The organism is Algoriphagus locisalis, assembly GCF_900116615.1.
GTDB lineage: Bacteria > Bacteroidota > Bacteroidia > Cytophagales > Cyclobacteriaceae > Algoriphagus > Algoriphagus locisalis.
Map to the genome: position 1 here is coordinate 114,755 of NZ_FPBF01000009.1, position 107,339 is coordinate 222,093.

The following is a 107,339-nucleotide window of genomic DNA, read 5'->3' on the forward strand; positions in this document are numbered from 1 at the left end:
GTCTTTTCTTTAGAAGGCTTATCATATACTTCTAGGATGTATTCACCGTCGAAAGCACTTGAAATTCCTCCTGAAGTTGGATTAGTTACCTCTGCTTCAAATTCTACCTCCTGTAGCGCAGAAAGGGTGTCTAGATTACTTTGATTTAAAGGGTTTTTAAATGAAGTAAAGTGAATTTGAAATTTTGGTCTGGCCAATTTCATGCTTGGATCGGCTAAAAGGCTGAAATTTCTATTAAGCGCGCCATTTAAACTATTGTTTTTAGTGTTTTTAAAAATGCTTCCCAAGTCTTGGTATTCTTCATCTTCTAGTCTAAATACTTCTTCAAAGAAGGCTTCATTCAAAGAGAAGTTCACACTGCTAAATACAGGTCTGCCTGTGCTCAGTAGTCCTATTGCACCTTTATTTGGAGAAATTAAGAGTTCCTCAGCTGCAGATCGTAAGAAAGGACTGTCGTGTCTCCCAAATTCGCAGGTGGCCGTCACCCATAAAGCCAGTTGATCTTGATTGGCCCAGTTTGCAATGTCCGAGGTCGTGAATACCTCTTCTGCTGTAAGAGTGGTTTCATTGCCGTGACCGATATAATTGAGTAGCAAGGTGCCCTTTTCCAGCGTTTCCTCTAAGGCAGTTTTTGCAAGAGGAGAGGATTGTCTTTCGCCATTCTTCAACTGTTCATAGCTGTCCAGATATAATCTCTGTTGCTTGAATTCTGGATGATTTTCTTTCAAAAATGCCCCATGAGCTTCTGAATCGCGCAGATGGATGTTGTTGTCCCCATCGTCGGCGAAAAATGTTACGGTTTTTTTCCAATCTCCTGCATGTGGATTGCTTTCGTAAGCGATGATTTTATCCACGACTATAGCAGCTTCTTGAGCATTGATTACAGGCAATCGTCCCACGCCGATTTGCATGAGTTCATCACCTTCCCTAGTTTCTTCCCATTCACCTTGGCCAAATTCAATAAGTGAGAAATAATCATCAGAACTGAAGGTGGACAGGGGATTTAGGCTATTTCGACTAGTATAAATAGGAACCAGATTTGGCCTGCCACCCAGAAGTCCTTTGTAGTCAAAGGTTCCTTTTCCTAAAATCAGGACATTTTGAAGCCTTCTTCCCTGATGAAAATGCCAAGCAATAAAATTCCGAATTGCATTTAAATCGGGATTGCCATACCCAAATGAATCATAGATTTCATCCAAATAAGCTACTTCAGCATAAATCCCCATTCCCAGTTTGTGAACGCTTAGTTTTTCAGCTGAATTGCTCAGGATTTTAGGAGAGATTATGAGTAATTCGGGCCAAGTAGATTGAGTTCGAAGATCAACTTTAGCGGGTGTTATTTCTGGGATAACTTGAGTCTGATTTTCATCGAAGACAATAAATTTTTGCCCTGAAACAAGTGCTCCAGTGCTTAAGTCAATAGCTTTAGGACTATAAAAATCACTGATTTCCCAGACTGATAAATCATTCAAGGCGGAAATTAAAATGGTAGATTCCTGATTAGTGGAATAAACCCCTTCATCTAAGGAATTACTGGTGTTTGGCACTCCGATGCCTAGGTATTCAAAATACCCAGCATCGTTTGGACCTAAGGCTTGAAATGAAATTCTCAATCGCTCTACTTTATTTCCTACAGGTAAAAAGCGCTCATTCACGTTTACTTCTTCACCTTTTGTCGAGTAAGTGCTGTTTTGAATTCCTACAAATGTGCTCTCCGAAATAAGCAACTCATCTACTGCCAGATTGAGCTGTGAAGATGTGCTGGAGCTTGCCATCAATTTGGCAGCTACTTTCCAATCTGCATTGGAGGATGTTTCTAGAGGAAGAGCGTAACCGCGCGTGATGCCTGGTGCTACGGCTCTAGAATACCAAGTTCGTCCGGAATTCAGGATATTATTTTCATCTTCTTTGAGCCACTTCCATTCGTAGAGCACTGAAGGTTCTTGGTTTCCAGATAGTCCAGTTAGCGTTGAAATCCGATTTGCCTCAGGAGAAACTCCAATTAGAAAACTGATCGAATCTGAGTAGCTATTATGCTGATATTCAATGTTTCCTTCCTCGAATAAATACGTGTGAGGAGATGGCAGGTAGAAATAGAGATTATCGTCTTTTTCCAAACCTGCAATTTCCTGAAACTCTAAATTCTCAGGGTGCAAAAGCTGTGGTAGCATCCCTGGGTAGCCATAAACTGCAATTTCGCTTAGGGAATTAGCTCCTAAAGCTTGAAGTTGATCTTTACTTATTCGGTATATACCTTCCTCAGTGATTTTGAATTTGAAATAGGAAGTTTGCCCAGAAGCAGAATCAACAAAAAGCCAGTTGATAAGTAGAAGGAAAATTAGCTTATGGCCATTGCTAAACATCTCAAGTCAAGGAATTTTCTAGTACTGACAAACCTATATAGGCTAAAATCAGAATGGGAATCCCAGCTAATCCGAAGAATATAATCATACACAGACCGATAGCTACAAGTGCATATCTGAATTTGTTTTCTGCCAATGAAAAAGATTTGAATTTCAAAGCAATCAGGTGTAGCTCAGCTAGCAGCAAGATGGAAAAAACCCAAGCTATTCCCACCAGAAAAAATGGCGAAGTGAGCCATGTGCCAACCCAGGGCCACTGAATGGCGAAATAAGGTAAAGTGCTAATAAATAAGGCATTTGCTGGCGTAGGCAGCCCAATGAATTTATCACTTTGTCTCGTGTCTAAGTTGAATTTGGCTAATCGTAAAGCCGAAAATAAAGGTATGATCAGGGTCAAGTAGGGGAGCCACTCAACTGAAGAATTTATTTTAGTCATTTGAAAGAGAATCATACCGGGAAGGACTCCAAATGAAACCAGGTCGGCTAAGGAATCCAGCTGCTTTCCCAATTCACCTTGTACATGCAAAAGCCTTGCGGCAAAACCATCAAAAAAATCAATAAATGCGGATAAAATAATGAAATAGGCTCCTGAAAGGATATTTCCATTGATTACCCAAATCACCCCGATTACTCCCGAAAGTAAATTAAGTAAGGTTATCGCATTGGGGATGTGGGATTTGATTTTCAAGATTGTGCATTTTTGCCCACGAATGGGTTGTGAGTTTTTTCGAAAGCAATGGTTGTCTCAGGACCGTGACCGGGGTAGATTACTGTTTCTTCAGGAAGTGTGAAAAGTTCCGATTTTATCTTGCTCAATAGTAATTCATGATTTCCACCTGGCAAATCTGTTCGGCCAATGCTTCCTCTAAATAAGGTGTCTCCTGCGATGCATTGATTAGAACTTTCGTGATAAAAAACCACATGACCTGGGGCATGACCAGGGACGAAGATGATTTTCAGCACTTCATCACCAACATTGATTTCTTCTCCTTCTACGAGAAATCCATCCGCCTGGCTGCTTTCATAACCTACAAACCCATAATTTGGTGCGTAAACCTCTACTGCCTTTAAGACTGAAGCTTCTTCTTTATGAATGAGGAGATCGACACCGAAGACTTTTTTTGCCCAAGCATTGCCCAAAACATGGTCAATATGACAATGCGTATTGAGAAGTTGCGTGATTCGAATATTTTTTTCTGTCACAAAATCCAATACTTCCTTTCGCTCATCCAGGTCAAAGCAACCCGGGTCAATTAATGTCCCTTTGCCTTTTTCGTCGTAAAGCAAATAAGTGTTTTCTTGAAAGGGGTTGAATGTAAAAGACTTAATGTAAAGCATGGAAAATGTATATCAGAATTCGAACAAAATAAGGAATTAAACCTTTATTTTGGGCTATGGAAATTGATTTTTTGCTCATAGGACAGGGACTTGCCGGTACAGCACTGGCCTATAGACTGAAGCAAGCTGGGAAGAAAATCAGGATTATCGATGAGCCGGGAGCTAATAATTCCAGTAGGGTTGCAGCAGGGCTTTTTAATCCAGTGACGGGAAGAAAAATGGTTAAAACCTGGAAAGCAGACTTGCTTTTTCCCGAGATCAAACCATTTTACCAACAGCTGGAAAGACTAACAAGCAGCAAATTTCTTGCGGAAAAAGCTATTTACAGACCTTTTCTCAGTATTGAGGAGCAAAATGAATGGATGGGACATAGTGCTAATCCTGCATTTGAAGCTTACTTGGAGGAGATTCATCAAGAAAGTCAATCTGAATATCTGAAAGACCCTTATGGAGGAGTGATGCTTCGCAATTCAGGCTGGCTGAATATCAATAATCTACTTGATGCGATGACTACGTATTTTCAAGAAGAATTGGTTTTGGAGAAATTTGATGAAAGCATATTTTCGCGGGAAGGTGAGTTTTGGACTTATCGTAATGTTAAAGCTAAGGCAATTATATATTGCAATGGACTTGGTGCTATGAATTCCCGTTTTTTCAATTTTTTGCCTTTTGCTCCTGTCAAAGGCGAAATATTGGAAGTAAAGCAAGCCTTTTCACCGGAATATGTGGTGAATAGAGGTGTGTTCAGGGTTCATTTGGGCGATGAAGTTCATCGTGTGGGATCTACCTATACAAAACATGATCTGGACTTAGGCCCCACAGATGAGGCGAAAATAGAGCTTTTGGATAAATTACAGGATTTGGTGCGGATGCCTGTGGAGGAAATTATTACCCACAAGACAGGAATTAGGCCTGCCACCAGAGATAGAAAACCATTTTTGGGAAAACATCCTACCGAGGTAGGCGTTTACATATTCAATGGTTTTGGAGCCAAAGGAGTGTCACTTATTCCTTATTTTAGTGATATTATGGCTGACCATCTCCTAAATGATAAGGCAATTGACCCCGATGTGGACATAGCTCGGTATTTTAATTATATTTAAAGACATCTTTCAGCAAATAGAATGCGATATCACCTTCTACGAATTTTAGTTTTTGCTGGGTTATGGTTGAATTCATTTTTTGCCCTCGCTCAGTTTGACCAGGAGCGTTTTGGGAAAAACAGAATTCAGCACCAGCAGTTTGAATGGTACTTTTATTCCTCAAATAATTTTGAGGTTTATTATTATGACCGTGGCGGAGCAAATGCCAAAATGGCCATCGATTACTTGGAAAGCGAGTTTAATCGTCTAACTCAGATGATTGGTTATGTGGCTTATACCAAGCCTAAAATTTACATTTATAACTCTCCTGAGGAGCTTTTGCAGAGCAATATCAACCTGAACAAAGAGGAGTATAGCGAGCAGGGGCAAACCAACTTCAATAGGCTAATAGCCGAAGTAGCCTATAAGGGTGAAGTTGATGAATTCAAAGATGATTTGATTTATGGCACTGTAAAGGTCATAATCGAAGAGATGCTTTACGGTTCTTCTGTCTCAGATGCTTTTCAATCAAATCTTACCAATAGTTTTCCAGAGTGGTATGTGGATGGCATAGCACTCTATTTGGCGAAGGGCTGGAGTAGAGAAATGGATGATTTCGTCAGACATTATTTCGAAGAAGATGAAACGCCAAAAATCCTCAAATTGAAGGAAAGAGAAGCTGCCTTGGTGGGCCAGTCTGTTTGGAATTACATAGCCGAGCGGTACGGAAGAAGGTATGTGTCAAGCATATTGAATCTATCCAGAATAAACAGAAATGAGGAAAATAGTATAGCAAATACGGTGGGCTTAAATTATAAGACTTTTACTGAGGATTGGAAAAAGTATTATTTGAATATCAATAAACAGGTATCGAACACTTTTAAAGAACCAAATAAAGGGGCTATAGTCGCTGAAACTTCCCCAAGGTTTATAGGTGCGATAAATGATATTAAATTCAGTCCTGATGGATTAAATGTAGCCTATGTCATCAATAATGGCGGTAAGTACAAGGTTCAGATCAGGGAAGTAAGCTCTGGGAATGAACAAACAATTTTCGCAGGCGGTACGTCCCTTCAGGATCAGGAAGCCAATTTCACCTCTCCAATAATAGCGTGGAGAGATTCGGCAAATATTGCCATCGCCTCTTTCAAAAGAGGGTTTACTACGCTTAGGTTGAGATCACTGGATGGATCCAATCAGGATAAGATTTTTTTAAGAAATATCACGCAGATCCTAAGTCTTGATTTCAATAGCACTGGGAAAAACATGGTGCTTTCTGCCATTTCGAATGGTAAGTCTGATATCTACACACTGAATGCTAGAGGTGCAGGAAGAAGGTTGACCAATGATTCTTTTGATGAGCTGACTCCTATGTTTTTGAATGATTCCACGATCATTTATTCCTCAAATGCTACCAATTTGCCGGATTCGGTAATGGGGAAAAATTTAGAGTTGACTTCTTTACCGGATTATTACAATCTGTATATGGTGCAGGTGACAGATACAATCGTCACTAAGCAGTTGACTAATTCAAACAGCAAGAATATCAGACCTAGAAAAGTTAATAGCAACACGATTGTCTATTTGAGCGATTTGAGTGGGATAAATAACCTGATGCGAATGAGCATAGGTAATCAGGTATCAAATCAAATATCGGCCTACAATAAAAGTATCGAGGCTTTTGACATCAACAGTAGAATGAATAGAATGGCCTATTCGATTCGTGATGGAAGAGAGAGTTACTTGGTGATCGAAGGATTTTCCAGTGCCGATCAGTTTACGCCGAGTACGCCTAGGATTCAGCTAGAGCAGGCAAAAAGTCTCAATGAAAGGCTAGCCGCAAGGAGACTGATGGAAGAAAAAGAAGCAAGGGAAAGTCAACCACGAGTGACCCAGGAAGTCAGACCATCCGTGCCTATGGTTCCCCTAGATACGATTCCAAAGAATTCAACATCCTCAATAGATCTCAAGCGCCTTAGTTTTGAATCTAAAAATGGAATAAACACAGATAACTATACTTTCGATACCTTGCCGGCTAACCTTGGTTCTGCGCCTTTGGTGGCGGGGGCATCAGAGTCTAAAACAAACTTGCTAGAGTCTTTTAGAAAGGAAAGTTTAAGAAAGCGCGTGACTGGTCCAAGGGAAATGGAGCCACAGTTTTTTATCAATAGCCTCAATACTCGCTTTGTGGTAGATCCATTGAGAGGTTTTGGTATTGGTATCACTGGAAAAATGACGGATTTGCTCGATAATCATGTTTTCACAGGAGGGGTAATGACTACACTGGATTTTAGATCAGGTGGTGATATATTCTTCGAATATGAATATTTGAAAAGTAGAGTTGATTTCAAAGGAAGATTTGACCGGAAAACTGTTCGTGTGTCAGAGGGGGATATTACGTTCCAAAAGTATGTCTTAACAAAAGTCGAAGCAGGTTTTTCATATCCCTTGAATGCGAACGCAAGGTTTACGCTTGCTCCATTTGCCGCCAAAACCCAATACTTCAATCTTAATCCTGATTCTTTGATCATGGGACAAGATCCCGATCAAAATCGACTTGATGTAAACTATCTGGGAGGAAAAGCAGAGTTTGTTTACGACAGGACTCAGCCTCTAGGTTTGTATTCTCAGCGTGGCTTCAAAGGGAAAATCGGCTACACTCAGTACCAGTCTTTTAATAATAAAGAGCGTTCTTTCGGTAACTTTTATGTCGATTTGAGAGAGTATAGATCTATTCATAAGAATATTGTCCTTGCTGCGAGACTATATGCAGGCTCATTTATGGGGAATAATCCTCAGACCTATATGTTGGGAGGGATGGATAATTGGTTGTTTAACGAGTTTTATCGCCCGCCGTCCAATAGACCAGAATCTTCACCTATTAGAAATCCTACCGGAGTAGAAAATTCTAATATTTTATTTGCAGACTTTGTCGATTTGAGAGGTTATGATTACGATGAGATTCGCGGTAGAAATATGGTTACTTTCACCGCGGAATTGAGAGTGCCAGTGTTTTCCTATTTGACACGAGGCAATATCACTTCTAATTTTATTCGGAATTTCCAATTGGTTGGTTTCTATGACATAGGGTCAGCATGGAATGATTCTGCCCCTTGGGAACGCGTAAATGATCAAAACACAGAAGTAATCAACACAGAAGGATCTCCCTTTACGATCACCCTAAATAATTTCAACAATCCATGGCTTCAGAGTTATGGAGCAGGATTGAGAACCGTTTTGCTTAACTACTACGTCAAATTCGATGTAGCGAGACCAATCAGAAATTACGAAGCCGAAGATCTAAAGTTCTATGTAACTTTGGGCTTCAATTTCTAACAACAAATTTTAGTATGATCAAGTCAATGACCGGTTTCGGAAATGCCGGATTTGAGGATGAGCGAATGGTGATCCAAGTGGAAGTACGCACGCTCAACTCGAAATTTTTGGATCTTTCCATCAGAAGTCCAAGGCAGTTTAATGATAAAGAGCTGGAAATTAGAACTCTGGTTCAGTCTATTCTGGATCGTGGTAAAGTGAGTATCTCGATTGAATTCCAATCCAAAGGATCCGCCGAAATGCCAGTCAGCATTAATGAAGAGTTATTTAATCTCTTTTATCAAAAATATAAAGGGCTTGCAGAACGTGTTAGGGATGATTCTCAGGATATTTTCAAACTAGCATTGCAATCACCAAGTGTAATTACCCAAGTTACTGGCGAGCAAAGAGACGATCAGGCAGATTGGGATGAAATCAAAAAAGTACTGGTTATCGCTCTAAATAAATGTGATTCATTCAGACAGGATGAGGGGAATTCTTTGGAAGAAAAGCTACGGGGCAATATCAACACCATAGCCAGTGGGTTTATGCAGATCCAAGAAAATGAAGGGAAGCGAAAAGATCGAATCAAGCAGAAGATCCGAAATCACTTCAGCGAGTGGCTGGACGAAAATTCATTTGATGCCAACCGCTTTGAGCAGGAATTGATTTACTACTTCGAGAAATTAGATATTACCGAAGAGATTGTTAGGCTTGATACTCATTTAAAGTACTTTACAAAGTGCCTTTCCGAGGAAACTAGCCAAGGTAAAAAACTAGGATTTATCTCTCAGGAGATAGGAAGGGAGATCAATACGATAGGCTCTAAGGCCAACGATGCAGAGATGCAAAAGCATGTGATTTTGATGAAAGATGAGCTTGAAAAAGTCAAAGAGCAATCATTGAACGTATTATAGAAAAAGTGGCTGTTTCTACTGGTGAGACAGCCATTTTTTTTTGACTCCAGTCCTAGCCTAATTGAGTTTAAAGCGAATAGGCATCGTCATTCTTGATCGTACGACTCTTCCTCCAATTCTGCCAGGGTTCCAGTTTGGGGAGTTTTCTATTACCTCCTTAGCTATCTCATCACATCCTCCGCCGATTGTTCGGACTAGCTCTATATCTTGAATAGATCCATCTGTGTTGACCACAAACCTGACTATTACAGTTCCCTCTATGCCTATTCTTTTAGCTTGTGCCGGGTATTTCAGGTTCTTGTTAAGGTAGGCATACCAAGCATCCATACCGCCCTTAAACATGGCTTGTGCCTCTACAAAGTCTTCAATCACATCTACATCCTCTTTTACGGGCGCTTCAGTTATTTCTACTTCAGGGATGTTGGTTTGCTCCGTGGCGTTTAAGTCCAGTTTGAAATCAGGGATTTTTTCAATTTTGATTTCATCGGGAACCGTATTTACCTCTATCGGGACGGGAGGCGGTGGTGGTGGAGGCGGAGTTTGGATGGTCACTGGGATCTCAATCTCATCCCAATCATCTTTCATTCCTTCAAATGTCTTTATGTTCTCTGTATTTTTAGCCTTCCATTCGAAGGCCACCAAAACTGCTCCTAGGCTTACTGCAAGGCCTAGGTTAAACAATGTACCTGACCATTTTCTGAGGTCTAGCATTGGATTTTTTTTGTGTTCCATGAGTGTTTGATTAGAGGTTAGAAAAACTATTCTAATAAATTACACTACATAACTGGCTGATGCTAATCTGCTAACACTATTTAACTAAGCTAAAAGTTGTTAAGAACATTCCAAAAAAAAGACCCGATTTCTCGGGTCTCTTCTTTAGATATAATTTGATTAGCTCAATTTGAATCTAATCGGCAGTCTCATTCTAGTACGAACTGGACGACCACGTTGTTTACCTGGAGTCCACTTAGGAGCAGCACTTACTACTTTCACTGCTTCTTCGTCACAGCCTCCGCCGATTCCTCTCAAAACTTCAACGTCTTGAATAGAACCATCAGTATTTACAACGAATACCACGATTACCGTACCTTCAGTTCCCATTCTTCTTGCTTGAGTAGGGTATTTAAGGTTTTTGTTTAGGTATTGATTCCATCCTGCCATTCCCCCTGGTGGTTCTGGCTGAGTTTCTACCACGTCAAAGATTTGATCTACTTTCTCCTCTACAGGAGCTTCAGCGATGACCACTTCCTTAATTACCGTAGTTTCTTTTACATCGACATCGAAGTTAACTTCGATTTTTTCTTCGATTTCTACCTCATCAGGAATCTCCTCAATGATAGGCTGCTCTACTGGCGGCGGCGGTGGTGGTGGTGGCTGCTCTGTGATTGGAATATCTAGCAATTCTTCGAAGTTATCAGTTACTTGACCTAGGTCTTTCAATGAACCATCGTCAAACGACTTCCATTCGAAGGCAGCAAGGGTAGCACCTACAGCTACTGCCAAACCCAAGTTCAGAAACATTCCTGACTTTCTGGTTAGATCAGCGCTGGGAGTTTTTTTTGCTTCCATGATACGTTTGGTTTATTACGGTTAAATTTTGTTCTTTTCTGACTAACAATTGTAATAATTAATAGGCACTAATCCAAGCCAATCTTGGTAGTCGGAATCTTAAAATATGCTAATAAACCTGCTATTCCGCCTATTTCATTGACAATCATGTCTATATAATCGAAAGATCGGAAAGGGATAACTAGTTGTGAACATTCTAAAACTATTCCGGCGGCTACTCCAAAGATTAGATAGTTGATCAAGACTCTGCTTTCTAACCCGTTTACGAGTTCTCTTTTCAGGCCAACTCCACACCATAGAAAACTCAGGAGTCCAAAGCAAATGAAATGGATTAACTTGTCTTCTGCTTGAAATGATTGCTCTGGAAAGTTATCCCCCGGAGTCAACATAGCCACGGCTATGAAAAGAAGCCACACTATGGCAATTCCTAATCTCAAAACGAGCGGATTATTCTCCCACTAATTCTGCATACGCTGCTGCAGACAAAAGATCGGATGGAAGGTCTCCTGTGATCTTTACTTTGATCATCCAGCCTTGATCGTAAGGTGACTCATTGACCAATTCTGGAGAGTTTTCCAACGCCGGATTTACTTCCAAAATCTCACCTGCCACTGGCATAAATAAATCTGAAACTGTCTTCACAGCTTCCACGGAGCCAAATACTTCGTTTGTGTCTAAGGTCTCACCTGTAGTTTCAACTTCTACATAGACAATATCACCTAGTTCACCTGCGGCAAATTCTGTGATTCCAATGGTTGCAACATCACCGTCAATTTTAACCCATTCGTGGTCTTTGGTGTACTTTAGTTCTTGAGGAAAATCCATTTTCTTAAATAGTTAATATGGGAATCAAAATTAATAGGAATCAGTCAAGGATAAAATCTATTGACCTAAATTAAATCGAAGTTGACCTCCAAATGCGGTGGAGGTCCGCTTGTATGCTGTAGTCACCCTTGGTTCATTAATCGTTCTGTCAAAATAAAGGGTGAGATTTAGGTTTTGATTGATCAGATAGGAGATAGTCGGTCTTATAGAAATATTCAAATTGCCGCTCGTAACGGTACTTCCTTCTTCGATCTTCCGCTGAATCTGTGTCGTACTTACCACTTTTGAATCTAAATTGAACGTTAGGTCATTTTTTAAAACAGATTGTTTCCCCTGGAATTTAAACGGAATTTTCATGCCCGCTTTGGTATAGCCCAATGTCAATCCGAAGTCATTGCTTTTTTGTTCTGTCACTTGGGCGTTTGAGAAGTTTAGTCCTAAGCTCCTTTCCTTGTTATAATTGACAGCAATATTCAACCTGTCTTTCGTTAGCATATCTATGCCGATCAGCGGCCCGAAGCGTTCCGTCATCACAACCTGATTTAACACATAAATAGGGATATATTGGCCTTCTTCATTTATTTGGGTTGGTCTTGGGATATTTTGCAAAGTATTGTAAAGTTCCAGCCCTTGCTGATACTGAAGAGAATTAGAAAAATTACTGGCATCATAGGTGGAGGTGTACATATGCGTGATATTGATACTGCTAAAGACGTCACTTAGCCCTTTCAGTCTAGAAAGCCCTCGATAATCCAACCGCCAGTTTGGAAGTGGGGTTTTAGGAAAAGGATTCATGTTGAATGTCGCGGCATCTTTTCCTCTGTAAGCAGCCATGAATGCTGGAATTAATACATCCTGACCATTGATGGAATATTCACCTCCGCCGCCTTGTGCTTCCAGTCTATTTTTAATAATGGCTCTGTTTTGCTCAAAATCATTGAATAATGGAGAAACATTATCAAACCCATCCTTACTAAAGCTGGTGCCGAGCATGATCGTGGTAATACTGTATGCACCAAGGCGATTAGGGCTGATTGACTCATATTCTCCAGGGTTATCCAAGGAATTTCTGAAGATTTCCTGATATTCACCCACCTCTCGTTTGGTTGCGTTAAGCGTTATTTTGAAATCCTGGAAAGGTTCAACAATACTTCCAAACTTCATGTTTACTACACTGCTTTGCCTGAAAGTTTGGGTCAACTCGCTGCTTGGAGCCATGATTCCTGCTTGCGCAAATTCGTTTCTAAGATTTGGGTCCTGACTACCAAACAGGAATGCTAAACCTGGGTTTTCGAAGGCACGATCCATCCCCAAAAGTCCGGTATTCGGCATATAGCCTGGAAGGAAAGTACCCTCAATTTTCCCATAATTGAAGGTGACTTCTTTCACCATCATTAGCGTTTTGAGTAGGCTGTTGGTAAATGGAGTTCCTATGGTGTCTTCGGCTTGGGTTTCAGTTCTACCCGGAATGCTCGGTCGCTTAGGGGCATTCAGCGCAGCTAATTTTTTATTTTTACTATAAAGTTTGATCAGGTCAAACTTACCATTAAGAGATTGATCTCTGGTGTTTTGAATGGAATTACCCAAGGTGTCTTTTTGACCAATAGCGCCTGTTAGCCAAGTGTAGGTAGTGTTGTATTTGTAATCAGCTCTTATCCAGTCGGTAAATGGAATTTTGTCCAACGGTAAGGTGTAATTCAGATTGATACTGTGGTTATAGTTTGTGCGTCTTCCAAATCTCCAGGCATTGTATCTGACCGAATCAGACTTTTGCTCAGTATCCAAATCACCCTGAGGTTCATCCACCACCGCCATGACACTTCCTGTATAGTCCACTCGAAGGTTTTTGGTCAAATCCCAATTCAATGAATAAAAACGATTCATGAAAAAACTCTTTTGGAAAAGTGGGTCCACTCCGGCAGTACTGAGTTGATCATTTCTATACTGCGAGCGCAAATGCTTCCGGTCTATGTCTAGTCGGGCTAAAATTAGGGTAGGAGATAGGTTTAAATTAAAGTCCTTAATCAGTTTAAGGTACGGTGAATCCAAGAATCCAGCGTTTTTGAACGGCTCAAAATTAACTGCCTTAGGCTGAAAACTGTAGGTGACATTTCCACGATAGGTCTTATAGGTATAATCCTGAATCTGGGCATTGGTCTGAGTCATTATTCCATAGGCATAGGAGAACGACAAATTGCTGAGGTCATAAAAACGGCTCTCCGAATCCGGATTCATTTTTAGTTTTCTCACATTATTAAAACTGATGTTTTTGCGGTTTACCTGATCTACAGCTATGTCACGATACGCATCTCTTTGATCCTGTGTCTCGAATTTTTGTAGCGCTACTTCAAACGGCACATCTGGGTTCAATGGATCATATTCAGGCTTTGTGGTGCTGTTTTCTATCGAGAAATACATTGGAATACTGACTCCAATTGCCTCCGGTAGAAGTTTGTGAAGATCCACATTTGTAGATATGTCATACTGTGTGGTCGCTTGTCTGGCTCGCTGTGACAATCTGGTTTCCAAGCCTCCAAATCCAATGGAGCTGTGTCTTACAGATCCAGTCACTACTGCCAAATCAGCGATTTTAACATTCATAAGGGCGTTCGCTGCCCATCCATTCGATTTCGTTGCACCGGTCACACGGAGTTCATTTGCCCAGATACAAATACTTCTGCTTCCTCCTCCATTTGTACCGGGATTTCTCACCCCGATCATCGACGATTGGGATTGATTCAACTCCGGACGACCTACCACGGTGACTTTATAGCGTCCTACATCCTGTGAAAAAGGAATATTCAATGGTACTTGCTGGTTATCTCGGGCTACTTTGACGCCTACGATATCCTGGATAGCGATGTCAATTTCATTTTCTGCAGGCCAAATCAAAGCCGGGTCCCGGGTTCCTTTTGGCGTGATGATCAATGGGACTTCTATTTCATAATAGTTATCTGTGTAATCCGTTCCAAGTCTCAGAAAGGCAGTAATTTCCCCATCCATTGCATCTTCACTGTCGGCGTGAAGGAACATTTTGATCCGCTCAAACTGCACTAAATCCAAGAGTACGTTTTTGAAAACTGCCCGTGCATCTCTGGCTCCGAGATCTTCCACACATATGCGAAGCGATTGCTCGTTTAGTCTTCTTTCAACCGTAGAAGTGTTGTCGCGATCTCTGATGATTCCTGGAGGAAGGACATAGGGGCTTTCTGTAGAACTTCCCTGGCTGTTTTCTTCGATGCTGACCACATCCACCGTGACATTGGAGTTGTCAGGTTCAGGGATTTCAAACAGGCCTCTTTCGAAAAGAGATTCCTGGAATACTCGCCACTGGCTGCCTACCATTCGGAAGTTTGCCATTCTGAGTACTACAGGCTGCTCGAAATCAGTCAAATAAGTTCTGATCCAACGGATAGATTTGAAACCTGTGATGTCGCCTTCCACTCGATCTGGCTGACGAACCGGGATACGGAATAGGTACCAATCTACGGATTCCCCATTGACATTTGCGGTGGTTTTATCCACGATGTTATTTTGCCCTACGACCAAGCCTCCTGGCTGGAGATCCATCTCATAGGAATAATAGTTCTCCAGTTCATTGATCGTATTATCGGTATTGAGATCTTCGTTGTCCGGCGTGTTGGATCCTGATGGAGTGTAAGGCAGGTTTTGATTGGCTGATACTGGTGTATTGCCCTCCATACCGTTAAATTTTTTGTAGCGTTCTAGAATTTTTGTGTCATTTTGATCAAACTCTTCATCTAGGTAATACTTGAACAAATCCCCAGAGACATCTTCAAGGATTTCATTTCTGGCGACATTGCTAACGTTTAGGCGATTTAAAAATCTAGAACCGAAAAACTCAACTTCATCTTCATTTTTCAAGCCATCCAATCCTACATCCTGATTCTCTCTGGATGTCTCTGAATTATCAAATGCAGGCAGCAAAAATTGCTCTCTTGTAATTCTCCCCCATTCACTTTGCCCGGTTTCTGCGGGATCACCATCGGCCGGAAGTCCATTTTCAAACGCATGGCGACCATCTTTTAGAATATCTTCTGAGATATCTCCTAGGTTGATGAAAAGTTTACCACCTGTGGTATTGTTTTGATTGAATTTCCCGTCTAGCACTCTACCATTTTCGCCCTCAATAAAAGGATCTAAAAGCCAGAATTCTATGTATTCTATGTTAGTTCGGTCAAAGTCCACTTCGGTGGTAATGGCTCTAGTGATCCCACCATAATTTAGTTTAGGATTTGGCAGAAAACCATCGGAAGTCAGATTTGGATTATAATTGTACATTCCTCGCTCACTCGGAAAGTAAGCCATTTCAAAAAGAGGTTCGGCAGTGATTAAAACTTCATTATCCTGTTGAGGAAAAATTTCTTGGGGAAGTACTGGTCTTACATAGTGATTTCTCCTGTCTTCACGGGTAATATTTGGGGGTACTCCATTCCCATTGTCACGATAGAAAATATTGTCAATATTGTACCAAGCGACTCTTGCTCTACGGTATGCAGCACCTAGATTATCTTCGGTTTGATTGCTCAAGTCAAATCTATTGTCAAAAGTCTGGGGAGTGGAAGCTAGTTTCCAGTTTTGATTGGCAGCTCCCCCTAAATTGTAAGGTGTAATTGCCGCTTCAAAATCATCGATATAGGATGCGGGTTCTCCATTTACTTGGTTAGAAGTTCCTGGAATCAGGTGTGCAAATTCTCCACTGATCTGAACAAGAGAAGTCTCTTTGGTACTGGTAAATGGAAGCGCATCAGCCATTTTTGTTAGCCATCGGGATTCATCGGAGAAATTCCCGTCCAGACCCCACATGCTGTTTCTCAATGTTTCACTTCCTGTAGCTATTCTGGTGACATTTGGCCGCTCATTTAGATAAAGGAATGTGCCTCCTAAGTTAAATTTGTCACTGAATAAATAATCCAGCCTGGTCCCGAGTAGGCTTCGGGTTTGGAAGGAAACTAAGTCAGCTTTTTCAAAACTTACATTGATTTGTTTACCTGATTGAAGGATAGCGTCGTTGATGATAACTAGTCTTCCTACATTGTAATCAATGGTAAAATCCACACCTTCTGTCAATGGAATGTTCCCTGCCTGCACTATTACGGAGCCTGGCGAAATATTAAGCCCTGGGAGCTGAATTTCACTTGCCGATCCAGCTGTCAATCGTCCTTTTATAAAGTATTTATTAAGACGGGTAACTAGCTCTGCGTCTGCTTGAGTTGTTTTATAAAGTGTATCATAGACGTATTTCTCTTTTAACACTACTTCACCTGGCTGGAAATATTTTTCGAGGTTTGACCCAAAGGGCTCCAAAACTGGAAATACCAGCAGGCCACGATCAGTGAGGATGGTGAGCCCCTCCACAAAGTCAAAATTCCCATCTGGAGCGGGGTCATTCTGGGGATTAAGGTTATCCAATCCAGTGAGTCGAATCAATGGTTTATCTTTTACTTCTGCCCCTTCCAATAGCGAAGGATTGTCTAATCCCGTTCTATCATCTCTGTAGATTACCTGAAGCTGAAAACCGTCTCTGGTGATTTGATTGGCATTCAGGCTATAGACGTTTTTCATCATCAAATCCCAAGTTGGAACCCGGGTGTTGATTCGGGCGGGACGAAGAAGTTTCATGAAAATCAACTCATCTTCCTGCCTGTTCTGATAGTCTTCGGTTAATTCTCCGACTTTATATACCTGACCATTGTAAGTGTATTCGTAGGAGACTGCCAAAACTTCGTCGTTTTGAAGCCTTCGGAAGAGTGATAAATAACCCAATTGTGGATTGAAAAAGTACTCTGTTGACTCTAATTTTCTTGCGCCGTTTATTTGCTCGAAATCAATTCCTTTCCGTAGTCCTAAGCTGCTTTCCATCGCTCGGGAGCCTGTGTCAAAAGGACGGAATGCAGGATTACTTGAAATATTCGAATAAAGTTGGTTTGCTGAATTACCAGCCGGAGCCGATGGGGTTCCTGTTCCGATGGCAGGGTTGGTAGGATTGTAAATCACATGACCTTCCCCCAAATCCATGAAAGCAGCAAAGTTTCGGAGCGTTTCAGTATTTCCGGCTCTGTTCATGATGTACACCTCGATTCTCGTCACGTTTACACCGGAAAGAACCTGAGGGAGGCCTCTCAGCCAGCGCTCGTAATTGTCCCTAAAGAAATGTCCAATAAAGAAATGTCTGTTATCGTCGTACTTAGACGCTTGAATATCAAATGATCTGCCCTGCCCATTAGCATCTATGGTCAAATTGTCCCGTCGTCCACGTTGTGTAGAAGCGACTGCAGTTACTCCTAATTTGCCGAACTGGAGTTGCGTTTTTACTCCAAAAAGGTTTTGTGCACCCTGAATCAAGCGGTTTTGCACAGGCATACTGACATTACCGATTTCTATAGATTGGATAATGTCTTCCTCAAAACCGTCGAATTCAAGTTTCATCTGGTTTTGAAAGTCAAAGGAATTGTTTGAGTCAAAGTTGGCGGCTATTTTCATCTTTTCCCCCAAAGAACCATTCACAGCCATTTGGATCTGCTGGTCAAAATTGAACCCGCCATTCTGCTGCTGCCTGATCGGTAGGGTAGGGTTGTCCACTCTTCGAAAAATCGCTCCAAAATCCAGGTTGACATAACCTGATGGAACGATGTTGATTTCACTTCCTCCAAACAGTCTGTCGAAAGATGGACTGACAGTCAAAGGAGGAATCAAGCCTCTTCCTTCTACAGCACTTTCTCCATCTCCTCCTCGGGCACGGCTTCGCCAATATTCCTGCCTGACTTTGTATTCTTGAATCTTTGAAAATTGCTCAAAATCGTACTCTTGCTCATTCCCTACACGGACTGTATCAATCTGGTCCACTACATTGTATCGAAGTGTAGAATCGACTTTTACTTCTACATTTTGAGTAATAGGACTAGCCGATAAAAACGGTACCTGAGACTGCAAAAAGGGATTGCGGGTAGGGAATAGGGGATTCGTCCTCAGGTTTTGCCAAAGCAAATACGAGGGGGTTAGTCTCCTTCGATTCAATGAATCAATCCGGGACTGAACACTGTCAGGATTGGTTTGTTGAGCCTCAGAAGTGGAATAGGCAAGCAGAAGACCAAATAGGATGAATAGTTCTGGCCAACTACTAAGAAACCTCCTCCCGAAAAAAGTCAGTACACTCAAAAAGGTCAATTCAACTTAAAATTATGATGTCTTTAAAGATGCTTTAATTAAATCTTCTAATGAAATTTCTCCAGTGGTTTTTTTGAGCACTGTTGCTATATTTTTCTCAGCAGCAGCTTTAGGAAAACCTAGCGTAATAAGTGCTTGTAACGCTTCTTCGCGGATTTTATTGCTGGATTTCAAAAATCCTAGTGAAGTGGTAGGAGCTTCGGATCCGCCTTTCCCTACTTTGTCTTTAAGTTCCAAAATAATACGCTGAGCAGTTTTTGCACCTATCCCTTTGACATGTTGGATAGTAGCTACATCGCCGGCTAAAATTGCCTGCTCTATCTCGGCTGAGCTTAAGGAAGAAAGAATCATGAGACCTGTGCTCGGACCTACTCCATTGATAGAAAGCAACAGTAAAAATAGACGCTTTTCATCTTCCTTCTTGAATCCAAAAAGTGTATGTGCGTCTTCTTTGATATGAAGAAAGGTGAGAAGCTTGATCTGCTCCTCATCCTTTATTTCAGTGTATGTCTGAAGGGATATTTTTACATGATACCCTATCCCATTTACATCGATGATGACATAAGTTGGATCTTTGTAAACCAGTTTTCCGCTTAGATAGTCGATCATAAGCTACTGCTGGATTGAGCATCGACTACTGCAACGGCTACCATGTTTACGATTTCCCTGATCGAACTTCCCAGCTGCAAAATATGAACTGGTTTGTTCATTCCTAGCAAAATAGGCCCGATTGCCTCTGAGTTGCCTAGTTCCGCAAGGAGTTTATAGGCAATATTACCAGAACTCAGATCCGGGAATATAAGTGTATTTGCTCTCTTGTGAATAAGTTTGGAGAATGGGTACATTTCTCGCTGAATGTCTTCATTGATTGCCACATTCGCCTGCATTTCCCCTTCGATGACCAAGTCTGGGTATTTTTTCTGCGCTATGGCTGTTGCTTTAGCCATTTTCTCTGAGATTTCTCCTTTGGCAGATCCGAAGTTGGAATAGGAGAGCAGGGCTATTCTTGGTTCCATATTGAAGAATCTTACCGCATCAGCAGTCAAACCGATAATCTCAACCAGCTCTTCAGCGGTAGGATTAAGGTTTACAGTGGCATCTGCGAAGAAATATGGGCCTTTTGGGGTGTTCATGATATACATGCCTGCCACACGGTTTACCCCAGGCTTTACCCCAATAGTCTGGAGTGATGGCAAAATAGTTTTTGGATAATCACGGGTAAGCCCAGAAATAAATGCATCTGCCTGTCCTGTATCCACCATCATGGCACCAAAGTAATTTCGTTGGGTGACAAGTCTTGCTGCATCTCCAACGGTCATGCCTTTTCTGTGTCGCTTTTGGAAGAGCATGTCAGCGAATTTCTTCAATTGCTCCTTTTCTTCCATAGGATCGATGATGGTGACATTATTTAGATCCAGGGAATTGTCCGCTATAAGCGACAAAATCTTTTCTTTATTACCCAGTAGGATTGGTTCGCCGATTTTTTCATCACGGATGATCTGAGCGGCTTTTAGGATTTTACGATTATCAGCTTCCGCAAAGACAACACGTTTAGGGTCTTTTTTGGCTCTGGCGATCACCACAGACATCAGTCTTTGGTCAATTCCAATTCTTTCCTGAAGCTCAAGTTCATAAGAATCCCAGTCTTTGATAGGATATTTGGCTACTCCAGTCTCCATTGCCGCCTTTGCTACAGCAGGAGCGATGGTAGTAATCAATCGTGGATCAAGTGGTTTTGGAATTAAGTATAGGCGTCCAAAACCAAGCTTATCCTCTCCGTAGGCTTTATTTACAATATCAGGGACTGGCTCTTTCGCCAGTTTTGCGATAGCATGAGCAGCTGCCAATTTCATTGCTTCATTGATGGCAGTAGCTCTTACGTCCAAGGCACCTCTGAAAATGTAAGGGAAGCCCAGCACGTTATTGACTTGGTTAGGATGATCCGATCGGCCTGTAGCCATGATTAGATCTGGACGTGTAGCAACAGCTAAGTCATAAGAGATTTCAGGATCGGGATTTGCCAAAGCGAAAACTATCGGATTTGGCGCCATTAACATCAGCTGTTCTTGGGTGACAATATTACCGGCAGAAAGGCCTAGGAATACATCAGCGTCCTTCATGGCATCTGTAAGAGTAAAGAGTTCTCTGTCAGTAGCGAATTCTTTTCTGATCTCATCCAGATCAGTTCTATCTGATCTCAGGATCCCTACGATGTCACATAAAACAATATTCTCCTTTTTGATACCAAGAGAAATATAAAATCGAGTACAGGATATTGCTGCGGCTCCTGCACCGTTTACTACTAATTTTATTTTTGAAATATCCTTTTCAACGATCTCCAAAGCGTTTAATAAGGCGGCTCCAGAAATAATTGCTGTGCCATGCTGATCGTCATGCATGACGGGGATTTTCATTTCCCGCTTGAGCTCAGTTTCTATTTCAAAGCATTCTGGCGCTTTGATATCTTCCAGGTTAATCCCTCCAAAAGTAGGTTCGAGGGACTTGATTATCTGGATTAGCTTTTTTGGATCCTTTTCATTGATCTCAATATCAAAAACGTCTATGCCGGCAAATTTCTTAAAAAGAACTCCTTTTCCTTCCATGACCGGTTTGGAAGCTTCAGGGCCAATGTCCCCAAGTCCCAGTACGGCAGTACCGTTAGAAATCACACCTACGAGGTTGCCCTTGGCGGTGTATTTATACACATTCTCTACATCCGCTTCGATTTCCTTGCAGGGTTCTGCCACTCCAGGGGAATAGGCCAGCGCAAGATCCATTTGGCTAGAAAGCGGCTTGGTTGGATTTACTTCAATTTTGCCAGGCGAGCCTTGCGTATGATAATTTAGTGCGTCTTCCTTGCGGATTTTGATTGCCATAAAAGCTGATATAATTTGGGTTTTAGGCCCCCTGATCCTCCTGCCAACTCACATCAGTATTGAGGAGAATTGTCTCTATTTCACGAAGGGCATCCCGGTGTATTTCATTAGGGTAAAATACGAAGCCTTCAATGTAATAAAGTTTTCCTTTATCCTGATCAATCATGAGGTAACCTAAGTAGGATCCACCCATACTTGTGTTGTTGGTTTTCCAGGCGCCTCTTATTTCTGTGGTAAAATTATCATTAATCACCATGTTTCGGAAAGCTGGCGGAATTTGTTTTTCAGATACCACATAGGAAGTAGGGTCTTCTGGATCTCCAAAAATATGCTGTCTGGTAATTGAGTCTCTGAGTGCTAGGATGTTTGCTGGGAAAGTTTGCTCCTCTGAGACATAATCAGTTTCATAGAAAAATAAACTGATATCAGCCCTGTTTGCACTAGGAGTGATTTGTCTAACCCAAAGAAAATCATCTTCTGATTTGGCCACCTGATAGGATGCAGGCACATTAATTTCAATTTCAAGGTTATTTTTTGCTTCTACTGCCGCTGCCGAATTTTTTCTTGCGAGGATTATTTTTTCCAATCTGCCTCTTTCTCTTACTTCAAATAGATTTTGGAGGCGACTTCCATTTTTCTTTAGGTTTTCAACAAGTTGCTCTTCTGTATTTCCAAATAAATACAATACTTCCTGGCCGATCGCATATTCATCTTCCATTCTCAAGGAATAGATGTCTGGATCATTCATTGCCTTTTCTTTTGATTCCTTTGAAAATTGGGCATTTATAGCTTGGCTAGCGGATCCCTTGTCATCAAAAGTTGTTACGTAAATCAGGTTCGTTGACATTTTGAGCATACGTGTCATTGCTCTAGGGTCAACCGTATTTACTTTGAATTTTGCTTCTGATCTGATCATACCTGGTATGTCAGATTCAAAGATTTCTTTGAGCTGATCTCCTACAGGCCCAGCCCATTTTACTGAGTCTATCACTAAGATGATTTCCCCTATGGAGCCTCTGGCTTTTGGCTTGGAACTGTCCACTCCTGTTCCGTCGGATTCACAGGAAGTAAGTACAATACCCATAACGAGGGCTATGAGAATGGATGAAAAGGTCTTCATTTTTGGTCATTTGATTCTTGGATAGGGTAAATTAATGACATCGGAACATTTATCCTTATTTAGGATTGAATATTGCCATTACTTAAAAAAAATTAACAACTTCCGGCGAAATTCGGGTGGGATTAGCCAATTATCAGTTTTTGACCGGGCTTAATGTTATTCGAATTCAGGTTGTTCAAGCGCTTGATTTGCTCCACTGTCAATCCCTCATGTTTTCTGGATATTATCCATAAAGAATCTCCTGGCTGGACTGTATAGGTGGTTTGACCTGAGGAGTTTGTTTGCGTCGTAGCGATATTGCCGGACATACCTGAGTTGATTCTGAGTGTCTGCCCAACCCGGATCAGGTTAGAGGAAAGGTTATTCCAGGATTTGATTTGGGTGACAGTCACCCCGTGGCGTCTGGCGATGGAGCCTAGGACATCACCTGATCTTACTTTATAGGTTGTTCCATTTTGTTTGATCTCCTGAGCTAACTCTTCAACAGACTGAACATCCATATTGGATGCCAGTAGGATAGTAGGAGCATTATTAAGTGAATCATTTAACCATGCAAGATTTTCTTTGATGTATGGAACTTTGGTTCTTGGGATTCGTAGCGCCATACTTTTATTGCTTTCAGGCAATTTTCTATTCTTAATCGCAGGATTTAAAGTTTTTAGATCCGCTACGCAAAGGTTTGTTAGCTCTGCTAGTTTGTCCAAACTCAGTGCTCTATCAAAGCGAATTTTTTCGTATTCTACCACGTAGGTAGGATCTTCCGGGTGGAAGTTATGCTCTTCTAAGTGATTTAGGATATACAACATCGCCTGTACCTGAGGTACGTAGCTGCGGGTTTCCCTTGGTAGATAATTGTAAATTCCCCAAAAAGTTTTTTTGCCGCCAGATCTTCTAATTGCTTTTCTCACATTTCCTGGGCCACAGTTGTACGCAGCCATTGCTACTTCCCAATCCCCAAACATCCTGTAAAGTGATTTCAAATACTTTGCGGCAGCCTCTGTGGAAAGCTCCGGATCCATTCTGTCATCTACTTCACTATTGATTTTCATACCATACATTCCACCAGTAGCCGGCATAAACTGCCAAAGACCCATCGCACCTACACGGGATCTGATTTGAGGATCTAGTCCAGATTCAATGATTGATAAGTATTTGATTTCAAGGGGCATTTCATGCTTGGCCATCATCTCATCAAACATTGGGAAAAAAAGCTCCTTGCGAGCTAAGACCATTTTAGTATAGTCTCTGTTTCTTACCGTAAAGTACTGAATGAAGGAAAAAACGCGATCATTTAGCTCAAAAGCCATCTCATGATCCATTGCTTTCACCCGGCGATCTATTTCGTCATAGGTGAAATCTGGAATGTATTCGTAATGATAATTGGGTAAAACCTCTTCATCTAGAAGGGGGGCGGCGGCGATGGATTCATCATCCTGAGAAAAGGCTTTGGACAGGGGGATCAGACATGTGATAAGCGCAAGTGTGAAGTTTCTGAACAAAGGGTTTTTCATTGGGATAATGGGTTTTAGGATGTTAGTTCGGTTAAATAGTTACTGAACGCATACAATTCGGCCTCTTTGAACGAGTTACAAATCACCTGCAATCCAATTGGCATCCCTGACTCGTCTTTTCCATTTGGTAAAGAAATAGCCGGAACTCCAGACACTGAAGCTTGTACTGTAAAGAGATCTTCGAGGTACATTGCTACCGGGTCACCACTATGCTCACCAAACTTAAACGCTGTAGATGGCGTAGTCGGCATAATAATATAGTCAAATTCATTCAAAAGATTCTCTGTATAATCTTTTATTAATCTTCTGACCTTCTGTGCTTTGGTGAAATAAGCATCATAATAACTTGCGCTTAGTACAAATGTACCTAGCATGATTCTTCGTTTGACTTCTTCTCCAAATCCCTCACTTCGCGTCAGTTTATACATGCTTTCCAAGTTGTGGGCATTTGGAGTGCGGTATCCGTACTTCACTCCGTCAAACCGTGAAAGATTGGAGCTTGCTTCAGCAGTAGTTAGAATATAGTAAGTAGGGAGGATAAAGTCAAGTAAAGGAAAGCTAACTTCTTCTACACTATGCCCTTCAGATTTGAGTTTGTCCAAAACTGCCAAAGTGTTGGCTTTGATTTCAGGCTGTAGTGCAGGGGAATCTAGTGTCTCTTTTAGGTAGGCTACTTTGGCTTTTTTATCAAAATGCAAAAGTTGACTGTAAGGCAATACGGATTTTCTTGATGAAGTGCTATCGTATTCATCGTGACCTGCCATGATTTGCATCACCAAAGCATTATCTTTTACAGTATGGGAAAATACACCAATACAGTCAAAGGAAGATGCGTAAGCAATTAGTCCCCAGCGAGATACGCGGGAATAAGTTGGTTTCATTCCGATTACTCCGGTGAATGCTGCTGGTTGTCTTACTGAGCCTCCCGTATCAGTCCCCAAAGAAACTGTACATAGGTTTGCCTGCACTGCCACGGCAGAACCCCCAGAAGATCCTCCGGGAACCCGTGATTCATCCGCAGCATTTAATACGTTGCCATGGGCAGAATTCTCATTGGAACTCCCCATACCAAATTCATCACAATTGAGTCTGCCGATCACAATGGCATCCTCATCCAGCAATCGTTGGATCGCTGTGGTGGTGAATTGGGATTCGAAGCCTTGGAGGATTTTAGAGGAGGCGTTGGATTCGTGGCCTGAGTAGCAAAGTACGTCTTTGATGCCTATGACCATTCCAGCAAGTTTGCCGGCATTTCCATTCGCCAATTTTTCATTGATGAGATCAGCTTGAGTTAAAGCGGATTGCTCATAAACTTCGACGAAGGCGTTGAGATGCGCCTTCGTCTGAATGTTTGTAAGATAATATTGGACTATCGCCCGACAGTCTGTTTCCTTCTTTTCGAGCGATTTTTTTATCTCGTCGAATGAAATGAATTTTTCCAATTTTATTGGCTTAAGAGATTACTTTTTCTTGTCGTCTTTCAGACCTTCTTCTAGGTCGTTCTGAATGTCCTTTGTAGCATCTTTAAATTCTCTGATACCACGACCAAGGCCACGAGCCAATTCAGGAATCCTTTTAGCACCAAACAAGAGAAGGACGACTAATACGATCAGTACGATCGAGCCACCGCCCATGTTTTGAAAGAAAGCTAATGTTGTCATGATGGTGTTTGTTTAAGGGTAAATGTGGATACAAAGATAGAATTGTGATCCGCTTACACAAAGTTCAGCGGGAAAGCAGTCCATCTTTTTTATGAATATACGCAATTAAGTGCTACTTGGATGTAAGCCATGCAGAAGGATTCATCACAGTCAGACCTTTCCAAGTCTGAAAATGCACTTCCGCTTCGCCATCGGCTCCTGTAGCGACCTGACCAATTACGTCTTTTGCACTTACAGTTTGACCCGATTTTACAGAAATGGTTTTCAGCTTGCTATACATGGTATAATACTCACCATGTTTGATGATTACCGTACCCCCAAAGCCAGGCATAGTGGTGATCTTAGTGACGGTACCGTCAAATACAGCCCTTATATTTGAGTTAGGCTGTGTACGGATGTCTATCCCATCACTTTCCATGGTTATTCCTTTTAAGGTAGGGTGAGGGTAAGTCCCATAGCCTTGGGATACAAATCCGGTTTCTACCGGCCATGGTAGCCGACCTTGATTCCCTGCAAATGATTTTGATAAGGCTGCTACTTCAGGTGTCATCGGCATACTGCTACCAGAGGATTTGGTCGCGGTACTATTTTCTTTCTTTGCCGCTGCTTCTGCACGTCTGATTTCATCTTCGATTACCTGCTTGATCATCTTATTCAGCTGATCTTGTTGTTTTTTGGTAGCAGTAATCTGTTTTTTAATTTCTTTTTCCTTACTGGTAAGGGTATTGACAAGGCCCTGTTGTTCACGCTTCATTTTGTCCAGAGCTGCACGTTCTTTTTGCTCTTCAGCAAGGACTTTCTCTTTTTCCGCTTTTTTATCGTCAAGTAATGCACGCTGATCTATAAGCTCAAGACTCAACTTTTCGATTTGTGCGGCTTGCTGCTTGCGGCTATCTGTATATTGTTTCAAATACATTAGCCTGGAGTAAAGCTGGTTAAAATTGGCAGAGCTGAATACGAATGAGACGATAGAAAGACCTCGGTTCAGTTTAGATGCATTGTAGATCATTCGGCCATATTCGGCTTTCAGTTCTTTGAGCTGTACTTCCAAACTTTCTATTTTATCCTCAGTTTCTTGAATCTCCTGATTGATCAATTTTACCTCCCTGTCCAGGGTGTTGACCAATCTGGTTTGTGTTTGAAATTGACGGGTTACGGCATTTAGCTCACCGATGGAGTTTTTCTTTGTGGCAGTCGTTTGCTTTAAGATTTTGTCAAATTCAAGCAATCTAGCCTGTACTTCTGCTTTCTGTTTCTCTAGTTCTTCACGCGTTTTTTTTGTCTGCGCAGCTAGATCACCAGTTGAAAAAACTATTAATCCAATCAGAATGCTAAATGGAACTAGAACTTTGCGAAACATGCAATTCAAAATTTGAAGGGAAAGCTAAGTGGATCGGAGTAGGGGTCAACTGAGGTCCATTCCACATTGATAATGGTGTTTTGTCCCCCTTCTGGTAATTGATAAGCAAGTTTGTAGAGAACTTCAAATGGAAAAGGCTTAGCGTCAATCTCCTGAAAAGTGGCATAACTGGCCAGAAGAGATCCACGGTCATCCAAGGAGTTGCTGACTAATTCTGATACCTTTCTATAGTTTACGTCCACCTTAGAAAAGTACCGGACTTTGTCCCGCACTTGGGTAAGTTCAAAAGATTTTCCTACTCTTACCAATCTGTCTTTGTAATCTACTTCGTGAGGGGGATTTGCAAAAAGCACGTTTTGGAATATGTCTAAGGATAATTTCAACCCATAGACAGCTTCAAATTCCTTAAAAGTGAGATTTACATCTTCCTTGCCGATTCTGTCTTTAATTTGAATTTTTTCTTGCGTGATTAGGCCTCTTACAGCTTCCATTCCCATGCCTGGAGAAATGATAAACCACAAAACTGAGTCTTTTTTTGCACGAAGATTTAAACTTCCTCGGGTTATTTTGCCGGATTCCTCTTCGATTACCACTTTGGCTTTGGCACTCATGTAATTGTAGTCTGTATAAACGGGAGAAAAATCTTCCATTTTGCCATCTGCCTGATAGACTATCGTCTTTTTGGAGCAGGAGAAAAGTAGGCTTAAGCCGATAAGGAGCACAAATCCTGCAAAAAGTCTATTCATGGTATTTTCCTTCTTTTATTTTCTGTGAAAGTTTATCTGAAGCTTCAGGACTTCCTTCCGCTTTTTTCCAATAACTCAATGCTTCATTCTTTTGGCCAAGATGGAACAAAATATCGCCATAATGCTCCAACATCACAGCACTCGGCTCTGTTTCATGTTTCAAGGCTAGATCCATGTACTTCTTTGCACCTTCATAATCTTCCAACTGAAAAAGAACCCATGCGTGTGTATCAAGGAAAGTGCCATTATCAGGAAAACGCTTAATAACTTTATCAGACATGGACTTTGCCTTCTCAAGATTCTTCTTCTCCAACGAAAGGAAGTACGAATAATTATTTAGGACTTGCTCATCATTGGGGTTGATTTCCAGGGCTTTGTCAAAATTCCGGAAAGCTTCTTCTTTTTCACCTAAGTTATAAAGCGAATTCCCAAGCGAGCCAAAAGCCACTTGGTCCAGCTGAGGATTTTTATTTGCGTTGAGCTCGATAGCTTTATTCAGAGAAACTACGGCTTCTTCGTCCTGCTTTTGGGCGGATTTTACCACGCCGTCATAGAACCAGAATTCTGGATTTTCGGGAAATTCATCTACACCTAAAACAGTAAATTTTTCCAATTCCTCGAAATCAGCATCCTCGCCGAAAGATCCCAAAATCACTTGCTCAAGCATTTTTGGGTTTTTAGGATTAAGCAAAAGTGATTTTTTAAAATATTCGATCGCTTCATTGTTCTTCTGTTCCAATATCCTTCTCTGGCCTAATGCGGCATAGATTTCAGCATTTTCAGGAGTGGAGCTAGCAATTAGCGACTCCAAGCTATCTAGGAGTAATTCCCTTTCGGGAGTTTTGATTTCTGTTAAAATACTGCCATACGCCTTGGACTTGACCTCCGCGTCAAGGTCTGGGCTGGCAAAGGCTGAATATAAGTAACGATTGGACTCCTCGATGTTACCCTTTTCCTTCAGCAGGGTATGTGCCGCCATTTGCAGTTCTGGCTGATTCGGGTATTTGTTGATTTCTTCAAAAACCAATGCCAATGCCTGATCTACTCTATTGTTGTTGTACAATATTTCCACCAGATTCATGACATAGGTAGGATTTCCGGGTCTAGCTTCGACAAGTTTCTCACCTTCTTCGATTGCTTTAGCAAGGTTGTTTTTACTCAGGTAGATTCGCTGCTTTTGGATGGTGATAGGTTCCATTATACCATAAAATGCTTCCGCACGATCCAATACAATTAGCGCTTTATCCAGCTCTTTTTCATTCAGATAAATTGACGCGAGATCTAGATTGTATTGTTGATTGTTTTCTCCGTCTGCTGTCAGTTTTTCAAGAATTTCTGCTGCTTTGAGTGGTTGCTGAAGATTTGTATAAATCTCCGCTAGCATCAAGGAGTAGTATTTGTTTTCCCCGTCCAGTTCAGCAGCTTTCATGGCATAAGGCATAGCTTTTTCAGCCTGATTTGCTTTCACCAAAATCTCAGCGATTTTATAATGAATCGCAGGTTCGTCAGGAGAGAATTCCATGGCTTTTTGGAAATAGAAAAATGCTTTCTCCAGATCATCAAGCACCAGGTTTTTCTCGCCTTCGATGAAATATCGGGTGCCTTGAGATTCGCTTAATAAAGCTTTGCGCTCTTTCTTGGATAGCCTCTCCTGGGAAAAACATGACGTTAAGCCTACGGAGACAAGGAGAAATATAAGTAGTGTTCTTTTGAAATTCACGGGAAATCGGGACTGCAGCTTGAATTCACAAACATAATGCCTTTTATGCAATTAGACTTTGTTTGTAATTATAATGAGATGAGTGAAAGCTTTATAAACCTTCGAGTTTCTAACGATTATTGATCTAAAAATGATCCCGGGTTTACTAAAAATAAACACTAGTATTTTTTACTTTTTGGGAAATAGGCCATGATTTGCTCTTTCTCCAGAAAGAAAATAAGTCCTATATAAATCAAAATCAGACTGTTTCTTAAAAAGAAATCAAGAACTGGTATTCCAATATTTAAATAAAAACCCAAGTAACTTAATGAGAAGGAGAATAATAAATAAAATATCCCTTTTCCAGTCTGATAAGGAATGGGGTAATATTTTTGGCCGTAAAGGTAGCAAAGTAAGCACATCACAAAATAACAGGATATCGTGCTGAGGGCGCCGCCCAAATAGCCCCAAATGGGAACGAAAACGAATATGATGGCAATAGTAAGAATTGCTCCAACTAAGGTGATCCAAAAACTGTATTTAGTCTGATCGGTGATTTTAAACCATATCGAAAGATTGAAATAGATGCCGAGCAGCATATAACCCATCAGAAGGGTTGGTACTATGAAAAGCCCTTCTTCATACCCTGATTGTCTTAAAAATAGAGGTCCCATCCATTCAAGGTTTACCGAAATCGCAATCATTAATACGGTACAAAACAGGATGAAAACATGCATCACTTTGGCATAAAGCAAAGGAGAGTTTTTGTCCTGTGCTTGTTTGAAGAAAAATGGCTCTGCGGCATACTTAAAAGCCTGAATCACCAAATTCATCATAATTGCAAGCTTGAAATTGGCTCCGAAAACTCCACCTGCTTCGCGTGCCGAAAGTCCTGCATAGAAATTTGGAGGCAAGACATATTCGAAGAGGAATCTGGAAAACAACTCGTTTGTAACTCCTGCTAAACCCATAAATAAGAGTGGAATAGAATAAGTCCACATGGGTTTGATAATAGTGCCTTCCAGTTTGAATTGGAAAAAGCCTGCTTTCCACCATACAAAAGGAATAATCAATCCATTTGCTAAGAGATTTGAAAGTAAAATATATTCTACTCCCCAATCTGATCTATAGCCAAGAAATCCTTCTGAAATGATGCCATTCGCAATTAAATAGGGGAATCCAACGATCAGCAGGAGGTTAAAGAAGATGTTCAGGAAGATGTTGAATATTTTCGTTCCTGCAAAAATCAGCGCTTTGTTTTCCAGCCTTAGTTTGGCAAAGGGAATTGCTAAAATGGCGTCAAATGAAAGGATTAAAGCAGTCCATCTGAATAAGTAAGCTTGGCCAGGATATTCCAGCCAATCGGCTAGCAATGGTGCCATCAAATATAGCCCGGTGCCTAGAAGCAGCGTGCTCGTGACAAGCAAGGACTGGGTAGAGTTATATACTTTATTGGCGTCAAGGTTTTTGCCCGTAGCGAATCGAAAAAATGTGGTCTCCATTCCGTAAGTGAAGACGATATTCATAAAGCCTATCAGCGCATAGATACTTGTGAACGAGCCCATAGCCTCTTTTGTGAGGTATTCGGTGTACACAATAATCATTAAAAAATTAATCGATCGACCGAGAATGCTGCTCAGTCCATAAACTGCGGTTTGTCCGGCTAGTTTTTTGAAATTACTCATTCAGTGTAAAGGAGCTTATTCTCCTTTGAAATGCGGCTGTCTTTTTTCCAGAAATGCGGATGTTCCTTCTTTGTAATCACCTGATTTCACACATCTGGCAAAACTGTTTGCTTCAGTTTGGAAACCATTTTCATCAGGCACAAAAGCAGAGTTCACACAGTCTATGATCATGCCGATTGCCAGTGGAGCTTTGCTTAGGATTTTGGCAATGATTTCCTCGGCCTTTGCCAATGCTTCCTCTTTGGTAGGAAGTACATGATTTACTAATCCTAAATTTTTTGCTTCTTCAGCACCGATCATGTCCCCGGTCATCATGAGTTCGTTTGCTTTTCCTCTGCCGATTAAAATCGTGAGACGCTGAGTGCCACCATAACCTGGGATGATTCCGAGGTTTACTTCAGGCTGACCGAATTTTGCATTTGCAGTGGCAATTCTCATATGACAAGCCATAGCCAATTCGCAACCTCCACCTAGTGTATAACCGTTTGTAACAGCAATGACCGGCTTATGGCAATTCTCAATCATGCTGAAAATCTCTTGGCCATTTTCTGCAAATTTGCGTGCGTTGACCTCATTTAGCGAAGCAATCTCGCTGATATCGGCACCGGCTACAAAAGCCTTTTCACCGGAACCTGTGATAATCACCGCTTTGATTTCCTTGGTGTCCGATACATCTTCAAAAATCTCCTTAAGTTCCTCCAAAGTCTCAAAATTCAGAGCGTTCATTTTGTCTTCTCTATTGATGGTCAAATGGAGAACACCATTCTTCACATCAGTTAGGATATTTTTGAAATCAGCCATAGTTCGTAGATGAGTATAAAACAAATATACAAGCAGGGTATTCAATCCCAAACCTATACTTGGAAAATGAAGTACCTAAAGTAAATGATAATTACCCCTTTTGTAATTAAAGCAGAGATATTGTGGATTTTGTCCTAGGTCAAAAACCTGCTTCCACATTTTTATTTACTTTTGTTCAAAATCAAATTTTAACTAAAACCGCTATATTAATATGTCTTCCAAAAGAAAAATTACAGTTGCCTATGGTGACGGGATCGGTCCCGAAATCATGACGGCTACCTTGGCGATCCTTGAAGCCGCAGGGGCTCAACTTGAATACGATGTTATCGAAATCGGAGAGCAAGTTTACCTGAAGGGAATCAGTTCCGGAATGGAACCGAATGCTTTCGAATCGCTGAGAGAAACCAAAATTTTCTTGAAGGCACCGATCACCACCCCTCAGGGAGGTGGTTTTAAGTCGCTGAATGTGACCACACGAACTTCATTCGGTTTGTATGCAAACGTGAGACCTTGCAAAGCTTTTTCACCATTTATCCAGACGCATTTTCCTGAAACTGATCTAGTAATCATTCGTGAGAATGAGGAGGATTTGTACGCAGGAATCGAGCACAGACAGACTCAGGAGGTTTTCCAGTCTTTGAAATTGATCTCTAAGCCAGGATCTGAGAAAATTATCCGATATGCATTTGAGTATGCTAAAAAGTATGGTCGCAAGAAAGTGACTTGTATGACTAAGGATAACATCATGAAGCTTGCTGATGGTCTTTTCCACAAGACTTTTGATGAGATCGCTAAAGAATATCCAGATATTCAAAATGATCACAAAATCATCGATATCGGTACAGCTTTGATCGCAGATAGACCAGAGACTTTCGATGTGATCGTGACCCTAAACCTTTACGGAGATATTATTTCTGACGTAGCTGCACAGGTAACAGGTTCTGTGGGACTTGGTGGTTCTGCGAATGTAGGCGAAGAAGTAGCGATGTTTGAAGCAATTCACGGATCTGCTCCAGATATCACTGGAATGGGTATTGCAAACCCATCTGGCCTGCTGAATGGCGCGATTATGATGTTGGTTCACATTGGTCAGCCTGAGATTGCAGAGAAAATCTCAAATGCCTGGATGAAGACCTTGGAGGATGGAATCCATACAGGTGATATCTATCAGGAAGGTCTTTCTACCAAGAAAGTTGGAACTGAAGAGTTTGCAAATGCTGTGATTGAGCGATTGGGTCAACTTCCTTCTTCGATGGTTCCGGCAGAATTTGATAAGGACACCACTCCAATGAATGTGTTTGTATCTCCGGTGACGAAAGCTAAAAAAGAGCTAATCGGCGTGGATGTGTTTGTAGATTGGGATGAGCCAGGAAGAGATCCTCAGGTATTAGGAGAGAAGCTTCGTCAGGCAAATGCTGATGGACTTCAGTTGACGCTGATCACTAATAGAGGTATAAAAGTATTCCCTGATGGAATGCGTGAGTCTTTCTGCACGGATCACTGGAGATGTAGATTCCAGAATGCAGAGCAAGGAACAATTACTCATGCTCAGGTGCGTGAATTGTTGAAGCAAGTAGAAGAGCTTGGGTTTGACTTTATCAAAACTGAGAACTTATATTCCTTCGACGGAGTAAGAGGTTACTCTCTTGCACAAGGAGAATAAAGGAATTTGAAATTTCTAATCTCAAATTTGAAATTATTAGGGAGTGGGGTGACCTGCTCCCTTATTTTTGTAGTGCAGTGGAAGCGGAGTTTGGTTCTCAAGACTTGGACTCAAAAAAATGAAGTCTTCAGACTTCTATCGATCAAATAATAAGAAGCAGTCTGAAGACTGCATTGAAATAGACTCAAGTCGGAAGACTCCAATCATTGACAGAACACCGCGACTTAATGTTTTTTCTCATATTTGATTTTATGGCCGGCTACTTGGTACTTTAGACTTAGGACATGATATACTTATGAAGAAACGAGTTTTAATCATCACCTATTATTGGCCACCAAGTGGAGGGTCCGGCGTGCAGCGTTGGCTGAAATTTGCTAAATATTTGCCTGAAGCAGGTTGGGAACCTGTGATTTTTACACCGGAGAATCCTGATTTTGACCTGAAGGATGAATCGCTGGAAAAGGAAATCTCCAAAGATCTGGAGGTAATGAAATTCCCGATCTGGGAACCTTATCAACTTTTGGATAGAATTCGTGGGAAAAAAGAATCGCATCCAGGAAGAGTCCTGGAGCAAAAGGAGCAGAGTTTTATAGAAAAAGCAGCCATCTGGTTAAGAGCAAACCTGATGGTTCCAGATCCCCGTGTTTTTTGGGTGAAACCTTCGGTGAAATTCCTGACAGATTTGATAGAGAAAGGTCAATTTCAAGCTATCATCACAACTGGTCCGCCTCATTCCATGCATTTGATCGGAAGAGATTTGAAACGAAAAACTGGGATATTCTGGCTTGCTGATTTCCGGGATCCTTGGTCTCAGTGGGAGTTTCTGGACAAGCTTCCCATGCAAAACCAAGTTCGAAATAAGCATAAGAAATTAGAGAGAGAGGTCCTGAGTGAGGCAAATGTTGTGACAACAATTTCACCCACTTTCCAGCATGATTTGGAGCAATTGGCAAGTCGTAAAATCAACTTGATCACTAATGGTTTTGATGATACAGATATACCACAAGAATTTTCTGTGGGAGAGAAAAAAGCCGGGAGTTTACATCTCGTCTATACTGGAATAATAGACTCAATCAGAAACCCGATGCCTCTGCTCAAAGCCATGAAGGAGGAGTTTTCTAAGGAGACTGGAGAAGTGAAATTTACCTTTGTGGGAAGAGTTAGTGATCAAGTTCGAGATGAAATAGGCTCAGACTCCTGGCTTTCCGCTCATGTGATTTTTGCAGGATATGTTTCCCATCAGGAAGTTTTTGGATTTTATGAGAAAGCAGATGCTTTGGCCTTGATCCTTACTAATACTAAAAATGCAAAGGGAAATATCCCGGGAAAGCTTTTTGAATACATGGCGACTACTTTGCCAATTTTAGCATTAGGCGATCCTGAAGGGGATTCTGCAAAGATTTTAAAAGAATCTGAGGCTGGAGAGGTTTTTACGCATTCAGATCATGTCGCTATTCAAGTCAGTCTGAGGAAGTTGTTTGAGCGCAGCGGGAAAGCTGAGCCAGCAACAGGGATTGATCAGTATTCCCGAAGAAATCTAAGTTTGCAATTAGCGAAATTATTGGATGAAGATTCCGTTTCTTGATCTTAAAAGAATAGATGAGGAGCTGAAAAATGCTTTGAAATCAAAGTTTTCTGAAATGCTGGAAAAAGGTGTTTTTTCTGGAGGAGAGGAAGTGGAGCTTTTAGAATCTCACATTTCAAATTATCTCAAATCATCCTTTTCAATTGCCTGCGCAAACGGAACCGATGCACTAGAATTGGCTTTACGAGCATTAGAAATTGGGCAGGTCGATGAAGTGATTGTTCCTGCGATGACCTGGGTTTCCACTGCCGAAGTTGTGGCCCTAGTAGGAGCAACCCCTGTTTTTTGGGATACAGATGAAGATGGTTTGCTAGCTTCTGATTGGCAAAAAGCCATTTCACCAAAGACTAAAGCTGTGATTCCTGTTCACCTGTATGGGAAGATGGTGGATATGGAAAGGTTGATGACTCAAGCTAAAATGCATAACCTTTTTGTCATTGAAGACGGAGCTCAATCGGTTGGGTCTTTTCAGGGCGGAAAAGCTGCCGGAACTTTTGGAGATGTGGGTTGCATGAGCTTTTATCCAACCAAAAATTTGGGGGCTTTAGGTGAAGCTGGAATGTGTTTAACCAATAATGAAGACTTGAACGATCGAATAAAAATGCTGCTCAATCACGGTCAGGAGGTACGCGATAAACACGTAATGGTTGGGAGAAACAGTCGGATTGATTCTATTCAAGCTGGGTTTTTAAATATTTTCCTGGAAAGATTTGATTCGTTCCAAGCTACTCGAAAGAAGTATGCAAAAATGTATTTGGAAGGACTTTCAGATAGTAAAGGATTGCAACTCCCATCAGGTATTTTGGAAGAGAATCACAATTCCCATCTTTTTGTGGTTCAAACTAGTCGAAGAGATGATCTGAAGGATTTTCTTCTGGAAAAAGGAATCGGAACAGCAATCCATTATCCTTATATTTTGCCGGATATGAAGCCATTTCGAAGCGAGGGCGATTTTACTAATGCCAGAAACCTGAGCCAGCGAGGACTTTCTTTGCCCTTAAATCCTTGGATTAAGGAGGAGGAAATAGAATATGTAGTTAAGGCTATTCAGGACTTTTTCCCTTAAATTCCCCAATGACTTGGACTCAAGACCCATTTTATGTCAGTGGCATGCTTTGTATGTTCGTCTTACTTTGTGTTTGGTTGGCAAGGTTCAAAGGCTTTCAGACGATAGGTACACCGATTTTGGTGATCTTGGCAACTGCTATTGCGGCAAACCTAGGTGTCATTCCTACTGCGACAAATGGTAACCCAGTTTATACCGGTGTTTTTATGTACTTGGCTCCGATGGGGATTTTTATTGCATTGCTGGAGGTCAATCTCAAAAGCCTAAAAAAAGCAGGAGGACCTATCTTACTCATGTTTGGAATAGGGGGCCTTGGGACAATTGTCGGAGTTTTAGTTGCGTGGTTTATTGTTCAGCCTGCTTCTGAAATTGGCCCACTAGCTCATGCGGTGGCGGGAATGTACACTGGAACCTATATAGGAGGTAGTATTAATTTCAATGCTGTAGCATTGAGTTATCATGTAAACGAAAATGCTGATTTATTTGCAGCTACCACGGTGGTGGATAATTTGATAGGTACTCCATGGATTATTGCTACATTGATTTTGCCCAAGTATTTACAGCGTTTCTTTCCAAGAAAAAAACTACTGCCAGCAGCTAGTGAAGTTCAAAAAGTTAAGGCTGAAGAATCAATTAGCATTGCTGGCTTGGCAAGTATAATTGGCTTAGCGTTTTTGGCCATGGCAGCTTCAAAGTTGGTTTTCCAGTATTACCCTCAAATCCCAGAAATTCTCACACTCACCACCATTGCGTTGATTCTAGCCCAGTTTTCCTTCATAAAAAAGCTTTCCGGCAGTCATACCATAGGTTTTTTTCTAATTCTGCTTTTTCTGGCCACAATTGGGACTCTTTGTGACTTCAGTACGCTTTCAGGACTTGGTGATCTTGCAGGTACACTTATTCTATTTGTTTCCATACTTGTGCTGATTCACGGCCTAGTGATTTTCGGAGTTGGGGCACTTTTCAAAATCGATTGGGATGTCATTGCAGTGGCCTCTCAGGCAAATGTGGGAGGGAATACAACAGCACTTGCTTCGGCAGAGAGTTTGAACCGACCGGATTTGCTAATTCCCGGAGTTTTGGTTGGGAGCTTGGGGAATGCTCTAGGAACTTATGTCGGATTTTTTATTGCAGGAATGCTTGGGTGAGTGAATTGAGTAAGAGCATATTCTAAAACTTCTGGCCAAACTCTTGTTTTTTGATTTATGTCAAAATATTAACTACCTTAAATCTCGATTTTACTGAAATATAATTTCGAAAATGGGGGATGATGTAAATGTTTTGATGTCAAATAGCTCAAAAGGCACGAAAGATAAGCATGCGGATGATCGGGCTTTATGGTTGACCTTGTCCAATGGCAACAGCCTGGCTTTTTCCAGTCTTTATAACAGGTACGCTAATCCACTTTTTAATTACGGAATGCATATCTGTTACAATCGCGAGCTGGTCAAAGATTGTATCCAGGAACTTTTTGCCTGGCTATGGAAGAAAAGACATGAGCTATCCCCAGTGGATTCGGTCAAATATTATCTGTTTAAGTCTTTCAGAAATATCCTGATCAAGGCGATTAATCAAAGTAAAAAATTTACAGAAGAGCCTGATGAGCAACATTTTTTGACTCAAGAGCTGTCCAAGGAAGAGGAAATAATTGCCTTGGACAAGGAGAATTATCATAAAGAAAAAGTCACTAAAGCTTTGGGTAGAATATCCAAGAGGCAGCGTGAAATAGTGATTCTCCGCTTTTTCAACGAAATGAGCTATGCTGAAATTTCTTCCCTAATGGGAATCAGTACAGCTTCAGCTCATAATTTACTTTCTAAGGCTCTCCAAGCTATGAAAGTGATAATCTGAGATCATACTAAAAGGTCTCATTTCGTTCGATTAAAAAAAAAAATCAAAAATTATGATGAGGTTTTGACAGGCTCATACTCTTATAGGTATATACCAAATAAGAGCCTGTGAATTACCATCATCCCGATTATTCTGATTTTTCCATTGAGGATTACCTTGTAGATCCATTTTTTAAGGAGTGGGTACTCTATTCTACGCCCGAGCATGATGAGTTTTGGATGCGATGGATCAAAGCGCACCCGGAAAAGTCCGCCTTGCTAGAAGAAGCCAGAAGTTTGGTTCTGTCGTTGGAAAATTCCAAAGAAGAAATGTCTCCAGAGGAATTAAAGGATGTTTGGTCCTTAATTCAGGAAGATGTGAATATGCCTCCAAAATCTCTAGAGACCTACAGGTCAAAAAAATACCGTTGGGCCGTAGCAGCAGGGGTTTCCTCTGTTTTGGCAGTCGCGACTTTGGTGTATTTACTTTTGCTTCCAAAGGAAATTGAATTTGTGACCGGGTTTGGCGAAACCCTCGAAATCACGTTGCCAGACAGTTCTACGGTGAAATTAAATTCTAACTCCAAGCTTACTTACCTGGACAATTGGGAGGGGCAAACAGCCCGGGAGATCGAGATTGAGGGAGAGGCATTTTTTAATGTGGTACATAAAGTAGATCATCAACCCTTCAGAGTGCTAAGTTCCCAAAATGTGACGATTGAGGTGCTAGGAACCGAATTCAATGTATATAACCGGGCTGAGGAGACAGAAGTAATTCTCAACTCAGGTATGGTTACATTGAGCTTTCCTGTAAAGGAGAAGGAAGGCAAGATCGTCATGAATCCAGGTGATCTGGTGAAATTCAAAGACAATAAATTCAAGCGGGAAAGAGTGAATACTTCCCTTCACACCTCATGGAAAGACAATGTACTAAACCTCGAACAAACAAGTCTCGCCGAAATGGTGAAAATGGCTCGGGACAATTATGGAGTCACCATCGACGTCGAGAACAAAGAAGCACTGGAGCTTACCGCCTCCGGTTCCATGCCCTTGACTGACTCGGACTCATTTCTACGACAGATCGCTTTGATCTTCAATGTGGAACTCACTAAAGAAAATAATAAGTACCTGATTAAATAACCCAAAATGTTCTATTCCCCAAATAACCTAAAAACCTCTAAGCATGAAAAAGATCTTACTATTCATGTGTCTAGCCTGCTCGATCTCATGGGATGCGCTTCCGCAAACCATAGATTTACTAGCGTCAGGACGGACTCTTAACCCTGCTGGAAACGCCAGCAAAAATTATGATGATTTACACAAAAGCCTGAGTAAGCTGGAGAAAGACTTTAGTGTCTCCATCGCGTATCAGGATGAGTTGGTCCGGGAAAAGAAAATCCGGACAAAGACAGAATCTTTCGAATCTGTGGAGCAAGGTCTTACCTCACTACTGCAAGGTACAGGCCTGAAGTATGAGAAAGCAGCTGAACGCTTTTACATAATCTCTCCAAAGAAAGCGAATACCAATACTTTACTCATTCCATCTGAATCAACACAGTTGAGTAAAATCTCCGCCGGACCATCCATGGCAAGTAACGCTAGGAAGGTGGCAGAACAATCCAAATCCCAGCTAAGAAGAATCGAAGTGGGAGGCAAAGTGACAGATGAGAATGGTCAAGGATTTCCAGGTGTAAACGTATTGCTGAAGGGGACCTCTGTAGGGGCTGTTACTGATGTGCAGGGCGATTTTGTGATCAATGTAGCTGATGAGAATTCTGTTTTGGTTTTTTCATTCGTGGGATACATGGACCAGGAAGTGAGAGTTGGAAATCAGACTGTATTCACTATTTCCATGCAGGTGGATGAAAGCAATCTGGAAGAAGTGGTGGTGACGGCTCTAGGCATCGAAAAGACGGCAAAAAGTCTTGGTTACGCTACTTCCACTGTGAAATCAGATGAGCTCACGATCAACCGAACTCCCAATGTAATGAATGCGCTGCAGGGAAAAGTAGCAGGTGTTTCCATCTCAGCTTTAGGGACGGGTCCTGGCGGAACTTCAAAAATCAGAATCCGTGGACAATCCTCGATTTCCGGTCAAAACAATCCGCTGATTGTAGTCAATGGTGTTCCGATTGATAACACCAATTTTGGATCTAAACCTGGAAACAATGCTTCCGATAGCAGTATAGGAACCCGTGGTGGCGGAAATACTTCCGATGGTGGAGATGGACTTTCCAGTATCAATCCTGATGATGTAGAGTCGATGACCATACTTAAAGGAGCTGCTGCTGCTGCGCTTTACGGTTCCCGTGCCAAAGACGGGGTGATCATGATCACCACTAAAAGCAAGAATGACACGAGAGGAATAGGAGTGACTTATAACCTCAATTATACCAATGAAGCCCCACTCGATTTTACTGATTACCAATATGAATATGGACAGGGTGAGCAAGGTGTAAGACCTACTACACCCAATCCAACTTCGGGGCAATGGTCTTTTGGTGAGAAATTCGAGCCAGGAATGACACAGATGCTTTTTGACGGAGTGACTGTTCCCTACGTACCAGTAAAAGGAATTATAAATGATTTCTTCCGGAATGGACAGAACGTAACTAACTCGATCACCTTAGCTACTTCTACAGAAAAAGGAGGTCTTAGCCTGTCTTTCTCTGACCTGAACAGTAAAGGGATTGTGCCTAACAATACGTATAACAGGAAGACGATCAATTTGGGATTTGGCTATGATCTGACGCCTAAATTCAGCTTCAGAGGTAACTTCAATTACTCTTTCGAAAAGAATACCAATCCTCCAAATATAGGCGAGCAGGACAATACCATTCCAGTTGCGCTCTATAACATGGCCAATTCTATGCCTCTGGATGTATTGAGGGACAATCGCTACGATGCAAATGGAAACGAAGCGGTCTATTCCAGATTCAGAAACAGGACAAATCCTTATTTCACACTTTCTGATCAATTCCAGAATATCAAGCGGGACAGGATTTTCGGAAATGTAGCCTTGAAATACAAAATCAACGACTGGCTATTTGTCCAAGGAAGAGTAGGACAGGATTATTGGTCTAGAGATCAGGATTACAACAACTTCCCAACAGGCCAAGCCTCAAGGGCTGCTGCTCCTGCAGGATTTGTGAACGGCGTGTACACACAAGATCAGCGGAGGTTCAGAGAGATCAATACAGATTTCCTCATCAATGCGAACAAGCAATTCGGAGATCTGAGCGTAAATGCAAATTTCGGTGGTAATCACATGCAGCGCATGTCAGAACTAAATAGTGTACAGGTGACGGATTTCGTGGTAAGAGGTCTTTACACTGTCCAAAACGGCAGAGCTAAAGATCCACTTTATGATCTGAATGAGCGTGCTGTGAATTCCCTTTATGGATCTGCAGAATTCTCTTACAAAGATAAATTGTTTCTAACTGGAACGGTCAGAAATGATTGGTTCTCCACTTTATCAGAAGCCAATAGAAGCATCATATATCCATCCGTATCTGCAAGCTGGGTCTTTTCTGAGAATTTTAATCCAACCGGTTGGTTGAATTTCGGTAAGCTTAGAGCAGCCTATGCGGAAGTAGGATCCGATGCAGACGTGGGAGCCTATTCCAATGTGCTTTTCTACGGAATCAATAATAACCTTTTTGGCGGTCAACCTGTAGGAGGGCCTATCGGAACGAATCTACCCAATCCGAACCTTCGCCCGATGCGGATAGGAGAAGCAGAAATTGGATTAGAATTGAGCATGTTTCAAGGTAGAGTAAGCCTTGATATGGCAGCTTATAGAAAGTTGACTACCGATCAGATCGTAAGTGCACAGATTTCGGACGCTTCTGGCTTCGTGAACACCTCAATCAACAGTGGTCAAAGTGAAAACAAAGGAATCGAGATGCTCCTCACTTTAGTTCCTGTCGAGAATGATAAGTTTACTTGGGAGATTACTTCCAATGCAGCTTACAACAAAACCAAAGTACTAAGCCTACTCACAGATACTCCCGGAGAGCGGATTACAGTGGGAACCCACGTGTTCAACGGAGAATTACGGCAGATCGTGGGAATGGAAATGGGGCAAGTTGCAGGTTTTGGCTATAGACGGGATGAGCAGGGAAGAAAGATTTTCGGTGCCAATGGACTTCCGCTTCGTACTCCAGACCTTGTCAATTTCGGAAGTGCATTACCCAATTGGGTAGGAGGGATTAATAACTCCTTCAATTACAAAGGTGTGATGCTTTCTTTCCTAATCGATTTCAAACTTGGAAATGTCATGCTTTCAGGTACCAATTTCAACGCCACCCGACATGGGCTTCATAAGATGACTTTGGAAGGAAGAGAGGGCGGAGTAGTAGGTGATGGAGTAAATGAAGCAGGCGAAATTAATACTGTGGTTGCGCCAGTGCAATCGTATTGGGAAGTGGTTAGATCTCAGGCATTAGTGGAGCCAGTTGTTTATGACGGAGGTTATTGGAAGTTACGGCAAATTACCTTGGGCTATGACTTTACGAAGCATTTACCAGAAAACCAGCCTTTCCAATCAGTGAAGCTGAATTTCGTAGCCAACAATGTCTTCATGATAAAGAAATGGGTTGACAATATCGACCCCGAATCCTTCGGATATTCATCGGATAACTTGGTTGGAATGGAGTCCACAGGCCTTCCATCTACCCGAGGTTTAGGTTTCAATCTGAATGTCAAATTTTAACCCATCTAGCCATGAAAAAGATAAATAAATACCTACTAATCATACTTGTGGTACTGTATTCATCGGCTTGCGATAGCAATTTCGACGAACTCAATACCAATAAAGTAAGTGCTACGGCGATTGATCCGGCATTTCAGTTAAATGCCGCAATCGTTGGCTGTGCCTACCCAAATGGAAGCTTAGTCTATGATATTGGGATAGTGCAGCAAATAGTCACTCCTAACTCCGGACTGGTATCCGGTGCCAATTACAACCAGGATAACAGAACTTTGACTCAGGAGCTCTGGCAGGGATATTACAGGAATGTGATTAAAAATACCAGTGATGTAATCATACAAGTCCAAGATGATCCTGCCCGGGCTAATTTGAAGAATATGACCAGAATCATCCAGGCTTTTGCCTTTATGGTGTTGACAGATGATTATGGAAGCATTCCCTATTTCCAAGGAGGAAAAGGCTATTCGGAACAGATTTACCTTCCTGCCTATGACTCCCAAGAGGCTATTTACGATGATTTAATCAATGAACTAACTGAAGCTACTGCTGCTTTGGATCCATCTGGGCCATTAGAGGCTGCTGATATTCTCTATGGCGGTGACCTGGACAAATGGAAGAATTTTGGTTATTCACTTCTTTTGAGAGCTGGAATGCGGCTGAGTGAAGTAAATCCGACCAAAGCTGCACAAGTGGTGCAGACTGCCGTGCAGGGTGGGGTTATTTTGACAAATGACGAAAATGCCAGAATCAACCATGATGCAAACTACACCAACCCAATCGGTAATTTTCTAAATGCGACTGAAGCTTCCAACTTCTACCTCACAAAGCCTTTCGTAGATTACCTGCGAAGCAATAATGATCCTCGACTTTCTGCCATTGCGGTCACTTATGTAGGAGCCAAATCAGGTCCAGAACAGACCGTGGCTAATCAAACCTATGATGCAAGTGTTCATCAAGGATTGCCGATGGGAAATGATAATGCTGGTGCCGTAAGTGCAGCTTCAGCTCTGGGACTTGCCAGTTTTTATGAATTTGCGCAAGCAGATAGAAGACGGGTGACCAAAAATACTGCTCCGAACTTTCTTGTAACTGCTTCGCAAAATTACTTGCTAATGGCAGAAGCCAGAGAAAGAGGATGGATCAGTAGCGGGACGGTAGAAGAGTATTACAATACCGGTGTGCGTGCACATATGGAGCAACTTGGTACAGTAGATGAAGCGTCAACTATTTCTACTTCGGAAATAAACCAATATCTCCAGCAAAACCCCTTTGACCAATCCATGGCATTGGAGCAGATCAACACGCAATATTGGGTTTCCAGTTTCCTGAATGGTCCTGAAGCATTTGCCAATTTCAGGAGATCCGGCTACCCGGAATTGACTCCAAATCCTTACCCAGGCAAAGAGGTGGAATTCATTAACCGATTAACTTATCCGAACTCTGAAATTTCTGTGAATTCAGTAAACGTCCAAGCAGCTATCTCTGCTCAAGGCGCGGACAATCTCGCAACCAAAGTTTGGTGGGACAAATAAAAATAGAACCGAGTCTGGAAAATTCAGGCTCGGTTCTTTTTAATTTTAGTTATATTCCAAAATGAACAAAACCTATATAACCCTATTGCTTCTATTCTTTTTTGGAATAGATTCTTTTGCACAGCAAATTTCCAAAGAGGAAATGCTATTTCTCACCCAAGAATGGAAGGGAGAAAGATTTGAAGATGGTCGCCCTAAAGTGTCTGATGACCTACTGAGGCGTATGAAAATCGTGACTCATGATGAAGCCTGGGCTGTCATGAAAAATGCAGGCTACAAGTATCAATATGCTGAAGGCTGGGAAATGATCAACCCGGACAGCATTATGGTAGGAAGGGCACTGACGGCTACGTTTATGCCAGGCAGGCCAGATATCCATGGGGCTATAGATGCCCGCGGAAAGGCTGAAGGAAAGAAAGGTCAGAATGTTTGGCCGGTGGATTTATTGGTAAAAGGAGATGTTTACGTCGCCGACCAATTTGGGATACACGATGGTGGGCCCACTATCGGTGATAACGTAGGCAATGCGATTTTTGCCAATTCAGGCAATGGAATAGTTTACAACGGTGCGATCAGAGACATCGCAGGGCTGAAAGAAATCGGGGGCTTTACTTCCTACTATCGCAGCTATCATCCTTCTCATCACAATCAACCAAGAGATTTGAATACCATGTTGATAGGCATCAATAAGCCTACAAAAATTGGTCAAGCTACCGTGATGGCAGGTGATGTTGTCTTAGGACGAGATGGTGCGGTGTCTTTTATTCCTGCACATCTAGTCGAGCAAGTTGTGGTGACTTCTGAAGTTGTCCGGCTGAGAGATATGTTTGGACATGAGCGAATCCGTGAGGGAAAATACACCGCTGGTGATATCGATACGAGATGGTCTGATGAAATAGAAAAAGACTTTTCTCAATGGCTTGAATCCCATATCGACGAATTGCCAATAGCACGGGAGCAAATTCAAGAAATACTCAAAAACAGAACCTGGTAAACTATATCAAAACCTAAAAAACCTATGAAATCTAAGAATTCAAGAAGATCCTTTTTACAAAAAAGTGCAGTTGCTGGCCTGACCGGTGCCGGCTTGATGGGGACTTTTGGTGGCCTCAATGAAGCTGTAGCCAAACAGAATCCTTACTCTAATCCTTCTGATCTGAAAATCACAGATGTAAAATGTGCCTACGTAAGGGGTGCAGTCTATGTCAAAATATACACCAACCAGGATGTGTGGGGTTGTGGAGAGGCGGTTGATGCCATCCAAGGAACCTATTACATGATCCAAAGAATGGGCAGACAGCTGAGAGGTCAAAACCCTCTCAATCCCAATCGTCTTGCCGAGCAAATCCGCAAAGGAGCATTTTTTGGAGGTGCACAATCCGGCGTATTTGTAGCGGTTTTGACTGCTGTAGAAACGGCCCTCTGGGATATTACCGGGAAAGTCTTTAACGTCCCTGTGTATCAATTACTGGGAGGGAAATTCAGGGATAAAATCCGTGTTTATTGCGACACAGCGCTTTATACCTCGACAAATCCTACTCCAAATGATTATGCCATGGCGGCAAGAAATGCAGTATCCAAAGGATATAACGCTGTGAAATTTGATGTGGATGATGCCAGAGATCCAAATAAATATGACCGATTCAACTGGACCGCAAGCCCAGCTGAAATAGAGCGAATGTACAATGCTATCGCGGCAGTGAGGGAAGAGGTGGGGCCAAATATAGATATCTGTGTGGATATGCACGGACGCTATGATGCCGTCACCGGGATGAAAATGGCAAAAGCTTATGAGCCATTGAACTTGATGTTCTTAGAAGAACCTATTCCTGCGGACAACCCCGAAATGTATAAGCACATTACCCAAGAAACTAGCACTCCTATCTGTGCGGGAGAAAATATCTATCTCGCCTATGGATTCACAAAATTACTGTCAGATGGAGCTTTGAATATCATCATGCCTGATTTGCAAAAGGCAGGTGGACTCGGCGAGGGGCAACGTATAGCCAATCTGGCAAACCTTTATTATGTGCCTTTTTCACCACATATGGTAGCTTCTTTTCTTGGAGCAATGGCTAGTTGCCATGTCTGTGCTTCTGTGCCCAACTTCCAGATCATGGAATGGCAAATCTACATGGACACAGATGACCTATGGAAAGACATCGTAACCTATGATGGACCAAGGACTGAAAATAGTTTTATCACAGTTTCTGAAAAACCAGGAATTGGAGTGGAAATCAACGAGGAAGGAATGAAAAAACACGCAGTTCCTGGAATTCCATTCTTTGAATAATCATGACAAAGGTTTGAATTCAGCATTGTAATGCGAATCAAAAACCATAAATCCTAACTACATGAACCCAATTTCATTACCTCAAAAGAAGATCAAGACTTCTCTCTTGATAGGTGCTCTTTCGTGCCTTTTTTTAATGCCCAAAATAGAGGCACAAGCTCAAAATGTAGGCGCTTCACCAGAATATATCAAAGCTTTAACGGCCGATTGGCAAGGTGAAAGATTTGCTGATGGAAGACCGAAGGTCTCTGATTCCATTCTGGAACGCCTAAAGAAAATCTCCATTGAAGAAGCTTGGGGCGTATTGCGCAACAAAGGCTATCAGAATCAATACGAAGGAGAATGGCAAATCATGCTTCCGGATGAAGCGATGACAGGTCGGGTGGTCACAGCGCAATACATGCCGCTTCGACCGGACTTGGAAAAGCAGGTGAAAGATCAAGGAGTGGAAAAGGAAGGGCGATCTCCCAAGGGAGGGACGAATTCTTGGCCTATCGATATTCTCTCCAACGGCGATGTTTATGTAGCCGATGGTTATGGGAAAATAGTTGACGGGACACTTATTGGCGATAATCTCGGAAATGCCATCTATGCCAAATCCCAGCGTGGAGTGATTTTCAACGGCTCTGTGAGAGATCAGGAAGGCTTATCAGAAATCGAAGGATTTAATGCCTGGATGAAAGGCCAGGATCCATCTTATATTCAGCAAATGATGTTGACTTCCATTAACTCTCCTATTAGAGTGGGACGTGCTACTGTTCTACCTGGCGATGTGGTTTTGGCCAAAAAGTACGGAGTGATTTTTATTCCGGCTTATTTGGTGGAGGAGCTGGTATTGACTTCAGAAGTAACCGGGTTAAGAGATGAATTTGGTCACCAGAGACTTCGTGAAGGTAAGTATCTCGCCGGCCAGATTGATAGCCAGTGGACCGAGGAAATCAAAAAGGACTTTTTGGATTGGCTGAATAATTATCCAGGAAAACTGCCCATGACCAAAGAGGAATTGGATAATTACCTCAAAGAGCGGAATTATTAATTCATTTTCCCTTCAAATCGAATATACTCAATAACCCAATAACCCATTTTACCATGAAAAACACCCTAAAACACCTCATTCAAAAGAATAAGGAGCGAGAGCGTGCTTACACCGCTCAGCGTCAAGCTGAAATTGATAACCCATTTACCAAAGACAATAGGAGAGATTTTTTGAAAAAAACAGCGCTTGGTGGCTTGAGTTTATCTGCCTTGATGGGACTTAGTATAGAAGACACCATGGCCGAAACGACTAAAAATGTACGTCGTGCGTCTGCACCTTCTGATCTAAAAATCACTGATTTGCGCTATGCCCTCACCAATGTGATGAACGGTACAGCCATCATCCGTATAGATACCAATCAGGGGATCTACGGCTTGGGTGAGGTAAGGGACGGGGCAGATCCTAAGTATGCGTTGATGCTGAAAAGCAGGATACTGGGAGAAAACCCTTGCAATGTAGAGAAGCTCTTCAAAATCATCAAACAATTTGGTGGGCAATCAAGGCAAGCTGGGGGCGTATGTGCAGTGGAAATGGCCCTGTGGGATCTATGTGGCAAAGCTTACAATGTTCCTGCTTGGCAGTTGCTTGGGGGACGATATCGCGATTCTGTGAGGCTATATGCCGATACTCCCGAGGCAGATTCTCCAGAGGAGCAACTTAAACTAATCAAATACAGAACTGAAGAACAAGGATATACTTGGCTGAAAATGGACGTTTCCATCGGTGAGATCATGGATATTCCAGGTTGTATCGTCAATCCTGAGATTTTCAAAATGGGAAAAAGTCAGTGGCAAGGAGGCTATATGTCATATGCCAACACGGCTCATCCATTCACAGGAGTGCAGATCACGGAAAAAGGACTGGATGAACTCGCCAAAATCGTGGATCATGTACGTGGTATGGTAGGCTATGATATTCCTATTTCTACTGATCATTACGGTCACTTTGATCTCAATAACTGTATCAGACTAGGACAGGCATTGGATAAGTACCGCCTAGCATGGTTAGAGGACATGGTGCCGTGGCAGATGTGGCAGCAGCATAAGACGATCACCGATGCTTTGAATACGCCTACCACCACAGGAGAGGATATTTACCTTCTGGAGTATTTCAAAGACCTAATCGATAATCATGCAGTGGATATTGTTCATCCGGATTTGGCTTCATCAGGTGGGCTTTTGGAGACAAAAAAAATAGCTGATTACGCAGAAGAAAAAGGAATTGGTATGGCGATGCACCAAGCTGGAACTCCGGTTTCTTTTATGGCGAATGTGCATTGCGCGGCTGCTACTCAAAATTTCCTGGCCTTGGAACATCACTCGGTAGATATACCTTGGTGGGAAGATCTAGTGACCATGACAGGTGGAGGCAAAATGATAGACAAAGGTTACGCCCCTGTACCGTTAGATGCGCCAGGTTTAGGGATTGAGCTGAATGAGGAAGTGATAAAAGCACATCTTCATCCGTCGGATAGCTCTTATTTTGCACCTACCGATATGTGGAATGAAAAGCGTTCTCACGATAGAACCTATAGTTAAGAATACCTATTTTACTTATTGTTAAAGGACCCGGAGATTTGTATTTAACTGGTTTTCGGGTCATTTTAAAAAAGCTTTCACCAAAAACAATATATTTTGAATCCAAAAATCACCAAAGCTCTTTCTATTCTCAGCGGCGTTTTATTCATTGCTGCGCTTGCTGTCAGTCTCTTCGTTGATATTTCAAAAGGAGGATTCTTGTGGATCGGTTTTTTCTTTATCTGTGCGATTGCCTTTTTAGGGATTCCTAAGCTCAAGGGATATGCATACTCTATGATGATTTTTGGTTCAGTAGCTTTGGCACTATATTTCCCGCAGTATTTCCAAGAATACAATGGCTTCAAATTTAGTGTACTGATTGTTCCCTTGATTCAAATTATCATGTTTGGCATGGGCACATCTATGAGTATCAAGGATTTTCTCGGTGTAATCAAAATGCCCAAAGGAGTGCTGATTGGTGTTCTTTGTCAATTTTCAATTATGCCATTCATCGGGTTTACACTAGCAAATTTGAGTGGGTTTCCGCCTGAAATTGCCGCTGGAATTATACTGATCGGATGCTCTCCAAGTGGTATGGCTTCCAATGTGATGGCGTTTCTAGCCAGAGCCAATTTGGCGCTGTCAATCACCGTCACTTCAGTCACCACCTTACTAGCTCCTTTCGTCACCCCATTTTTGATGGGATGGCTTGCTGGTGAATTTGTTGCGATTGATGTGCTTGACATGATGTTTAGCATTGTCAAAATGGTCATTATCCCGATTGGAGCAGGACTACTCTTCAATTATTTCCTTCGTGGCAAAGCCAAGTGGCTGGATGATCTCATGCCTATAATTTCAATGGCTGCCATCGCCTTGATTTTGATAGTGATAGTAGCGGCTGGTAGGGATAGCCTTCTGGATATCGGGCCACTATTAATTGTGTTGGTAATTGCTCATAATCTATTTGGCTATTTACTAGGTTACTGGGCGAGTAGGTTATTTAGGCTCAGCGAAAAAGATTGTAGAACTATCGCGATAGAAGTGGGGATGCAAAATGGAGGTCTTGCCTCTGGTATAGCAAAGGAAATGGGAAAAATCGCAACAGTTGGTCTTGCACCCGCTGTATTTGGTCCGTTTATGAATGTGAGTGGTTCTATACTCGCTTCCTATTGGCATAAAAAGCCTATTCCAGATGAAACAATTGATAATTCTTAGCTAAAAAAAGAGACAGTCCCACTAATCGGACTGTCTTTTTCTAGTTTTCAAAACCTTTATGATAAGCTGTTTAATTTGGGTGACTTCACAACTCCTTTTAGTCTATTTTGTTATGGATTAGAAAGTTGAGGTGCTTGCCTTTTAATGATTTTTCTGTAGTAGGGTTGTTTTCTCTGAAGCAAACTATTCATTTTTAACCTATAGAAATCATACCCTATCACAATCACTAAAAAGATACATACGATATAAAATACATTATAGGCTATGGTGAGATAAATATATCCTGCCGAAATGCCCCCGGCTAAGTAGGAAGTCATGATTGTCAACAGTAGCTTCCACTTATTTCTCAAGTGTGGATTTTCTCTATTTTCTTTTTTAGTAAAAAGCGACGCAAGTATGCCCAAGTCAGTCGTTAACCCTGTTAGGTGGGTGGTTTTGACTGCTGAATTTGATATAGTCGCGGTAAGCCCGTTTTGTATGCCCATGGCAAAAAGCATCGCGCTCACCATCAGTTCAGTTTCCAGTAAGGTCTCCTTGTAGTAAAATTGAATATAAGTGCCTACCACTAACAAGCAAATGATCTCCAATACGATAGGGATAGAATGAGCTAAGTATGCCTTTTCCTTTTTGAAATTAATTACGATCAGGTTTGAAGTGAAATTCCCTAAGAAGAACAAACCAATCCAGCCAAAAACTACCAGAGCCTGATACCAATTGCCATGAGAAATTTCCTGGGCTAGAATAGCGTAATGACCTGTTACATTGGAGGTGAAAGCGAAGAAAATAATCACAGAGATCACGTTTACCATGCCTGCAGAAAATGCAGTCAGAGCACCGAGTTGAATATTTTCTTTGACTGTCCGATCTCTGTATCTACTAATCATTTTCCTAGGTATTGATTTTTTCGAAAGTCATTTTGACTATACCTCTCACCTGCATGTCAAAATTGAAGTGTAATATCATACGATCTGCACTGAGTTCCTGGATTTCATAATGCTCCATTAGGTCAGATCCATCGATTTGAAGAATGTTTCCTCGGCCTTTAAGCGTCCAGTGAAAGCATTTTTTGCTGTCAGATCCTTGCATTTCCACTGTTTCATCCTCTGTGAATTTCCAGGTTTCAGCCTTATGTATGATGAGGTTTTGGCTGATTTGATCTTTGATATGGTCTGTAATCATATAGTCAAAGCTGCTGTCCGCTTTACGTGTGGAATCCAGTTTTTCATATTCCCATGAAACTTCCTTCCATTCTCCCAGAATGCTGTCACTGGGAGTTTTCTGAAATGATAGCAGTGTAAAATATACTACCACCACTAGGGTAAATATCGTCAGGTAGAGGTAGGTAGATTTCACGGTTTTATAGATTAATGGGCGATTTGTCCATGGGTGAAAAACAAGGATGAGATTTCGTTTTTTTGATTTTCTGAATTTTCTAGTGAAACAGTATTCCAATTAACTTCGAAGAGTTGTGTTTTACTTTTGGTGAAAAAGGGAATTAGGTTGAAACTATTCCTGTTTTTCAATTTAAGTTTATAGTTTCTTGGGATATAGGCTTCAGTGACTTTGTTGCCTTCTAAGTAATTTTCAAATGCATTTTGGTTTGTCCCACTGAAAATGTCAATCGACATTTGATCTATAATGCTTTCGTATTTCGCCAGAAGCATTTTGCAGCTGCATTTGAATTCTTCATTTTCCAAAACTTCAAGTATTTGCCCTTTGGAATAAAAAAGTAATTCAGTGATGGAAGAGGAAGTCCACTGACCATACACTAGGATTATTCTTAGCTTTTCGGTTGTATTCGAGTTATTTTCTAAGGCCGTCTTTGCAAGATTCAGGGATTCTACTGTAAAGTCGGTCGGTATTAAGATAGTCTTGGCCATAGCTGCTGTATTTTGAATTCAACAGAGGCCAATTTATCTTCGGAGTATTAGAATGGACTAAGGATGAGATTAAGATCTAATTAGAGTTTATAGCCCTGAAATTAGAATTAGATTAGAGAACAAAGTCTCCTTTAGGTAAATGGATCTCCACAGTGGTGCCTTTGTTCAGCGTAGAACTCACCCTCAATTCCCCATCGTGGATACGGATAATATTTCGTGCCAAAGGCAGGCCGATTCCATGTCCCTCATGATTTTTGGTGTTTGAAGCTCTGAAATAGGGATCATAGATGTAGTCTATTTCATCAGAAGGAATCCCTATTCCATTGTCCTTGACGATAATAATAATGGAGCCGTCCATGACCGCCAAAGCGATGTTTACTGTCTGACCATCAGAGTATTTGCAGGCATTCAGGACTATATTGGATACTGCTAGATGGAGAAGCTGCTCATTTCCCAAGACTTTTAGCAAGAGAGGGTTTTCGGGCAACAGACTGAAATCCAGTGAGATTTTGTTTTTAGTCTGGATTTTCTCCACAGTTTCTTTGACATCCAGGATTAGCTGATCCATCCGTACCTTTCCAAATTTTTGCCTTTTGCCATCGAAGCCCGTTTGGGCCAGCAACAAAAGCGCCTGCGTTTTTTTCTGAAGCTTTTCTGCTTCGTCTAGGATAGCATTAAGTGATTCTATGTAGTCTTCGGGTTTTCTGAGCTTTGACAGTGAGACGTCTGCTTCTCCGATTATAGAGGTTAGGGGGGTATTCAGCTCATGAGAAGCATTGCTGATAAAGTTTTTCTGGGTTTCGAAGGATGTCTCCAGCCTGTTCAGCATGTCATTGAAGGTCTGAGCTAGCTCCCGGACTGAGTCGTTGTTTTCGGGAACTTCCAGTCTCATATGAAGATTTTCAGAGCCAATTTTTTTCGTTTTCTTGATTATGTTTTGAATAGGTTCGATGATTTTCCTGGAGAACATGATAGAAAATACCACGATAAGCAAGAATGCGATGGCTAGTGATGTGAAAATAAGATTTCTGAGATAGGCGAGGTGATTAGCGATGAAATAATTCTCAGCAGATAAAATCACCAGGTGATTCTTTTGATCTGGAGTGGTATAGATTGTACCGTAGATAAAAACATTTTGCTGGCTATAAGTGCCGATCCCTTCAGTCACAACCTCATTTAGAAATGACTTGTTGTACTTATCAAGTCTTGGGTCGTTTACTACTGTTTCCTCGTTGATGTCTTCGAGAATAAGGTGTTGCTCATTGGTAAGCGGCTCCAGATAGTCTTGTCGCAATTGCTGTACTACATTACTGTCTTTTTGTTTTTCCAGTTCGATCTTTGCTGTAGCTATAGCTCTAATTTCCAGTCTTTTATAGAAGTCGGTGAAGGCAAATATGGAAATGGAATAATAGATAAACCCGCTGAAAAGCAGAGTATAACCAATGAAGGCAGTAAGCAGGATATAAATTATCTTGTTTTGAAGTTTCATTGGTTGGATTTTTTCTGAAAGTTTAAGTGTCTATCCCGCAGATGTTCGCAGAAAAGGTCGCAGATCGCCGCAGATCTTTGTAATGATTACTGTTCTTCTTTCATTTTCGTATGCAAAAATTAATTCATGAATCTGTCTAAGGATGTATTGATGTATTTCTCAATATGTAAATCTGCTTTTCTTCCAGTGAGGAAGCTAAAGCAAAATAGAACATGTTAAACTTTAGAATTGAGGCCGCTTCGGTCATCTGTCTTCCGACCAGATTAGCGAAGGATCTAAGGTAACTGGCATCATTGCTGGTAATCATATTTCTCAATATTCTTTCAACACATAGCCCATCCCTATCACCGTTTGAATCAGCTTTTGATCACCGTATTTGTCCATTTTTTTCCGTAGGTAATTGACGTAAACATCCACTACATTGGTGCCCATATCAAAATTAACCCCCCAAACTTCATGTAGCATATCCACTCGTGAAAGTACCTTCCGGGGATTTTTCATAAACATCAACAAGAGCCTAAACTCAGTGGAGGTCAGTGAGATTTCATGCTCATTGCGATGAACGGTCTTTTCAGTATCATTCAATACCAAATCTGCAAATCTATAGATATCACTGGAGGCTGTCTCTGGCTCTTCTGATTTTCCTCCTCTGCGCATTAGGGTTTTGATCCGAGCCAGTAGTTCTATAAATTTAAAGGGCTTGATCAGGTAGTCATCCGCCCCGGAATCCAGGCCGATGACTACATTTTCAGTGCTTCCCATGGCAGTGAGAAATAAAATAGGAACATCTGACTTTTGAAGCCGAATCTGCTTACATACTTCTAATCCATTTATGCTCGGGAGCATGATATCCAGAATTATCAAGTCAAATTGACTGTTCAGTGCAAGCTGAAGACCAAGGGTGCCATCCATCGCAATAGTGACTTCAAAGCCGTTTTCAGTCAGGCCTTTATTGATAAAACTACATACTCGGGTGTCATCTTCTACTAAAAGTATTTTTTTCAAAAGAAAGTCGGTTAGTAAGTAAAGTCTTAGCTCAGTTTATATGCCTGTCTGGCGATCAGTTTCCACTGGCTCTTCTCCTTTTGCCAGACTAGGATAACTCCGATTTTTATTGAATTTGATTTACCACCGTCAAGCACATCTGCGACTAAATTGTGGCGAACTATCGCTACATCTTTTTCTACCTGAATGGTTTGGTCTTCAAAAGAAACCGTTGCGAAATCTGATGCACCACTCACAAGAGCTTCAATAAACTGTGCCTGGTTTTCCAGTTTTCCGCTGGAATGTCCGTAGCTGAGGTGTATAGAGCTCAGTTCATTGAGGTTGGATACAGTGGGATCAATGAGTGCCAGTCGGAGTTTTTCTACCTGAGAGGCTACCTCTTTTTCAGCTTGCGCAAAGGCAAAAGTTACACAAAGAAAAAGGGCGAAGGTTAAAATGGTTTTCATAGGGTTTTGTGTTATTGAAAATCGGACTATTTGCAACCGCATAACTAAAGGATTGCAGTACAGTGTTAATGTACAAAAAATGGTGGTAGATTGGCTTTCAACACATCAATAAGTTGGTGGTAACCTACAGAAATGTTAGTATGATAAGGCCAGCGCGTAGAGGTGCGGTAAAGGATTGATTTCCGATGAGTTTGAAATCATCTTTTTCAAAGGTGGGCTGTTATTCAGTTCGGCTGAATTATTTGCTAGGAATAAGGCTCGATATGGATGAGCACATTACCCAATTCTGGGATGACTTTACAGAGTTTATCCTTCAGTTTATGCGAAATGTCATGGCCTTCTGTCACAGTTAATTCGCCAGAAACTAAGGCGTGTAAATCTACATGGTACTCCATTCCAGCTTTGCGGATAAAACATTTTTCTGTGCCTTTTACTCCTGGTACAGTTAAGGAAATTGCACGGATATGCTCTGTCAATTCATCGTAGTTATTCTCATCCATTACCTCTCCAAGCGCTGGACGGAAGATTTTATAGCAGTTGAAAAGTATAAAACCCACCGCAATGAGTGCTGCATAATCATCCGCTTCTTCGAATCCTTCTCCTCCGAAGATCGCAATCGTGATACCGATGAACGCTGCTACAGAAGTGATCGCATCGCTTCTATGATGCCAGGCTTCTGCTTTTAAGGAACTGCTTTTAAGTTTTTTACTCCTGCTCATGACCACCTGAAATGATACCTCCTTCCAAATGATAATTCCTGCCAATACAATCAGGGTGAAAGGTTTTGGGGATTCATGGGGAATCAAAATATGCTGGAAAGCCTGATAGGCGATCGTGCAGGCTGAAATAATTAGAAATACGACTACCAGAAAAGTGATCAATGGCTCAGCTTTACCATGACCATAAGGATGGTTTTCGTCTGCAGGTCTGGAGGAATATTTCAAGCCAAATAGCACAAGCACAGAAGCAAACACGTCAACAACCGACTCTATGCCATCCGCTATTAGCGCGTAGGAATTGCCGAAGATCCCTGCCAGAAATTTAATTGCCGCTAATGCAACGTTACCCAGCATGCTGAAAACGACTGTTCTTACTGCAAGATTTGAGTTGCTCATGGTATTGACTTGTTCATGACACGTAAAAGTAGGCAATATTCTTTTGCGCTTAGAATTGGTGGAAATAGGGTTTTCTTTAACCTAACCTATTTTTTGATAACAAATGACCCCCTTTTACCTAACAAATTATGCCCTTCCATCAAAGTAGGAATCAATACTTTTGAAAATATTAAACTAGACCCTATGAATAACCTTTTTAGATTGTCAGCATTCGTGCTACTTATTTCTTTGACTCTTTTCTCCTGTGGAGAAAAAGAAGAACCGTTCACTCTCCTAATTTCTTCCAATGAGCTCGAATTTGGATCTGCTGCAGAAACCTTGCAAGTTTCCGTGACGAGTAATCAATCTTGGGAGGTACAAAATGAAGCATCTTGGATTAGTGTGAATCCTAGCCAAGGAACTGGAAATGCGCAGATCTCCATACTTGCGGTAGATAATACGACGGGGGCAGTAAGAACTACCGTTTTAAATTTAAGATCAGGCACCGTCATTCAGCCGATTAGAATTAGACAAGAGGCTAGCGAAGAACAATTCCCAGATTACCACATCCCCGCCGACAATACGGATATGAGGGAGATCTCTAGCTTGGACTTGGCGGCAGAAATGGGGATCGGTTGGAATCTGGGGAATTCTCTGGAAGCAATAGGAGGAGAAACTGCCTGGGGTAACCCAAAAACAACCAAGGCTTTTATTGATGAGGTCAAAGCTGCTGGGTTTAATTCGGTTCGTATTCCAGTGGCTTGGAGCAAATTCAGTAATCCTGAAACCTATGAAATTGACGCTGCATGGATGGCTAGGGTGCAAGAGGTGGTCGATTATGTGATCGACAATGAGATGTATGCCTTGATGAATATTCACTGGGATGAAGGCTGGATGCAGCCGACTTTTGCGCAGCAGGATTATGTGAATGACAGACTCGAGAAAATGTGGGTTCAGATCGCGTTGAATTTCCGGGATTACGACGATCATTTACTTTTTGCCGGTACCAATGAAGTCATGGTGGACGGAGATTATGGTACACCGAAACCTGAATATTACCAGGTGCAAAATTCCTTTAACCAGACCTTTGTAGATGCTGTGCGCTCGACAGGAGGTAGAAATACGTACAGAAATCTAGTCGTGCAGACCTTCAATACCAACATAGATCATGGGGTGAATTTCTTCGAAATGCCAACGGACGAAACCGATGATCGTCTGATGGTAGAAGCGCATTTTTACGATCCTTATGAGTTTGCCTTGCGGGAGGATGAAATCATAACCCAATGGGGAGCCAATGCGACTGATCCTTCCAAAACCGCCAATTGGGGAGGGGAATCTCATGTGGATGCCCAGTTCCAAAAAATGAAGACTAAGTTTATTGATAAAGGAATTCCTGTCTTACTAGGAGAATATGGAGCTATCATGAAAAAAGCAGAGGAGAACCACAGATATTTAGTTGATTACCTAAGCTATGTGACCAAAAGCATGGTAAGCCATGGCTTGGTGCCATTCTATTGGGACAATGGCTATGCGGGGGACTATGGTTTTGCGCTATTTGATCGAAACGATGGAAGCCAATTGCATCCAGATTTGATTGAAGCAATTACCAAGTAGAATCAAAAAGCCTGAATTCATCGAGAAATCAGGCTTTTGTTTACTTAGAATTTAAGAGGCAAAAACTTCCTTGTTTCGCTCGCGGCTAATGGTTCCGGGAATAGACTGATCCATTTTCAATACCACGAAACCACCAAAAGCGCAGATTGCCATTCCGGTTATCATTGGAAACGCTGAACTCGCGTGGAATAAACTCACAATAGCTGTGACTATTCCCCCAATTGCCATTCTCATACTGCCTAGCATAGCAGATGCAGATCCAGCATTTTTGGAAAATGGAGCCATAGCAAGTGCTGTAGTATTTGGGCCATTTAAGCCATGTGCAGTTAGAAACACAAACATGAGTGCAATCAACGTAATGACATTGAACCAATTGAAATAAACCCCTGCTACTAAGATTAATCCAACTGTAACTTGATAGTGTAGGGAGAAATTAATGATCTGCTGACTGGTGAATTTGCGTAGCAAAATATGATTCAGCTGTGTGGATCCAATCATTGCAAAAGCTAGAATTGCGAAAAGCCATCCGAACTGATGTTCGCTAAAACCATATACATTCATGAATACATCTGCTGAACTGGCGATGTATGCAAAAGGCGCAGCTCCAGCTATTCCACCTGCAAGCATGTAAACCAAGAATTGTCGGTTTTGAAGCACTTTTGTATAAGCTTTCCAAACCTGTTTTGGCTTCAGCGAAACCTCCTTATCAGGAAGCGCACCCGCTGGAAGTACCACTACCGTTGCGATCCAAATGATAGCAGTAAGTGTGGCTAGGATGATAAATACCCAATGCCAATCATACGACGCAGTAACAAAGCCACCTAAAGTCGGAGCAATCATAGGGGAAACGGCGATTACCAATACCAATAATGACATGGCTTGTGCAATTTTCTTAACCGGAAAAATATCACGCACAATTGCTTGTGCAGATACCATTCCCGCACAGCCTCCAATTGCCTGAAGGAAACGCATGAAGATCAGATTCTCTACAGACTGGGACATCGCACAGCCAATGGATGCAAGGATGTAAATAGCAAGACCTGCGTACAATGGTTTTTTTCGCCCATATTTATCCAATAAGGGTCCGTAAAACAGCTGGCCAATAGCGATCCCGACCAGATATGCGGTGAGGGAAAGCTGAATATTGGAAATAGGTGTATTCAGATCCTTTGCCATCTCAGGAAAACCTGGAAGGTACATGTCGATGGAGAATGGGCTGATTGTACACAAAGCACCTAGTACCAGGACAATCTTAAAGTATTCTGTTTTGCTGTATTTCTTTTCCACCCTAAAAATAATTTAATCTTAAACTTCGGATTATCTGAGCTAAACAGGAGTGAGTGTTAATGAGTTCGTAAATATTAGCTTATTTTTTTACGAATTAATTAGCGTTGCTTAGAATGTGTTGAGGAATTAGTAATCGCTTGTTTTTCTTTTAGAAAAGTAAAAAGACAAAAGAGGATGGTTTTGGAATTGGCGAATAATACCAAAGAATAGATTTTGCGCATTTACTTTACAATTCCCGTAGATGTCCGCAGTAAAGGTCGCAGAATGATGCTGATTTTTTGAATTATTCTAGATGAAAACCAAGACAAGATTAGCGGAAATCTGCGATAGTTATCAGCGCTTATCCGCGGGAAGATCATTGCTTCAAACTTTTCAGTAAAAATCAACGGGAATCAAAGACTACGTGTTCACTATCAGTAAAGAAAGGAAATTGAATACATAATGAATCTTGGAAGAAACTTAAATTCAAATCAAGACAAGATCAGCGAAAATCCGCGATAGTTATCAGCGAAGATCTGCGGGAAATCATACTTTAAAAATCTATCTCATCAATACTCCTCAGCTGCACATGTTTTTTCATCTTCTTTTGGATGATTTTGAAGTGATGCAGCTCTTCTTCAGCAATCAGAGATATTGCTTCCCCAGTTGCTCCTGCACGTCCGGTTCTGCCGATTCTGTGCACATAATCTTTTGGAGATCTTGGTAATTCGTAATTGATCACTAGCGGCAAAAACTTGATATCAATTCCCCTTGCAGCCAAATCTGTCGCCACGAGTACTCTGGTTTTCCCAGTTTTGAAGCGATGCAGCGCTTCAGTTCTGGCACCTTGGCTTTTGTCCCCGTGAAATGCCAGCGCATCTACACCGTTTTTATTGAGTTTGGTGACGATATTATTCGCCGCACGGATAGAAGAAGCAAAGACCAAAATCTGAGACCAGTCACCTGAATTGATCAAATAGCGAAGGAATGGACCTTTTTGCTCCATAGGGACACGGTAGGCATATTGCTCGATAAGGTCTGGAGAAACGGTGTCCGGTTCCGCCGAAATACTTACTGGCTCGTGAAGTAGTTCTTTGGTCAATTCATCTACCGATTCTTCGCTTGTGGCCGAGAAAAGTATGTTCTGGCGCTTCTTGGGAAGTCTTTCCAGAATCTGATCTACTTCCTCCTTGAATCCCATGTTCAAGACTTTATCCGCTTCATCCACTACCAGAACTTCCACCTGATTGAGGTTGAGGGAGTTTTTTGAAAGTAAATCTAACAAGCGACCAGGAGTTGCGACTAGAATATCAGTCCCATAGATTTTCATCATCTGTGGATTGATGGAGACTCCACCGAATACAGCCAAGGCCTTAACTTTTCTACTCAGAAATCGGGCAAAATTCTCTGTTACCTCGGCGACTTGACTTGCTAATTCACGGGTAGGCACCAGTACTAAAATAGGAATCATTCTTCCTTTATTCTCAGCTTTTTGCTGTAGTCTTTGGAGGATTGGGAGGATATAAGAAGCTGTTTTTCCAGAACCTGTCGGAGCAATTCCAAACACGTCTTTTTGCTGAAGAATAGCAGGAATTGCCTGAACCTGGATTGGATACGGGCTATCATATTTTGCCTTTGCAATAGCTTCAAGGATTTGTTTGGAAAGTCCTAATTCTGAAAAGTTCATGTTTGCGTATTTTCGGCAAAGTTAAGCTTTGGAAATGACTATTGTACTTTTTCGGTGATCTTCATCCCTTTTGCGCCAGCATAGAAGACAATAATCTCAGCATCTTCATCTCCCATATTTCTCCCCAAATGTTTTTTATTCACCACTTCTACGATGGGATCTCCGGCTTTCATTGTGAGCTCATTTCCATCTTCATCGGTCACAAAAAGCTCTCCTTTCAGCAGCACACCTGCATTGATCACTGGATGAAAATGCAGTGGTAGTTCGGAATGAGCAGGGATGGTGATTTTCAAAATGGAAATCTCTGGCTTTGCTGTTGGATAATGCGGTAAAGAATCTCCATTCCAAGAAAGCCCGGATTGGATGAGCGTGACCGAAGTGGAAGCTTCTACTTCCAGTACCTCTTTTTTGAGCACATAAAATGAAAACAAGAGCAGGATAGCTAGGAGCAACGAGTTTTTTAACATAAGGGATAATTGTTGATTGCTATGAATATAGTGAGAATGAAAAAGACTAAGCTAAAGAATGGGAAGGAAGTGATCATCCCTCTGAAAAATCAGGTTGTGAATCAGCCGAATAGGTGTCAACTTGTTTGATTTTATGTGTTTAGGTTATACATGGTTGGTTGCATCCTTACTGTAGATGGGGGCTGGACAGCGAGGTGATCTAAAGAGATTCGTCTCTCGCCACGGCGCGAAGGCGCAAGGTTTTTAATCCTTACAATCTATTTTGTTCTACTTGACCCTGACGAAATGGTTTTGTACGACTTTGTCTAAAAAACGTGTTGAATTGATGCATTCAAAGACCAACCGCTTGGGTAGATCAGCGAACAAAGGAATGCCTGAGCCCAGTAAAACAGGAATGGTTGTAATGATCATTTCGTCGATTAGATCTTCTTTCAGGAAACTCTGAATGGTTTTTCCTCCATCGATGTATAGCTTTTGATAGCCCTTGCCATGAACTTCTGAAAGTGCTTCTTTGATGCTTCCTTTGACTAGAAATGCTTTGTCTTTTAGTTTCTCAGGAACCTCTGTCAAGGAATTGCTCCAGACAAACACAGGCTTTTTGTAAAACCATTCGCCCTCGAAACCAGCTACAACTTCAAAGGTGTTTCTTCCCATAAGTAGCGCATCAATACTAGCAGTAAAGGCATTGAATCCAGTATCGATGTGATCGATTTCAGGAAAAGTGGAAAGCCAGTCGAGTTCATCATTTTTTCCGGCAATAAAACCGTCCAAGCTTGTGGCTATAAATACAGAGTTTTTCATTTCTTTTGAGGTTTTTCGGGAGTTGGAGAGGGGTTGAGATTAACATCGAGTCAGTCACTTGAGTGACCTTTCTTTGATGATTTCAATACTTTTCAATGCATGGTTTCTAAACCATTCAATATCACAGGATTCAATGTATTTCTCAATTTCTTGTATGTATTCTTCTGGGTCTGATTCTCTAAAATTCAATACTATCTTACTATAAGTATTGCTCCAATACTTGTGTCTCATGGACATTGATTGAATGGTGTCTATTGGGTCTTCCAATTTTTCAGGGAAGCCATATTCATCAATTATTGACTGGATTAAGAGATTGTGTTTTTCATCCAAAAAAGACTCAGTTTCGGTGATGACATCACAATAGTCATTTAGAATATGAAGGTTAGATATTGCATCTGAAAGATGGTGGTTTGCGAGTGCTGATTCTGCCCATTTTTCAGCTTCATTATATTTTGATAGAAGTCTAGTTCCTCTGATCAATAAATTAAGTGCAAGGAAATATTTAGTACTACAATCTTCTGGTTGCAAACTCTCTACAACAATTTCGAAATGTTTAATCGATTCCACATACTGCTCAGCTATCCAGTAGCAGAAAGCTATTTGATTGTGCTGATGAATTTTCAGAACGTCCTCATCATAAGTTCCGCGAACTTTCTCTATGTATTCATTTACTAGTTTGATTTTAGCTTCAATTTCAGAGTCCGGTATGTCCTGGTAGATTTTCAGGATAATTTCCGGAGGAAAAAAATCTTTTTGGAGTTGTTCTCTATTCATTATGATTTTTTTTTACGGATCAATTCCAACAGCAAGTTTCCAAAGGGGGGGGGGGGCTTTATTTTCAGGTAAATGCTTGTTTACCAGCTTCCTCCTCCGCCTCCACCAAATCCGCCTCCAGATGAACCACCTCCGCCACTTCCAGAACTGGAAGGAGAACTCACCATTGTGGATTGGGTGGATTTAATGGAGTTGTTGAAGGATTTGGAAAAGTGGTTCATGGACATCATTCTGCCTGTGGAGGAATAATACCAGGTAGGAGGTTCCAAATTCAAAGCATCAAATTTCTTCGCCCATTTGTCAAACATCCCAAAAGCTAAGGCATAGCTCATGGTGGACTCAAAATAGGTAGGATCTTCTTTCAGGAGCATTTTCAATTTGTTCTCCTCAGCTACTTTGATGAACTGTTTGAAGCCCTTTAGTTCGGAAAGAATCATCGTCCCTTCTTTGTTTTTCTTGATCAAAAACTGGCTCATGATCAATAAGAATAGGAGAGAAACACCAGCGGCGATAGCGGCTAATGTTCCCCAGAAATAAAGAAAAGTGGGTACTAGGATGAACATGGAAAGGATCAGTCCTACGATGGTAAAGTTTTTTATTCTACGCGATTTATTCACATAATAGATCTGTGCAGCATCCTTTAGGCTACTGCTTGCGGTACTCATGGTCGTGTAGAATTTGTCTTTAAGACTGCTAACAAGCACCTCCGATTTTGAAGCGAAGAGTCCATTGAAAACCTGACGTTGGTAGGAGGGCACATTTGCTTCCAGATCTTTCAATTTGGTGAGTTTGGTATCGTCTTTAGCAAACCAGCCTTTTTCATCAATTTCTTCTATCGTCAAATATCCCTGAGATGCCCAGAAGGGAATTAGCGAAATCAAATCCGCAGTATCACCAGTGTCGTCTATCAGATAGCCCACCATAGCCGGATCCATCTCTTTCGGAGGGTAGTAACTGGTAGTTGTACTAGCATGATCGTCTTTGCCATGCTTTTTCCAGATGGCATGAAATCCTAAATAAACGAAGGTCAAAATTACAATCCATCCGTATTCTGTCCAGAAAGGCCAAAAGGGCTTTATTTCCTTGATGCTTCCCAAGGGTAATTTCAACAACACTGTGACTGCTTCTCCACCTGAGGAAACCAGGCCATCTTTGCTTTGGCCTGAAAATACTCCATTAGCAAAATTGGTTTCGAAGTCTTGACTAGGAGTATTGTTTCCCATTTGCCCAGCATAGACAAAGTATTGATCTGAACTTAGCTCAATGCCTTCTGGCAAATGAACCTTGAAATCAATTTTATTAAATGGAGCCTCCCAATCGCTTGGCTTGATGTTCCAATAAAATTGGATCGCTTCACTTTCATGGAGGAAAGCATTCTCGACTCTGTAGTTGATTTCGTACTGTTGGGGACCTTCCAGGTAAATAGCTGCATCACCGATTTTGATGCGGAGGTTGTCCGACATTTTTTGCCCAAATGCAGATGGTGCTTCAAACTTATAGCCTGGAACTTCTATATCGCTGATTTTGATTTTGCGTTTTTCCTGCTCGTTATTCTCATTTAGAAAATCATAAGAGGTTTGAATATCTCGAAAGATTCCACGCTTTTGAATTTCAAAATTGATGTTGTATTTCTCGACCACATCAAAGTACCCTTCCTCATGGATGGTAATGTCCACAGCATAGGAGGTGACAGTAAAATCTTGAGCAAAGACCTGTAGCTGTGCGAAAAATGCGAGAATTAGAAAGATAATTTTTTTCATGGTGTGGTTTACATTGCTGTAAATCTCAACGGATATTGGGGTGAGTTTAGAAAAATCAGGAAAAACTCACTTTTACATTTTCACGACTTTCTGGCTCAGCCTCGAAATAGTCAAAATGCTGGTAATTGAACATTCCAGCAACAAGTACTGCAGGGAAGCTTTCTCCATAGGTATTATTCTCACGAACAGTTCCGTTGTAATATCGTCTAGCCCGCTCCAGATTTTCTTCGATCTCATTCAGTTTATCCTGAAGTTGCAGGAAGTTGGTATTTGCTTTCAAATCTGGATAAGCTTCGCTCAAAGCAAAGATGCTTCTCAGCGTTTTTTGAAGCTGATTTTCTGCCTGAATCTGCTTGTTGATGTCATCAGAAGGAACCGCCATAGCTGCATTTCTAGCTTGAATTACCGCTTCCAGCGTTTCTTTTTCATGGCTTGCATAACCTTTCACAGTTTCGACCAGATTGGGAATCAAATCATATCGCCGTTTTAGCGCAACATCTATATTGCTCCAGGCATCTTTTACCATGTTTTTGTTCTTGACAAAGCGATTATAAATGCCAACTAGAATGACTCCTATAAACAAGACGATTCCAAGAATAATGAGCATTGTTACCATGATGATGTGAATTTAAGGTTGAAGGCGATAAAACTACGATGTAGAAGTTCTATGATTTAACATTTTCAAAATACCACCTTTTAGCGAAAACTCAAGAAATTATCCAAATTGAACTGAGGTAACTTCTCCGCTGAGTGGTAGCATGTTTCAAGATTAATTAATAATTTGAAAAGGCAGTTCGAGTTGGAAAAGTGAGGTCAATTTTCATCTGAAATTCATAAGAGTCATAGTTTTTATCAATTGAAAATTTTATTACATAAAGAAAGCTTTAACTACCTTAGCTTTTATTAAAAATTAAACACAAACCCTATTTATATGGATAACAAAGAAAACGGACACAAGCATACAGATTCTGTATGGGATGTCAATGAAAGCGATGCCAAATGCCCTTTTACGAGTGGAGCTATTAGCCAGTCTGCTGGTGGAGGAACTAAGAACCGCGACTGGTGGCCAAATCAATTAAACCTTAATATTCTTCGCCAGCATTCATCGAAGTCCAATCCTCTAGGCCCGGATTTCAACTATGCTGAAGAGTTTAAGAAATTGGATCTCGCTGCAGTGAAACAGGATTTGGCTGATTTGATGACGGATTCTCAGGATTGGTGGCCGGCTGATTTTGGTCATTACGGCCCATTTTTTATCAGAATGGCATGGCACAGTGCGGGAACTTACAGGATCGCAGATGGTAGAGGCGGAGGAGGATCAGGTTCTCAGCGTTTTGCACCGTTAAATAGCTGGCCTGATAATGCTAACTTGGACAAAGCGCGTTATTTGCTTTGGCCGATCAAGCAGAAATATGGAAACAAACTTTCTTGGGCAGATTTATTGATCTTGGCAGGAAATGTCTCTTTAGAAACCATGGGTCTGAAGACTTTCGGCTTTGCTGGAGGTAGAGAAGACGTTTGGGAGCCGGAAGAAGATATTTACTGGGGATCTGAAGGCGAATGGCTAGGAGATCAGGAGCGCTATGCAGGAAGTAGCAATGGAGAGCGTAACCTTGAAAATCCGCTTGGGGCTTCGCACATGGGGTTGATATATGTGAATCCAGAGGGACCAAAAGGTCAGCCAGATCCAATAGGAGCTGCACATGATATACGCGAGACTTTTGGCCGTATGGCGATGAATGATGAGGAAACTGTTGCTTTGATCGCGGGTGGACACACTTTTGGTAAAACGCACGGTGCTGCAGACGCGGGAGAATACGTAGGCCATGAGCCAGAAGGAGCAAGTATTGAGGAGATGGGCTTGGGTTGGAAAAATTCCTTTGGGAAAGGCCACTCAGAAGATACCATCACTTCCGGAATCGAGGTAACATGGACCACGACACCTACGCAGTGGAGTAATAATTTCTTTGAAAACCTATTCGGTTTCGATTGGGAATTGACCAAAAGCCCAGGTGGGGCATATCAGTGGAAACCAAAAGGAGATGCGGGTGCAGGTACAGTTCCAGATGCTCACGATCCATCCAAGCGCCATGCGCCGAATATGTTGACCACTGATTTGGCTTTGAAAGAAGATCCAGAATATGCGAAAATTTCCAGACGCTTCTTCGAAAATCCGGATGAGTTCGCAGATGCGTTCTCAAGAGCTTGGTTCAAACTGACTCATAGGGATATGGGGCCTATCCAGCGTTACTTAGGGCCAGAAGTTCCTACAGAAGAACTGATCTGGCAAGATCCTATTCCTGCAGTAAATCATGAATTGGTGAATGAGCAGGATGTAGCTTCGCTTAAAGCTAAGGTTCTGGATTCTGGTCTTTCTGTTTCTGAATTAGTTACTACTGCCTGGGCTTCTGCATCTACTTTCCGTGGATCAGATATGCGTGGTGGTGCCAATGGAGCAAGGATTCGTCTTTCTCCGCAGAAATTCTGGGAAGTGAACAATCCAGCTCAGCTTGGAAAAGTACTCGATAAGTTGGAAGCTATCCAGAAGGAATTTAACGCTTCCCAAACTGGTGGAAAACAGATTTCTTTGGCAGATTTGATCGTCTTGGCCGGTTGTGCAGGTGTAGAGCAAGCAGCTAAAAATGCAGGTCATGAGGTGAAGGTTCCATTCACTCCAGGTCGAGCAGATGCCTCACAAGCACAAACGGACGTATCCTCTTTTGCGGCAATGGAGCCAGCAGCTGATGGATTCAGAAACTATTTCCGTCCTACGCACAAGGCTTCCGCAGAGGAAATGCTGATCGATAGAGCACAGTTACTGAAGTTGACTCCACCGGAAATGACCGTTTTGGTAGGTGGACTGAGAGTTCTTGGTACCAACTATGACAACTCTAAACATGGCGTATTCACCAGCACTCCAGGTGCATTGACCAATGATTTCTTCAAGAATATCCTGGATATGCGCATCACTTGGAAAGCGGCAGACTCCGGTCAGCACGCATTCCTTGGATCAGATAGAAAAACCGGTCAGGTCAAATGGACAGGTACAAGAGCGGACTTGATCTTTGGATCCAATTCTGAGTTAAGAGCATTGTCAGAATTTTATGCCAGCGCTGATTCCAATGAGAAGTTCCTCAAGGATTTTGTGGCTGCTTGGGACAAAGTAATGATGCTTGATCGTTACGATTTGGCTTAATTAGAAGCAATAAATCAAGTAGAAGATGAAAAGGTGATCTTGAAACGGATCACCTTTCTTTGTGTATTTTTAATTTAGACATGGAGTAACAAATAATTTTTTGAAGAAAATTTAATCTTGCCTATTCCATTCGTGGAGATTTACCAAAGGACTACGTAGAGACTGGTTCTGAAAATGTGGCTTTAGTAATCCTTTCTATCACTTTTTTCGGGGATAATTCCTCTTCATAGTATTTGCGTGCATTATTTTTTAGCTCTGTCAATAGTTCAGGGTTTACAATGATGTTTTTAATCTTCTCTTGAATATCGTCTTGAGATCCGTCTGTGAAGAGTAGGTGTTTTCTATCCTGCAATGCCTTAGGCAGCTTCCGAGATAGGGGGGTAGAGATGATCGCTTTACCAAAACACAAGAATTCTCCCAATTTCCAACCATGGCAATCCAACACTGCTGGTGTGTTGAATGCAATAGAGGATTTCTTCATATTCCCTAGATATTCTGTTATACTATAACGAGTTGTGACAGTGATTTCATCATACCCAGGAACGTCCTTTCTTGGTCTTGGAGCAAAACCACCATCAAATTCAATATCCGGATTCTCAATGCAGGCTTTAATGAAATTGGCTCTGAAATCATTTGTTTTCTTTTCTTTCTTCCAAAGAGATGACGCAAAAAACACATAGTTGTTAACATTTTTGTTGGGATAATATTCATCTATGCTCATTCTATTTAATTGTGCTTTGTAATCTGAGAAAAACCGTCTCTTGTTTGGGATTCTAGAACTTGCCTTCAGGTAATTACTAATTGCCATATATCCTGTTTTAAAAAAAGAATAAATGTGGATGCCAAAGCTCGGGCCTATAGCTATGATCTTTTCAGGGCTTGGATAGGCAATATCACTTTTATTGATCTTGGCATAGGTGTCTGCCCAATTCAAAGCAATAATATCTACTTCTTCCGAATCAGCAAAATCTATAATGATTTTTCTCTCAGCATCTTTGCTTTTTAAGACTAAGGCGAAGAAATGATTGTTGTGCTTAAAGTCTCGAAAATAGTTATTCGAAAACTTAATGTTCTTTTTTCCAAAAAGCTCTTCTATACCCTTGATATAATAGGAAGAATATAAGATGTCACTTGACGGATCTATGTAAACCTTCATTCGTAAAAGTTCATTTATTTATTCAACTAGATGGTTTTCATTAAGATGAATAGGGGTTCACTTTAATTAATTGATTGATTAGTCAATAATAGCAATAATAATGATGTTATCATGGTTGTTTTAAAAATCTAAAAATGTGCCTTTTAATCTTTTTAGTTTTTCGATCTCTTGTTGAAATCCGCTTTGATGATTTTTTTTGCAGCTTTAGAAGCTACATATTTCTCCAACTCTTTCATGGAAATTACTGTAAATCCACCTTTTTTGAGAAGTTCTAAATATTCTTCGAAAAGCTCCGGAGGCGTATTCACCCAGGGGTGTTCGATGTCAGGTACACCATGAATGGTCAAGATGACAATCTTTCCATTTTTAGCTTGCTCAAAAGCTTTCATGATCTCCACTTTGTTCTTTTCATCAGTCGCCCAACTAGGTATCAAATAGGGATGATCACTCAATGGATCATAAGCTCTGCTTCCTCCGGCTCTAGCGAATACATAATCTTTTTGCTCCAAAAATTCCAAGGCTTTTGCATTCAAGCCATATCCTGGATAGGCAAAGTTTGTAGGGGATGAAATGCCAAGAGAATCACATTTGGCTTCTATGTAACTGAGCTCAGCGTTGAATTCTGCCTGGGAAAGTTTGCTGACATTGGCGTGAGTATGTGTATGATTTGCGATTTCAAATCCCATTTGATTTAATTCCTGAATTTGACGCCAATTCATATACAAAGCACTATCGGCATAATTGGGCTGGAACTCGCAGACAAAGAATGTAGCGCCAAATCCATACTTCTTCAATAAGGGCGCAACTACAGAATACTGACTTGCCGGAGCATCATCAAAGGTGAGAACAACCAGTTTATCAGGAATAGGTTTTTTTAGGATTTGGGCTTGTGAAAAAAAGGTGAAAGAAAGGGTAAGGAGTAGAAGTAAGAGTGTCTTTTTCATAAGGTTATTCCATTTCTATTCTCTGTTTGAATACACATTACCTCACCACCAGCGTAATCAGATATATCACACTGATCGCAGTGAGCGACATAATCAACGTTCCTAGACTATGCGTCTGATTACCTTGTTTAATCGATAGACCTGAAAGCTGGGTGACTGCCCAAAAGAAACTGTCATTGGCATGGGAAATTGCCATAGCTCCAGCTCCTGTAGCCAAGACTGCGAATACACGCATGCTCTCTGAGTCTAGACCAAGTGAACCGAGCAAAGGAGCTATAATCGATGCTGTGGTGATCATGGCAACTGTCGAAGAACCTTGGGCCGTTTTCAGCGCAAAAGCAATCAGGAAAGGAAGGAATATCCCCCAACTTGCCCCACTCATACTTGAGCTTACCAGGTCCCCAATTCCTGAATTCTGAAGCATTTTCCCAAAAACACCGCCTGCCCCGGTAATCAGAATCACAGGTGCAGCTATCAATATTGCTTCGCCTATCCAGCCGGAAGATGAAAGTAACTTAGCATCGAATTTCTTTGGTAAAGTAAAAGCCATAAAAGAGCCTAATAATAAGGCTATCACCGGGCTTCCGGCGAATTGGATAAAGGTGTAAAATCCGCCTTCCCCAAATGGTTTTGTAGGGTATTTGGCAATAGATGCGGTTATGATTAAAATCAGCGGGACGATGATAGGCAAAAAAGAAGCGAAGGCCGAGGGTCTGTTTTTAGCATCAATTTCCTCAGTTTTCACAGCCATTTTTGGTACCAAAGGAATTTTATAAGCCACTTTTTTTACGAAAATATAGCTTGGAATCAAGGCGGTCAAACTCACGATTAGGCCATAGAAAATAATCATCCCAAGATCAGCGTCATAAATACCAGCAGTCGCAATTGGTCCTGGAGTAGGAGGTACTAAGGAGTGAGAAGCAGTGGCACCGAGAGCCAATGCAATTGTAGTAGCTGCATAAGGCACCTTTCCTTTTAAAGAGAGGGATTTACTGATGGGGTTCATCATGATAAAGGTGCTATCTCCGAATACTGGTATGGATAAGATATAGCCCGAAATCATCATGGCAAGCGTTATCGATTTTTCACCGATCCAGGAGAGGATTTTCTCAGCAATAACTATTGCTCCTCCGGTTTTTTCCAGAAAAGTGCCCATCATAACACCAAGTAAAATGAGTAACCCTATACTTCCTAAAACCCCACCAAAACCCTCAGAAATAGATTGTAAGATTAACTCACCGGACATTCCGGATAGCAAGCCGTAGAGGATGGCTCCGCAGAAAAGCGCAAGAAATGGGTGGATGTCAAATTTGACTATGGCAAGTAGAATCAGTGCCAAGGCAAAAAGGATAATCAATAATGTAAGCATTCTAGGTTAGGTTGGGTTTGGTAAAAGAGCTTGAACAAAATAGTTACAAACCTTCAACCTAAAAATTAGGGAAAAAAAGGGAATATTAAAGCCCGAAGCTGGATTAGCTTTTGAATTGTTTGCTGAACGGCTTTTTGGGCTTTGATTATTTGGTATTTTAGCTATTCAAAATTCTTTTAACCCAATATCCTCTTTACATGCGATTATTTACTGTTTTCAAGCTAGTACTAGTTTTAGTAGTGCTGGCATCTTGCAACTCTACGCCTAAAAAGGCAGGAAGCTTCGAGCTATTGCCAAGTCCTTCATCCGTACAAATCTCAGGGATTTCCTCTGTTTCGCCCACAGAGATTGACGAGTTTGTCCAGCAAGCCAAAGCTGATTTTATCTCTGGTAATTCATTGCCAGGTTCAAGCGATATTTCTCTGACCTTAGAAGTTACCTTTGATTTAGCACCTGAAGGGTATATTCTTGAGATTTCTAAAGAGCATATTGATGTTTTTGCAGCTACTGAGGAAGGGCTTTGGTACGGTTTAATAACCTTGGGTCAATTGGTGCAGGATGCCTTGGATCAGGAAGCAGCACTACCCTTGATTTCTATAAAAGACGAACCGGCGCTTAACTATCGTGCTGTGCACCTCGACGTCAAGCATCACCTGGAAAAGAAGGAGTATTACTATGAATTGATGGATGAATTGGCCGAACAGAAAATCAATGGGATTATACTGGAAATAGAAGATAAACTGGCTTTTGATAAGCAGCCTAAAGTAGGTTCTTCAGATGCTTGGTCTATAGCAGAATGGAAAGAGCTAAGTGAATATGCCATGGCGAGAAATATCCGGATTTCGCCTTTGGTGCAAGGACTGGGGCATGCATCCTTTATTCTAAAGCATGAGGATTACAAGGATCTTCGGGATGATCCAGCAAGTGATTGGGCCTTTAATCCCCTCGATGAGCGAACGTACGAGGTACAATTTGATCTCTACACTGACGCACTTGCGGCTTTTCCCCATGCTCAATATTTGCACGTAGGGGGAGATGAAGTTCATACCACAGGAAGAGGAAGTGGAAAATCTCCACTTGAGCTGCAGTTGATCTGGCTCAATAGAGTGAGTGAATATGCAGAGAGCAAAGGCTTAACACCGATTTTTTGGGATGATATGCCTTTGAAAAATGCCGGGGTTTACGGTTCTATTTTCAATAGAAATCTATCTGCTGCCCAAGTCGATAGCATCTGGACTGCAAACGAACCCAATCTCAATACCTATGTGGATATGTTTCCAAAGAATTGTGTGTATATGCGCTGGAATTATAGCATGCCTGAAACGATTGGTAACAACCGAGCGATGCGGTGGTTTACCGATCATGGTTTCCAAGTGATGGGAGCCACGGCAGGTCAAACTCGCTGGAACCTGATGCCGCTGGAGGAAAGTAACACGGCCAATATTCGTGACTTTGCCTTACTCTCAATTGACAATAAAGCGGATGGCTTGCTTCTGACACTTTGGGATGATGATTCTCCACACTTTGAACTGTATGCCCGTGGGATTGCGATTTTTGCTGAATACACCTGGGCAGGTAATAAGCGCAACTCAGATCAACTTCATGCCGCTTACAGACAACGGGCTTTCGGTTCGGAATTAGCTTCAGAGGAATATGCATTTATCAACGATCTGGAAGGGCCTGTGGAGTTTTGGAAAAATGCGTTGCTGGATAACAATGACCGAAATAGAATTAGAAGGTTGGAGAATCCCTTGCAAGATGCTGTTTTAGCTTTGCCGGAGGCAAATAATCCTGGCGCATGGACTGAAAAGAATGCAGAAAAACTGGCCAAAGTTGAGGAATATCAGTTGGCAGTGGACTCGGTTTTACATCAAATATCAGCATCCAAAAAAGCAGCTCTGAGAAATACATATAGACTCGAAGTGTATGAGCAAGTAGCCAAAGTCACTCAATTTAGCAACAAATCGTTGCTCTTATTGTCTGAATGGGATCTGGCGAAAACTGATGAGGAAAGAGAGGCAGCTAAAGAAAAGTTGCTAAACCTGGAAGAAGAATGGAAAATTCAGTTGGCTGATTTAGAAAAAGTCTATGGCAAGACCAGAGTGCTGGACAAACCTGATGATTATATTTTGGATCAAGACCATCACGTGCATTTGGCTAATCAGGCGATTAAGTTTGCAGATTGGCAATTTTATGTAGAGGATTTATTTCTTCAAAAAATCAAAGAAGGAAACAGCTTGGAGATGAAAGGAGATATTCAGAATAATTGATGGATAGATGACCTTTGAGGTTTTCAAAACCTCGAAGGTCTTTAGGTTACAATTCGCTTTTTTTAGTAATGATCACTGCGACTGCATCCTAACTCTTGCCACTTTTCACTCCAAATCTACTCATTGAAGAAAGGCTTCATTTCATTGTGGATATTTTCACGGAGAGATTTTAGTCTTGTGGCATATTCTTCCAGTTTCTTTTCTTGGTCGGTTTGAGGAATCCAAGGTTTCACTTTTTGGGGATTGCCATGCTCATCCACGGATACAAAAATGATGATGCAATGGGTTTTTTTCTCAAACTCTTTGTGACCAAAATCTCTGGAATAGACTTCAACCATGATGTGTATGCTGGAGCTGCCCGTGTAGATCACAGCGCAATCCACTTTGATCACATCGCCGATATTGATAGGCTTATAAAATCGGATACCACCCACATAGACGGTCACACAGTACGACTCCGACCAGGTTCGGGCGCAGGTATAGGCTGCCTGATCGATCCACTTCATCACCACTCCACCGTGGACTTTGCCACCGAAATTGATGTCAGAAGGTTCGCTGATAAACTGGAATGAGGTTTTGTGTGAGGTATCCATAGGTTTGAATTGAGTGTAAAGTCCGCTAAGCTAAGGGATATTTTGGAGATTTGGAGGATGTGAGAAAATCCATCTAGTGTAAATATTCCAATGTGCTTTTGGTAATCCAATTAGCTTTTTAGTATATTAAATTATCACTTTTGTAAGAGTAAATCACTAAACATCTATAGCATGAAGAAAATACTCATTTTTGTCGTTTCATTATTCATAGCTCAGTTCAGTAATGCAAACGGAGTATGTTGGTGTGGATTTGAAGTTCTTTCTCAAAATAAGCAGTTTAAAGCAGTTATTTCACCTGTCGCAGATTCAGTGGATAAACCAGACTGGAAAACAGATTGGAAAATTGAAGTTTACAAACTTGGAAGTGGTATAAAAGCCCTGATATGGGAATCTGACTATGACTATTCGGGTAAACCAACAGGTCAACTTTCTGATGATGGTCAATACTTCACTTACGTAGAAAATTGGTATTACAAGGAACTCCCTCTGCTTACTATTTATAAAGCGGGACGCAAAATAGCAACTGATTTAGATGGCAATTCATTTTCTATTGCTAAGCGTAAACTTAAAAAGACGTCTTTGCATTATCTCTGGCTAGCTCAATCCAATGTTCCGTACGAATACAAGACTTCTGAAGATGGAATTACAATTTTAATGCTGAGAACCGTTGACAAAAGAGAGTTAAAAGTAAATCTAGATTATGGTATTTTGATCACCTCAATATCTTCTCAAATAACCCATGAGCATGTTTCTCGGCTTGAGATGCAAGGTTGATTTTCTGTTCTTTGAGTTCTTTGAGCCAGTCCAGGTATTTTTTTCCTGCTTCGGGCTTATCTCTCAGGAAGTGGGTAAGGGATTGCAGGGAAAGTTGGTTGGAATACCAAGGCTTTAAGTTGTCTTTTAGGGCAGCGATTTCCTCGTGAATGGAGGTTATAAAAATCGGATTGAAGCCCAGGTGGATCAGCAAGTTTTCCAGCATGATGATCGTGCGCAATCCTTCGAAGGTATCTTTCAGGGCCTTACTGTCCATAGGTCCTTTTTTATCCTGTTGAAAAAACTCCAACTCTTCCTGGATGATTTGATTGACAGCTGTGTTTACGGTCAATGGTTTGATGCCCCTGCTGGCTTTTAGGGCCTTGTCGTGAAAATCATCCCAGCTTTTCAGCGTGCTGCCCACGATTAGATCAAAAGCTTCTGTGTAAATCTGCTTTTTGTATTTATCCAGATGAATTCTGTAACCATTGAATTTTATTCCCAGTTTCAGCTCCCGGTCATTGAGGCTTTTTTCTGCCAGTTTGAAATGATGGATCTTTCTGAGACTTCTCTTCATTTGTTTGAAATCAGAGAAAATATTGAAATTCAATCCTTCAATATCAAAGTGAACCTTAGCCATCAAGTCTGCATAGAGTTCCAGAAAGTCCATTTTCCCAAGAAGTTCTATAGCCTTCTTTGACTTGATCTGCTTTCCCAAAACCAAAAACAGTGCCTTGGCTTCTTGATGCTGAGCTTCGAAAAGATGAAAGACAGGGGATACCTTTGCCTGCATAGATTAGGAAATTCTTACCAGCGTGGCACCGTAGCCCCACTGATCTTTTTGAGTATCCTGAAAGTACTTAATATTTTGGAGTTGACTCAGGCGCTTGTGAATTTCTTTGCGAAGCACGCCATTTCCTATGCCGTGGATGAAAGTGATTTCGTCCATTCCAGAAGCGATCGCCTGATCGAGATTCCTCTCAAATGTCTCCAGCTGCACCCGAAGCATCTCCGAATTGCTCATTCCCTTGGGGTCTGTCGCCAGCTTTTCAATGTGCAAATCAATTGATCTGGCTGGTTTTACAGCTTTTGTGACTTCTGATTTGGGGGAAATCTCACCAAGTTCCTGATTGAGAGCCCGAATATCCAACTCCTTGGTAGTTTGCTCTAGGGCAAAAATGTAAGCTGTTTTATCCAGTCGGGGTGCCTTGCTGAGATGCTTGAAGAACTGAGTTGGTTTCATCTTCAGCTGTCGCTCAAAGGCGGGAATTGCTTTCTCCAGCGTATTATGAATAGGAATAAAGCGAAGCAAAAAGGCCGGCCATTCGTCCATTTCTTTCAATAGTCTGTCATCGAACTTCTTTGCTTCACCGGGATTTAGGGTTGCGGCCAGTAAGGTGCGTTGGTTGGGGCCAAACACTTCCGAAGCATGAGCCAAATAAGGCTGGCGGCTGTCATTGATCAGGTAAAGACTGAGACTCTGGTCGTTGATAGGGAGAAAAGCGAGGTAAAGTCCCTGATCCTTTGGGCCAGAGATGGGAAGGGGAGTGTCAATTTCTTTTTCCTCTACCGGCTTTTCACCAAAATGCTGTTTTTCCGTTTCGTGGATTAGCACCAATTCTGATTTGAGAGCAGGGATGATAAAACCATCCTCGATCTCTATCTGCATTCTACCACTGGAGGAAATTTTTCGGATGATTCCTTCTTCGTTTCCATGTAGTAGTCTTACTCGGTCTCCGATATTCATTGATTCAGGGCTGATTTGTAGGTGTCGATTGCACGTTGCCTTGCAAATTTATGATCTACGATCGGTTTTGGGTATTTATCCGAGTTTATTTCAGGAATCCATTTTTTGATGTACTTCCAGTTTTTGTCGAATTTCTCCTGCTGGGAGCTGGGATTGAAAACGCGGAAGTAAGGCTGAGCATCTGTGCCAGTACCTGCAGCCCATTGCCAGCCACCATTGTTGGAGGCCAATTCAAAGTCAAGAAGTTTCGCTGCGAAATAAGCTTCTCCCCAGCGCCAGTCAATTAACAGGTGTTTGGTGAGAAAAGAAGCAACAACCATCCGTACACGATTGTGCATGTAGCCCGTGGCATTGAGTTCGCGCATTCCCGCATCCACGATTGGGTAGCCGGTCATTCCTTGGCACCAAGCAGCAAATTCTTCCTCATTGTTTCTCCAAGGGATCTGATCGTAGGCGGGTTTGAAAGCTTTGTCCACCACTTGGGGATTGTATGCCAAAATCATCATGTAAAACTCCCTCCAGATCAATTCATTAAGGTAAGTGGCATTGAGTTCCTTGGCTTTTTGCGCTAGCTGTCTGATTGATATGGAGCCAAAGCGAAGATGGATTCCTAGTCTGGAAGTCCCGTTTTTGGCTGGGAAATCACGGGTTTCGTTGTAATGAGAAATGACTTCTTCATCCGCAGTTTTTGATGGAATGGTAACTTCACTTTTTTCAAATCCAATTTCCTTCAAAGTTGGTAGATTCAAAGATGAGGTTTGATACAGGTTTTTCCAATGCATGGGTTTGTACCCTTCAAGCATTTTGGGACTGAGCTTACTCAGCCAGACTTTGCTGAATGGAGTGAAGACCTTATAGAATTCCCCTGATCCGTTTAGGATTTCTCCCGGTTCGAAAATCAGTTGATCTTTGAAACTATGAAATGGGATATCCTTGTCTGCAAGCAAGGACTTTATCTTTTTATCCCGGCTTTTAGCATATGGCTCATAGTCTCGATTGGTGTAAACAGCCTGTATGGAATATTCACTCAAGAGTTCCCTGTAAGCAGCTTCAGGGTCTCCATATTTTATCAAAATGGAGGAATCTTTCTTTTCTAATTCCTGATGAATTTTGCTGATCTGATCATGTATAAATTCCACCCTCGCGTCTGACTTATTTTCGAGTTTTTCGAGAATATTTTTGTCAAAAATGAAAAGTGGCAACACGTTTTCACTTTCACTTAGAGCTTGGAATAGTCCGTGGTTGTCTTCTAATCTTAGGTCTCTCCGAAACCAAAAAATACTAATTTTCTTCATTGGAACTTTATTAGTGTAATAGGGTAAATGGGATGATTGTTTAGAAAATTTTCCTCTAGAAGCATTTTCCTGCAGATGTACGCAGAAAAGAACACAGATTATGGCAGATTACAGACCGATTTCAAAAGAAACAGCGCTGATCAGCGATAGTTTTCAGCGTATATCTGCTGGAAATAAACCTTAAAACTCCCCTTCTTTAATCATTCTAAAGGTTCTTTCTCTGTTCAGAGAATCTAGTCGTTCTTCGATATTGTCTAATTGGATTGGTTTCCATTCTTCTTTGTCTTCAAACCGATAGCGAAGGAAATCATCCGTATCATTGATGATCAGTTTCTCTTTTTTCTTTCTCGTGATTTTATTGAATAGCTCGGAGAAAGAGTTGAAAGAAACGCTCTGAGAGAGTGCAACACCATAGGTGGATACATTTTCCGAAAGCGATAGTGAGGTGAACGTATTGAAATTGTTTCTGTTGAAAATTCTAATTCGGTAAACCCCATCTTCGGTAAGCATATATTCTGCCTGCCAATCTCCGATGATTGATGAAGCGCTGGCATTTCCTTGGTTATTCGTAAAACCCCCATCTCTTGAAACCCGAAGGCGTCCGTCGAGGAAGGTGTAGGCCACACTAAGTTGGAAGGTTTCCAAGGCATTTTGATCCAGACTGGCCACGTCCAAATCTACTTCGAGATTCTTGTCCACCTGACCAAGAAAGCTGTTGAGTTGGGAGGAAAGCAATTGTCCCAAACTGGAAGAAATATTGGATACACCAGAGAATTGACCTTCTGGAGAAAATGATCTTGTCATGATCACCGAGAAAACCTGACGGTTCATCTCCTGTTCATCATTGGCAATCTTGTTTTGGAAGGAAGAAATTGTCGTTTGAGTTTCTCCGCTGGAGGGGAATTCAGAAAAGTCAAATCCGAAACTGATATCAGGGGAAAGCAACTGACCATCCAGGTTCAATAATACCTTGACTGGATATCTTCGACTAGTGGTGGAGCTTTGCGTAGTCTGTGTTACAGAGCTGAGTAGCAAAGGCTGCAAAGAAACATTTTCAATATATTCTGCGGAGATGTCCATTATCCCACTGTATGGATCTCCGTACCAAGTTATTCTGCCTCCGGGTTTGATGCTGAATTGCTTTTTCACCACATTATAAAGAGAGAAATTATACATTCCCTCGGTGATTTCGTAGGTGCCATTCAAGGTGAAATTTCCCTGCGTATCTACATTCATCGTCAATACTCCCCGGCCTCGACCGGATATTCCTTCCTCTGTTCTAGGATCGATAATTATCTCGGCGTAGGCATCTGGTGTGATGTCCAGCACGAAATTCATTCTCACATTTTCTATTTCCAATCTATTGATCTCCTCAGCGATTTGTTGAATCCTCACGGTGTCCTGAATGTTGATCATGTGGATGAAGTCTTCCTGAGCCTGCGTATTGCTACTGGTTAATGGAATGTAGATTCTTGTGTTCGGCTGACTGGTAGCTCTCGCATTGATATCCAAATTCGTTAAAGTCCCGATTGCCTCCAGCGTCCCTGAGACGAAGGCTGTTCCGTAAAAAGTCTCATTGTCTCTATCCGTCGTATTCATCACCTGAAGGTTGTTCATGTTGGCGCTGATGTCCAAGCGAATATTGGTGAAGGCTTGATGATTGATTCCACCCGTGAGGGTTGCCTGATTCCCGAAAAGATCCTTCATAGTTACCTGCTGTAGGCTGATCTGATTAGGTCTGAAAAGAACATTACCGTTGAGTAAATAGGTGGTTTTGAGATAATTTACAGTCAATCGCCCATCATTCAGTCTTCCGGTTCCTTCTAGTTGAGGATTTGCCATGGTACCGGTCAGATCCATATTACCTGAAATACTACCACCCAATCCAGATAGGTAATTGGATAAAAATGGTTCAAGAATTACCAAACTTGCTTCATTCAAAGAAGCCTGCATATTCATTTCTTGATTTTCTGTCAGAATATATCCACCAACATTGATCGTTTCTTTACCTTGATTTACATTGGTCAATGAAACCTGCAATCGTTCCAGATCCAAATTGGCAGTCGCGGACATATCGCCTATAGGAAACTTATTAATAGCAAACTCATTCAATTTGAATTCTCCTTGAATCAAAGGAGTGTCGAAGAGCTGTTCAAAGGAAATCATCCCATTGGCAGTGCCATCGAAGTCTTGAGGAAACAGGGTGTTAAGGAGGTCAATATTTACATTATTAACCATTAGGTTTAATCTATCTTCAGGCTTGTTGCTAGCAGTACCTTGTAGTGAAATTGACTGGTTTTCATTGAATAACTTAAGGCTATCAACCTGAATTAACCCCGGAGTAATCGTGATGAGATTAAGTGAGTCAAACTTCCATTCCCGATCAAGCACTTTTACGGAGGATGGTTCAAATGCGAGTTGGGTGTTTTGAGTAGAAAATTTTGCTACTGCATTGATTCTGGCGGCGCTTTGAGTAGAATCTTGATCTAGGGTGAGGTCAATATCCATTTCATTTTGATCCCAAATTGCCTCAAACCCGAAGTTGGTAAACTGAATGGATTTGCCAAGTTCCTGGCTCTTCGAATAGACATAAAAGGAAGCAAGGATGTCCTGGCTGTTGATGATTTTTGAGGTGTTAAAATCTATATTGATGTTTTTTGCCGTGTTGTTTTTATACTTCAGCGTATCGATACTGGTGAAAAAGTTAAAGACCGTATTCTCTGCCGTTTGATAGAATGCTCCTTCCAATACCATGTTTTTGGAAAGACTCAAATCTGGTTCTAAAAGCTGGACAATTGGGTTGATATTGATCAGGCGGAGGTTCAAATCCAGGTTGTAATTCTCGGAGAAATTCCGCTCCAGATCTGCTATAGGCTGTTCTTCATTTAGGATGATGGCTATGTATTGCTGTAGCAAAATATCCAAATCACTGCCCATTTGCTCCAGATTAAATTGCCCCGAAGCTGCTGCCACTAAGTAATCCGAATTGATGGACATCGTTCTGGTGCCTCCGGCAAAAAGGGATTGGAAATTGAAGCTTCCCACGTCCAAAAATCTATCCTCATAGCCAACTTGAATATTGCGGAACCGCGCTATGCCCTGAATATCATCCAGTTTTATTCCCTTCACGTCTATATCCAGGTTTCCACTGATGAAAGTGGCTTTCTCGGTAATATTCAACCGATCCAAAAATGCTGTGTCAATCTGTAAACTCATTCTAACCGAATCAGTAGATTGCCGAAGGTTTACCTCACCGTTGGCGTTGATCTTAAAGTTTGGATCTTTTACCGCCAGGTTTCCTCTAAAAAGGTCACGCCCGTAAGTTGCATCGGTTTTGATATTTGTGTATTGGTAGTTTTTGAATCCAAATTTGCTCACGTCGGCATCTACATCAAGCAGTAGATTCGCGGTGGAATTTCCGGTGGTAGTGATGCGTCCTTTGAGGCTTACCTTTTGGAATAAGTCCCGGTTTTCGGCAATTATCCCTAAGTCTAGATTCTGAGTTGTTAGATTGGAAACCGTCGTCGGAAGTCCATCTGCTCTATCAAAACTTACCCTTCCAGTGATATCTCCAATAGAAGTTTTGAACTCACCATTGGTATCAAAGCGATGCAAATACCCGGCAAAGTCAGCGGTGAGCCGTATTGTGTTGAATTTGTTGATTTCCTTGGAAATATTCTCTGGTAGATAGGGGGCGAGATCTTTTGCTAAAATCGTGGAATTCTTTAGCGAAAGGTTGATATACGTATCATCTAAATCAGGTAAACCATCTAGCCTAAATGCGCCAAAAATCGCTGTTTTCTCTCCAATTCTGAGCAAAAGTTCCTCTGATCTCACATCCGAAACCGGCCCAGCTACCCTGCCCGATAGGTAGATTTGATCATCGATATTAGGCAGGCCTGGAGCAAAAAGCTTTAAATCACCCAAGTCTAGCTTGGTTTCATCTAGATTGGTAATGATTACCACCTCTTCCGAAAAATTGGAAAAGGCTGCCGGAGTAGCGTATTCAAAACGAAGGAAATTTTTAATATGGCTATTGACCGACTTGAGACTGAGTTGGTCAAACTCCATAAACTCTGGCCCATATTTCATATTGGTTTTGAGCTCCATGATCTCAAATCCCGAGGTCAGCTCAGTGCCTGTCAGCATTTTGATATTGGCACCTATCTCAGGTCCTTGCAGGTAAAAATCAGAAGCATTCAGCGTAATGTCTGCAAAGCGTAGTCTGTTGTAATCCAGTCCTTTGGTGATCGCATCTGTAATTTCATTGACAATGAAGATTTCAGAGTTTCTGAGCTCTACTGTATTAATCTTAAATTGAGTGGGGCCAGAACTAGCACTGCCGGTGCTGAACATTTCGGAAAGCTCTTCCACCCAGAGATTGATATTCATCGCCGAATCACCCTCGTGGGTTAGCATATGCAATTTGGCATTTTCCATCCTGACGGCATTGATGGTGGTGATGCCCGGAGGAATGAGTGACAGCAATTCAAAATCGGCGTTGATCTTCTTGGCGCCAATCATCAGGCTATCCCGATGATCGCGTATGATCACATCGTCTAACTCAAGAGCGTCCCACCAGGTAAGTCGGATCTTTCCGATCTCTGTGTGGAAATCTGAATTATTATTGAGAATCCCTGTTACAGCGTTTACTACTTTATTTTGAACCCAAGTGACCTGTAAACTCAGCGCCACTACGATAAAAAACATAATCAATGAAAAGACGATCCAAAGTATTACCCGAAACGCTTTGTGCAAAAAATCCTTAACTTTCGCGTTCTTTTCCAATGGGTACCAACGATATCTTTATTCTAGCAATTGAATCCTCGTGTGACGAGACATCTGCGGCTGTTATAGCTGACGGCAAAGTACTTAATAATATTGTCGCCACACAATCCGTTCACGAAAAATATGGGGGAGTAGTTCCAGAGCTTGCTTCGCGTGCACATCAGGAAAATCTCATTCCCGTGGTTCAGGAGGCTATTTTATCTTCTGGAATCTCTAAGGATCAGCTTTCTGCGGTGGCTTTCACCCGTGGCCCCGGGTTGATGGGTTCTCTTTTAGTAGGAGTGAGCTTCGCAAAAGCTTTTGCCTTTGCCAAGAAAATCCCGCTGATCGAAGTGAATCATATGAATGCCCATATTTTGGCGCATTTTATTGAAGAACCCAAACCTAATTTTCCATTCATTTGCCTGACTGTGAGCGGTGGTCACACCCAATTGGTTTTGGTCAAAGATCATCTCGATATGGAGGTAATAGGAGAGACACAAGACGACGCAGTAGGTGAGGCCTTTGACAAAACTGCCAAGCTCCTTGGCTTGCCTTATCCCGGTGGACCGCTTATTGATAAATATGCCAAGGAAGGAAATTCAAAAGCCTTTCAGTTTCCGATTACCCGAATGCCGGAATTGAATTATTCCTTCAGTGGGATCAAAACTGCGGTGCTTTATTTTCTCCGGGATCAGCTGAAAGAAAACCCGAAATTCATTGAGGAGAATTTAGCTGACCTCTGCGCCAGCATACAATACGCTCTGGTGGAAATGCTTTTGATCAAATTGAAAGCAGCGGTGAAGCAGTACGGTGTGAAGGAAGTTGCTATCGCTGGAGGAGTTTCGGCGAACTCAGGTTTGAGAGAGACATTAACGAAGTTGGCCGCGCAAAAAGGCTGGAACCTGTACATTCCAAAATTTGAATATTGTACTGACAACGCAGCCATGATTGCCATGGCAGCACATTTTAAATACCTGAAAGGAGAATTTTCATCTATGGATGTCACTCCTCTCGCAAAAATGAAAATCTAAGCATGGCTAAGGATAATAAGTTTGACAAAGTCATCAATATAAAAAACAGAAAGGCTCGCTTTGAGTTTGAGTTTATAGATACTTATGTAGCAGGGATGGTGCTCAAGGGCACAGAGATTAAGTCTATCCGGGAGTCTAAAGTTTCTCTTACTGAGTCGTTTTGCATATTCTTGGATGGAGAGCTCTATGTGCGTCAAATGCACATCGCTCCTTATTCCATGGCAGCGAGTTATAATCATGTGGCGATCCGGGACAGGAAGCTGCTGCTGAGCAAGCGGGAACTCGAAAAACTTGAAACTAAGTCTCAGGAAAAAGGGCTGACTATCATTCCTGTTCGTATATTTATCAACGACCGAGGGATGGCAAAAATGGAAATTGCGCTAGGCCGAGGTAAGAAATCGCACGACAAACGACAGGACTTGAAAGAAAAAGATGCAAAAAGAGAAATCCGGAGAATGGCCTTTGATTGATGCTTTTGGGATCTGCAGGCAAACCATTTTACCGCTTTACCGCAGACCTACTTTTGATTCGGCATTGGTGACGCAATTACTTTTTGGCGAATGCTATCAGACCATAGCGATGACTTCTGACCAGCAATGGTTCAAAATACTGCACGAGGATACCGGGCTGGAAGGCTGGATTACCACGCATACGATCAAGGAAATTCCAGCCTCAGATTATTACAAATTTTTAAATGCCGACTTTCAGGTAGTCACCAGTCCTATCGCAGCCATCGAATACCAAGGGACTAATCTTTATTTGCTTCCTGGAAGTAGGCTCCACTTTTCTGACTTGGAGCTTTTTAATTGGCAAGATCATATTGGTTTCACTGGCTCGGTACGCAGTCATGCGATCAAAGCCGACAGATCTCAGCTGATCGATATAGCCGTCAAGTATGTCAATGCGCCCTACCAAGCAGGAGGAAGAAGTATTTTTGGATTGGATGAGCGTCAAGGATTTGAATTGATTTTTAGCATTGCAGGCTATTCTTGGAAGTCGGGTAAAATTCCGGGTAGAAAAATTGAACCCGAGCGCGTATTGCCAGGTGATTTATTTATTTTCAGGCAGTTAGAGAAGAAGCAAGTCAACTATGCCTTGTATCTTGGAGCTGAAGAAGTATTTTGGATGGATAATAAAATAAAAGTGTCGGATCTGAGTGAATGGGAAACTTACTTACGGAGTAGTAAGGATAAAGAGGTGGAGCTGGAAACTCGGTCAATTATAAGTTAATTATGGAAAAGCGGGTACTGGTATTGAATTTAGATCATTCTCCCGTTGCGGTAGTATCTCCGCAAAAAGCCATAGTCCTCTTGCTATTGGAAAAGGCGAACTGTCTTTCTGTTTATGATTTACTTCAAATCCGTACTGTTAGCCGAAGTTTTGCCTATCCCGCGGTCATTTGCCTGAATCATTATAAAAACATTCCTTATCGGGGCGTTTTATTAAATCGGGTAAACCTTTTTCGAAGAGATCGGGGAGAGTGCCAATATTGCGGAAGTAAAAAACAACTGACCATAGACCATGTGGTCCCGAGGTCCAAAGGAGGCAAATCAAATTGGACCAACTTGACTACAGCCTGTCATCGATGTAATGTGTTGAAAGGCGATAAAACTCCCGAGCAAGTTGGGCTTACTATGCAGACAAAGCCATTTAAACCTTCTTTAGCCTATTTCCTTTCTGAATATGCCGAAAGGCAGGCTGAGGAATGGCTACCTTTTTTGAATGGAAAGGTTGAGAATTTGAAATTTGAAGTCTAATATTCTAAGCCTTTTTTGGCAATATAATTGCCTTAGATAACGCATGAAATTATCAATTATCGCCACTCTTTTGTTGGCTTTTTTTCTCCAAACGGCGCAGGTTAAATTTGAACAACTTATTGGTACGTGGCAACTCGTGCATTTTGATGCGATGGATGAGCTGAGAAAGTCTTCGCAATATCAGAATGCAAGTCCAGCGATGAGAGCGGGATTGGAGTACAAAATCAACAATAGACTCGAAAACACGGTGTATGAATTTGTACTTGGGGATAGCCTGAAATATACAGATTACGTCCAACAGGAAGTGGTACAAAAGAAGGCAAAAGTGGAAATCAGCATGGAGGATGTTATGACCATAAAGGCGGGAAAAGAGGTGAGAAAAGCCAAAATTGTTGAAATCAGCAGCGATAGAATGGTACTGGAGCCAATCAGCAGTAAGCCAGGTTCAGGAAGACTGGTTTTTGAAAAAATTAAATAGAAAAAGTAGTTGCTAATCACCACTTAGCATAAGCTGTTAGACTTTCTGACAGCTTATTTTTTGCTTGGTAGTATTTGGATCACTTGCAACTGGTCTGAAGAGGCAATAATTTCAACTTTTCCAAAATGGTATGTGCTTTTTTAGAAAGGATAAGTTGCTGATTTTGGGGCTTTTATTCCCCAATTTCGCGTAGGCCAACTGTGCAAATTCAGCTGTCAGCGATGTTTAAGGCTTTTTTAACAGTTGGTACGATTATGAACCTATTCCCATCGAACCACTAAACACAAAAACTATGTTACGCTGGATATTAATTTTCTTAGTAATCGCTTTGATTGCTGCCGTGTTAGGATTTGGAGGAATTGCCGCTGGTGCAGCTTCCATTGCCCAAATCATCTTCTACATCTTCTTGGTATTGCTTGTCATTTCCTTGGTAATGCATCTAGTGAGAAAAGCCTGATTTGTCAGGAAAACACATTAACCACCAATCAACCATTGTTTCACGATCCCTGATTTCGGGGTCGTGAAACTTTTGGAAACTATCTTTCAAATTCAATGAATCCTAATCCCAAAAGTCCGATAGTAGTAGAAGAAAAAAATGGAAGAGGAATAATCCTAGATAGCTTGATTCAGGGATTTTTAATCCTTCTGCCGCTTACTATTATTCTAATTCTGCTTTCGATAGTATTTAATTTTATTTTCGGAATTGTAGCACCTCTGAGTGCTGCGCTAGATCCTGGGACTGAAGAACCTCATTGGCTAATCAATGTGCTTTCTCTTGCAATATTCTGTGCTTTTATATTTTTGATAGGATTACTCGTCCGTAATAAGGTAGGCAAGGTTTATTTTAAGGTTTTTGAGCGAAAGTACCTTACCAAACTACCATTGTATAGTCTGATCCATCAAACAGTTTATCAGTTTGTAGGCTTGAAAAAACTTCCCTTTTCTGAGGTTGTTTTACTAGACCCTTTCCGCTCCGGCACCATGATGACCGGGTTTATTACCGATCAGATCGAAGATAAATTATACACCATTTTTGTGCCCACCGCCCCAAATCCGACTAATGGGAATATTTATCATGTGCCAAAGGAGCTTATCACTTTTTTGGATGCATCTACTCAAGATGCCATGAGAACTGTGATGGGAATGGGGACAGGCACAGCTGATATGTTGGCTGGATTGAATTTATCCGAAATCCTGCCAAAAGGATCAGAACGCGAAATTATCAAGGGGAAAATCGTTGATGATAGCCTGGACGCTCTCCCTTCATAACGTGGCTTGTTAGTGAGGCGAGACCACTTTCAGCCCGATGATAGATAGGATCAAAGTGGACAGAAAGAAAACTCGCCAGAATTCTGCTGACTCTCTGAATACGAAAATCCCCACAAGGACAGTTCCTACAGCACCTATTCCAGTCCAAACGGCATAAGCTGTCCCGATTGGGAGTGTTTGGGTAGCTTTGATTAAAAGTAGCATACTGATCGCCAAACAAACAATAAAACCTGCATACCAGCCATAGACGGCATTTCCGGTAGCTCCTTTTGCTTTCCCAAGACAAGAGGCGAAACCGACCTCAAATAGTCCTCCGATGATTAACAAGATCCAGTTCATAGGGTGTTGGTTTTTTTATTGCACAAGTTTTGAATTGATGTAAGTATTAATTACAGATCTAAAATCATCTGCTCCTTTACTAGCTTAAAACTCTTTCTATGCCAGATGCAGTCTCCGAACTCTTCGATACCTGATCTATGGGCTTTGGTGGGATAGCCAGCGTTTCTCTCCCAGGCATAATGCGGGAACTCTTCTGCCAATTTCTCCATGAATTTATCCCGATAAACTTTTGCCAGAATAGAAGCAGCGGCTATGCTGGCAAATTTCCCATCGCCTTTGATTACACAAGTGTGCGGGATGGTCAAAGTGGATTTCCATCTGTTTCCATCAATCAGCAGGTGCTCAGGTTGCATTTTTAATCCCTGAACGGCGCGACTCATAGCCAAAAATGACGCATTCAGAATATTGATTTTATCAATTTCAGCCACACTCGCTTCCGCAATATGCCAAGCTGATGCTTTGTCTTTGATCTCTTCGATCAGATCCTCTCGTTGTTTTTTGCCCAGCTTTTTGGAGTCATTTATCCACTGATTGGAATAGTCTGCCGGCAAAATCACTGCGGCTGCTACCACAGGTCCTGCCAAACAGCCGCGACCAACTTCATCACATCCTGCTTCTATTCGATTAGCTTCTAAAAAGGGTTGTAGAATCATGGTGCTGATCTTCTCTGATTTTATAATACTTGTGGATCATCTCCGCCACCAGACCTGTCCAGCCAGTCTGATGGGATGCCCCCAAACCTGCTCCGCTATCTCCGTGGAAATACTCATAGAAAAGTATGTAATCCTTGAAGTGGGGATCCTCTTGGTATTTTTTATTGCTTGCGCCATAGACCGGCCGATTTCCATTTTCGTCCTTCATAAAGATTTTCATGCAGCGTAGGGACAATTCTTTGGCAATAATATCCATAGTCATATACTTACCAGAACCTGTGGGATATTCGATGGAAAAATCCCCTCCATAATAAAAATCAAATTTCTTTAGTGATTCTATCAGGAGGAAATTGATCGGGAACCAGATCGGTCCACGCCAATTAGAATTGCCACCAAACATGACTGTGTCCGATTCCCCCGGAGTATATTTCACGGACAGGGTTTCTCCACCTATTTTCATGGAGTATGGATTTTTCTCATGGTATTTTGAAAGTGACCTGATACCATAATCACTGAGGAATTCATCAGAATCCAACATTTTTTGCAAAACGCTTTTCATCCTATGACCTCTCAAAAGAGAAAATAATCTTCGTCTATCATGACCGGGTTGGATCCAGCTGGACACCAATGCTGCCAGTTTAGGTTTTTCCCTAAGGAAGAAATCCAATCTCTTTTTGAACTCAGGAAGTTTATCGAAAAGGTCTTCACGAATTGGCTCTACTGCAAATAATGGGATCAACCCTACTATGGAGCGTACTTTCATTTTGCGAGGCTCTTTGCCTGGAAGGTGGAAGACATCATAGAAGAAATTATCCTCATCATCCCAAAGGGAGATGTGCTCCTCTGAAATGTTGCTCATCGCACCTGCGATGTAGAGAAAGTGCTCAAGAAACTTGGTTGCAGTGAACTGGTAAACTGTATTAAATTCGCAGAGATCTAAAGAAATACGGAGTAAGTTCAAAGAGAACATGGCCATCCAGGAAGTGGCATCAGCCTGTTCTAGTTTTCCATGATATTTTTGTGCGTGACTTCTATCAAACACTGAGATATTATCCAATCCAAGGAATCCACCTTCAAAGATGTTTTTGCCATCACTATCTTTTTGATTGACCCACCAGGTGAAGTTGATCATCAACTTATGTAGGGCTCTCTCTAGAAATTCCTGATCCCCAACACCATTATTTGCTTTTTTGTCTATCTGATAAACCCGCTGTACCGCATAGGCATGCACAGGGGGATTTACATCGGAGAAATTCCACTCATAGGCAGGAATCTGCCCATTTGGATGCATGTACCATTCATTGAGCAGAAGCAAAAGCTGGTCTTTGGCAAACTCCGGATCTATCCGTGCTATGGGAATGCAATGAAATGCCAGATCCCAAGCGGCATACCACGGGTATTCCCACTTGTCCGGCATAGAGATGATATCGTAATTCTGTAAATGCTTCCAGTTACTGTTTCTTCCTTTTTTGCGAATTACCGGAGGTACATATCTGCCAGGATCTCCTTCCAGCCAACGTTCTACGTCGTAATAGTAGAACTGCTTTGACCACATCATGCCTGCATAAGCCTGACGCTGGATATTTAGTAAATCCTTATCAGTAACCCGTTCCTGAAGGTTTCCATAGAATTCATCAGCTTCTTTTTTACGCTGATCCAGACAGGTGTCGCAGATTTCCAGGGGATTGTCTTCCTCCTGATGCTGAAGTCTGAGTTTTACCTGTCTGCTTTCACCGGCAGGAATCGTAATCTCATAAATTGCAGCAGCTTTTGTCCCTTTATTGGCAGGGTTGAGGTGACTGGAATCCCCATTGACAACAAAATCGTTGATCGCGTCTTTCAGATATTTCTTCTCATTTCCGATGTTATAAATTCGCTCTCTGTTGGTTTCGTTATCACAAAATTTCAAATCCGGATTCCCATCGAATGTAATGGAATAATTGCCTGATTTGGGATTATATGCTTTTATTGTGTTATCCCCGGTTTTGGTGAGTTTAGGCATAAAGGGCTCATTTCCAGTAAACCAGGTCTTGCGAAACCACAGCGTGGGCATTACCCATATTTTAGCTTCTTCAGGACCGCGATTATGAATAGTAGCTACAGCGATGATATCTTCTATGTCCTGCTTAGCATACTCGATAAAAATATCGAAGTATTTGTCCTCATCAAAAATCCCAGTATCCAGCAACTCGTATTCCGGGTCTAATTTGCTTCGTTTATTATTTTCCTGCAAAAGTTGCTGATACGGAAATTCAGCTTGAGGATACTTATAGAGCATCTTCATATAACTGTGTGTAGGAGTGGAGTCCAAGTAATAATAGACTTCTTTTACATCCTCACCATGATTGCCTTGATTGCCAGTCAAACCAAAGAGTCGCTCTTTTAGGAAAGGATCTTTGCCATTCCAAAAGGCCCAAGCCAGGCAAAATTTCTGCTTATGATCAGAAATACCTCCTATACCCTCTTCGCCCCAGCGATAGGCCTTACTTCTGGCCTCATCGTGAGTCACATTTTCCCATGCCGAACCATCAGGGCTGTAATCTTCCCGTACAGTTCCCCATTGCCTCTCAGTGAGGTAAGGTCCCCATTTTTTCCAATGTTTGGTAAAGTCCTTATCTTCTTGTAATCGTATATTTTCAGCTGACATGTATATTCTCTCTTGGGGTAATTATCGAAATTATCAATTTCTATGAATTATAGCTTGATAAACCCTAATCCGTTACCCAATACTCCTGTTATTTTTTTGAATTGCTAATTAAACCTGCTTTCTGTTTAATTGTTGAATTTTCTAAAACTGGATGTTTCTGTTCTTGAACCTGATTTATTTCTCCTCTTTTTTAGATCTGTTAGAATGCACGAGGAAGGGCTTTCACAGAAATTAACTTCAATAATTTTAATCTACACTTGTAGATGAGATTTATTATTCTACATTTGTAGATGTAATTTAACCCAAAGGTAATGAAACTATCCAGAGCTGAAGAAGAACTAATGAATCATTTGTGGAGGCTAAAACGCGCTTTTATGAAGGATCTAATGGATTCCTATCCTGAACCTAAACCCGCATCCACAACTATTTCCACACTGCTGAAACGCATGCAAGACAAGGAATTTGTGGGGTATGAAGCGAATGGGAAATTGCGGGAATATTATCCGCTTGTTACTAAGGAAAGTTATTTTTCAAAGCATCTGAAAGGCTTGATCAAAAATTTCTTTAATGATTCGCCATCACAGTTTGCGTCTTTTTTTACCAAAAAGACCGAGCTCTCCGAAGAGGAGTTGTTAAATCTTAAGAGTATTATCGAAGACCAGCTAAATCAGAAAAAATGATCGTTTACTTACTCAAATCCATAGCTTGTTTGCTGCTGTTGCTTCTGGTTCACCGAGTACTTTTGCAGCGTGAAGTATTGCATAGATTCAACCGGTTCTTTCTGCTTTTTTCGGTAGTTGCCTCCTTTTTAATTCCACTTTATACCATCGAAGTTCCACAAGAAATAGCCTTCTCTGCAACGGAAGTGATTTCTGAGCCAGGTGTCATTGAAGCTGATCCATCTGACTTGATTACTGAGCCTGTTACCTTTGAAGCAACAAGTCAGGATCTTAATCAGGAGCAGGTGTTTGCTGCAATGCCTGAATCTCAATTTAATTGGGAATACCTTCTTTTTGGGCTTTATGGACTGATATCGCTTGTTTTCTTATTCCGGTTCGCCAGAAATATCAAAGTGCTGGTGAATAAAATCCAACGGAATATTAAGATTAAATACCGTGGCCAGACCTTGGTTTTATTGAAAGAAGAATCACTTCCATTTTCCTTCCTCAAGTATATTTTCGTGGCAGAATCAGATTTAGAAGATGGTAAGTTCACCGATGCTGTATTCGCTCACGAATCCACCCATATTCAGGAAAAGCACAGCTGGGATAACCTTTTCATTGAAGCCTTGCTTGTTCCATTTTGGTTTCATCCAGGCTTGCATTGGGCCAAAGCTAGCATCAAGCTTAATCATGAATTTATAGCGGACCAAATTGCTCTGCGCAGCACTCCATTGGAGAAATACGAAAGTCAATTACTTGCTATGATGCTTTCTGAGCAGAAATATGGTTTAGCGAGCAGTTTGAATTTTTCATTAACCAAAAAACGATTTGAAATGATGAAGAGAAAATCAAAGAATTCTAGTACCTGGATCAAGGTGATTGCTTTGGTTCCTATTTTGGGGGCTTTAGTTTACTTTTTCAGTGAACGAGTTGCGGCTCAGGCCGATGATACTACAAATGAAAGTGAAGTGTATGTAAACAATACAAATCAAAAATATCTCGAGCCTATGGATTTTGATTTGACTTTCACGCTGAAGCCAGATGGAGTAATTCTATTTGAAAATGAGAATTATGACTTGGACGCTGTAAAGGAGCTGATAAGCGAGACTAAAAAATCCCTAAATGCAGTAAAGATTAATTTGATCACTGATTCAGGAATTTCTATGGGAGACTTGAGTGATTTTCAGGCAGTATTGAGAAATCTGGATATTAGAAAAGTTTATTATGTGAAAACACATAGTGAAATAAACTTAGAAGGCGTAGTACAGGAAGAGCAGAAAGCTAGACTTTACAGTGAGGTTAGATTTCTAGTAGAAGATGTTCAAATGAATTATTTTTTTAAAAATTACTCGGAGCTCACAGATAAAGAGCGGTCTATGTTATTATCACCACCTTTGCCACCTCCAGGAATAAAAGAAGATGGTACAGTTACACCTTCTTTTGAGCATGAAACGGAAAATGAGGATTCTAAAATTCCCCACATCTTTTTCACTCCTGATGGCGATCCTTCTTTGAGCTATAGTCAATTCACAGAGTCATATGTAGAAGAAGTGACAAAACTGAAAAATGGAAAAGGATCGATTACTATTACTCCTGCTGCAATTTATTTGGTGGATATTTCAAATTATGCTAATCCAGCAGACTACTTTTTTCAAAAATTTGCGGAATATGAAAGCCTGAGAAGTAGCAAACCTCATTATGTCAATAAATCCAGAAAGGATCAGGCAATAATGGATGCGTTGTTTTTTGAATTAACAGCGTTATCATATCAGTTTAGTGAAGAAATAAGATCAGAATTAGGGGCACTTTTTAGTAATCAATATAGTCCTTTGGAAACACCAATTTTACCTTATGTCAAGCTAATTAAGGATGGGGAATTACAGTATAAAAAAAGGGATGAACTGAATGACGTTGAGCGACACTTATTACCTCCACCACACCCGCCACTGCCATCAGTTTGGGAAACTACTAAACCATCAGTATGGGAAGGTACTAAACCATCAAAACATGTTCCCGCTGACAAACAAAGTAGTGACCCTGTTGCGGATCAGAAAGTAGAAACTGCAGACAAATGGCCTCCGGGAATACAAGCAGCCAAAGAAAAGGAACATCTTGAATCTTACAACCTCGCCATGTTAGCCTACGAAGAACTTCGAAATCAAGCTCCGCATTTCGTAAAAAAGAATAAAGCTGAACAGGAAAAGCTAACAGAAATGTTTTCCGAGTTGGCCAGCATGTATTATCAGATGTCATTCTTCGAAAAGGCAAAACTTTGCCAGCCGTCTCCCCCTTTTGCACCATACTTGAAATTGGAGTCGAATGGAGAAGTATATTACAAATTAGCAAAGGATCTGACTGCTGAAGAGCTTGAAAAATATCCTCCACCTCCTCCGCCGCTTACTCCTGCAGACCAGATAGAGGACTACAAAAAGGTCTCTTACCAATATGAATTGATGCGTAACAAAGGGCGAAACGATGCCTCCCTGTCCATGGAAGAGCGAAACTCTTTGTTCCTACTATACAATGAGCTTCAATTAAAATTCCTGAGAATGGGTGCTCCGGAAAGGAGACAAGTCAAAATGGTCAATTTCCCGTATTACCGCGTAGAGGAAAATGGAAAGAATGTATTCAAAGCAGTATCTGAGCTCACCCCAGAGCAAAGAGCTTTGAACAATTGCTAGTTAAACCTGCCAGGTTTTTCGTTCTGGATAGGATAACTTGAAACAGTAGATTAAATCTTATCCATATAAACCTGGCAGGTTTTGGTTAATAAAATCAAGAGAATGACTGAGTCAGGATAAAATCTGATTCAGTCAATTTTGTTTCAGGGAGAATTTGAAGGAAAATAGCTGGCCAGTGACTTTCCCAGTTGCGAAAGGAATTCTCAACGATTGGTTTTGTCTGAATCATCTTTTCCAGTTGGGCAAAATCAAAGTTGTCCGAAGCAATCCCGGCTCCTGAATGTACCGTATCCAGTGCATTGCAAGCCTGTTCGTATTGACCTTCTACAGGGATGACCATTACGGGCTTTCCCAGATACATCGCTTCGCAAATAGATTCAAATCCCGCCGTACTCACAAGCCCCTTGCAGGCGGCCATATCTCTCAGGAAATTTTGGTCATGAACTTTATGGAAACTCAAATTGGGTAAGCGTTGCTCCGTTTCAGCCGCATCTTTTTTGTCCCAATAGGCGCGGATGTTCAGTTGTGGATTTGCTTTAGCAAAGGAAATAACCTCATCTCCATAGCCAGAATTGACCATATAGGTGAGATAAAAATCTCCGGAAGTTGGAGTTAGGTTTTTGACTTGTTCCCGGAGTAGGGGAGGGACTACCGTGATTTGATCAGTAGATTCCAACTCGTAGAAGGAAAGTGCCAATTTTTGGCTAGCCCCTAAAGCTGTCATCCGGGTATTGAACTTGAAAAAGAATTTGTCCTGACCCTTTGAGGGAGCAAACTGAAACTCGGGGTGGTGAATCAAATACTGATGCCCTATCACCCAATATTCCACTTTTGGCCTGAAAATACCATTGTAAAGCCCACCCAATAAATCATAAAAATTCAGGATGATATCAGGTTGCCCGGTTTGAACTACCTCATGAATTTCCTTTAGGCTTCGCCAAAAAGTAGCAGCTTTAGTAAGATTTTGTCGAATAGTCTTTCCTATCAAAATCTTCTTTTCAGCTTTGTCGCATGCGAAATTTGGACTTTCTACCAAATGAATCGGAGCAGCTATTTCCCGGGTAAAAAACTCTGGAATCGCTCTACGTTTGCTTTTCCCTACAATTACTCCGGCCAGTTCATGCCCTTGTTTTTTGAGCATATTGGAAAAGGCAATGGCCTGAGTCATATGTCCCCGGCCTTCACCTTGAACTATGAATACAAACTTCATTGGATAGAAGTGAAAGCAGGTGGTTCGAGATCATCTTTTGGAGCTTCAAATGAAACTTCCCGAAACGGAACCACTGAAGGCTCGGGCCTGCCAATGAAGAACTGATTAAGACTATCGTCTTTTGCTTCTTTGAAGTTAATTTCATTGTAATAGATCAGCTGCCAGTTCCCATCATGATCTTCTGCCAAGGCACTCATTGTTTCTACCCAGTCACCGGAATTTAGGTAGTGGATTCCTTCGATGTCTCTATTTTCGGGCTTGTGAATATGACCACAGATGATGCCATCGCAGCCTTTAGCTTTCGCCATTTTTGCTAGTTCCTCCTCGTATTGATCGATGTAGGACACGGCAGATTTTACTTTTCCTTTCACATACTGGGAAAGGGAGAAATAGGGGAGTCCACGCTTAATGCGGTAGTGATTGACCACGCTATTCAGCCAAAGTAGAAACGTGTAGCCAATATCCCCCAGATAAGCTATCCAGCGAAGATTTGTCGTAATGCTGTCAAATACGTCACCGTGGGTGATGAAGTATTTCTTTCCGTGGCTTTCGTATATCATGTCTTTCTGAATCGACAGATTTCCCATTTGGAAGGGGAGAATCTGATCCAGAAAATCGTCATGATTTCCTCGCAGGTAATAGACTTTGGTCTGGTGACTTTCGATCATTTTCAGAATCCTGTTGAAGAAGCGGGTGTGCTTTCTTTTCCAGGAGCCTGATTTTTTGAGTTGCCAGCCGTCGATAATGTCCCCATTGAGAATGAGGTTTTCGCAGTTGTACTGCTTGAGGAATCGGGCGATCTCTTTGGCTTTCGAACCCTTAGTGCCCAGATGTACGTCAGAGACGACGATAGTTTTGAAGTGGGTTTTCACTCTATTGGTTTTGGTTGAAAGGTATAACCTCCAATTGAACTCAGTGTCAGTGGATTATTAAAAAAATAGTAAGATTACGTAGGTTTTTAGCTCTAATGTAATCCCAGTGTTAAAAACATATTAAAAAGCCTGTTCTGACAATAAAAATTTGGGTTAAAAAGCCAATTGCTCCTGAAGTTGCGTGAATGCGCCGGTGATTTTTATACTAGTGGTTGGACTAGTGGGTGAAGATTGATTTAGATTCGTTTTCCCAAATAGAACAACTATGAAACACACCTTACTCGCATTTGCGTTCTTATTACTTTTTCAGAATGCCTTCTCCCAGGAGCAGGTTTATTCGGGTAATTATGAACTTGCAGCTAGATTCTCTCCTGAGAAAATGAAAAAACTGGTTTTCTCAACCCGAGTTGACCCACATTGGCTAAAGAAGTCTGACCGCTTTTGGTACGAATTTGAAACCAGCAATGGGAAAAACTGGTACATCGTGGATCCGGTTCGCAAGACCAAAAACCAACTTTTCGACACCGATAAACTGGCAATGGAGATCATGAAAATCACCAAAGATCCAGTGGATGGCCAGCATTTGAAGTTGGAGGATCTGAAGTTTTTGGAAGATGAAAATACGATCAAATTCAAAGTAAAAGGTACTGAAGAAGTGTTAAAAAAGGATTGGGATGAAATCAAAGAGAAGAACAAAAGCGCTAAGGACTCCCTAGAGAAAAAGACGTTTGTTTTTCATTACGATATAGGCAATCAGCAACTTACCGAGATTACAGACGCTCCAAAAGATCCAGAGCGTCTGTCTTGGGCTAACATAGCACCAGATTCTTCCAAGGTGCTTTTTGCGAAGCATAATAACCTCTACTGGATGGATAAGGAGAACTTCCTGAAAGCTGTGAAAGATGAAAAAGACAGCACTATCGTGGAGCATCAGTTGACTGAGGACGGCGAGGAAAACTTCGAGTATGGATCCAGCGGCAGAGGTGAGGATAACGAGGAGACGGAGAAGAATAAGGATAAGAGAAAGCGAGCTGGAGCCTATTGGAGCTCGGATTCCAAGCAATTTGTGATGACCAGAACTGATCAGCGCAAGGTGAAAGATCTTTGGGTGATACACAGCACAAAGAATCCTCGGCCTACACTTGAAACCTACAAGTATGCTATGCCTGGTGAGAAGGAACAGCCAATTACTTATTTGCTGCACTATTCATTTGATACCGAAGAGCTGTCTAATCTTCCAGTTGGGACATTTAAAGATCAGTCACTAAACGTGTATAATTCCAATTCCCTAGAAAGTTCAAGAGACGATGATTTCCGACCGGTAACTTGGCTCGGCGATATGGATGAGTTTTATTTTGCTGTTACATCCAGAGATTTGAAGCGAGTGGATATCTGTAGATGGAATCTGAAAACGAATGAAAAAGAAGTGGTAATTGAGGAGCGTAGCAATTCTTATATTGACTTCTTGAAGCCTGAGATTTTAGACAATGAAATCATCTGGTGGTCTGAGCGGGATGGCTGGGGACATTTCTATTTGTATGGAAAAGATGGTTCCTTCAAGCGTCAGTTGACTTCTGGAGCATTTCACACGGATCGGGTAGCTCGAGTGGATGAGAAGGGTAGAAAATTGTATTTCGTAGCAAATGGTAGGGAAGAAGGCGAAGATCCATATTATGAGCATTTGTATAGCGTGACCTTGGATGGAGGTGCGATTTCCCTATTGAATTCAGGCGACTTCAACCATTCCAGCGAAATCAATGATGGCGCTACGTTTTTTGTTGATAATTACAGCAGAGTGAATACAGTTCCCGTTGCCGTGTTGAAAGATAAGTCAGGAAATAAGGTGATGGACTTGGAGACGGTTGACCTTTCCAATCTTTTTGCCACAGGCTACCAATTTCCGGAGCCGTTTACCTTCAAAGCTGACGATGGAATCACAGATCTTTATGGAGTGATGTATAAGCCGTTTGATTTTGACTCTACCCGCAAGTATCCAATCATCGAGTACGTATATCCGGGCCCTCAAACTGAAGCCGTTGACAAGGCATTCTCAGCCAGATTAGACAGAACTGATCGCTTGGCTCAGTTTGGTTTTGTTGTGATTACGCTAGGCAATAGAGGAGGGCACCCAGGTCGCTCGAAGTGGTACCATAATTATGGTTATGGAGATTTGAGAGATTATGGTTTGGCGGATAAAAAAGCTGCGGTGGAGCAATTGGCTGATCGCTACGATTTCATCGATAAATCAAAAGTTGGTATTCACGGACACTCAGGAGGAGGATTTATGTCCACGGCTGCGATGTTGGTTTATCCTGACTTTTTCAAAGTTGCGGTTTCCTCTGCTGGAAATCATGATAATAGCGTATATAACCGCTGGTGGTCTGAGAAGCATCACGGTGTAAAAGAGCAGATCAATGCCAAAGGAGACACGACTTTCATCTACCAGATCGATAAGAATCCTGAATTGGCAAAGAACCTAAAAGGTCGCTTGATGCTTTCCCATGGCAGTACAGATAATAATGTGCATCCTGCGAATACTACACGAATGGCCAACGCGCTAATCAAAGCGGGGAAACGATTTGAATTGGTCGTCCTGCCAGATCAGAGACATGGCTATGGGGATATGACGGAGTACTTCTTCTGGAAAATGGGGGATTACTTTGTACAGCATTTATTGGGAGACAATACGCCGCCTCCGGTGGATATGGTGGAAATGCAACGGGATAAACCGCTGACGAAATAAAGAATTTGTGGTTTGTGATGACACAAACCACGGCTTTAGAAATTTGAGATTTGAAATTGAGGCCCGATTCTGAGAAGGATCGGGCTTTTGTATGTAAAAGCAGAGTTTGACCTAGGCGTTTCTGGAGATTTAATACTTGAATTTATCCAGCAGTTTTTATCTTGTTGAATCAAGCTGAGTTCATACGCTAGAGACTCCAAACCACATGAATGATACAAATACACATTTTTGGGAAAAATTTAACAGTGCGCCAATTGTAGGGATTATTAGAGGTCAATCTCTGGATGTGGTTTTGAAAATAGCAGAAGCTTACCAAGCAGCCGGACTTACGACGCTTGAAGTGACGATGAATACACCTGGCGCAGTTTCCATGATTTCAAGGTTGAGGAATGAATTTCCTGCTTTAACTATCGGAGCAGGGACAGTTTGCAACTTGACCCAACTAAAAGAAGCCGTCGCTGCGGGAGCTCAGTTTATTGTCACTCCTATTTTAGATGAAAATGTCATCAAGCATGCGGTGGATGAAAATATTCCAATTTTCCCAGGTGCTTTTTCTCCCACAGAAATCTACAAAGCATGGTCACTGGGAGCATCGGCTGTAAAAGTGTTCCCAGCTACGAACCTCGGCGTAGAATTTATCAAGGACGTACTTGGGCCGCTGGATCAAATAAAACTACTTCCTACTGGAGGCGTGTCAAAGTTAAATATCAAGTCATTTTTTGAAGCAGGAGCTTGTGGTGTGGGAATGGGGAGTTCGCTGATTGATAAAAAGCTGGTGGAAGCAGGAGACTTTGAAGGACTGAAAAAGCACTTTGAGAGCTTTAAAGCTGAGATAAAGGAGTTTGTAAAAGGCTAAAGAAATTTTCAATGTTGAATGATCAAATTCAATGGTCAAGGAGGCTAAGAAGTGAGTTTAGGCTTCTTTTTTACCACAAAGTAAGAAAGTTCACAAAGGGATAAATCGGTTAACTGTGCTCTGTGCGTTACCACTGTGCACTTCCGTGATTAAAAAAAATTCAATGTGCAATAATCATATTCAAGGGTCAAGGAGGCTGAAAAGCTAGTTTTTGGTTCTTTTTTTTATGTATATCCGCTTTTCTGCATGTAATGAGACTAAAGCATTATAGGGTTTGGCCAAAATTAGCATTGAGGCTACTTCGGTCACTGGTCATCGGTCTTCCAGCCTGATAAGCAAAGAAAAAGAGGTCACTGGCATCATTGCGGATAATCAGACTTTTTTTTATCCCAAACAAAGTTTACAAAGTGTTAGAACAATAAGTTGCGGCCTCTGCGTCACCCTCAGTGCCCACAGTGGTTAAAATACCGTAATTCATAAAAAAAAAGTGGCCTTACATGAAAGCCACCTTTTTACAACTACAAACCAATTTATATCTATCTAATTATTTACTACTTCGTTTTCATTTTCTAATTCCACTAGTGCCACAGCTCCATGAATGGCTGTCTCATCCATTTCTGAAAGTAAAATCTCAAATCTTTCTATCACCGTTGGGTAATTGAAAGTCGAAAGGGACTTGTAAAGTGATTCTTTGAAAAGCGGGTATGTTTTTCTAATGGATCCACCCAAAATCACAGCCTCTGGGGCTAAGGCATATAAGATGTGTTTAATAAGTTCGCCCAAATGATGACCATATTCATTGAAAGCTTTTAATGCTATTGGATCCCCAGCCACAGCCAATTTGGCTAAAGCCTTTGGTTTTTTGTGGTAGAAACGTTCGAAGAATTTTCCGCTGCAATAGTGCTCAAAATCTTTGTCCAAATAAGTAGAGCTGCACCATTCGCCTGCGGCAGAATTCACTCCACTGTATAAATGTCCATTGATGACTATACCGCCACCAATTCCGGTCCCGAGGGTCAGTCCTACCAGATGGTTGAACTTTCGGCCTACGCCAAACTTATGTACTCCTGATGCAAAGCAGTTTGCATCATTATTAATAAAGACAGGTTTTCCAAAGCGCTCTGTTAGAAATTTCTTAAGTTCAACATGTTGAAAAGCAGGGATATTTGAAAGACCTAATACGATACCTTCACGTGCATCAACTAATCCTGGAATTCCAATTCCGATGCCTACTAAGTCATATTCGAAATAAGAATCGATAAATTCTGCTATGGTATCTAGGATGAACTCTTTGCTTTCTAACGCAGGTGTAGCAATGGATCGGATGTCCTCCAGGTGTCCATTAATTAGCACCCCTCCTTTTATCCCGGTGCCTCCAATATCTAATCCCAAAATGGCTTTTTCCATTCGCTACAAATAATATGGTTGATAGGTTTAATGCAAAGCTGCGATTGCCTAGGTTCTCAAACAACCACAGCTTTTATTATATTCCCAATTAAAGCATTCCTTCAATTGATTTTTCTAATTCTCTTGCAGTAGCCAGGAATTCTTCCACGTTCATATCACGGAAGAAAATCAGCCCATGGCTCGCTCTAACTTGTGCACGTTCGTGCTGGTAGAAGTAATTCTTACCCAATAGGAGCTGAATTGCGTCCAGTTGATCTACCCAAATTCTTTTGGCAACAGTGCTGAATTTACCATTGTGAGAGTAGCTAGGGAAAGAAGCATTCACCTGGCTCAGGTAGCAATTGGCAAAGGAATCCTCCATCACAGACATATCGCCCAATGATACAGGAACGATCACATTAGCCTCATGCGGCTCAAATTTGAACCAAACGTTTCTATATCCAATGATTCTCAGCTCACTGATATCCTTCTCTTCACCCCACTTTTTCACTGCCGCTGCAGTTGCCTGAAGGACTTTGTAGTGAGTGTCTGGTCCGGAACCTTCTGGATCAAGCGTTAAACTAATCTTTGTAGGGTTCACTTTTCTAAACATTTCCACGATCGGTTCCACGTCGCGATCTTTGTCCGGTTGCTCGGTGAAAATATCACCCGTGTAGAAACCAAGTCTCAGGTGATGGACATTTTTCACTTGTACTCCAAAGTGTGCCCAAACTAGCTCTTCTTCAAACTCTCGGATCATGCCTTTCAGCTTCTGAACTTTGGCGGAGTTTTTCTCTCCGTCGTAGCTGTTTTTCAGAATGCTGATTACATCGTTAATCGTATCACGCAACTGCGTTTTATCTTTAATATCATACACAATCACCAGCGCTCTTACCACCCGGTGGCAAAGTCCTCTCAAGCGCTGATCCGCATTTTCTGAGGCGACGTTAGTAAGGTAATGATAGACATCCTTATCAGTTTTTAAGCTATAGCCTACTTCAAAGAAATCTTCAAAATGAACCATCTGTATCTTTCCATTATCCAGCAGTCTTTTGGTAGCGAGCAGGGTGTCGATTACAAACGTGTTTGTAACTGCTGTAAAGCCAGATGTCAATACAGAGAAGTGAGCTTCGTTACTTGGCTCATGCAGCTGATTGGTAATGTGAGGTAAAATACCAAGAGAAATATCATCGTGGTGTGGTCCAGTATGAAGAAGTACTTCATTACTTTCCTGCTCTAATCCTTTAGAAAGCTTGTTTTCAATGCTTTTCATGACCTGATTTACGGTCTCTTCAGATAGATCAGGAATTAATCTGGTGTACTTATCTGCTTTAAGGTCTGACAATTTTATTCTGTGACCGTATTTTCCGAGCTTCTTACAAAGATCGATTACAGATCGCTCGGTTTTTTCCCAAGTCCATTCACCTTTTTCGTAATAGGCATCTACTGAGTCGGTAAGTTTTACCCCAGCACCTTTGGTGAGGTAGAATCGGCCATTTTTTAGTTTCTGAAGAACGGTGCCTGGGAATACATTGTTTAGTGGAGTTTCAAGCGAATCTTTTACGATTCCGGCTTTTGCCTCACCCGCTGCAATAATAATTGCTACTGCATCTGGATTGTAAACAATAGTATCTAATCCAATCGTAATCACCAGTCTATTGGATGAGACTTCGATTCCTCCAAGATCACCTGCTGCTACGGCTTGGGTTTCAAAGTTAGTTTCCGTCAATCTGGTGACTGAAAACAAATGAGAGCCTCTAGTATTGAAGGCAATATGACCATCTGGGCCTATTCCGCCTAGGAAGAAACCAATTCCACCAGCATCTCTGATTTTCTGCTCGTATTCTCCACACCATTGGTCGATCATGTAGATTGACTGCTGCTGTAATTTTTCAAGATCATTTTGTGGATCGCGGAATCTCAGGGAAAGATCTACTTTCAAGTCAGGAAAAACTTCCTTAAAATGAAGGCCGTTGGCCAAAGGGATCTCATCCGAATTGATCAGGATGGCTTTTTCTTTTGATAGTCCAAATCCTTGGATATAAAACTTGTTGACGTAATCGAAAAAGCTGTTGTTCTGCTTAGCGGAAATAGGGTAAAATTCATCGATCTGAACAAATGTCAAATCTTTCAAAACTGGCTTCTTGGTGTTTCCAAGGCCATATTTTTCCCTTACGTCCTTCCCTTTTTTAGTTTCCCAATTTGTAAGTAAGAACTGGGTCCATTTGATAAAAAATTCCGGAGTCTTCCCAGTTGGCAAACTGATCACCCCTTCAGGGTTAGCTGCGGCCCACTCCAAAAAGCGGCAGGCTGTGAGCAAGCCAAGTTTAGGAAAATTGTCAACTTGAAGGTAGGGAATTAGGGTGCTGATTTTCTCTACACCAGATTCCTGAAGAAAACTTTTTTCAACATCTGAAAGCGGATACTTACTAAGCATACTGTTTGGACAGGTTTGTTTATAGGGACTTTGTTAACAATCAATTACTTAAGCAAAGAGTAATGTGAGTTGTTCAAGATCGGCTCGTAAATGTGCTCCTCATATTCTTTTGGAGAATACTTACCGTCTGAATGTTTTTACTCTAGTAACTTATGTAAACAAATCTAAAAAATGTTTTTTAATAATTCGATCTTTTATAAAAATTTTATAAAAGTTTTATCACTCAACTTGTGATCATCAAGATTGATCTTTCTCAATCAGTATTTCTATTCTCGACTTTTGAACAAGGATACTTACTGATTTATATCATTGAGCTCGTAAGGAATAAACTTATTTTTTTTATTCCGTAACTTTGATTTATGCTAATAATCGTAACAGGCGTCTCAGGAACAGGGAAAACTACCATAGGTTCAGGATTAGCCTCCGCATTTGACTTGCCATTTTTTGACGCTGATAATTTTCACCCAAAAGAAAATATTGAGAAAATGAGTCAGGGCTTTCCTCTCAACGACGAGGATAGAATGCCTTGGCTTCAGGCTTTAGCGGATATTTTGGATGAGCATGAGAAAACTGGAGGGGCAGTTTTAGCCTGCTCTGCACTGAAGGAAGCGTACCGGGAAATGCTGCAGGTTCGGGATGATGTTCGTTGGATTCATCTAAAGGGTGACCGGGAATTGATCTGGAGAAGGATGCTTGCTCGAAAAAATCACTACATGAAAGCTACCATGCTTGACTCGCAATTTGCTACTTGGGAGGAACCGGCGTATGGTTTGAAGCTGAATATTTCGCATACTCCTGAAGAAATGCTAACCATAGCCTTGAAGTATCTTGGAGTTCCGACCCACTAGTTTGAAGTAGCAGTCCATCATTTACCATTTTCCCAAAACCCATGATCCCCAAAAAACCTTTTATAGTTTTCTTCTTAGCTAGTTTAGCCATATGCACCAGCCTTGCCCAGACCAAATCCACTATAATCCAGGAAGCATCCGCTCTTTCTATAAAAGCTGAAAAAGTTGGGGTATGGGAGGGGAAGGATGTTTTTAAGTACACCCTAGAGAATGGAAATATGCAAGTAGAACTTACCAACTTTGGAGGGATTATTTCGAGGATTTATGCTCCTGACAAAAATGGGAAACGAGAAAACATCGTACTGGCACTGGAAAATGTGCCTGATTACTTTACCAAGAATGGACCATACCTAGGAGCTGCAATAGGTCGCTATGCAAACAGAATTGGGGGAGCATCGGTTGAGTTGGACGGAGAAACTTTCCACATTACTAAAAATAATGGTGCTAATACACTTCATGGTGGAGCAAAAGGCTTTGGAGTGAAGGTTTGGAAACCAGAGATTTATAAAAGGGAGGATGCCGTAGGAGTGAAAATGACTTACTTGAGTGTGGATGGGGAAGAAGGTTTTCCAGGAAATCTATTGACAACTCTCTGGATGGAATTGACTGCGGACAATGAGTTGAAACTTCTGTTTGAATCTACCACAGATAAAATGACAGTAGTAAATCTCACCAACCATTCTTATTTCAATCTGAATGGTATTACAGGAGATGTGCGTGACCATGAAGTTCAGATTTTTGCAGATGCCATTACGCCTGGTGGGCCTGGTCAGATTCCTACCGGAGAAATAAAAAGCATTGCTGGAACTCCCTTTGATTTTCAAACTCCAAAAAACTTAGGTGTACAATTGGATGCTTTGGGTGAAGGTTTTGACCATAATTATGTTACCAAGAGGGAGAACTCCTCTGAGCTGAAGAAGATTGCGATTGTTAAACATCCTGCGAGTGGTCGAGTGTTGCAAGTTTTCTCCACTGCTCCTGGATTGCAGTTTTACACAGCTAATCATGTGCGAAATTTTGCCGGAGCTGACGGAAAGACCTATCAGCCCCACTGGGCGCTTTGTATGGAGCCTCAAGCGTGGCCTGACAGCCCAAACAAACCAACTTTTCCTTCTACTTCATTGGCTCCGGGAGAAAAGCATGTGCATGAGATTGTATATAAGTTCGATACTGAGTTTTAAAAGCAGGTTTTAGTTTATTTTTTAAAACTATTTCATTAGCTTGGTTTTCAATTAACTAACCCATGGAAAACCTGCTAACTAGAACCGCGCTCTCCTTATGCGCCACTTTTTTGTCATTCACTCTTTCTGCCCAAGAATATACATTTAAAAAAGTAAGAGAAATCCGTGTAGAGAGTCTTGCTAAAGTGGGAATTAGGGATTTTGATCCTCAGCAAAATATTTATGCTGGTTACATTGATAAGGGTTCCGCTGGAGTTGAGCTGGCTATTTTTGATTCAGAAGGGAAAATACTAGCCAATCAAAAGCGTGAGGGAGAGGGCCCGGAAGATTACAGGTCGTCGGCACTGACTATGGGTTTTTCGCCTGATGGGAATATATGGGTACAAACTTCAATTGAGCTTTTGAAATACGACTTAAAGTTCAATTTAATTAATAGAGTGAAGTTTGAACCGAAGAGTACTACTGTCGTGTATTCTGGGCCATGGTCCAAGTTTATTCCACTAAATAAGGGCTCACAAGTATCATTTATTACTTCTGCTTCCAATATGGGTATTAATACGGGGCCTGAATGGATTCCATCAAAAACCAAAATGGTGGAATTTTATGATGCTAGTAGTAAATCTATTCAGTCGGAAGTCTTGTTGTCTAGTAGAAAAGTTTATCAGGGAATCGAAAATGAAGAATTTCCAGCAGTTGCTATTCCTATTTTTTCTTTAGATGATAGGAATGGAGATTTATATTTCACTACTTCTATTGACAATGAAATCACAGTTTACAATCCTATCAACTGGAATGTAATTCAAAGAATCCCAGTCAAGCATGAATTCTTTAAAGCCTTGGATGATATACCGCTAAAAGAGTCAAATTTGGGTTCTAGAAATAAATCACCGCTTTTTTCTAGGAATCAAGAAATTTTAAAGTTCGACTCCGATTTACTGGGACTTATCTATGTAAAAGAGATTTCAGAAGCAGCGAATGAACTGAGGAAAAGTAATGGAGAAACTTTTTGGATGCGTGATCCCGAATTTCAAAGAGTAATACTTTTTAAGAACGGAGTCCAGCTACCAGGTGAGCTGACCATTCCTTCCGGGTTGATTCAAATGACTTTGCCAAATAATAGAGTTTTGGTGCAGGGAAATCGCTTTTAAAAATCGTTGAAATTTAAGAATTATTGGATATTTTTGGGAGTGGTCAAAAAAATGGCCAATCCAGATTTAGACCAGAAAGTACACCCGGCTTTCTCCTCATTTTTTTCAGAATTGAAAGATCCCCGACGTATAGCCAAAGGCAACCACCTTTACCCTCTTGATGAAATCCTGTTCCTTTCCATTGCCGCTGTTGTCAGCGGGATGGATAGCTGGACGACCATCAGTCTTTTTGGTCGTGCCAAGCTTGACTGGCTTCGCAGAT

At 41.5% G+C, this 107,339-nt stretch carries 83 protein-coding genes (1 of these 83 cut by a window edge); 35 read left to right on the top strand and 48 right to left on the bottom strand.

The window, feature by feature from the left end; genetic code table 11:
- The 3 genes in view from porU to BM386_RS21110 are tightly spaced (at most 1 nt apart) and all read right to left on the bottom strand, a layout consistent with a single transcriptional unit that may run on beyond the window.
- Positions 1–2,363, bottom strand: the 5' portion of a protein-coding gene (gene porU / locus BM386_RS21100) for a type IX secretion system sortase PorU (protein ID WP_091697830.1). Its footprint begins 892 nt before the window's first position; 2,363 of the gene's 3,255 nt are visible here — the first part of the coding sequence; it begins with the start codon at positions 2,361–2,363; its stop codon lies off the left edge, out of view.
- Between the two features lies 1 nt (position 2,364).
- Positions 2,365–3,051: a CDP-diacylglycerol--serine O-phosphatidyltransferase gene (gene pssA, locus BM386_RS21105; protein ID WP_091697832.1), complete on the bottom strand. Its 687-nt coding sequence runs from the start codon at positions 3,049–3,051 to the stop codon at positions 2,365–2,367.
- On the bottom strand, positions 3,048–3,701 hold the full coding sequence (locus BM386_RS21110) for an MBL fold metallo-hydrolase (RefSeq protein WP_091697834.1): 654 nt from the start codon (positions 3,699–3,701) through the stop codon (positions 3,048–3,050). The genes pssA and BM386_RS21110 overlap by 4 nt, the downstream gene beginning before the upstream one ends.
- A gap of 56 nt (positions 3,702–3,757) precedes the next feature.
- Here BM386_RS21110 and BM386_RS21115 point away from each other — a divergent pair, with 56 nt between their 5' ends.
- Genes BM386_RS21115 through BM386_RS21125 form a run of 3 tightly spaced genes read left to right on the top strand, consistent with a single transcriptional unit; the run spans position 3,758 to position 9,015 of the window.
- A complete protein-coding gene (locus tag BM386_RS21115) occupies positions 3,758–4,804 on the top strand; it encodes an NAD(P)/FAD-dependent oxidoreductase (protein WP_091697835.1) in 1,047 nt (348 codons plus the stop codon).
- A gap of 21 nt (positions 4,805–4,825) precedes the next feature.
- On the top strand, positions 4,826–8,119 hold the full coding sequence (locus BM386_RS21120) for a biopolymer transporter Tol (RefSeq protein WP_091697837.1): 3,294 nt from the start codon (positions 4,826–4,828) through the stop codon (positions 8,117–8,119).
- A 14-nt stretch (positions 8,120–8,133) separates the two neighbouring features.
- On the top strand, positions 8,134–9,015 hold the full coding sequence (locus BM386_RS21125; protein ID WP_091697839.1) for a YicC/YloC family endoribonuclease: 882 nt from the start codon (positions 8,134–8,136) through the stop codon (positions 9,013–9,015).
- Between the two features lie 57 nt (positions 9,016–9,072).
- Here BM386_RS21125 and BM386_RS21130 read toward each other — a convergent pair whose 3' ends face one another.
- From BM386_RS21130 to BM386_RS21205, 16 genes are all read right to left on the bottom strand, one after another.
- On the bottom strand, positions 9,073–9,747 hold the full coding sequence (locus tag BM386_RS21130) for an energy transducer TonB (protein WP_091697840.1): 675 nt from the start codon (positions 9,745–9,747) through the stop codon (positions 9,073–9,075).
- Between the two features lie 159 nt (positions 9,748–9,906).
- Positions 9,907–10,584, bottom strand: coding sequence for an energy transducer TonB (locus BM386_RS21135; protein ID WP_091697842.1), 678 nt, complete (start codon positions 10,582–10,584; stop codon positions 9,907–9,909).
- A gap of 68 nt (positions 10,585–10,652) precedes the next feature.
- Positions 10,653–11,021, bottom strand: a complete 369-nt coding sequence (locus BM386_RS21140) for a VanZ family protein (RefSeq protein ID WP_139235955.1) — start codon at positions 11,019–11,021, stop codon at positions 10,653–10,655.
- Between the two features lie 10 nt (positions 11,022–11,031).
- The gene (gene gcvH / locus BM386_RS21145) at positions 11,032–11,409 is read right to left on the bottom strand and encodes a glycine cleavage system protein GcvH (protein ID WP_091697846.1); all 378 of its coding nucleotides are present in this window, start codon (positions 11,407–11,409) and stop codon (positions 11,032–11,034) included.
- A 57-nt stretch (positions 11,410–11,466) separates the two neighbouring features.
- Positions 11,467–18,588 carry a T9SS outer membrane translocon Sov/SprA gene (gene sov, locus BM386_RS21150; RefSeq protein ID WP_091697968.1) on the bottom strand — a complete coding sequence of 2,374 codons (7,122 nt, stop codon included), beginning with the start codon at positions 18,586–18,588 and terminating at the stop codon, positions 11,467–11,469.
- 21 nt (positions 18,589–18,609) lie between these two features.
- A complete protein-coding gene (gene ruvA, locus BM386_RS21155; protein ID WP_091697848.1) occupies positions 18,610–19,206 on the bottom strand; it encodes a Holliday junction branch migration protein RuvA in 597 nt (198 codons plus the stop codon).
- Positions 19,203–21,473, bottom strand: a complete 2,271-nt coding sequence (locus BM386_RS21160; protein ID WP_091697849.1) for an NADP-dependent malic enzyme — start codon at positions 21,471–21,473, stop codon at positions 19,203–19,205. Before BM386_RS21160 ends, ruvA begins: the two co-directional genes overlap by 4 nt.
- 22 nt (positions 21,474–21,495) lie before the next feature.
- Positions 21,496–22,593, bottom strand: coding sequence for a DUF4837 family protein (locus tag BM386_RS21165; protein ID WP_091697851.1), 1,098 nt, complete (start codon positions 22,591–22,593; stop codon positions 21,496–21,498).
- A gap of 122 nt (positions 22,594–22,715) precedes the next feature.
- On the bottom strand, positions 22,716–24,104 hold the full coding sequence (locus tag BM386_RS21170) for a LysM peptidoglycan-binding domain-containing protein (RefSeq protein ID WP_091697852.1): 1,389 nt from the start codon (positions 24,102–24,104) through the stop codon (positions 22,716–22,718).
- A gap of 14 nt (positions 24,105–24,118) precedes the next feature.
- Positions 24,119–25,546 carry an Asp-tRNA(Asn)/Glu-tRNA(Gln) amidotransferase subunit GatA gene (gatA, locus tag BM386_RS21175; protein WP_091697853.1) on the bottom strand — a complete coding sequence of 476 codons (1,428 nt, stop codon included), beginning with the start codon at positions 25,544–25,546 and terminating at the stop codon, positions 24,119–24,121.
- 18 nt (positions 25,547–25,564) lie between these two features.
- Positions 25,565–25,765 carry a Sec-independent protein translocase subunit TatA/TatB gene (locus tag BM386_RS21180; protein WP_008202345.1) on the bottom strand — a complete coding sequence of 67 codons (201 nt, stop codon included), beginning with the start codon at positions 25,763–25,765 and terminating at the stop codon, positions 25,565–25,567.
- A 112-nt stretch (positions 25,766–25,877) separates the two neighbouring features.
- Complete coding sequence (locus BM386_RS21185) at positions 25,878–27,125, bottom strand: murein hydrolase activator EnvC family protein (protein WP_091697854.1); 1,248 nt, start codon at positions 27,123–27,125, stop codon at positions 25,878–25,880.
- Positions 27,126–27,130: 5 nt separating this feature from the next.
- Positions 27,131–27,871, bottom strand: a complete 741-nt coding sequence (gene lolB1 / locus BM386_RS21190; protein ID WP_091697856.1) for a lipoprotein insertase outer membrane protein LolB1 — start codon at positions 27,869–27,871, stop codon at positions 27,131–27,133.
- On the bottom strand, positions 27,864–29,591 hold the full coding sequence (locus BM386_RS21195) for a tetratricopeptide repeat protein (RefSeq protein WP_091697857.1): 1,728 nt from the start codon (positions 29,589–29,591) through the stop codon (positions 27,864–27,866). The genes lolB1 and BM386_RS21195 overlap by 8 nt, the downstream gene beginning before the upstream one ends.
- A gap of 158 nt (positions 29,592–29,749) precedes the next feature.
- On the bottom strand, positions 29,750–31,255 hold the full coding sequence (locus tag BM386_RS21200; protein WP_091697859.1) for a polysaccharide biosynthesis C-terminal domain-containing protein: 1,506 nt from the start codon (positions 31,253–31,255) through the stop codon (positions 29,750–29,752).
- Between the two features lie 15 nt (positions 31,256–31,270).
- On the bottom strand, positions 31,271–32,056 hold the full coding sequence (locus BM386_RS21205) for an enoyl-CoA hydratase/isomerase family protein (RefSeq protein WP_091697861.1): 786 nt from the start codon (positions 32,054–32,056) through the stop codon (positions 31,271–31,273).
- Positions 32,057–32,267: 211 nt separating this feature from the next.
- Between BM386_RS21205 and BM386_RS21210 the strand changes: the two genes are divergently transcribed.
- The 13 genes from BM386_RS21210 to BM386_RS21270 all read left to right on the top strand — a co-directional run bounded on the left by BM386_RS21210 (position 32,268) and on the right by BM386_RS21270 (position 50,503).
- Positions 32,268–33,719: an NADP-dependent isocitrate dehydrogenase gene (locus BM386_RS21210; RefSeq protein WP_091697863.1), complete on the top strand. Its 1,452-nt coding sequence runs from the start codon at positions 32,268–32,270 to the stop codon at positions 33,717–33,719.
- Between the two features lie 295 nt (positions 33,720–34,014).
- On the top strand, positions 34,015–35,304 hold the full coding sequence (locus BM386_RS21215; RefSeq protein ID WP_091697864.1) for a glycosyltransferase family 4 protein: 1,290 nt from the start codon (positions 34,015–34,017) through the stop codon (positions 35,302–35,304).
- On the top strand, positions 35,285–36,370 hold the full coding sequence (locus BM386_RS21220; protein WP_091697866.1) for a DegT/DnrJ/EryC1/StrS family aminotransferase: 1,086 nt from the start codon (positions 35,285–35,287) through the stop codon (positions 36,368–36,370). Before BM386_RS21215 ends, BM386_RS21220 begins: the two co-directional genes overlap by 20 nt.
- A gap of 8 nt (positions 36,371–36,378) precedes the next feature.
- The gene (locus BM386_RS21225) at positions 36,379–37,518 is read left to right on the top strand and encodes a DUF819 family protein (RefSeq protein ID WP_091697867.1); all 1,140 of its coding nucleotides are present in this window, start codon (positions 36,379–36,381) and stop codon (positions 37,516–37,518) included.
- A 136-nt stretch (positions 37,519–37,654) separates the two neighbouring features.
- On the top strand, positions 37,655–38,221 hold the full coding sequence (locus tag BM386_RS21230) for an RNA polymerase sigma factor (protein ID WP_170857147.1): 567 nt from the start codon (positions 37,655–37,657) through the stop codon (positions 38,219–38,221).
- A gap of 107 nt (positions 38,222–38,328) precedes the next feature.
- Entirely contained in the window at positions 38,329–39,339 is a 1,011-nt protein-coding gene (locus tag BM386_RS21235) for a FecR family protein (protein ID WP_091697870.1), read from the top strand.
- Between the two features lie 43 nt (positions 39,340–39,382).
- A complete protein-coding gene (locus tag BM386_RS21240) occupies positions 39,383–42,913 on the top strand; it encodes a SusC/RagA family TonB-linked outer membrane protein (RefSeq protein ID WP_425285322.1) in 3,531 nt (1,176 codons plus the stop codon).
- An 11-nt stretch (positions 42,914–42,924) separates the two neighbouring features.
- A complete protein-coding gene (locus BM386_RS21245; RefSeq protein ID WP_091697872.1) occupies positions 42,925–44,442 on the top strand; it encodes a SusD/RagB family nutrient-binding outer membrane lipoprotein in 1,518 nt (505 codons plus the stop codon).
- 61 nt (positions 44,443–44,503) lie between these two features.
- Complete coding sequence (locus BM386_RS21250) at positions 44,504–45,436, top strand: RraA family protein (protein ID WP_091697873.1); 933 nt, start codon at positions 44,504–44,506, stop codon at positions 45,434–45,436.
- 24 nt (positions 45,437–45,460) lie between these two features.
- Positions 45,461–46,735, top strand: coding sequence for a mandelate racemase/muconate lactonizing enzyme family protein (locus BM386_RS21255; protein ID WP_091697875.1), 1,275 nt, complete (start codon positions 45,461–45,463; stop codon positions 46,733–46,735).
- 61 nt (positions 46,736–46,796) lie between these two features.
- Positions 46,797–47,771 carry an RraA family protein gene (locus BM386_RS21260; RefSeq protein WP_091697877.1) on the top strand — a complete coding sequence of 325 codons (975 nt, stop codon included), beginning with the start codon at positions 46,797–46,799 and terminating at the stop codon, positions 47,769–47,771.
- Between the two features lie 53 nt (positions 47,772–47,824).
- Complete coding sequence (locus BM386_RS21265) at positions 47,825–49,309, top strand: mandelate racemase/muconate lactonizing enzyme family protein (RefSeq protein WP_091697879.1); 1,485 nt, start codon at positions 47,825–47,827, stop codon at positions 49,307–49,309.
- A 96-nt stretch (positions 49,310–49,405) separates the two neighbouring features.
- Complete coding sequence (locus tag BM386_RS21270; RefSeq protein ID WP_091697881.1) at positions 49,406–50,503, top strand: bile acid:sodium symporter family protein; 1,098 nt, start codon at positions 49,406–49,408, stop codon at positions 50,501–50,503.
- A 110-nt stretch (positions 50,504–50,613) separates the two neighbouring features.
- Here the strand turns inward: BM386_RS21270 and BM386_RS21275 are convergent, their stop codons facing one another.
- The 7 genes from BM386_RS21275 to BM386_RS21305 all read right to left on the bottom strand — a co-directional run bounded on the left by BM386_RS21275 (position 50,614) and on the right by BM386_RS21305 (position 56,438).
- On the bottom strand, positions 50,614–51,387 hold the full coding sequence (locus BM386_RS21275; RefSeq protein WP_091697883.1) for a YoaK family protein: 774 nt from the start codon (positions 51,385–51,387) through the stop codon (positions 50,614–50,616).
- 4 nt (positions 51,388–51,391) lie between these two features.
- On the bottom strand, positions 51,392–51,856 hold the full coding sequence (locus tag BM386_RS21280) for a hypothetical protein (protein ID WP_091697885.1): 465 nt from the start codon (positions 51,854–51,856) through the stop codon (positions 51,392–51,394).
- Between the two features lie 11 nt (positions 51,857–51,867).
- Positions 51,868–52,383, bottom strand: a complete 516-nt coding sequence (locus BM386_RS21285) for a hypothetical protein (RefSeq protein WP_091697886.1) — start codon at positions 52,381–52,383, stop codon at positions 51,868–51,870.
- A gap of 112 nt (positions 52,384–52,495) precedes the next feature.
- Positions 52,496–53,872 (bottom strand): sensor histidine kinase, encoded by a 1,377-nt coding sequence (locus BM386_RS21290; protein WP_091697888.1) that lies wholly within the window; start codon positions 53,870–53,872, stop codon positions 52,496–52,498.
- A 312-nt stretch (positions 53,873–54,184) separates the two neighbouring features.
- Complete coding sequence (locus tag BM386_RS21295) at positions 54,185–54,877, bottom strand: response regulator transcription factor (protein ID WP_091697890.1); 693 nt, start codon at positions 54,875–54,877, stop codon at positions 54,185–54,187.
- 26 nt (positions 54,878–54,903) lie between these two features.
- Positions 54,904–55,323: a nuclear transport factor 2 family protein gene (locus BM386_RS21300; protein ID WP_091697892.1), complete on the bottom strand. Its 420-nt coding sequence runs from the start codon at positions 55,321–55,323 to the stop codon at positions 54,904–54,906.
- A 245-nt stretch (positions 55,324–55,568) separates the two neighbouring features.
- Positions 55,569–56,438 carry a cation diffusion facilitator family transporter gene (locus BM386_RS21305; RefSeq protein ID WP_091697893.1) on the bottom strand — a complete coding sequence of 290 codons (870 nt, stop codon included), beginning with the start codon at positions 56,436–56,438 and terminating at the stop codon, positions 55,569–55,571.
- Positions 56,439–56,621: 183 nt separating this feature from the next.
- On the opposite strand from BM386_RS21305, the gene BM386_RS21310 reads away from it, so the two are divergent.
- Positions 56,622–58,031, top strand: a complete 1,410-nt coding sequence (locus BM386_RS21310; protein WP_091697972.1) for a cellulase family glycosylhydrolase — start codon at positions 56,622–56,624, stop codon at positions 58,029–58,031.
- Between the two features lie 51 nt (positions 58,032–58,082).
- Here the strand turns inward: BM386_RS21310 and BM386_RS21315 are convergent, their stop codons facing one another.
- The 7 genes from BM386_RS21315 to BM386_RS21345 all read right to left on the bottom strand — a co-directional run bounded on the left by BM386_RS21315 (position 58,083) and on the right by BM386_RS21345 (position 65,402).
- Complete coding sequence (locus tag BM386_RS21315) at positions 58,083–59,318, bottom strand: multidrug effflux MFS transporter (protein WP_342029154.1); 1,236 nt, start codon at positions 59,316–59,318, stop codon at positions 58,083–58,085.
- Between the two features lie 532 nt (positions 59,319–59,850).
- Positions 59,851–60,984: a DEAD/DEAH box helicase gene (locus BM386_RS21320; protein ID WP_091697897.1), complete on the bottom strand. Its 1,134-nt coding sequence runs from the start codon at positions 60,982–60,984 to the stop codon at positions 59,851–59,853.
- Between the two features lie 38 nt (positions 60,985–61,022).
- The gene (locus BM386_RS21325) at positions 61,023–61,451 is read right to left on the bottom strand and encodes a cupin domain-containing protein (protein ID WP_091697898.1); all 429 of its coding nucleotides are present in this window, start codon (positions 61,449–61,451) and stop codon (positions 61,023–61,025) included.
- Between the two features lie 267 nt (positions 61,452–61,718).
- On the bottom strand, positions 61,719–62,252 hold the full coding sequence (locus BM386_RS21330) for a dihydrofolate reductase family protein (RefSeq protein ID WP_091697900.1): 534 nt from the start codon (positions 62,250–62,252) through the stop codon (positions 61,719–61,721).
- A gap of 54 nt (positions 62,253–62,306) precedes the next feature.
- Complete coding sequence (locus BM386_RS21335; RefSeq protein ID WP_091697901.1) at positions 62,307–63,026, bottom strand: hypothetical protein; 720 nt, start codon at positions 63,024–63,026, stop codon at positions 62,307–62,309.
- Positions 63,027–63,106: 80 nt separating this feature from the next.
- Positions 63,107–64,786 carry a DUF2207 domain-containing protein gene (locus BM386_RS21340; RefSeq protein ID WP_091697903.1) on the bottom strand — a complete coding sequence of 560 codons (1,680 nt, stop codon included), beginning with the start codon at positions 64,784–64,786 and terminating at the stop codon, positions 63,107–63,109.
- A gap of 55 nt (positions 64,787–64,841) precedes the next feature.
- Positions 64,842–65,402, bottom strand: coding sequence for a LemA family protein (locus tag BM386_RS21345; protein ID WP_091697904.1), 561 nt, complete (start codon positions 65,400–65,402; stop codon positions 64,842–64,844).
- Between the two features lie 315 nt (positions 65,403–65,717).
- Here BM386_RS21345 and katG point away from each other — a divergent pair, with 315 nt between their 5' ends.
- Positions 65,718–67,982 carry a catalase/peroxidase HPI gene (katG, locus tag BM386_RS21350; RefSeq protein ID WP_091697905.1) on the top strand — a complete coding sequence of 755 codons (2,265 nt, stop codon included), beginning with the start codon at positions 65,718–65,720 and terminating at the stop codon, positions 67,980–67,982.
- A 151-nt stretch (positions 67,983–68,133) separates the two neighbouring features.
- Here the strand turns inward: katG and BM386_RS21355 are convergent, their stop codons facing one another.
- The 3 genes from BM386_RS21355 to BM386_RS21365 all read right to left on the bottom strand — a co-directional run bounded on the left by BM386_RS21355 (position 68,134) and on the right by BM386_RS21365 (position 71,451).
- Complete coding sequence (locus tag BM386_RS21355; RefSeq protein WP_091697907.1) at positions 68,134–69,138, bottom strand: glycosyltransferase; 1,005 nt, start codon at positions 69,136–69,138, stop codon at positions 68,134–68,136.
- A gap of 152 nt (positions 69,139–69,290) precedes the next feature.
- Positions 69,291–70,082: a polysaccharide deacetylase family protein gene (locus BM386_RS21360; RefSeq protein WP_091697909.1), complete on the bottom strand. Its 792-nt coding sequence runs from the start codon at positions 70,080–70,082 to the stop codon at positions 69,291–69,293.
- A gap of 37 nt (positions 70,083–70,119) precedes the next feature.
- Positions 70,120–71,451, bottom strand: a complete 1,332-nt coding sequence (locus tag BM386_RS21365) for a GntP family permease (protein WP_091697910.1) — start codon at positions 71,449–71,451, stop codon at positions 70,120–70,122.
- A gap of 197 nt (positions 71,452–71,648) precedes the next feature.
- Here BM386_RS21365 and BM386_RS21370 point away from each other — a divergent pair, with 197 nt between their 5' ends.
- Entirely contained in the window at positions 71,649–73,721 is a 2,073-nt protein-coding gene (locus BM386_RS21370; RefSeq protein WP_091697912.1) for a family 20 glycosylhydrolase, read from the top strand.
- A gap of 116 nt (positions 73,722–73,837) precedes the next feature.
- Here BM386_RS21370 and BM386_RS21375 read toward each other — a convergent pair whose 3' ends face one another.
- Complete coding sequence (locus BM386_RS21375; RefSeq protein WP_091697914.1) at positions 73,838–74,314, bottom strand: acyl-CoA thioesterase; 477 nt, start codon at positions 74,312–74,314, stop codon at positions 73,838–73,840.
- Between the two features lie 171 nt (positions 74,315–74,485).
- Between BM386_RS21375 and BM386_RS21380 the strand changes: the two genes are divergently transcribed.
- Positions 74,486–75,088, top strand: coding sequence for a hypothetical protein (locus tag BM386_RS21380; protein ID WP_091697915.1), 603 nt, complete (start codon positions 74,486–74,488; stop codon positions 75,086–75,088).
- Here BM386_RS21380 and BM386_RS21385 read toward each other — a convergent pair.
- From BM386_RS21385 to BM386_RS21400, 4 genes are all read right to left on the bottom strand, one after another.
- Positions 75,027–75,860, bottom strand: coding sequence for a hypothetical protein (locus BM386_RS21385; protein WP_091697917.1), 834 nt, complete (start codon positions 75,858–75,860; stop codon positions 75,027–75,029). The genes BM386_RS21380 and BM386_RS21385 overlap by 62 nt on opposite strands.
- A gap of 3 nt (positions 75,861–75,863) precedes the next feature.
- Positions 75,864–76,814: a Smr/MutS family protein gene (locus BM386_RS21390; protein ID WP_091697918.1), complete on the bottom strand. Its 951-nt coding sequence runs from the start codon at positions 76,812–76,814 to the stop codon at positions 75,864–75,866.
- A complete protein-coding gene (locus BM386_RS21395; protein ID WP_091697920.1) occupies positions 76,811–78,109 on the bottom strand; it encodes a cryptochrome/photolyase family protein in 1,299 nt (432 codons plus the stop codon). Before BM386_RS21395 ends, BM386_RS21390 begins: the two co-directional genes overlap by 4 nt.
- Before the next feature lie 180 nt (positions 78,110–78,289).
- A complete protein-coding gene (locus BM386_RS21400) occupies positions 78,290–82,819 on the bottom strand; it encodes a translocation/assembly module TamB domain-containing protein (protein ID WP_091697922.1) in 4,530 nt (1,509 codons plus the stop codon).
- 77 nt (positions 82,820–82,896) lie between these two features.
- On the opposite strand from BM386_RS21400, the gene tsaD reads away from it, so the two are divergent.
- The 7 genes from tsaD to BM386_RS21435 all read left to right on the top strand — a co-directional run bounded on the left by tsaD (position 82,897) and on the right by BM386_RS21435 (position 87,414).
- Positions 82,897–83,910 carry a tRNA (adenosine(37)-N6)-threonylcarbamoyltransferase complex transferase subunit TsaD gene (gene tsaD, locus BM386_RS21405; protein WP_091697923.1) on the top strand — a complete coding sequence of 338 codons (1,014 nt, stop codon included), beginning with the start codon at positions 82,897–82,899 and terminating at the stop codon, positions 83,908–83,910.
- Between the two features lie 2 nt (positions 83,911–83,912).
- Complete coding sequence (gene smpB / locus BM386_RS21410; RefSeq protein WP_091697925.1) at positions 83,913–84,380, top strand: SsrA-binding protein SmpB; 468 nt, start codon at positions 83,913–83,915, stop codon at positions 84,378–84,380.
- Positions 84,343–85,140 carry an SH3 domain-containing protein gene (locus BM386_RS21415; protein ID WP_091697926.1) on the top strand — a complete coding sequence of 266 codons (798 nt, stop codon included), beginning with the start codon at positions 84,343–84,345 and terminating at the stop codon, positions 85,138–85,140. Before smpB ends, BM386_RS21415 begins: the two co-directional genes overlap by 38 nt.
- Before the next feature lie 2 nt (positions 85,141–85,142).
- The gene (locus BM386_RS21420) at positions 85,143–85,667 is read left to right on the top strand and encodes an HNH endonuclease (protein ID WP_091697928.1); all 525 of its coding nucleotides are present in this window, start codon (positions 85,143–85,145) and stop codon (positions 85,665–85,667) included.
- A 43-nt stretch (positions 85,668–85,710) separates the two neighbouring features.
- The gene (locus BM386_RS21425; protein ID WP_091697930.1) at positions 85,711–86,145 is read left to right on the top strand and encodes a hypothetical protein; all 435 of its coding nucleotides are present in this window, start codon (positions 85,711–85,713) and stop codon (positions 86,143–86,145) included.
- 292 nt (positions 86,146–86,437) lie between these two features.
- Positions 86,438–86,602 (top strand): DUF1328 domain-containing protein, encoded by a 165-nt coding sequence (locus BM386_RS21430; protein WP_091697932.1) that lies wholly within the window; start codon positions 86,438–86,440, stop codon positions 86,600–86,602.
- 95 nt (positions 86,603–86,697) lie between these two features.
- Complete coding sequence (locus BM386_RS21435) at positions 86,698–87,414, top strand: DUF502 domain-containing protein (RefSeq protein WP_091697933.1); 717 nt, start codon at positions 86,698–86,700, stop codon at positions 87,412–87,414.
- 9 nt (positions 87,415–87,423) lie between these two features.
- Here BM386_RS21435 and BM386_RS21440 read toward each other — a convergent pair whose 3' ends face one another.
- Genes BM386_RS21440 through BM386_RS21450 form a run of 3 tightly spaced genes read right to left on the bottom strand, consistent with a single transcriptional unit; the run spans position 87,424 to position 91,053 of the window.
- Complete coding sequence (locus BM386_RS21440; RefSeq protein ID WP_091697935.1) at positions 87,424–87,753, bottom strand: DMT family transporter; 330 nt, start codon at positions 87,751–87,753, stop codon at positions 87,424–87,426.
- A 50-nt stretch (positions 87,754–87,803) separates the two neighbouring features.
- Positions 87,804–88,406: a ribonuclease HII gene (locus tag BM386_RS21445; RefSeq protein ID WP_170857148.1), complete on the bottom strand. Its 603-nt coding sequence runs from the start codon at positions 88,404–88,406 to the stop codon at positions 87,804–87,806.
- Positions 88,378–91,053: an MGH1-like glycoside hydrolase domain-containing protein gene (locus BM386_RS21450; RefSeq protein WP_091697936.1), complete on the bottom strand. Its 2,676-nt coding sequence runs from the start codon at positions 91,051–91,053 to the stop codon at positions 88,378–88,380. The genes BM386_RS21445 and BM386_RS21450 overlap by 29 nt, the downstream gene beginning before the upstream one ends.
- A 311-nt stretch (positions 91,054–91,364) precedes the next feature.
- Between BM386_RS21450 and BM386_RS21455 the strand changes: the two genes are divergently transcribed.
- Both BM386_RS21455 and BM386_RS21460 read left to right on the top strand, forming a co-directional pair.
- Complete coding sequence (locus tag BM386_RS21455) at positions 91,365–91,733, top strand: BlaI/MecI/CopY family transcriptional regulator (RefSeq protein WP_091697938.1); 369 nt, start codon at positions 91,365–91,367, stop codon at positions 91,731–91,733.
- Positions 91,730–94,396, top strand: coding sequence for a M56 family metallopeptidase (locus BM386_RS21460; RefSeq protein ID WP_091697939.1), 2,667 nt, complete (start codon positions 91,730–91,732; stop codon positions 94,394–94,396). The genes BM386_RS21455 and BM386_RS21460 overlap by 4 nt, the downstream gene beginning before the upstream one ends.
- Before the next feature lie 94 nt (positions 94,397–94,490).
- Here BM386_RS21460 and BM386_RS21465 read toward each other — a convergent pair whose 3' ends face one another.
- Together BM386_RS21465 and BM386_RS21470 are read right to left on the bottom strand one after the other, a co-directional pair.
- Positions 94,491–95,606: a glycosyltransferase family protein gene (locus BM386_RS21465; protein ID WP_091697941.1), complete on the bottom strand. Its 1,116-nt coding sequence runs from the start codon at positions 95,604–95,606 to the stop codon at positions 94,491–94,493.
- The gene (locus BM386_RS21470) at positions 95,603–96,478 is read right to left on the bottom strand and encodes a UDP-2,3-diacylglucosamine diphosphatase (protein ID WP_091697942.1); all 876 of its coding nucleotides are present in this window, start codon (positions 96,476–96,478) and stop codon (positions 95,603–95,605) included. The genes BM386_RS21465 and BM386_RS21470 overlap by 4 nt, the downstream gene beginning before the upstream one ends.
- Positions 96,479–96,743: 265 nt before the next feature.
- Here BM386_RS21470 and BM386_RS21475 point away from each other — a divergent pair, with 265 nt between their 5' ends.
- Positions 96,744–99,221 carry a S9 family peptidase gene (locus tag BM386_RS21475; protein WP_091697944.1) on the top strand — a complete coding sequence of 826 codons (2,478 nt, stop codon included), beginning with the start codon at positions 96,744–96,746 and terminating at the stop codon, positions 99,219–99,221.
- Positions 99,222–99,426: 205 nt separating this feature from the next.
- On the top strand, positions 99,427–100,077 hold the full coding sequence (locus BM386_RS21480; protein ID WP_091697946.1) for a bifunctional 4-hydroxy-2-oxoglutarate aldolase/2-dehydro-3-deoxy-phosphogluconate aldolase: 651 nt from the start codon (positions 99,427–99,429) through the stop codon (positions 100,075–100,077).
- 540 nt (positions 100,078–100,617) lie between these two features.
- Here the strand turns inward: BM386_RS21480 and BM386_RS21485 are convergent.
- Together BM386_RS21485 and BM386_RS21490 are read right to left on the bottom strand one after the other, a co-directional pair.
- Entirely contained in the window at positions 100,618–101,484 is an 867-nt protein-coding gene (locus tag BM386_RS21485; protein WP_091697948.1) for an ROK family protein, read from the bottom strand.
- A gap of 88 nt (positions 101,485–101,572) precedes the next feature.
- Positions 101,573–103,900 carry a PIG-L family deacetylase gene (locus BM386_RS21490; RefSeq protein ID WP_091697950.1) on the bottom strand — a complete coding sequence of 776 codons (2,328 nt, stop codon included), beginning with the start codon at positions 103,898–103,900 and terminating at the stop codon, positions 101,573–101,575.
- Between the two features lie 359 nt (positions 103,901–104,259).
- Here BM386_RS21490 and BM386_RS21495 point away from each other — a divergent pair, with 359 nt between their 5' ends.
- From BM386_RS21495 to BM386_RS21510, 4 genes are all read left to right on the top strand, one after another.
- Positions 104,260–104,748: a gluconokinase gene (locus tag BM386_RS21495; RefSeq protein ID WP_091697951.1), complete on the top strand. Its 489-nt coding sequence runs from the start codon at positions 104,260–104,262 to the stop codon at positions 104,746–104,748.
- 41 nt (positions 104,749–104,789) lie between these two features.
- Complete coding sequence (locus BM386_RS21500) at positions 104,790–105,929, top strand: aldose epimerase family protein (RefSeq protein WP_091697953.1); 1,140 nt, start codon at positions 104,790–104,792, stop codon at positions 105,927–105,929.
- Between the two features lie 62 nt (positions 105,930–105,991).
- Positions 105,992–107,077, top strand: a complete 1,086-nt coding sequence (locus BM386_RS21505) for a hypothetical protein (RefSeq protein ID WP_091697954.1) — start codon at positions 105,992–105,994, stop codon at positions 107,075–107,077.
- Positions 107,078–107,083: 6 nt separating this feature from the next.
- Positions 107,084–107,339 (top strand): transposase family protein (locus BM386_RS21510; protein WP_139235956.1); only part of this gene is annotated, 256 nt, incomplete at its 3' end.

Bases quoted from the DNA above. Each gene is read 5' to 3' on its own strand.
- BM386_RS21300 (WP_091697892.1), bottom strand. From the start codon at position 55,323: ATGAAAACCATTTTAACCTTCGCCCTTTTTCTTTGTGTAACTTTTGCC.
- BM386_RS21480 (WP_091697946.1), top strand. From the start codon at position 99,427: ATGAATGATACAAATACACATTTTTGGGAAAAATTTAACAGTGCGCCA.
- BM386_RS21205 (WP_091697861.1), bottom strand. From the start codon at position 32,056: ATGGCTGATTTCAAAAATATCCTAACTGATGTGAAGAATGGTGTTCTC.
- smpB (WP_091697925.1), top strand. From the start codon at position 83,913: ATGGCTAAGGATAATAAGTTTGACAAAGTCATCAATATAAAAAACAGA.
- BM386_RS21160 (WP_091697849.1), bottom strand. From the start codon at position 21,473: ATGGCAATCAAAATCCGCAAGGAAGACGCACTAAATTATCATACGCAA.
- BM386_RS21400 (WP_091697922.1), bottom strand. From the start codon at position 82,819: ATGTTTTTTATCGTAGTGGCGCTGAGTTTACAGGTCACTTGGGTTCAA.
- BM386_RS21390 (WP_091697918.1), bottom strand. From the start codon at position 76,814: ATGAATATCGGAGACCGAGTAAGACTACTACATGGAAACGAAGAAGGA.
- BM386_RS21430 (WP_091697932.1), top strand. From the start codon at position 86,438: ATGTTACGCTGGATATTAATTTTCTTAGTAATCGCTTTGATTGCTGCC.
- BM386_RS21275 (WP_091697883.1), bottom strand. From the start codon at position 51,387: ATGATTAGTAGATACAGAGATCGGACAGTCAAAGAAAATATTCAACTC.
- BM386_RS21415 (WP_091697926.1), top strand. From the start codon at position 84,343: ATGCAAAAAGAGAAATCCGGAGAATGGCCTTTGATTGATGCTTTTGGG.
- BM386_RS21165 (WP_091697851.1), bottom strand. From the start codon at position 22,593: ATGAAGACCTTTTCATCCATTCTCATAGCCCTCGTTATGGGTATTGTA.
- BM386_RS21450 (WP_091697936.1), bottom strand. From the start codon at position 91,053: ATGTCAGCTGAAAATATACGATTACAAGAAGATAAGGACTTTACCAAA.
- BM386_RS21425 (WP_091697930.1), top strand. From the start codon at position 85,711: ATGAAATTATCAATTATCGCCACTCTTTTGTTGGCTTTTTTTCTCCAA.
- BM386_RS21185 (WP_091697854.1), bottom strand. From the start codon at position 27,125: ATGTTTCGCAAAGTTCTAGTTCCATTTAGCATTCTGATTGGATTAATA.
- BM386_RS21355 (WP_091697907.1), bottom strand. From the start codon at position 69,138: ATGAAGGTTTACATAGATCCGTCAAGTGACATCTTATATTCTTCCTAT.
- BM386_RS21220 (WP_091697866.1), top strand. From the start codon at position 35,285: ATGAAGATTCCGTTTCTTGATCTTAAAAGAATAGATGAGGAGCTGAAA.
- BM386_RS21375 (WP_091697914.1), bottom strand. From the start codon at position 74,314: ATGGATACCTCACACAAAACCTCATTCCAGTTTATCAGCGAACCTTCT.
- BM386_RS21465 (WP_091697941.1), bottom strand. From the start codon at position 95,606: ATGAAGTTTGTATTCATAGTTCAAGGTGAAGGCCGGGGACATATGACT.
- BM386_RS21290 (WP_091697888.1), bottom strand. From the start codon at position 53,872: ATGAAACTTCAAAACAAGATAATTTATATCCTGCTTACTGCCTTCATT.
- BM386_RS21420 (WP_091697928.1), top strand. From the start codon at position 85,143: ATGGAAAAGCGGGTACTGGTATTGAATTTAGATCATTCTCCCGTTGCG.
- BM386_RS21240 (WP_425285322.1), top strand. From the start codon at position 39,383: ATGAAAAAGATCTTACTATTCATGTGTCTAGCCTGCTCGATCTCATGG.
- BM386_RS21255 (WP_091697875.1), top strand. From the start codon at position 45,461: ATGAAATCTAAGAATTCAAGAAGATCCTTTTTACAAAAAAGTGCAGTT.
- BM386_RS21120 (WP_091697837.1), top strand. From the start codon at position 4,826: ATGCGATATCACCTTCTACGAATTTTAGTTTTTGCTGGGTTATGGTTG.
- BM386_RS21125 (WP_091697839.1), top strand. From the start codon at position 8,134: ATGATCAAGTCAATGACCGGTTTCGGAAATGCCGGATTTGAGGATGAG.
- BM386_RS21210 (WP_091697863.1), top strand. From the start codon at position 32,268: ATGTCTTCCAAAAGAAAAATTACAGTTGCCTATGGTGACGGGATCGGT.
- BM386_RS21395 (WP_091697920.1), bottom strand. From the start codon at position 78,109: ATGAAGAAAATTAGTATTTTTTGGTTTCGGAGAGACCTAAGATTAGAA.
- BM386_RS21170 (WP_091697852.1), bottom strand. From the start codon at position 24,104: ATGAAAAACCCTTTGTTCAGAAACTTCACACTTGCGCTTATCACATGT.
- BM386_RS21325 (WP_091697898.1), bottom strand. From the start codon at position 61,451: ATGTTAAAAAACTCGTTGCTCCTAGCTATCCTGCTCTTGTTTTCATTT.
- BM386_RS21460 (WP_091697939.1), top strand. From the start codon at position 91,730: ATGATCGTTTACTTACTCAAATCCATAGCTTGTTTGCTGCTGTTGCTT.
- BM386_RS21250 (WP_091697873.1), top strand. From the start codon at position 44,504: ATGAACAAAACCTATATAACCCTATTGCTTCTATTCTTTTTTGGAATA.
- BM386_RS21440 (WP_091697935.1), bottom strand. From the start codon at position 87,753: ATGAACTGGATCTTGTTAATCATCGGAGGACTATTTGAGGTCGGTTTC.
- ruvA (WP_091697848.1), bottom strand. From the start codon at position 19,206: ATGATCGACTATCTAAGCGGAAAACTGGTTTACAAAGATCCAACTTAT.
- BM386_RS21380 (WP_091697915.1), top strand. From the start codon at position 74,486: ATGAAGAAAATACTCATTTTTGTCGTTTCATTATTCATAGCTCAGTTC.
- BM386_RS21110 (WP_091697834.1), bottom strand. From the start codon at position 3,701: ATGCTTTACATTAAGTCTTTTACATTCAACCCCTTTCAAGAAAACACT.
- BM386_RS21445 (WP_170857148.1), bottom strand. From the start codon at position 88,406: ATGATTCTACAACCCTTTTTAGAAGCTAATCGAATAGAAGCAGGATGT.
- BM386_RS21245 (WP_091697872.1), top strand. From the start codon at position 42,925: ATGAAAAAGATAAATAAATACCTACTAATCATACTTGTGGTACTGTAT.
- gcvH (WP_091697846.1), bottom strand. From the start codon at position 11,409: ATGGATTTTCCTCAAGAACTAAAGTACACCAAAGACCACGAATGGGTT.
- BM386_RS21265 (WP_091697879.1), top strand. From the start codon at position 47,825: ATGAAAAACACCCTAAAACACCTCATTCAAAAGAATAAGGAGCGAGAG.
- BM386_RS21225 (WP_091697867.1), top strand. From the start codon at position 36,379: ATGACTTGGACTCAAGACCCATTTTATGTCAGTGGCATGCTTTGTATG.
- BM386_RS21285 (WP_091697886.1), bottom strand. From the start codon at position 52,383: ATGGCCAAGACTATCTTAATACCGACCGACTTTACAGTAGAATCCCTG.
- BM386_RS21135 (WP_091697842.1), bottom strand. From the start codon at position 10,584: ATGGAAGCAAAAAAAACTCCCAGCGCTGATCTAACCAGAAAGTCAGGA.
- BM386_RS21330 (WP_091697900.1), bottom strand. From the start codon at position 62,252: ATGAAAAACTCTGTATTTATAGCCACAAGCTTGGACGGTTTTATTGCC.
- BM386_RS21475 (WP_091697944.1), top strand. From the start codon at position 96,744: ATGAAACACACCTTACTCGCATTTGCGTTCTTATTACTTTTTCAGAAT.
- BM386_RS21345 (WP_091697904.1), bottom strand. From the start codon at position 65,402: ATGGTAACAATGCTCATTATTCTTGGAATCGTCTTGTTTATAGGAGTC.
- BM386_RS21200 (WP_091697859.1), bottom strand. From the start codon at position 31,255: ATGAGTAATTTCAAAAAACTAGCCGGACAAACCGCAGTTTATGGACTG.
- BM386_RS21305 (WP_091697893.1), bottom strand. From the start codon at position 56,438: ATGAGCAACTCAAATCTTGCAGTAAGAACAGTCGTTTTCAGCATGCTG.
- BM386_RS21180 (WP_008202345.1), bottom strand. From the start codon at position 25,765: ATGACAACATTAGCTTTCTTTCAAAACATGGGCGGTGGCTCGATCGTA.
- BM386_RS21260 (WP_091697877.1), top strand. From the start codon at position 46,797: ATGAACCCAATTTCATTACCTCAAAAGAAGATCAAGACTTCTCTCTTG.
- tsaD (WP_091697923.1), top strand. From the start codon at position 82,897: ATGGGTACCAACGATATCTTTATTCTAGCAATTGAATCCTCGTGTGAC.
- BM386_RS21360 (WP_091697909.1), bottom strand. From the start codon at position 70,082: ATGAAAAAGACACTCTTACTTCTACTCCTTACCCTTTCTTTCACCTTT.
- BM386_RS21310 (WP_091697972.1), top strand. From the start codon at position 56,622: ATGAATAACCTTTTTAGATTGTCAGCATTCGTGCTACTTATTTCTTTG.
- BM386_RS21505 (WP_091697954.1), top strand. From the start codon at position 105,992: ATGGAAAACCTGCTAACTAGAACCGCGCTCTCCTTATGCGCCACTTTT.
- BM386_RS21370 (WP_091697912.1), top strand. From the start codon at position 71,649: ATGCGATTATTTACTGTTTTCAAGCTAGTACTAGTTTTAGTAGTGCTG.
- BM386_RS21365 (WP_091697910.1), bottom strand. From the start codon at position 71,451: ATGCTTACATTATTGATTATCCTTTTTGCCTTGGCACTGATTCTACTT.
- BM386_RS21495 (WP_091697951.1), top strand. From the start codon at position 104,260: ATGCTAATAATCGTAACAGGCGTCTCAGGAACAGGGAAAACTACCATA.
- BM386_RS21435 (WP_091697933.1), top strand. From the start codon at position 86,698: ATGAATCCTAATCCCAAAAGTCCGATAGTAGTAGAAGAAAAAAATGGA.
- BM386_RS21340 (WP_091697903.1), bottom strand. From the start codon at position 64,786: ATGAAAAAAATTATCTTTCTAATTCTCGCATTTTTCGCACAGCTACAG.
- BM386_RS21335 (WP_091697901.1), bottom strand. From the start codon at position 63,026: ATGAATAGAGAACAACTCCAAAAAGATTTTTTTCCTCCGGAAATTATC.
- BM386_RS21455 (WP_091697938.1), top strand. From the start codon at position 91,365: ATGAAACTATCCAGAGCTGAAGAAGAACTAATGAATCATTTGTGGAGG.
- katG (WP_091697905.1), top strand. From the start codon at position 65,718: ATGGATAACAAAGAAAACGGACACAAGCATACAGATTCTGTATGGGAT.
- BM386_RS21490 (WP_091697950.1), bottom strand. From the start codon at position 103,900: ATGCTTAGTAAGTATCCGCTTTCAGATGTTGAAAAAAGTTTTCTTCAG.
- BM386_RS21230 (WP_170857147.1), top strand. From the start codon at position 37,655: ATGTCAAATAGCTCAAAAGGCACGAAAGATAAGCATGCGGATGATCGG.
- BM386_RS21385 (WP_091697917.1), bottom strand. From the start codon at position 75,860: ATGCAGGCAAAGGTATCCCCTGTCTTTCATCTTTTCGAAGCTCAGCAT.
- BM386_RS21215 (WP_091697864.1), top strand. From the start codon at position 34,015: ATGAAGAAACGAGTTTTAATCATCACCTATTATTGGCCACCAAGTGGA.
- lolB1 (WP_091697856.1), bottom strand. From the start codon at position 27,871: ATGAATAGACTTTTTGCAGGATTTGTGCTCCTTATCGGCTTAAGCCTA.
- BM386_RS21115 (WP_091697835.1), top strand. From the start codon at position 3,758: ATGGAAATTGATTTTTTGCTCATAGGACAGGGACTTGCCGGTACAGCA.
- BM386_RS21485 (WP_091697948.1), bottom strand. From the start codon at position 101,484: ATGGAAAAAGCCATTTTGGGATTAGATATTGGAGGCACCGGGATAAAA.
- BM386_RS21130 (WP_091697840.1), bottom strand. From the start codon at position 9,747: ATGGAACACAAAAAAAATCCAATGCTAGACCTCAGAAAATGGTCAGGT.
- BM386_RS21320 (WP_091697897.1), bottom strand. From the start codon at position 60,984: ATGAACTTTTCAGAATTAGGACTTTCCAAACAAATCCTTGAAGCTATT.
- BM386_RS21500 (WP_091697953.1), top strand. From the start codon at position 104,790: ATGATCCCCAAAAAACCTTTTATAGTTTTCTTCTTAGCTAGTTTAGCC.